The sequence below is a fragment of the Amycolatopsis sp. CA-128772 genome, assembly GCF_002904295.1.
Taxonomy (GTDB): domain Bacteria; phylum Actinomycetota; class Actinomycetes; order Mycobacteriales; family Pseudonocardiaceae; genus Amycolatopsis.
The window spans coordinates 1-114246 of sequence record NZ_PPHG01000014.1; the positions used below are offsets into that span (position 1 = coordinate 1).

The following is a 114246-nucleotide window of genomic DNA, read 5'->3' on the forward strand; positions in this document are numbered from 1 at the left end:
TGGCCGGCCGCTACGACTTCAGCTTCCTCTACGTCGACGACGGCAGCCGCGACGGCTCCCTGGCCAAGCTCACCGAACTCGCCGGGCGCGACGCCCGCGTCACGGTGATCGAACTGTCCCGCAACTTCGGCCACCAGATGGCCGTCACCGCAGGGCTCGACCTGGGCGACGCCGACGCCGTCGTCATCATGGACAGCGACATGCAGGACCCGCCCCGCGTCGCGCTCGAGCTGCTCGAGAAGTGGGAAGAGGGCTACGACGTCGTCTACGCCCAGCGCCGGTCCCGCCAGGATTCCGCGTTCAAGAAGCTCACCGCCGGAGCCTTCTACTGGTCGCTCCGGAAAATGGCCGCCGTCGACATCCCCAAGAACACCGGCGACTTCCGCCTGATCGACCGCAAAGTCGTCGACGAGCTGCGCAAGTACCGCGAACGCGACCGCTTCCTGCGCGGCCTCGTCAGCTACGTCGGGTTCAAGCAGACCGCCGTGCTGTTCGACCGCGACAAGCGCCACGCCGGCGTCACCGGCTACCCGCTGACGAAGATGCTGCGCTTCGCCGCCGACGGCATCCTCGGCTTCTCCACCACGCCGCTGCGGATGATCACGCGGATGGGCTACCTCATCTCCCTGCTGAGCTTCCTCGGCGTCCTCTACGTCGTCGGCGTCAAACTCTTCGCCCCCGAAACCGCGGTGCCCGGCTGGGCCTTCATCACCATCGCCATGTTCTTCCTCGGCGGCATCCAGATCATCATGCTCGGCGTCCTCGGCAGCTACATCGGCCGCACCTACTCCCAGGTGCAGAACCGGCCGCTGTACGGCGTCGCGTCGGTACGGACCCGTCCCGGCGATCCGGTCGCCGCTCCCGAGAGCGCCGACGCGGGAAGAGGTACCCGGTGAAGCTGATCACGGCGACCCAGCTGCGCTTCGGCCTGGTCGGGGTGGCGAACACGCTCGTCGACGCCCTCGGCTACGCGCTGCTGATGACGGTGGGCGTCCCGCTGTTCGCGGCGAACTTCGCCTCGACGACCACGGGCATGCTGCTCAGCTTCACCCTGAACCGCAACTTCACGTTCCGCGCGAAGGACGGCGACGTCCGTCGCCAGGCCCTGCTGTTCTTCGGCGTCACCGCGTTCGGGCTCTGGGTGGTGCAGGCTCTGATCATCCTCGCCGTCACGAAGGCGTTCCCCGGCGTGCACGTGCTGGTCCCGAAATTCGCCGGGATCGCGGTCGGCCTGGTCTGGAACTATCTGCTCTACAACAAGGTCGTCTTCCGACAGCGGCCCGCGACGGCCGGCACGCCGGTCCCGGAGGTTTCCCATGACTAGCACGGCCGTCCCGTCCCGGGTCGCCGGCGAGGCCGGGGCGGACCGGGTGGAAGCCGCGCGCCCCAGCCGGTGGGCGTGGCTGAACGGCGACTACGCCCGCGTCTTCGCCGTGGTGCTGGCCTGGAACGTGGTGCTGATCGCCGTCGCGTACCTGTTCGGCCCGTCCAGCCCGGTCAGCGAAGGCATCCCGAAGACCGGCATCGGCTCGACGTCGAGCCTGCTGGCGCACACCTACCGCTGGGACGCCGGCAACTACGGCGAGATCGCCGTGCACGCCTACACCGGCAGCTACGCCCCGACGCGGGCGTTCTACCCGGTGTTCCCGATCCTGGTCTGGCTGGTGCAGACGGTCAGCTTCGGCACGCTCGGCCTGCTCGTCGCCGGGTTCCTGGTCAACCTGGTGGCGACCTGGCTCGCCGCGGTCGCGCTGCTGAAGATCGGCCGGCACTTCTTCGACGGCGAGCGGGCCCCGTGGCTGGTCGTCGCCGCGTTCCTCACCGCGCCCGCCGCGTTCTTCCTGCACGCCTTCTACAGCGAAGCGGTGTTCTGCGCGCTGGGGTTCTGGGCCTACCTGTTCGCGCTGCGCCGCCAGTGGCTCTGGATGGGCCTGACGCTCATCCCGCTGACGGCGTCCCGCATCACCGCGGCGGTGTTCGTCGGCCTGTGCTTCCTGGAGTTCTGGCGGTCGAAGGACTGGAAGGTGCGCGGCCTGCTGTCGTGGAACCTGCTGTGGTTCCCGGCGGCCTTCCTCGGCCTCGGCGGCGTGCTGCTCTACATGAAGCTCCAGACCGGGGACGCCTTCGCCAGCTTCAACGCGCTGAAGGGCGTGAAGAGCTGGTCGTACCACCGGTTCAACCCGAACATCCTCGAGACGCTCTGGGGCGAGGCCAAGCTCACCGGTCACGCGCTGCTCGGCGACGTCCCGATGGGCTCGTGGACGCTGATGAGCCACGTGCTGCCGATGATCGGGCTGGCGCTGCTGTTCGTCTCCTCGGTGTACGTCCTGGTGGCCCTGCGGGCGAAGGGCATCCCGCTGGCGCTGTTCGGTTTCGCGGCGATCGTGATGCTGACGATGAACAGCAACGTGGTGTCGGTGCACCGCTACCTGCTGCCGTGCCTGGTGATGTACGTGGCCCTGGTGCTGTTCGGCGAGCGCCGCCCGCAGCTGCGCGGCGCGGTGCACGTCGTGCTCTACGCCAACGCGCTGGTCTGCGGCACGATCTACATCCGCTTCATCACCGGCTTCTGGGCGGGATGATGCGCATCCTGCACCAGGTCGTCACGACTGGCACAGGGTGCTCGTGGACGGCGCACCGCGGATCGGCGTGCAGCTCGCGCCCGATCACGTGCCGCCGCAGTGGCCGGACGGACCGGTCCGGCAGCAGGTCCACCTCGACCTGTGGGTCGAGAACTTCGCCGAAGCGCACGAGCAGGTCATGGCCCTCGGCGCGACGGTGCTGAAACCGGCGGCGGGCACCACGACCGGGAACGACTTCCAGGTGTACACCGGCCCGGCGGGGCACCCCTTCGACCTGCTCGAGTTCCTGCAGCCGGACGACTGCACGCCGTTCACTTTCCTGCGGGTCCTGCACGAGGCCGGCGGGTTCTCCCTGGTCGACTCCCGGGAGCTGATGGCGATGTTCGGCCCCGGCCGGCGGCCCGATGCGCCGGCCGCCGAGATCGAGCAGCGCTGGGCAGCGATGCTCGACATCCGGCGCTGACCCTCCGTCAGCCGGACTGGGCCGCCAGCCGCTCCTCGCGGTCCGCCGTCGCCAGGGCGTCCAGGACGCCGTCGAGGTCGCCGTCGAGGACCTGGTCCAGGTTGTACGCCTTGTAGTTCACCCGGTGGTCCGAAATCCGGTTCTCCGGGAAGTTGTACGTGCGGATCCGCTCCGAGCGGTCCACCGTGCGGACCTGCGAACGGCGGGCGTCGGACGCCTTCGCCGCCGCCTCCTCCTCCGCGATCGCCTGCAGGCGCGCCTGCAGCACCTGCAGGGCCCGCGCGCGGTTCTGGATCTGGGACTTCTCGTTCTGGCAGGAGACGACGATCCCGGTCGGCAGGTGGGTGATCCGGACCGCCGAGTCGGTCGTGTTGACGCTCTGGCCGCCCGGGCCGGAGGACCGGAACACGTCGATGCGCAGGTCGTTCGGGTCGATCTCGACCTCGACCTCCTCCGGCTCCGGGTAGATCAGCACGCCGGACGCGGACGTGTGGATGCGGCCCTGCGACTCGGTCGCCGGCACGCGCTGGACGCGGTGCACGCCGCCCTCGAACTTCAGCCGGGACCAGACGCCGTCGACGACCGCCGACTTCGTCTTGATCGAGAGCGTGACGTCCTTGAAGCCGCCCAGGTCGGAGTCCACCGAGTCGAGGACCTCCGCCTTCCAGCCGTGGCGCTCGGCGTAGCGCAGGTACATCCGCAGCAGGTCGCCGGCGAACAGCGCCGACTCTTCGCCGCCCTCGCCGGACTTGATCTCCATCACGACGTCGGAGCCGTCGTACGGGTCGCGCGGGAGCAGCAGCTCGGTGAGCTTCGACTCCAGCTCGGGGATCTTCGCGGTCAGCTCCTCGGCCTCCGCGGCGAACTCCGCGTCCTCCGAGGCCATCTCCTTGGCGGCCGAGAGGTCGTCGCGGGCGGCGTCGAGCTCATGGACGACCCGCACCACCGGCGACAGCTCGGCGTAGCGGCGGCCGAGCTTGCGGGCGCGCGCCTGGTCGGCGTGCACCGCCGGGTCCGCGAGCTGCTGTTCCAGCTCCGCGTGCTCGGCGAGCAGCCCCTTGAGCGAGCTCGAATCCACCTCTGCCACCTCTCAGCCCGGGAAACCACGCACTGTGCGCGTACAAAACGACGGCGCCCACCCGGAAGTACCGGATGGGCGCCGTGGAAAAAGCTACTTGGCGTCGGCGTCCTTCTTCTGCCGCTTGCCGTAGCGAGCCTCGAAGCGCGCGACCCGGCCACCGGTGTCCATGATCTTCTGCTTGCCCGTGTAGAACGGGTGGCAGTTCGAGCAGATCTCGACGTGGATGCTGCCGCTGGTCTTGGTGCTGCGCGTGGTGAAGCTGTTGCCGCAGTCGCAGTTCACGTTCGTGACCACGTACTCGGGGTGAATACCGCTCTTCATGGTGTCCTCTCTCGTTGGCTCCGGGTCCCCAGTCGTTCCACGGGGTGAACCGGCGCCGGACTTCAGCGGGTGATTCTGCCAGACGAGCTGACAGGTACTGGAACGCACCCCGCTGACCAGCTATTCCCGACGCGGAGGGGGCCTCCCCGGACACCCGGGAAGGCCCCCTCCGACCGCCGGACTCAGTCGTCTTCGCCGCCGCCGAGGGCGGTCTTGGAGACCTGCATCAGGAACTCGGTGTTCGTCTTCGTCTTGCGCAGCCGCGAAATCAGCAGGTCGATGGCCTGCTGCGAGTCGAGCGCGTGCAGCACCCGGCTCAGCTTCACGGTCACGGCCAGCTCGTCCGGGTTCAGCAGCAGCTCGTCCTTGCGGGTACCGGACGGGTTGACGTCGACCGCCGGGAACACCCGGCGCTCGGCGATCTTCCGGTCCAGCTTGAGCTCCGCGTTGCCGGTGCCCTTGAACTCCTCGAAGATGACCGTGTCCATCGTCGAGCCGGTCTCGACCATCGCCGTCGCGAAGATGGTCAGCGAACCGCCGTTCTCGATGTTGCGCGCCGCGCCGAGGAACCGCTTCGGCGGGTAGAGCGCGGTCGAGTCGACACCACCGGACAGGATCCGGCCGGACGCCGGGGCCGCCAGGTTGTAGGCGCGGCCGAGGCGGGTGATCGAGTCGAGCAGCACGACGACGTCGTGCCCCATCTCGACCAGGCGCTTGGCCCGCTCGATGGACAGCTCCGCGACCGAGGTGTGGTCGGCCGGCGGCCGGTCGAAGGTCGAGGCGATGACCTCGCCCTTCACCGAGCGCTGCATGTCGGTGACCTCTTCCGGACGCTCGTCGACCAGGACGACCATCAGGTGGCACTCGGGGTTGTTCGTGGAGATCGCGTTGGCGATGTCCTGCATGATCGTGGTCTTACCGGCCTTCGGCGGCGACACGATCAGGGCGCGCTGCCCCTTGCCGACCGGCATGATCAGGTCGATCACGCGGGTGGTGAGCTTGTGCGACTCGGTCTCGAGGCGCAGCCGCTCGTTCGGGTACAGCGGGGTCAGCTTGGTGAAGTCGGGACGCCGCTTGGCCTCGTCCGGCTCCAGGCCGTTGATCGAGTCGACGCGCACCAGCGGGTTGAACTTCTGCCGCTGCTGCTCGCCGTCGCGCGGCTGGCGCACGACACCGGTGATGGCGTCACCGCGGCGCAGGCCGTACTTGCGGACCAGCGACAGCGAGACGTACACGTCGTTCGGGCCGGCGAGGTAGCCGGAGGTCCGCACGAACGCGTAGTTGTCCAGCACGTCCAGGATGCCCGCGACGGGCAGCAGGACGTCGTCCTCGCGGATCTCGGTGTCCGGCGAACCGCCTTCGGCCCGGCCGCCTCCGCTGCCCCGGCGACGGCGGTCGCGGAAGCGACGGCCGCGACGGCCGCCTTCCTCGTCGTCGTCCAGCTGCTGGTTGCGGTTGTCCTGGCCGCCGCGGTTGCCGTCCTGCTGCTGGTTGCCACGCTGGCGGTCGCCGCGGCTGCCGTCCTGGCGGTTGTCGCCCCGGTCGCCACGGTTGTCGCCGCGGTCACCACGGTCGCCGCGGTTGTCACCGCGGTTGCCGCCCTGGCGCTGCTGGTCGCGGTTGCCGCCGCCCTGGCGGTCGCCCTGCTGCCCCTGGCCCTGCTGGCGGTCGCCGCCCTGCTGGCCGTCGGGCGCCCCGGCGGCGCGGTTGGAACCGCGGCGACGCCGGCTGCGGCCGCCCTCCTCGGGCTGGCCGTCCTGGCCCTGGGGGCCGTCCTGCCGGTCCTGCGGCGGGCGCTCGGCCTGCGGCGGGGCGTCCGACGGCGCGGCGGCGGGCGCCTCGGCCTTCGGCTCCGGCTTGGTCTCGGGCGCGGGGGCTTCGGTCTTCGCCTCGGCCTTGGCGGCCTTCGGCGGCTCGCCGACGCCCTCGAGCGGCAGCGTCTCGGCCGCCGCCCGCGGCTTGCGGGACTTGCCCTGGCGCTCGCGGATCGCGGCGATCAGGTCACCCTTGCGCATGCCCGTCGTCTCGCCGACGCCGAGCTCCCCAGCCAGCGAACGCAGTTCGGCGACGGTCTTACCGGTCAGCCCGCCGACCGCCCGCTTGGGAGCGGGGGCCGTGCCGTTCGATCCGGCCGTGTCGCTACCCACGTCGCTCAAAAGATCGGTGTTGCTCACACATGTCCTTCCTGACCGATCCACGCCTCCAGGCGGATCAGCGGACTGCCGCTCGCTTCTGATCGCGAACCGGCGTATCTGCCCCCCGATACGGGAGATGAGCTCTTCGGCCGTGCGGAACACAGCTGGAGCGCCTCCACCACAGGGGTTTGCGTCCTCCAAACGGAGGACACGGAATTCGGCACCGCCGAGACCGGAAACCCGCCTGCGTCCCTCCGCGTTACCCCGCGTGCCAGGCGGTGCGGATTCGGCGGATCGACGAAGGATGCGGATCCGGGGATTCCCCGGGACCGGCATCGGGTGCGGAAACGCACGGTGATCGAACGCCCCCGAGGGTAGACCGCGGCGGTGCCGGGTGCAACAACCACCCCCCGCGTGGCGGGCGTGGCGACGGGCACGTGACCCAGCCTTTACTGTGCCGCAACCTGCACACCCGTGAGATCCACGGGCAGCTCCAGGACGTCGAAACCCGTAACGCCGGCCTCGGGCGGGAGTATTCCCGTGGTGGTCAGCGCGAGCACCGTCGGACCGGCGCCGGAGATGGCGGCGGCCACTCCCCGTGCACGGAGCGTCGCCACCAGCTCCGTGCTCGCCGGGTACGCGGGGGCGCGGTAGTGCTGGTGCAGCCGGTCCTCGGTGGCCGCGAGCAGCAGCTCCGGTTTCGCCGTCAGCGCGTGGACGGCGAGCGCGGCCCGGCCGGCGTTGTGCGCGGCGTCCGCGTGCGGCACCGCCGCCGGCAGCAGGCCGCGCGTGGTCGCGGTGGCCGAGCGCACCGAGGGCACGGCCACGACCGGCCGGACGGACGCGTGCGGGGTGAGCCGTTCGGCGTGGAACTCGCCGCCCTCGCACCAGGCCAGGACCAGGCCGCCGAGCAGGCTGGCGGCCGCGTTGTCGGCGTGGCCTTCGAAGCCGGCGGCCAGCTGCAGCGCTTCGGACGCGTCCAGCTCCCGGCCGGCGAGGGCGTACCCGGCGGCCACGCCGGACACCACCGCGGCCGCGGACGAGCCGAGGCCGCGCGCGTGCGGGATCGCGTTGAAGCAGCGCAGGTGCAGGCCGGGCGGCTCGACACCGAGGTGCGCGCAGGTCTTGCGGATGGCCCGCACCACCAGGTGGGTCTCGTCGGTCGGGACGTCTTCGACCCCGCCCGCACCGGCATCGATGACCTCGACCTTGAGCCCGGTGTCGGTGACTCGCACCTCGACGACGTCGTACAGGCTCAGCGCCATGCCGAACGCATCGAAGCCCGGCCCGAGGTTCGCCGTCGACGCCGGGACGGTGATCCGGAAGGCGCTCACCGCAGGCCCAGCGCCGCCGCGACGGCCGAGGGGTCCACGGCCAGGGGTTCGACCTCGACGTTGCCCGCCAGCGCCGTCTGCGGGTCCTTCAGGCCGTGCCCGGTGACGGTGCACACGACGCGGGAGCCCTTCGGGAGCCGTCCGTCGGCGGCCGTCGCGAGCAGGCCCGCCACACTGGTCGCCGAGGCCGGCTCGACGAACACGCCCTCGCGCGCGGCCAGCAGCCGGTACGCCTCGAGGATCTTCTCGTCCGTGACGGCCTCGAACAGCCCGTCGGACTCGTCCTTCGCCTTCACCGCGGCGGTCCACGACGCCGGGCTGCCGATCCGGATCGCCGTCGCGATCGTGTCCGGGTCGCGCACCGGCTCGCCCCGCACGAGCGGCGCCGCGCCGGCCGCCTGGAAGCCGAACATCCGCGGGGTGTTCTTCACCACACCGTCGGCCGCGTACTCGGAGTAACCCGCCCAGTAGGCGGTGATGTTGCCGGCGTTGCCGACCGGCAGGCAGTGGATGTCCGGGGCCTCGCCGAGGACGTCGCAGATCTCGAAGGCCGCGGTTTTCTGGCCGGCGATGCGGACCGGGTTGACCGAGTTGACCAGCGTCACCGGGTAGTCGGCCGCGGTCTTGCGGGCCAGCTCCAGGCAGTCGTCGAAGTTGCCGTCGACCTGCAGGATCCGCGCGCCGTGCAGGACGGCCTGGGCGAGCTTGCCCATGGCGATCTTGCCCTGCGGCACCAGCACCGCGCAGGTGAGGCCGGCACGGGCGGCGTAGGCGGCGGCCGAGGCGGAGGTGTTGCCGGTCGACGCGCAGATCACCGCCTTGAGGCCGCTGGCCAGCGCGTGCGTAATGGCCACGGTCATCCCGCGGTCCTTGAACGAGCCGGTCGGGTTGGCCCCCTCGACCTTGAGGTGCACCTCGCAGCCGGTCAGCTCGGACAGGTGGTGGGCGGGCAGCAGCGGCGTGTTGCCCTCCCCGAGCGTGACGACCTGCGCGCCGTCCGGGACCGGGACGCGGTCGCGGTACGCCTCGATGAGCCCGGGCCAGGGGTGCCTGATCACTGGTCTTCGCCTTCCACCCGCATCACGCTGACAACTTCGTGCACGACGTCGAGCCGCCCGATCTGGTCCACAGTGGACTTCAGCGCGGCGTCCGGCGCCTGGTGCGTCACCACGACCAGGCTCGCGCGGTCGCCGACGTCGCTCTGGCGCACCGCCGCGATGCTCACGCCGTGGTCGGCGAACGCCTGCGCCACCTGGGCGAGCACGCCGGCGCGGTCGGCCACCGACAGGCTGACGTGGTACCGCGTCGGCGTCTGGCCCATCGGCCGCACCGGCAGCGCCGCGTGCGCGGACTCGCGCGGGCCGCGGCCGCCGACGACCATGTTGCGGGCCACCGCGACGAGGTCGCCGAGCACCGCGCTCGCGGTGGGCGCGCCGCCCGCGCCCTGGCCGTAGAACATCAGCTCGCCGGCGGCGTCGGCCTCGACGTAGACGGCGTTGAACGCGCCGCCGACCCCGGCCAGCTGGTGGCTGCGCGGGATCATCACCGGGTGCACCCGGGCGGAGACGGACTCGACGCCGTCGTCGTCGATGACCCGCTCGCAGATGGCCAGCAGCTTCACCGTGCGCCCGAGCCCTCTGGCCGCCGCGAGGTCGGAGGCGGTGACGTCGGCGATGCCCTCGCGGTGCACGTCCGACGCCGTCACGCGGGTGTGGAACGCCAGGGAGGCGAGGATCGCGGCCTTCGACGCGGCGTCGTAGCCGTCGACGTCGGCGGTCGGGTCGGCCTCGGCGTACCCGAGCCGGCTGGCCTCGTCGAGCGTCTCGGCGTAGCCGGCGCCGGTCGAGTCCATCGCCGACAGGATGTAGTTCGTGGTGCCGTTGACGATGCCCATCACCCGGGTGATGCGGTCGCCGGCGAGGGACTCGCGCAGCGGGCGCAGCAGCGGGATCGCCCCGGCCACCGCGGCCTCGAAGTACAGGTCGGCGCCCGCGGCGTCGGCCGCTTCGAACAGATCCGCGGAGTGCTCGGCCAGCAGCGCCTTGTTCGCCGTGACGACGGACTTGCCGGCCTTCAGCGCGGCGACCAGCCAGCCGCGCACCGGCTCGATGCCGCCGACCAGCTCGACGACGACGTCGACGTCGTCGCTGGTCACGAGCTTCTCCGCGTCGGCGGTCAGCAGCTCCGGCGGCAGCTCGGGGTGCTTGTCCGGGCGGCGGACGGCGATGCCGGCCAGCTCGACCGGCGCGCCCGCCCGCGCGGCCAGCTCGTCGGCCTGCTCGGTGAGCAGCCGGGCGACCTCGCCGCCGACCGTCCCGCAGCCGAGCAGGGCGACGCGGATGGCCGGGCGTTCCTCAGGGACAGCCACTGTGTTCAGACCTCCAGGCGGAGCATGTCGTCGGTCGTCTCCCGCCGCAGCAGCAGCCGCGAGCTGCCGTTGCGCACGGCGACCACGGCCGGGCGGGGCATCCGGTTGTACGTGCTCGCCATCGAATAGCAGTACGCGCCGGTCGCCGCGACCGCCAGCAGGTCGCCGGGAGCCAGCGTGTCGGGCAGCCAGCAGTCTCGTACGACGATGTCGCCGGACTCACAGTGTTTTCCCACGACCCGGGACAGCACGGCCTGCACCGGCTGATCGTTGTCGCCCGCGGAGCGGGAAACCACCCGGACGTCGTACACGGCGTCGTAGAGCGCGGTGCGGATGTTGTCGCTCATCCCGCCGTCGACGCTGACGTACCGCCGCGCCGACTCGTCGCCGAGCGAGACGTCCTTGATGGTGCCGACCTCGTAGAGCGTGACCGTGCCGGGACCGGCGATCGCGCGGCCCGGCTCGCCGGCGATCCGCGGCACCGGCAGGCCCGCGTACGCGCACTCCTTGCGGACGATCTCGCGGATCTGCGTGATCATCTGCGCGGGCGGCGGCGGGTTGTCCTTCTCGGTGTAGGCGATGCCGAACCCGCCGCCGAGGTCGACCAGGCTCAGCTGGTCGAGCAGCTCGGCGCCGTGCTCCTTGGCCAGGTCGGCGAGCAGCCCGACGACGCGGCGGGCGGCGACCTCGAAGCCGTCGGCGTCGAAGATCTGCGAGCCGATGTGGCTGTGCAGGCCGACGAGCTTGAGCGAGCGCGCGTTGAGCACCCGGCGCACGGCCTCGGCGGCGTCGCCGCTCGCCAGCGAGAACCCGAACTTCTGGTCCTCGTGCGCGGTCGCGATGAACTCGTGGGTGTGCGCCTCGACGCCGACGGTGACCCGGATCAGCACCGGCTGCACGACGTCGTGGCGGGCGGTGATGTCGGCCAGGCGGGCGATCTCGAAGTACGAGTCGAGCACGATCGTGCCGACCCCGGAGACGACCGCGGCTTCCAGCTCGGCGGGCGACTTGTTGTTGCCGTGGAAGGTGATCCGCTCGGCCGGGAAGTCCGCGCGCTGCGCCACGGCGAGCTCGCCGCCGCTGCAGACGTCCAGGCTCAGCCCCTGCTCGGCCACCCAGCGGGCGATCTCGATGGAGAGGAACGCCTTGGACGCGTAGTGCACGAGGGCCGGGTCGTCGAACGCCTCGGCGTAGTCGGCGCAGCGCGACTTGAAGTCGGCTTCGTCGACGACGAACAACGGCGTGCCGTGCTTCTCGGCCAGCTCGCGGACGTCGACGCCGGCGATCCGGACGACGCCGTCGCCGGCGCGGAAGGTGTTGCGGGGCCACACCTTCGCGGGCAGCTTGTCGAGCTCTTCGACACCGGACGGCTGCAGCCCGGAGGTGTCGGCGTGGGGGTAGACGTCGGCGTGCCTGGGGCCCGCGGGGTGCGCCATTTCTTACATCCGTTCCGGAGCGGAGACACCGAGGAGGGCGAGGCCGTTCGCCAGGACCTGGCGGGCGGCCTCGCACAGCGCGAGCCGGGCGTGCGTCAGAGGGGTCGCCTCTTCGTCGCCCATGGGCAGCACGCGGCCCACGGTGTAGAACTTGTGGTAGGCGCCCGCGAGTTCTTCGAGGTAGCGCGCGATCCGGTGCGGCTCCCGCATTTCGGCGGCGCGGCGCACGGTTTCCGGGAACTCGCCGATGGTGCGGATCAGGTCGCCCTCGGCGGGGAGCGTCAAGAGTCCGAAATCGACGTCCGAAGTGGACTTGATGCCGAGGTCGGCCGCGTTGCGCTGCAGGGACGCCAGCCGCGCGTGCGCGTACTGGACGTAGTAGACGGGGTTGTCGTTGGAGTGCTTGCGCAGCAGGTCCAGGTCGACGTCCAAAGTGGAGTCGACGGAGTAGCGGATCAGCTCGTAGCGGGCCGGGTCGACGCCGACCGCCTCGACGAGGTCCTCCATGGTGATCACGGTGCCGGCGCGCTTGGACATCCGGACCGGCTTGCCGTCGCTGACCAGGTTGACCATCTGGCCGATCAGCACCTCGACCGTGGCCGGGTCGTCGCCGAACGCGGCGGCCGCGGCCTTGAGCCGGGCGATGTAGCCGTGGTGGTCCGCGCCGAGCATGTAGATGCACAGGTCGAAGCCGCGGTTGCGCTTGTCCTTGAAGTAGGCCAGGTCGCCGGCGATGTAGGCCGGGTTGCCGTCCTGCTTGATGACGACGCGGTCCTTGTCGTCGCCGTACTCCTTCGACTTCAGCCACCAGGCGCCGTCTTCGAAGTAGAGGTTCCCGGAGTCCTTCAGCTCCTGCACGGCCGCGCCGACCGCGCCGGACTCGTGCAGCGAGTTCTCGTGGAAGTAGACGTCGAAGTCGGTGCCGAACTCGTGCAGGCTCTGCCGGATCTCGGTGAACATCAGCTCGATGCCGATCCGGCGGAAGGTCTCGTGCCGCTCGGCCTCGGGCAGCGACAGCGCGCTCGGCTCGGCCTTGATGACCTCGGCGGCGATGTCGTTGATGTAGCCGCCCGCGTAGCCGTCCTCCGGCGCGGGCTCGCCCTTCGCGGCGGCGATCAGCGACCGGACGAACCGGTCGATCTGGGCGCCGGCGTCGTTGAAGTAGTACTCGCGGGTGACATCGGCGCCCTGCGCGGCCAGCACGCGGCCCAGCGCGTCGCCGACCGCGGCCCAGCGGGTGCCGCCGAGGTGGATCGGGCCGGTCGGGTTCGCCGAGACGAACTCGAGGTTGATCCGGGTGCCGGCCAGCGCGTCGCCGCGGCCGTACGCGGCGCCGGCGTCGAGCACCTGGCGCACGATGTCGCCCTGGGCGGCCGCGGCGAGCCGGAAGTTGAGGAAGCCGGGGCCGGCGACCTCGGCCGAGGCGACGCCGTCGTCCGCCGAGACCGCCTCGGCGAGCGCTTCGGCGAAGTCGCGCGGCTTGAGGCCCGCCTTCTTGGCGACCTGCAGGGCCAGGTTCGTCGCGTAGTCGCCGTGGTCGGGGTTGCGCGGGCGTTCGATGGTCACCTGCTCCGGCAGCACGGCGTCGTCGATGCCGCGTGCGGCGAGCACCTGCACGGCGGAGCTGCGGACCAGGTCGGCGAGAGCGGCGGGAGTCACTTGCCGAATTCTAGGTGTGCCCTGGTCGGGGGCGTTCATCGGTCTCGGCCACGTCACGGTGGGCTTCCACGTGAGGTGTTAACCGTGATCAGACGGCTGGTCTCTACACTGGCCCGGGCGGGAATCCGTCCGCAGCCACCAGAGGGAGAACGCGGGAGCCATGGCGAACGGGACAACTCGGAAAAAGGGGTCGGCGGTGAAGGCGGCCCGCGGTTCCGTGGTGAGCAAGAAGGGGACGCCGTGGGGCACGATCATCGCCGTCATCGCCGTCGTGGCGCTGGCCGCGTCGGTGATCGTCTACTACATGGTGCAGTCCGCGCCGAAGCGTGAGCAGGAAAACCGCGAGGCCGCCGCCGCTTCGTTCGCGCCGACCGCGTCGGACCCGGACCCCTCGAAGCGCATCCCGGGCGTGGTGACCGCGACCTACACCGGCAGCGTCCACGTGCTCCCGACCGAGCGCGTCGCCTACGACAAGACCCCGCCGTTCGGCGGGCCGCACGACCAGACGTGGGCCACCTGCACCGGCACCGTGTACCCGGCCGCCGTCCGCACCGAGAACATGGTGCACGCGCTCGAGCACGGCGCCGTGTGGATCGCCTACAACCCGCAGCAGGTCTCGGGTGACGCGCTCAACCTGCTGAGCGTGCGCGCCAAGGGCAAGCCGTACACGATGCTGTCGCCCTACCCGGGCTTGGACAAGCCAATCTCGCTGCAGTCGTGGGGCCACCAGCTGAAGCTGGACGACGCCGGCGACCCGCGGATCGACGAGTTCATCGCGGCGCTGCGGAGCAACCCGAACGGCGTCTACCCCGAGGTCGGCGCGTCCTGCGACGCGGTCCCGGGCCAGTTCGACCCGGACAACCCGCCGCCGTTCGACCCGTCGAAGCCGGGCCCGGACGCGAAGCCGATGGACTACAAGGGCAGCACGTCCGCGCAGGGTGAGAACGGCATGCCGGCGTCGTCGGCTCCGGCGTCCTCCGCCGCCGCCTCCCCCACGCCGACGAAGAAGTGACCACCGAAGCCGGCCTCGACACCGAAGAGGGCCCCGAGCAGCCGACCTGGTCCCGCTGGGTGATCATCGGCGGGACGCTGCTCGCGGTCCTGCTCATCGGCGCGACGGCCGGGATGTTCCTCACCCGGGCCATCGACGACGACCCGGCGGCCGCGGTGCCGGCGGCCGGGTCGGTCGAGGTCGGCTTCGCCCAGGACATGTCGACGCACCACCTCCAGGCGGTGACGATGGCGGGCATCGCCCGCGACCGCACGACCGACCCGGAGATCAAGCAGCTGTCGTTCGACATCGAGCGCACGCAGCTCGAACAGGTCGGCCGGATGAAGGGCTGGCTCATGCTGTGGGACCGGCCCGAGCAGCCGATCGGCGCCCCGATGCAGTGGATGACGGAGCCGATGCAGGGCCACGACGGCATGTCGATGGCCCCTTCGTCGATCAACCCGGCCGGCGGCCCGCTGATGCCGGGCATGGCGACCGACGAGGAGCTGTCCAAGCTGCGGTCGCTGTCGGGCCGCCCGTTCGACGTGTTCTACCTGCAGCTGATGCTCCGCCACCACCAGGGCGGGACGTCGATGGCCCAGTACGCGGCGGCGCATTCGACGCTGCCGGCGTTGAAGGCGCTGGTGAACAGCATCCTGGCGTCGCAGGGCGCGGAGATGGATCAGATCAAGCTGATGCTTTCGGGCCGGGGCGCCCAGCCGCTGCCCGCCTGAACTACCAGCTGAGTTCCTGACAGCGTCGCGCACACTGCGGCGCCTCGACCTGCAGCGTCGCGTGCTCGATGGCGTACCGCGAAGACAGCAGGTTCTGCGCCTCGGTCAGCACGTCCGACTGCTTCGCCGGCGGCGCCAGCGTCAGGTGCGCCGAAGCCACCTCCATGCCAGACGTCAGCGTCCAGACGTGCAGGTCGTGCACGTCCGCCACGCCCGGGAGGGCGGCCAGCTCCGCGTTGATCGCGCCGACGTCGACGCCCTGCGGCGCGTGCTGGAAGAGGATGCGCAGTGCGCGCCGGGCCAGCACCCAGGTGCGCGGCAGCACGAACAGCCCGATCGCGACACCGATGATCGGGTCGGCGTAGCGCCAGCCCGTCAGCAGCGTCACCGCGCCGCTGACCAGCACGCCGACCGAGCCGATCAGGTCGGCCACCACCTCGAGGTACGCGCCGCGGACGTTGAGGCTCTCCTTCGCGCCGGACCGCAGCACCCCGAACGACACGAGGTTGGCCACCAGGCCCGCCGCCGCGGCCAGCAGCACCGGGAGGCCCGGGACCGCGGGCGGGTCGCTGATCCGGCCGATCGCCTCGACGAGGACGTAGCCCGCCACGCCGAACAGCAGGATCGCGTTGCCGAGCGCGGCCAGCACCTCCGCGCGGTAGAGCCCGAAGGTGCGGCTGACCGTGGGGCCGGAGCGCCGGGCCAGGATGATCGCGGCCAGCGCCATGCCGACCCCGAGGACGTCGGTGAACATGTGCGCCGCGTCGGAGATGAGGGCCAGCGAGCCGGTCGCGAAGCCGACGACGAACTCGAGCACCATGAAGCCGGCGCCGACGCCGAGGGCGATGGCCAGGCTCCGCACGTACCGGCCCGACGCACTCGCCGGCTCGATCGCGTGCCCGTGGCCGTGTCCGTGCCCCATTCCGCCTCCGTTCCCGGTTCACCGTCCGGCCAAACATATAGTCGGATGCGCATATGTGCAACAGAGGGCAGCCTAAGTTCACCCATCCGCAAGCTACCGCGCACGGCGAGGCCACCCAATCCACCAGGCGGGGTTTCCCACGCTGCGGACTCGTCACGCTTCGGCGTCGACCATCCGCTGCAGCAGCGCGCGCAATCGGACACGGTCCTCCGGAGCCAGCGCGGCCAGCGGTTCCGCGGCGAAGCCGAGCGAGCGCCGGAAGTCCCGGGCGAGGACCGCACCCGCCGGCGTGGCGACGATGTTCTTGATGCGCCGGTCGCGCTCGTCCGGCCGCCGCTCCACCAGGCCGCGCGCTTCGAGCCGGTCGATGATGCCGGTCACGTTCGACCGCTCGGACTTCAGCCTGTCCGCGATGCGGTGCATCGGCAGCGGTTCCCGCAGCGCGGCGAGCACCTTGGCCTGCACCGTCGTCAGCCCCTGCGACGCCGCCGCGGCCTCATACGATTCGGTGAACCGGTCGACGATCCGCGCGAGCAGGGCGACGACGTCGTCGGTGATCGGGTCTGCGCTCATCTACCGATGATAGGGAAATAGTTGACTACATGAACCATCCATACCTATAGTGATTTTAGTTCACTACGTTAACCATCATCCGCATGAAGCAGGTATTTCCGATGAGCAACGACCGCGTCGCCCTGATCACCGGCACGTCCACCGGGATCGGCCTCGCCACCGCGGTGCTGGCGGCCCGGCGCGGCTTCCGCACCGTCGCCACCCTCCGCGACACCGCGCGCGCCGGCCGGCTGCGCGACGCTGCGGCCGACGCGGGCGTCGAACTGGACGTGCGCCCGCTCGACGTCACCGACGCACAGTCCGTCGCCGCGGCGTTCGAAGGCGTACTCGCCGACTACGGCCGGCTCGACGTCCTGGTCAACAACGCCGGCGCCGGCCACGTCGGCACCCTGGAGCAAGAGCCGCTCTCGGCCCTGCGGCGGACCATGGAGGTCAACTTCTTCGGCGTCGCCGAAGCGACCAAGGCCGCGCTGCCGGCACTGCGCGCGAGCGGCGGCCGCCTGATCACGGTGACCAGCGTCGGCGGCGTGGTCGGTCAGCCCTTCAACGAGGCGTACTGCGCGGCGAAGTTCGCCGTCGAGGGCCTGATGGAGTCTCTGGCGCCGGTCGCCGCGGCGCAGGGCGTCACGGTGTGCGTCGTCGAGCCGGGCGCGGTCGCGACCGAGTTCGTCACCAACGTCGGCGTCGACGAGCGGCTCTTCGCCGAGGCGGGCCCGTACGCCGGCTCGCTGCAGAAGTACATCGCGAGCGTCACGCAGTCGTTCCGGAGCGCGCAGAGCGCCGACGAGGTCGCCGAGGTGATCCTCGGCGCGATGACGGCGGACGCGCCCGCGTTCCGCATCCAGACGTCGAAGCAGGCCGAGGAGTTCGCGGCGGTCAAGTTCGCCGACCTGGACGGTTCGGCCGTCCAGCGGCTGACCGGCGGCTGGCTCGCCTAACGCACGAGCCGGAAGAACCCGCGGACCTGGCCGACGAACAACTCGGGCTGTTCGAGCGCGGCGAAGTGCCCGCCGACGGGCAGCTCCTCGAACCAGCGCAGGTCGGTGTAGCGCTGCTCGGCCTGCCGCCGCGACGGCCGGACGATCTCGCGAGGAAACACCGAAATCCCGGCCGGAACATCCACAGTGGACAGGTCGCGATCGTTGTTTTTCCAGTACATCCGTGCGGACGACGCCGCCGTCGCGGTGAACCAGTAGACGGAAACGGCGTCCAGGATGCGCTGCCGGTCGACGGCGTCCTCGGGGTGACCCTTGTGGTCAGTCCAGGCCCAGAACTTCTCGGCGATCCACGCGGCCTGGCCGGCCGGCGAATCGGTCAGGCCGTAGCCGAGCGTCTGCGGCCGGGTGCCTTGCTGGGCGGAGTAGCCGCTACCGGTCCGCCGGAACTCCTGGAGGTCGGCGAGGGCCTGACGCTCCTCCGGCGTCGGATCGGCGGTGTCCATCCGTACGGGCGCGAAGTTGACGTGCACGCCGACCGTCCGCCCGGACTGCGCGAGCGCGTTCGTGACGGCGGCGCCCCAGTCGCCGCCCTGGGCGCCGTAGCGGTCGTAGCCGAGCGAGGTCATCAGCCGGTCCCACAGTTCGGCCACCCGCCGGATCTTCACGGCGGGCTTGTCGCTCCACCCGAACCCGGGCAGGGACGGCGCGACGACGTGGAAGGCATCGGCCCGATCGCCGCCGTAGCGCTCGGGATCGGTGAGCGGCCCGATGACGTCGAGGAACTCGAGCACGGACCCGGGCCACCCGTGGGTGAGCACGAGCGGCAGCGCCCCGGCCACCGGCGACCGGACGTGCAGGAAGTGCAGCCCCACCCCGTCGACGGTGGCCCGGAACTGCGGGAACGCGTTGAGCCGCCCGGCGAACCCGAAGTCGTACTCCTCACCCCAGTCCCGGCAGAGCTCGCGCACGTAGGCGAGCGGAACCCCCTGCGACCAGTCGTCGACGGTCTCGGCCTCGGGCCACCGGGTCCGCCGCAACCGTTCCCGCAGATCGGCGACCTCGCCCTCATCGAGCACTACCTGGAACGGCTCGGCCATGTCGGCTCCTTCAGGTGGGCTTCCCACGCTAGCGACGCCCGCCCGAACCGATCAACATCCACGCCCGTGACCAGCGGAATCACCCATCGGCCCACCTGCGGCACGGGGGTCGCGGGGCATGCGCTAAGCTTTCGGAGTCGCCCAGCGATGGGCCCTCGTAGCTCAGGGGATAGAGCACTGCCCTCCGGAGGCAGGTGTCGCAGGTTCGAATCCTGCCGAGGGCACTCAGCAAGCAACGGCCCCTGCCGGCGGAAACGCGGTGGGGGCCGATTTGCGTCCGGGGCTCACTCGATCCGCTCGACGTGGAAGTACCCCACCGCCCCGGGGCCCTCCGTGAGCACGACGACGGTCCCCGCCTGGATGCGGTACGGGCCCGATTCCCGACCACCCGCCCAACCGCGGCCGCCACCTGGGCGCCCGGCTCGAAACCGCGCAGCACGAACGACGCCAGGCCGACGTGGCCGTCTCCGGCGGGTACGAACGCGTTCGGGAGGCGGAACCGCGGTGGCTTGAAAGCGTTTTCAGTACAGACGACCCGCTTGGCCCACTCGCGCGCGGCGCGGCCGGTGCTACCGTCGCCTCACCGAAAATCCCGTTCCCCGCCAACGCTGGGAGCGCTCTCGGATTCGGTGTCGATTCTTGCCCGCAAGGAGGCGCGCATGAGTTCGTCCGCAACCATCAAGAAAGCGCTTACAGTCGCTGCCGCACTGGTCACGGTGGCCGCTTTGGCACCGCCGGCCACGGCCGCCGCCACCACGCTGTACGTGGCACCCAACGGGAAGGACTCCGCCGCCGGCACGCAGGCGGATCCCACCACCCTGACCTCGGCCCTCGGCCGGATCACCGCCGGTGACACCATTTCCCTGCGCGGCGGCACCTACTCCTACGCCCAGACGGTCACCATCGCGCCCGCCAACAGCGGCACGTCCGGCGCCCGCAAGACGCTGTCGGCCTACCCCGGCGAAACGCCCGTGCTGAACTTCTCGGCCATGAAGGAGGATCCGGCCAACCGCGGTCTCGCCCTCAACGGGTCGTACTGGCGCGTCGCCGGCATCGTCGTCGAACGCGCCGGGGACAACGGGATCTTCGTCGGCGGCAGCAACAACGTCATCGAGCGCGTGGTGACCCGCTTCAACCACGATTCCGGCCTGCAGATCTCGCGGATCGCGTCGAGCACGCCGAAGGACCAGTGGCCGTCGAACAACCTCGTCGTCAGCTCCGAATCGCACGACAACGCCGACTCCGACGGCGAAGACGCCGACGGGTTCGCCGCGAAACTGACCGCCGGCCCCGGCAACGTCTTCCGCTACGACGTCTCCCACAACAACATCGACGACGGCTGGGACCTCTACACCAAGACCGACACCGGCCCGATCGGCCCGGTGACCATCGAGGACTCCCTCGCCTACGCCAACGGCACCCTCAGCAACGGGACCGTCAACAAGAACGGCGACCGCAACGGCTACAAGCTCGGCGGCGACAAGATCGCGGTGAACCACATCGTCCGGCGCGACATCGCCTACCGCAACGGCCACCACGGGTTCACCTACAACAGCAACCCCGGGACGATCACCGTTTCCGACAACGTCGGCATCGACAACACCGAACGCAACTTCTCGTTCGACACCGGGACGTCGGTGTTCCGCAACGACACGTCGTGCCGCTTCGCCGGCGGCGGGTCGAACGACAAGACCGTCGGCAGCGTCGACAGCTCCGACCAGTTCTGGACCGGCAAGAACGGCTCCCGGTGCGCGGCGTACGCCGGAACGATGAAGTGGTCCTTCGCCTCCGACGGCCGCCTCGTGGTCACCTTCGGCTGAGCCGGCGGGGTGCGTGGGCCGGCCGGCTCACGCACCCCGCGGTGAACCTGTTGAAATGCTGTGAACCGGACAGATCCGGCACTTCCCGCGCCACCCGCGCGTTCTCGGGGTAGGGAGAACGGAGGGACCATGGGTGCGCTAGGGACGCTGCTCGGGTTCGTGCTGAGCCTGTACCTGCTGGTGCTGGTCGCGCGGATGGTGCTGGACTGGGTCGGGATGGTGACCGACACCCCGCCGTGGGCGCGCCGGGCCCGTGGCCTGGCCTACGCGGCGACCGAGCCGGTGATCGGGCCGGTCCGGCGCGTGGTGCGGCCGGTGCGGATCGGCGGCCTTTCGCTCGACCTCGCCTTCACGCTGGTGTTCATCGGCGTGATCGTGCTGCGAAGCATCGTCTACGCCCTTTAGCGGGCGCCGCGGAAGCTCGCGGACAGCCGGTCGACGCCGCGTTCCAGCTCGGCGCGCAGGCCCCGCAGGTCGACGCCGTCGGGGTCGATGAGGGCCTGCATCGAGATCCCGCGCAGCTGGGCGAGCAACGCCGAGGCGTACGAGTCGGGGTCGTGGACCCCGCTGATGGACCCGTCCGCGACCCCGCTGGCCACGGTCTGCGCGATGGCGAACCGGAACCGGCGGTCGGCCTCGGTCAGCGCGCCGCGCAGGCCCGAGTACTCGGCCGCGGCGTCGCCCCACAGGACCAGGAACGCCTGGTTGAGGGTGGGCATCGTGCGGATCAGCTCGAAGATGATGTCGAGCAGCGCGCGCAGCATGTCCATCGGCGTCGCGGTGGCCGCCCCGGTCCGGGCCGCGACAGCCTCGCTGTAAACGTTCGTGAACTCCTCGACGGCGTGCTCGACCAGCCGCCGCCCGAGCCCGTCCTTGTCGCCGAAGTGCTGGAAGATGACGGACCGCGCGTAGCCCGACCGGGCGCAGACGCCGCCGATCTTCAGCCTGCCGAAGCCCTCCTCGGCGATGAGCTGCGCAGCGGCCGCCAGGATGCGAGCCTCGGCGATCTCCTCGCCGCCCTCCTGGATCCGGCCTTCGGCGGAGCGGTCCACCGCGTCATGTTAGCGACTGCAACCGCACCGCACCGGGCGAACCGTCAGCGGATGGTGCGGGGACCGTCAGCGGCCGTGCGCAGTCTCGGGTCGTCACCACCGACCCGAGAGGAACCCCGAAGCCCGCCAAGACCGTGCTCGTTTCCGGGGCCGGCATCGCCGGCCCGTCCGCGGCCCACTGGCTGCACCGCGGCGGCTACCGCGTGACCGTCGTCGAGTCCGCGCCCGCCCCGCGCCCCGGCGGCCAAGCCGTCGACTTCCGCGGTGAGCAGGTGAAGCTGCTGGCCGCGATGGGCGTACTCGACGAGGTGCGCCGGTACGAGACGGCGATGGGCGACCAGACCGTGCTCGGCCTCGACGGCGCTCCCGCGCTGACCGTGCCCGGCGCGGCCTGGAGCGGGGAGGTCGAGATCCTGCGCGGCGACCTCGCGCGGATCCTCTACGAGCACACCGTGGGCCACACCGAATACGTCTTCGGCGACCGCGTCACGAAGCTCACCGAGACCGCCCACGGCGTCGAAGTCACCTTCTCGCGCGGGGCGCCGCGGACGTTCGACCTGGTCGTCGGGGCCGACGGCGTGCACTCCGGGGTGCGGGCCGCCGCCTTCGGCCCGGAAGAGGACTTCCGGCGCGACCTCGGTTTCGGCATCGCCGGCTACACCGCGCCCAACCACCTCGGGCTGAACCACACCAGCATCATGTACAACGAGCCCGGCCGCGGCCTGAGCGTGGGCAGCCACCGGCTGCCGGACCGGCTGCACGTCAACCTGGTGTTCGCCGCCGACGGCGTCGAGTTCCACCGCCGCACGCCGGGCGAGCAGTGCGCACTGCTCGCGCAGCTGTTCGCCGGCACCGGCTGGGAGACGCCGAAGCTGCTCGACGCGCTCCCGGCGGCCGACGACCTGTACGTCGACTCGATCAGCCAGATCCACCTCGATCACTGGTCGAGAGGCCGGGTCGTGCTGCTCGGCGACGCCGCCTGGTGCGCCGGCCCCGGCGGGTCCGGCACCGGGCTCGCCATGATGGGCGCGCAGGTGCTGGCCGGGGAACTCGCGGCGGCCGGTGGCGACCACGTCACGGCGTTCGCGAAGTACGAGCAGCGGCTGCGCAAGCCCGCCACGGTCGGGCAGAAGAACGGCAAGGGCTCCGGCAACTTCCTCGCGCCGCGCACGGCCGCGAAGATCCGCAGCCGCAACCGCGCCTACCGGATGCTGAGCACGCGCGTGTTCGGCAGCATCTTCACCTGGATGACCGACCGCGCGGCCAACGCGCTCGAGTACCGCGAGTACCCCGCGCTCACCGCCGCGTGAGGCCGCCGATCTTCGTCTCATCGGGGGATCCGGCTGGCGGCCCGGCGCCACCGGCGTCACCCTCGACGCCATGTCACCACGCCGGGCCGCCGATGCCCCGGTCAGGACGGCGCTGGCCGGCCTGACCGTGCTCACGCTGGGCGTGATCACCGCGCTCGACGCGCGTTCCCTACCAGTGATAGGGGACGGCACGGCGTACTCGGCGGAATTCAGCGAAGCGGCCGGGCTCGCCGCGGGCAACGACGTCCGCATCGCCGGTGTCGAGGTCGGCCACGTGTCGGACGTGCGGCTGCGCGGCGACCACGTGCTCGTGTCGTTCCGGGCCAAGGGTGCCTGGCTGGGTGACGCGACGGGCGCGTCGATCCGGTTGAAGACCGTGCTGGGCCAGCAGTACCTCGCCCTCGACCCGCAGGGCGCGCGCACGCTCGACCCGGGCACGCCGATCCCGCGGTCCCGGACCACGGTGCCGTACGACATCCTGGCCGCGTTCGGCCGGCTTTCGTCCACTGTGGACCACATCGACACCGGGCAGCTGGCGAAGAGCTTCGACACGCTGTCGGCGACGTTGGCGAACACGCCGCGCAGCGTCCGCGCCGCGCTCACCGGGCTGTCCCGGCTGTCGGACACGCTCGCGTCCCGCGACAGCAAGCTGGCCACCCTGCTGGGCAACACCCGCGTCGTATCGCAAACGCTCGTTAACCGCGACGCCGCCGTGCGGCAGCTGCTGACCGACGGGAACCGCCTGCTCGGCGAGGTGCGCAACCGCGAGACCGCGATCAGCACGCTGCTCGACGGTTCGCGCCGGCTCGCCACCGAGCTGTCCGGCCTGATCAGTGATAGTGACGCGCAGCTCGGCCCGCTGCTCACCCAGCTCGACCGCCTGACGTCGATGCTGCAGCGCAACCAGGACGCCCTCGCCGCCGGCATCCGCGGGTTCGCGCCGCTGGTCCGGCTCGGCACGAACATCGCCGGCACCGGCCGGTTCGTCGACGGCTACCTGTGCGGGCTGATCCTGCCCTCGTTCGGGCCGCTCAACGAAGAGGGCTGCCACGGCTAGCGGGTCAGGCGACGATGAGCCGGAACCCGGCGTCCCACTCCGGCAGGTCCAGCAGCTCCGCGTGCTCGGCGTGCCAGCGGCCGGACGCCAGGTCCGCCCGCAGCCGCGCGACGCCCCGGTCCACCGCGGCCGGCGCCGTCTGCGCGAGCGCCGAACACGACCGGCGCACGGCGGGGTCGAGGTAGGCCTCCGGCCGCCGCCAGTACGCCGGGAAGACGCCGTCGGTGAAGTCCCACGGCACCGGCAGCACGCGCACCGAAGACGCGCCGAGGTACTCCGCGATCTCCGGTGCGGAAGGACGGGACCGTTCCAGCGCGGCGACCTCCGGCACGTACTCCCGCACGAACCAGAAGTCGCTGTGCAACGCGGTGTCGTAGGCCAGCACGACCTGGCGGCGCGAGACCCGGCGCAGCTCCGCGAGCCCGCGGCGCCAGTCAGCCCAGTGGTGCACGGTGAGCACCGCGAGCGCGGCCTCGAACACTGATAGGGAGAACGGCAGGGCTTCCGCAGCCGCGCGCACGACCGGTGCAGCACCGCGCGGACGCTGCCGGATCATCTCCGCCGACGGCTCCACCGCGACGACCCGCCGGCCGGGCGGCTCGTACGAGCCCGTCCCGGAACCGACGTCGAGCACGGACGCGGCGTCGCCCAGAGCGTCGAGCACCGCCGTGAGCCAGCGCGGGTCGGTACGCCGCCCCAGCGCGTAGCCGACGCCGATCTCGTCGTAGCGCTCTATCACCGTTCGGGACCGTCGCCGCCGTTCTGCTCGGCGAGGAAGCGCTCGAACTGCGAGCCGAGCTCCTCGGCCGTCGGCATGTGCTCGACGGACTCCGCGAGCAGGCTGCCCCGCTCGGATGCCTCGATGAACGTGTCGTACTGGCGCTCCAGGGCGCGCACGACGTCGGCGATCTCGTCGGACTCGGCGACCTGCCGGTTGATCTCGGCGTCGGCCAGCTCCGCGGCCGCGCGCAGCTCGCCCTCGGCCAGGCTCAGGCCGGTCGCGCGGCTCAGCGCGTCGAGCACGATCAGCGACGCCGCCGGGTACGTCGACTGCGCGAGGTAGTGCGGCACGTGCGCGGCGAAGCCCATGGCGTCGTGGCCCCACTCGCCGAGCCGGTACTCCAGCAGCGCGGCGAGGCTGCCCGGCACCTGCAGCCGGTTCGGCAGCGGCTGGTTTTCGCCGATCAGGTCCTTGCGGGTGGCGTGCGCGGTGACGCCGAGCGGGCGCGTGTGCGGCGCCCCCATCGGGATGCCGTGGAACCCGGCGGTCAGCCGGACGCCCCAGCGCTCGACCAGGTTCCGGACCGCCGCGCAGAACCGCTCCCAGTCGTGGTCCGGCTCGGGGCCGGACAGCAGCAGGAACGGCGTGCCGTCGGTGTCGTGCAGCAGGTGCACGACCAGCTCGGGCGCGTCGTAGTCCTCCCAGTGGTCGACCGCGTAGGTCATCGTCGGCCGCCGCGAGCGGTAGTCGATGAGCCGGTCGACGTCGAAGCGGGCGACCACCCGGTGCTCCCCGCCCAGCAGGTGCTCGGCCAGCAGACGGCCCGCCGAGCCGGCGTCCATGAACCCCTCGAAGTGGTACAGCAGCACCGCCCCGGTCAGGTCGGGGACGTCCGAGTCCACCTCGTACAGGTCGTCGGGATCGAGTCCCACCGGATCCTCCTGCTCTCCGCACAGCTCTCCGTCAAGCACAACACACGCGTGCGGGGATTCCATTCCACCGACGGTGTCGCCGATCGTAACGCCACGCGTTCGAAGCCCGTTCGGATCGGCATCGTGACAAGTGTCGTGGGCACGCAAGACACCGATCGGGCACGCTTGAGGCGTGAGCGAACACAGCACGAACACGGCGCTGCGGCTGCGGCCGCCGGCGCACCGGGTCAGCCGCCGGGCCATCGGCTACTGGACGGTGACCGCCTCGATCCTCTGGATCGTCCTGATCGGCGTGCAGACGCTCATCGTGGTGACCAGCGACGACGCGCCGGCGTTCCTGACCGTGACGCTGGTGATCTCCGGTGTGCTCGCTCCCCTGCACCTGATCGTGATGCCGCAGTGGCGCTACCGCGTGCACCGCTGGGAGGTCACCGGCGAGGCCGTCTACACCCAGGCCGGCTGGCTGAAGCAGGAGTGGCGGATCGCCCCGGTGTCGCGGATCCAGACCGTCGACATCGAACGCGACCCCTTCGAGCAGCTGTTCGGGCTGGCGAAGATCACCGTGACGACGGCGTCCGCGGCGGGCCCGCTGCGCATCTCGGGCCTGGCCCACGACCGCGCGCTCGCCCTGGCCGACGAGCTGACGAAGACGACCCAGGCGGTTCGCGGGGACGCGACGTGAGCACCGAAGCCGTCGTGACCCCGCCCGCCGAGGGTACGCAGGACGCGCCCTGGCACCACCTCGACCGGCGCATGCTGCTCATCCGGCCCGTGCTGGACCTGGTGAAGTCGCTGCCGGTGCTGCTGGGCGCGCTGCTGTTCGGCCACGGCGAACCGTGGCAGTGGGTCGGTCTCGCCTTCACCGCGATCGCGGTGTTCACCGGCGTCTCGCACGTGCTGACCTCGCGCTACCGGATCACCGAGTCGCAGGTCGAGTGGCGCACCGGGCTGCTGCAGCGCAAGCACCGGGCCGTCCCCCGCGACCGGATCCGCACGGTCGACGTCACCTCCGAACCGAAGCACCGGCTGTTCTCGCTGGCCGCCGCGCGGATCGGCACCGGACGGCACTCGAGCGGGAGCCGGCACAAGGACGAGCTCGTCCTCGACGCCGTCACGACCGCCGAAGCGCAGCGGCTGCGGACCCTGCTGCTGCACCGCAAGGATGCCGTCGCGACGGAGGCCGCCGCCGCGCCGCCGGAACAGCTGATCGCCGCGGTCGACAAGCGGTGGCTGCGGTACGCGCCGTTCACGCTGTCGGGGCTGGCCGTCGTCGGTGCGGCCGTCGGCACCGTCTACCACTTCGCGCACGAACTGCACTTCGACCCGATCCAGTTCTCGCTGGTCCAGGCCGTCGTCGGGCACTTCGCCGAGACGCCGGCGTGGGTGAGCGTGGTGCTCGCCGCGGCCGGGCTGCTGGTGCTCGTCTCGCTGCTGTCGATCGGCGGGTACGTGCTGTCGTTCTGGAACTTCCGGCTCACCCGCGAGCCCGCCGGCACCCTGCACATCCGGCGCGGGCTGATCACCACGCGGTCGGTGTCGATCGAAGAGGAACGCCTGCGCGGCGCCGAAATCCGGGAGCCGCTGCCGCTGCGGCTGGCCGGCGGCGCGCGCTGCGTCGCCATCGCCGGTGGCCTGCGCGAGGGCAAGGGCGCGGACAAGGGCGGCGGCCTGCTGCTCCCGCCGGCGCCGGTGGCACGCGCGCACGAAGTCGTCGCGGAGGTGCTCGGCGAGGACCCGGCGGCGACCCGGCTGGTGCGGCACCCGCGCCGGGCGCTGTACCGGCGGCTCTCCCGGGCCGTCCTCGGGGTGCTGCTGCTCGCCGCGGCGCTCTACGGCCTGGCGTGGCTCGGCGCGCTGCCGGACTGGCCGTGGCAGGTCGCGCTCGTGCTGGTGCCGGTCGCCGCGCTCGTCGGCTGGGACCGCTACCGCGGCCTCGGCCACGCGCTGATCGGCCGTTACCTGGTGACGCGGTCGGGTTCGCTGGACCGCGGCACGGCGGCGGTCCGCAGCGACGGACTGACCGGCATCGTCGTCGAGCGCTCGTACTTCCAGCGCCGGGCCGGCCTGGTCACGCTGATCGCGCCGGTCGCCGCGGGCAAGGGCAAGTACCGGGTGCTCGACGTCGGCGAGGCCGACGGCCTGGCGCTCGCGGACCGGGCCGTGCCCGGCCTGCTGACGCCGTTCCTCACCGGTGACCGGAACCGCGGTTGACGCTCCACCCGGGCCGCTCCTGACGTGAAAATCCGCCGTCCGAACCCTCGATCCGCGTTGACGAGAGGACGGCAGGATGTTTCGCAGGCTCTTCGGTGTGCTGGCCGCCGGGATCGTCGTGGCGGCAGCCGTGGCCCCGGCCGCGACCGCCGCGGAAAACCCCTACGGCGACCCCCACCTGGTTTCGATGTTCGACGGGTCGGACCTGAGCGCGTGGACGTCGTCGAAAGCCGGTCTCTGGTCGGCGAAGAACGGCGTCATCCACGGCAACGGCACCGCGCGCGGCTGGTTGTACTACAACAAACAGCAGGTCGGCACGTTTCGGTGGATATTCAATGTCCGGCAGGTCAAGGGCAACCACAAACCGACCGTGCTGATCTGGGGCAGCACCGATCCGATCCGCGACGCGCTGAGCGCCATCCAGTTCCAGCCGCCGAACGGCGGGCACTGGGACTACCGGCCGGGGCACGACAACGGCGGCGGGAAACTGTTCCGGCAACCGGCGCACCCCACCATCGACATCGAGAAGTGGGCGCAGTGCGAGCTGATCGGCGACGCGGCCACCGGTGTCGCGCGGATGGCGTGCTGCCCGCTCACCGGCACGGCGGTCACGTGCAAGGGCGTCGAAGTGCTGCAGTTCACCGACAAGACGGCCGGGCGGGAGGGCCGGGCGGGAGGGCCCGCTGGCACTGCAGGTGCACAACTCCGGGATCCAGGACGAGTACCGCGGGCTCTACGTCGAGTCACCCGTGGTGACGAAACCGGGCGAATTTCTCACGATGTGACCGCCGGTGCGCCGGCGGTGGTCCTTTCGCAGCACCGCCGCCGGCAATACCTGGCTTTCGTTTCACACTACGTGCTAATTTATTCACCCCGTGTGATAGCGAAGGTCGTTTTTGTCTCACCGAGAGGTCATGATGACGCCTGCCGTCAGTACCGTCGACGGTTCCGCCACCACTTCCCCGCGCCGCACGCCCGGGGCCAGCAGTTCCCGGAAGGTCCTCCAGCTGCTGCTGGCCTTTTCGGAGCGCCGCTGGGAGGCCAGTGTCGCGGAGCTCGCGGCGACGATCGGCAGCCCGGTGGCGACGACCTACCGCTACGTGGCCCTGCTCAAGGAGCTCCAGCTGCTCGAGGAAGGCCGGGCCGGGCACTACCACCTGACCAGCCAGGTGATGCCGCTGGCGCGGGCCGCGCAGCTGGCGAACGACATGGTGCGGCTGGCGAGACCGGCGATGGAGGAAGCCGCCCGGGAACTCGGCGAGACGGTGATGCTGTTCCAGCAGTTCGGCGACTCCGCCGTGTGCGCGGACCGCGTCGAGTGCGACCGCGCCATGCGGTTCACGTTCGAGCCCGGGCATTCGCTGCCGCTCGGCGTCGGCGCGTCCGGCAAGATGCTGCTCGCGCTGCTGCCCGAGATCGAGCGCGACCGGCGGTTGCCGTCGATCGTCGAACAGCGCGGCACGGCGGTGCGGGACGAGCTGAAGTACGCGCTGGAGAACCGCTATTCGGTCAGTTCCGGTGAACTCGACGAGGGCGTCTGGGCGTGTTCGGTGCCGGTGCAGACGATCGGACGGCGGCCCACGGTGCTGAGCCTGGCCGGTCCGGCCGCCCGGATCACCGAGGAGGCCCGGCACACGGCGATCACCACCCTGCAGGGGTACGCGGCCCGCATCCAGCGCGCGATCTCGTCTTATTCGCTGTGAGAAAGCCGCGCGGGGGCGTAGAACTGCCCGGGTGATCCGGCTCGCGCGTCCCGACGACCTGCCCGCGTTGATCGACGTCGAACGCGAAGCCGGCGCGCTCTTCCGCGACGTCGGCATGGACGCGATCGCCGACGACGACCCCGGCTCGGTGGCGGAGCTGGCGGTGTACCAGTCCGCCGGCCGCGCGTGGGTGAGCGCCGGCTCCGGCGACCGGCCGGTCGCCTATCTCGTCGCGGAGGTCGTCGACGGGTGCGCGCACATCGAGCAGGTCTCGGTCCGGCCGTCCCACGCGCGGCACGGGCTCGGCCGCGCCCTGATCGAGACGCTCGCCGAGTGGGCCGCTGCGCGGGATCTGCCGGCGTTGACGCTGACGACGTTCGCGGCGGTGCCGTGGAACGCGCCGTACTACGAGAGGCTGCGATTCCGGGTCATTCCCGAGCCGGAAATCGGCCCCGGCCTGCGCGCGATCCGCCGCGCCGAGGCCGCTCGCGGCCTGGACGCGTGGCCACGCGTCGCCATGGTCCGACCACTCTGACCTGCGGTTTCCTCCCGTGCTCCCCTAGTTGGGGGAGAGAGTGGCGCGGGTGGTCGAACATGTGTTCTACTGTGCCTGCCGGTCCCGGAGGGGGAAGCTCCGCGGGCCGGCTCACAAACTTCGGGAGGTTATTGTGGCGGTCAAGATCACCCACCTGACGAACGGCCAGCAGGTGCGGTTCGCCAACGCCGATGGCGCCCGCCGGTACGCCGAAATCATGGGCGGCGGCGTGGACAAGTGGCGCTTCACGGTCGTGCCCGAGGACCCGATGCTGCGAAAAATGTCGGACTCGGTCGTTAACGTGCCGGTATGGCGCATGACTTCCAGGTAGTGATGGATTCGGCCGACCCGCACGTGCTCGCCGACTGGTGGGCCGAGACGCTCGGCTGGTCCGTGGAACCGACGGACGAGGACTTCATCCGGGAGATGATCGCGAAGGGGTACGCGAAGGAAGAGGAGACCCGGACGTACCGCGGGTCCCTGGTGTGGAAGACGGGCGCGGGCATCCGCCACCCGGACTCACCACCGGAGGGGCCACCGCGGCGGATCCTGTTCCAGGAGGTGCCGGAGGCGAAGACGGTCAAGAACCGCGTCCACCTCGATGTGTGGGTCGGCGCGGAGAACGTCGAGGCGACGCTGGAGAAGCTCAAGTCCCGCGGGGCGACGTACCTGTGGCGGGGACGGCAGGGGCCGCACAGCTGGGTGACGATGGCGGATCCGGAGGGCAACGAGTTCTGCGTTTCCTGAGTTCGGGAAGGGTTCTCTCCCGTCTCTGCCGGCGGGAGAGAACTCTTCACCACGTCAAACCTGCGTCGCCAGGCGGTCCAAGGCCCTCGGCAGGGCCGCTGCCAGCAGGTCCAGCTCCGGCTCCGCGGCGACCAACGGCGGTGACACCGCCACGCCGCGGCCCAGGTTCCGCACGATCACGCCCTCGTCCCGGCAGGCGCGCTGCAGCTTCACCGGCGCTCCCGGGTCGGCGTCCATGACCGCCGCCGTCAGCTCCACCGCCGCCAGGAAGCCGAGGCCGGCCCGGACCTCCTTCACGAGCTCGTGCCCGCTGACTCCCGAAACGGTGTCGGCCAGGGGTTTCTCCAGCTCGCGGCCACGGGGGATCAGCCCGTCGCGCTCGTAGATGTCCAACGTCGCCAAACCCGCCGCGCACGCCACCGGGTGGCCCGCGTACGTCGCGCCGTGGCGGAAGATCGGGGCTCCCGGCGCTCCCGTGAAGAACGGTTCCGCCACCTTCGGGGCCACGACCAGCGCCCCGAGCGGGATCGTCCCGCCGGTGATGCCCTTCGCCGTCGTGATCATGTCCGGGCGCACCGGCCAGCGATCGATGCCGAACCACGTGCCGAGCCGGCCCCACGCCGCGATCACGCAGTCCGCCACGAACAGCACCTCGTGCCGGCGGCAGATCGCCGCCACCTCCTCGAGGTACCCCTCCGGCGGCAGCAGCACGCCGCCCGCGCCGATCACCGGTTCGCAGAAGAACGCCGCGACCCGCTCGGCGCCGACGCGCTGGATCTCCGCATCCAGCGCCGCCGCGTCGTCGTACGGGACGTGCGAAAACTCCGGCGGCTGCGGACCGACGCCGGCCGCGTTCGCCGGGATGCCACCGACGGCCGTGCCGAACCCGTGCGTGCCGTGGTAGCCCTGGGCGCGGCCGATCACGTGCACCTTCTCCGGCCGCCCGGTGTGCGCGAAGTACGCCCGCGCGAGCTTCACCGCCGTGTCGATCACGTCGCCGCCGCCCGAGCCGAAGAACACCTTCGACCCCGGTTCCGGCGCCAGCTCGGCGACGCGGTCCGCCAGCTCGACCGCCGGCTGGTTCGCGTTGTAGCCGAACAGGTTGTACGAGTCGAGCGTCTGCAGCTGCTTGGTGACGGCTTCGGTGATCTCCGGGCGTCCGTGGCCGAAGTTCGCGTACCAGAGCGACGCGGTCGCGTCGAAGTACCGGCGGCCCGCGTCGTCCCAGACGTACGAGCCCTCGCCGCGGGTGATGACCATCCGGTCGCCGTCGACCGCACCCATGTCGGCGAACGGGTGCCACAGGGCGTGCTGTCCTGACATCGGTCCTCCATAAGATTGTTGGTGTTCAGGACGGGTTGTTCTGGATGCCCAGGGCGATGGGGTGTGGCTGATCGGTCCTTGCCCTTGCATGGTGGCTTCTGAGGAGTGGCCGCCCTGTCGTTCTGGACGCCCTGGCCGCTGATTGAGATCTGCGCTGTGGTCGCTGTTTATGGAGATGCCGGCGGGTCGTCCACGGGGTTGACGTGCACGAACAGGGAGGACCGGCTGGATGGCCGTGGGCAAGGTGTGGGTCGGGATCGATGTTGGCAAGGGTTTCCATCACGCCTGCGCGGTGGATGCGGCTGGGAAGATCGTGTTCTCGCGGAAGGTCGCCAACGGCCAAGCCGCGATCGAGCAGCTGATCACCCGCACCACCGCGAAAGCCGCGGAGGTGGTGTGGGCCGTGGACATGACCTCCGGCGCAGCGAGCCTGTTGGTCACGTTGCTGCTGGCCACGGGCCAGCCGGTGGTGTCGGTGCCGGGCCGGTTGGTCAACCGGATGGCCGGCGCGTTCGCCGGTGAAGGCAAAACCGACGCTCGTGACGCCCGCACCATCGCCGAAACCGCCCGGATGCGCAGCGATCTGACCCCGATCACCAGCCCCGAGGAGGTCGTGGCCGACCTGCAGGTACTCACCGCGCGCCGGGAAGACCTGATGGCCGACTGGGTGCGCGGGGTCAACCGGATCCGCGAGCTGCTCGCGAGCATTTTTCCCGCGCTGGAGCGGGCGTTCGACTACTCCACCCGCTCCGCGCTGATCCTGCTTACCGGGTTCCAGACCCCGGACGGCATCCGTGCGGCCGAAGCAGCCGGCCTGTCGGCCTACCTGGCCGAGCATGGTGCCTGGACCAAGGGAATCCCGGCCATGGTGGACAAGGCCCTGGCCGCCGCAGCGGAGCAGACCGTGGCGTTGCCGGGCGAATCGGTGACCGCGCCGTTGATCGCCCGGCTGGCCCGGCAGCTGCTCGACTTGGACCGGGAGATCAAAGACCTGGGCAAGCAGCTCGCCGACCGGTTCGCCGAGCACCCAGCCGCCGGGCACATCACCAGCCTCGACGGGTTCGGCCCTATCCTCGGGGCCCAGCTGCTGGCCGGCACCGGCGGCGACCTGCAAACGGCGTTCCGCAGTTCCGGGCATCTGGCCGCCTACGCCGGTCTCGCGCCGGTGCCCCGTGACTCCGGACGGGTGCGTGGCAACCTGCACCGCCCCCAGCGCTACCACCGCGGCCTGCGCCGGGTGTTCTACCTGGCCGCCCTGTCGGCGATCAAACGCCCCGACGGTCCGTCCAGGGCCTTCTACCTGCGCAAACGCAGCGAAGGGAAACGCCACACCCAAGCCCTGATCGCCCTGGCCCGCCGCCTGGTCGACGTCATCTGGGCGCTGCTGCGCGACCGCCGCGAGTTCCACCCCTCACCACCGGTCACGGCCACAGCTGTCGCTTGACACGCTCATTGAGCCTCCTCAGTCCTGCCCCCATCCCTACCAGGGCGGGGCGCCGGGCGCGAACACTCCATCGTGCACAGTCCGGCGCGCCGGACTGGCCGGTCAGTCCAGGAACTCGCCGATCTCCTCCGGCGTGTACCCGAGCTCCGCGAGCACTTCCGCGGTGTGCTGGCCCAGCGTCGGCGGCGCCGACGTCGGCCGCGGCGGGGTGTCCGACGCCTTCACCGGGAAGCCCGTGCCCACGTAAGTCCCCACCGTCGGGTGCGGCAGCCGCACCACCTGCTCGCGCGCCGCCGCCCACGGGTCCGCGTAGACGTCGTCGATCTCGTTGACCGGGGCCGCCGGGATGCCCGCCGCGTCGAACGACTTCATCCACGCCGCCGCCGTGCGGGTCAGGAGAACCGGCTCGAGCAGGGCGTTCAGCTCGTCGCGGTGCGCGGCGCGAAGGGCGTTCGACGCGAACCGCGGGTCGGCGGCGATGTCCAGGCCGAGCACGCCGCAGAACGCGTGCCACAGCTTTTCGCTGCCGACCGCGATGACCAGCCAGCCGCCGTCGACGTGGTAGCCCTGGTAGGGGACGATACTCGGGTGCGCCGAGCCCATCCGGCGCGGCCGCGGTGTGTCGTGGAAAGTCGCGCCCGCGGCGTAGACGTGCCAGGCCAGCTGGCTGTCCAAAAGGGACACGTCGAGGTACTGGCCGCGGCCGGTGGTGTGCCGGGCCTGCAACGCCATCAGCACTCCGATGATCGCCCAGGTCCCGGCGTTCAGGTCCGCCACCGGCAGGCCGACCTTCGCCGGCGCGCCGTCCGGCTCCCCGGTCAGCGACATGACGCCGCCGAGGGCCTGGGCGACCAGGTCGTACCCGGCGCGGTCGCGGTACGGGCCGGTCTGCCCGAACCCGGTGATCGACACGTGGATCAACCGCGGGTTCAGCTCCGCCAGCTCGGCGTACCCGATGCCCCACTTCTCGAGCGTCCCGGGCCGGAAGTTCTCGACGAGCACGTCGGCGTCCGCGACCAGCCGCCGCAGCGCGTCCCGCCCGCGGTCGCTCTTGAGGTCGAGCACGATCCCGCGCTTGTTCCGGTTGGCGGCCAGGTAGTAGACGGCCTCGTCGCCGACGAACGGCGGCCCCCAGCCGCGGGTGTCGTCGCCGTGGCCCGGCGGCTCCACCTTCACCACGTCCGCTCCCATCTCGCCGAGGTACTGCGTGCAGTACGGGCCGGCGAGGATGCGGGAGAGGTCGACGACCTTGATCCCGTCCAGCGGGCGGAATCCGTTCTCGGCCGGGGGCATCGTCGGCTCCTCGTCATCCGGGTTCACGGTGGGGCTCCCCTACGTGCTGAGCTCGAGCAGCCGGGCTTCGGCGTCGCGCAGGTAGCGGTCCAGGGCGGCCTCCGCGGCGTCGAACCGGCCGCGGCGCAGGTCGCGCAGGATCTTTTCGTGGCAGTCGAGGAACGGCTCGTAGAACTCCCGCGTGTTCTCGTTCAGCACGAAGAACAACCGCGTTTCGGCGAGCACCTGCCGCATCGTCGCGGAGAGGCGCTCGCTGCCGGCCAGGTCCGCGAGGGCCTGGTGGAAGTGGATGCTCGCGGTGCCGACCGCCGGCCAGTCCTCGGCCTCCGCCGCCGCGCGGCCGTCGCGCAGCGCGTTCTCTATCACTGATAGATCGACGCTCTGCAACTCCGCAGCGCGCCGCAGTGCACCGCACTCGGTGGTGCGGCGCACGACGTAGAGGTCCTCGATGTCCTCCGTGGTCAGTTCGCGCACGAACACGCCGCGGTTCAGCTCGTGCACGGCCAGCCGTTCGTGGGCGAGCAGCTGGAACGACTCGCGCAGCGTGTTGCGGGAGACGCCGAGCGCCGCGCTGATCACCGGCTCGGACAGCCGTTCGCCGGGGGCGAAGACGCCGTCGGTGATGTGCTGGCGCAGGATCGCCGCGACCCGCTCGGCCGTGCCACTGCGCTCGAGCAGGTGCCGCGCGCTTTCCAGCCCCGACGCATCGACGGTCACGGCGCTACCTGACGCCGAGCTCGAAATCGAGGCTGTAGCGGTTGCCCGGCATCGCGCCCGCGGCCTTCGCGCCGTCGATCGGCAGCACGACGCCGTTGACGAACCGCGACTCGTCGCTCGCCAGGAACACCACCGCCTTCGCGACCTCCCACGCTTCGCCGACGCGCGCTGCGGGCGTGCTCGCGACCAGCTGGTGCTGCTTGGTCTCGAACTCCTCGGGCGAGTTGAGGGTGCTGCGCAGCATGTCGGTGTCGATCGCGCCCGGGTTGACCGTGTTGGCCCGGATGCCCTGGTGCGCGTGCGCGACGGCGATCGACTTGGTCAGCCCGACCAGCGCGTGCTTGGTGGCGTTGTACACCGGGTCGCCGGGACGGCCCATCACGCCGCCGTTCGACGACGTCGTGACGATGCTGCCGGCTCGCTGCTCGATCATGTGCGGCAGCACGGCGCGGGTGCCGAGGAAGGCGGCGCGGACGTTGAGCGCGAAGATGTGGTCGAACTCGGCCAGCGTCGTGTCGGCGAGCGGCTTCCCGAGGTGGATGCCGACGTTGTTGAACAGCACGTCGATGCGGCCCGCTTCGGCGATGACCCCGTCGACGAAGGCCGCCACGGCGGCTTCGTCCGTGGCGTCCACCAGGGCATGCCGGTAGCCCTCGACCGCTTCGGCGGGTTCGCGGATGTCGGAAGCGAAGACCGTCGCCCCTTCGGCGAGGAACTCCTTCACCGTGGCGAGGCCGATCCCCCGCGCGCCGCCGAAGACGACCGCCACCTTGCCGGCCAACCGACCCATGTCACTTCCCCGCTCTCAGTCGTGCTGTCTGCTCTTCGTCCACTGTGTAGTCCTCGGGCAGCCGGACGAGCGCGTCCGGCGACCCGAGGTACGACACCTCGACGCCGTACACCTCGCGCGCCGCTTCCCGTGAGACATAGCCCTCGACGACGTCGGCGAGCACCGCCGCCACGGGCCGTTCGGACGGCGGCCCGTAACCACCACCGCCGGGCAGGGTCACGTCCACAACGGACTCCGCCGCCAGCGTCACCCGGCTCTTCACGGGCAGATCCGCCCCGTCCTGCAGCCCGAACCGGCCCACCGCACCGGGCTGCCCACCGTCCACTCCGGACGCCGCGGCGCGCACGCGGTCGACGTTCCCGTTGACACTCCAGGGAACCTCGCCGCGGACGGCCATCGTCGTCAGCTGACCGAGGCCGCCGCGCCACCGTCCGGGGCCACCGGAGTCGACGCGCAGTTCCCGGGCGTGCTGGACCAGCGGCGCCGTCGTTTCGATCACCTCGGTCGGCGTCGACCGCAGGCCGCTCGGGAAACCGGTCGTGCTGAGGCCGTCCTTGTCCGAACGCGCGCCCGTGCCACCGGTCTGGAATACGTTCAGCATGAACCCGTGGCCCCGCCAGATCGTCATCCACAGCGCGTCGGCGCTCGGCGCGATCGCTGTCGCGGGCAGCGCGCCGATCAGCAGCGACGGCAGGAAGTGCCCGATCAGGTGCCTCGACGCGACCGGCGCCGGCGGCAAGCAGTTCAGCACCGAGCCCTCGGGCGCGGTGACGTGCACGGGCCGGAACGACCCGGCGTTGTGCGGCACCTCCGGCGAAATCGCCGCCTTGACCGCGAAGGACGCGTAGGCCCGCGTGTAGTTCAGCACGACGTTGATCCCGCGACGGCTCTGCGGCGACGAGCCCGCGAAGTCGAGGTGGATCCCGTCACCGTCCACAGTGGCCGCGACGCGCAGCACGACCTCTTCGTCGTCGAACCCGTCGGTGGCGATTTCGTTGGTGTACGTGCCGTCCGGGAGCGCCTTCAGCGCGTCCCGCAGCGCCTTCTCCGAGCGGTCCATGATCTCGGCGGCGACTTCGTCCAGCGTGTCGAGGCCGAGTTCGTCGAGCAGCCGCAGCAGGCTGGCCGCGCCGACCTCGTTGCCGGTGACCTGCGCATACAGGTCGCCGGTGGTCTCTTCCGGCGTCCGGACGTTCGCCCGGATGAGCCGTTCCAGATCGGCGTTCACCTCGCCGGCGCGCAGGAACTTGAGGATCGGCAGCCGCAAGCCTTCTTCGAAGACTTCGTGGGCTTCGGCGGAGACGAGCCGGCCGCCGATGTCGGGCGCGTGGCAGCACGACGCGAACCACGCGACCAGCCGGCCGCGCCGGAACACCGGCGTCGCCACCGTGATGTCGTTGATCTGCCCGGCGGTCTGCCACGGGTCGTTGGTGAGCAGCACGTCCCCGGGTTCGAGGGTCTCCGGCGGGTAGGCCGCGACGAAGTGGTGCATGCCGGTGGCCATCGCGTTGATGTGCCCGGGCGTGCCGCCGACGGACTGCCCGATCATCTCGCCCCGGGAGTCGAACACCGCGCACGCCAAGTCGAGCGACTCCCGCACGACGGCCGAGAAGGCCGTGTTGACCAGCGCGTTCTGCTGCTCGGCGAGGATGGCGTGCAGCCGGTTGCCGAACAGCCCGGCGAGGATGGGGTCGACGCTCACACCGTCACCTCCAGTGCTCCGTCGGCCCGGACGACGCAGTGCGCCCCGGGCGGGACGACCACGGTCGACTCGCGTTCCTCGACGATGGCCGGCCCGTCGACCCGCGCGCCCGGCGCCAGCCGGTACCGGTCGAACACGGCCGTGTCGACAAATCCCCCAGTCGACGGGAAGTAAGCCTTGCGCGTGCCCTTCTGCGCGTCGCCGCCGGCCGGTTGCGCAGTCAGCTGCAGAGTGACGTCCGGCGCGGGTCCGCTCGACACGACCCGCCAGTTCAGCACCTCGACACCGACGTCCGGCCCGCTGCGCCGGTACAGCACGCGATAGGTGCGAGTGAATTCCTCTATCAGTGATAGGGGCCAGCTACCGCCGCGCACCGGAACGCGCACCTCGTAGCCCTGCCCGGTGTAGCGCATCTCGGCGATCCGCCGGTGCGTCACGTCGTCGACACCGGACTTCGCCAGCAACGCCGCGCCTTCGGCCTCCATCTCGGCGAACAACGCGTCGACCTGCTCCCACGCCAGGTCGTGCACGGCCGCGCGAGCCGAGCGGACGAAGTCGAACGCGAGCGGCGCGGTGAGGAACCCCGCGGCACTGAGCACCCCGGCAGCCGGCGGCGCGACGACGGACGGCGCGCCGAGCGCCCGCGCGACGCCGGCGCCGTGCACCGGACCCGCACCGCCGAAGGTGTACATCGGCAGCTTCGCCGGATCGTGCCCACGCTCGACGGCGTGCACCCGGGCGGCGTTGGCCATGTCCTCGTTGACGCTGGTGTGGATGCCCCAGGCAGCTTCCTCGACGCTCACACCGAGCGGGACGGCGATCTTCTCCTCTAGCACTGTTCGGGAAGCCGCGGCGTCCAGGCGCATGCCGCCGCCAAGGAAGTAACCGGGGTCGAGGTAGCCGAGCACGAGGTCGGCGTCGGTGACCGTGGGCTCGGTGCCGCTGCGGCCGTAGCAGGCCGGGCCGGGCTCGGACCCCGCCGAGTCGGGCCCGACGGTCAGCAGCCCCAAGGCGTCGATGCGGGCGATCGAGCCGCCCCCGACGCCGATCTCGATCATGTCGATGACCGGCACCTGCACCGGCAGGCCCGAGCCGGGCAGCAACCGGTACTTGCGGTCCACTTCGAACTGGTGCGTGACCAGCGGCGCGCCGTCCGCGATCAGGCACAGCTTCGCCGTCGTGCCGCCCATGTCGAAGGCCAGCAGGTCCGGCGGCCCCAGCACCGCGGCCGCCAGCGCACCGCCCGCCGGACCGGACTCGAGGATGCGGATGGGGTACCGGGCCGCGGTCTCGACGGTGGCCACACCACCGTTGGACAGCATGATGTGCGGCGCGCGCGTGATCCCGAGCCCGCCCAATCGGTGTTCGAGATCGCGCAGGTAGCGCTCGGTGAGGTCCTGGACGTAAACGTTCGCTGACGTGGTCGACGCGCGCTCGTACTCGCGGATCTCCGGAACGACGTCGGAGGACAGCGCGACGCGCAGCCCCGGCGCGACCTCGGTGAGGATCTCCGCGACGCGCCGCTCGTGCGCGGGGTTCGTGAACGAATGCAGGAAGCAGACGGCGACCGCTTCGATCCCGCGGTCCGCCAGTTCGCGGCCGAGCTTCCGCACGTGCTCCTCGTCCAGTCCCGTGTGCACGGAACCGTCGGCGAGGATCCGCTCCGGGACGTCGAACCGCAGGTGCCGCGGCACCAGCGGCGCCGGCAGTTCCAGGTGCAGGTCGTACAGCTCGTACCGGTGCTCGCGGCGCATCTCCAGGACGTCGCGGAAGCCGGCGGTGGCGAGCAGCGCCGTCCGCGAGCCCTTGCGCTCGATCAGCGCGTTGGTCACCAGGGTCGTTCCGTGGACCACCTGCGTCACCTCCGAAGCCGCGATCCCGGCGTCTGCCAGCAGCGCGGCCAGGCCCTCTATCACTGCTAGGGCCGGCGCGTCGTGCGTGGTCAGGACCTTGCCGACGGCGACGATCCCGGTCGCGTCCACCGCGCACAGGTCGGTGAACGTGCCGCCGATGTCGACGCCGATCCTCATGTCCGGTACCACCGCGGCGAGGTGTTCAGCGGCGGCTTCAGCTTGGCCTTCACGACCAGCACGTTCGGCTCGTCCGACTCGACGAACTCCCCGAGCAGCCGCCGGAACGCCCGCCCGAACCCGGAGACGCGGTCGGCGTGCACCCCGAAGGACCGGGCCAGGCCGACGAAGTCCGGGCTGTCCCAGTCGACCCCGCGGTGCGGCAGGCCCTCGCGGTCCTGGTCGTAGCGCAGCATGCCGTAGCCGCCGTCGTCGACCAGGACGACCGTGACCGGCAACTGCTCCTGCGCGAGTGTCGCCAGATCACCGCAGCCGTAGAGGAACCCGCCGTCGCCGGTGATGCAGATGGCGCGCCCGGTGCCGGCCGCGGCCGCGCCGAGCGACGCCGGGAAGCCGTAGCCGAGGGTCCCCCAGCCCATCGGGTAGGCGAGCTTGCGCGGCGCCCGCACCCGGTGGAAGCCGCCGACCCAGTACCCGGCAACGCACATGTCGGACACCAGCACCGCGTCCGTCGGCAGCACCTCGTCCAGAGTGGACAGGAAGTCGTAGGCCTGCGGCTCCTCGTCGCGGATCCGCTGGCGCACCCGGCGGCCGATGCCGGCCAGCCGCAGCGTGATGTCGTCCAGGCCGGGACGCTGCTTCGGCAGCAATCTATCGACGATAGAGCGCGCGTCCCCGACGAGCGTGAGGTCCGGCTGGTAGTTCTTCGCGGCGTCGTCGGCGTCGACGTTGACCGCGATGAGCTTCGGCGGTTTCGGCATCCGCCAGTTCTGCGTCATCAGGCCGTCGAAGTCGGTGCCGATGGCGAGCACGACGTCGGCTTCGTCCCACAGCTCGCCGACCTCCGGCGTGTGCACCGGGTTCGGCGCCAGGCACGGGTGGTCGAGCGGGAGCAGCCCGCGGGCGGCGAACGTGGTGATCACCGGCGCGGCGAGCTTCTCCGCGAGGGCGCCGATCGCGTCGCCCGCGCCCGAGCGCAACGCGCCGCCGCCGGCCCAGATGAGCGGGTGCCGGGCGTCGGACAGCATCGCCTCGGCCCGCGCGAGGTCGGGGACGTCGACGTCGGGCTTGCGGTGCGGCGCGGGCGGGCGGCGCCGCGGCACGCTCTCGCGCAGGTAGTCGGTCGGCACGCCGAGGTAGACCGGACCGCTCTGCGGCAGCTGCGCGAGCCGGGCGGCGCGGTGGACGGTCGTGCCGATCTGGTCGGGGGCCCGCACGGTGAAGCCGCCCTTGGTCACCGGCGCGAACATGGCCTGCTGGTCGGAAGTCTCGTGCAGCACGCCGCGGACGACGCCGGGACGCCGCAGGGTCGACGGGATGTCGGTGGCGATGACCAGCACCGGAGCCGCGGACGCCATCGCCTCGCCGACCGCGCCGAGGGTGTTCGCCGCCCCCGGGCCGGTGGTGACCAGCGCGACGCCGAGCTTGCCGGTGGCACGGGCGTAGCCGTCGGCGGCGTACCCGGCCGTCTGTTCGTGGCGGACCCCGACGAGCTTGATGCCGGTCTCGCCGAGCGCCTCCCACAACGGCAGGTTGTGCACGCCCGGGAGACCGAAGACGATCTCCGTTCCGAGCGCTTCCAGCGCGTCCACCAGCTCCCGAGCACCACTCACAGCCACGGCTCGGATACTGCCAGATCGTTGAACGATCTGGCAATCGACCCTAGACGATGTGGTGCTCGACCGGTGCGGTATCGCCGGCCTCGAACCGCCGGACGTCCAGTTCCGCGATGTCCACCGCCGGTTCGCGCTCCAGGTAGAGGTCCCGGATCAGCTCGCCGGTCGCCGGGGCCATCTGGAAGCCGTGGCCGGAGAAGCCGGTCGCGTAGAAGAACCGCGACAGCAGGACGCTTCGCCCGATGATCTGGTTGCGGTCCGGCGTCATTTCGTACAACCCGGCCCAGGCGGTGCGGACGCCGGCGTCGAGCACGGCGGGGATCCGGCGGCCGGCCAGCTCGGCCAGGCGCGGCAGCCACTCGCCCGGCTCGTACCCGGTGCCGAAGCCCGGGAAGCCGTCGTTCTCGCTGAACGACATCGCGAGGCCCGGTCCCTCGCGGTGGAAGTAGAAAGCCGACGGCAGCTCGATGGTGAGCGGAACCGATTCCGGCAGCCCGGGCACCGGCCCGGTGAACACGACCTGCCGCCGGTACGGGCGCACCGGGAGCTCGAGCCCGGCGAGCTCGCCGATCCGCCCCGACCACGCGCCCGCCGCGCACACCACCGCGCCGGTCCGCACGAACCCCGCCGTCGTGACGACGCCGGTCAGCGTGTCGCCGTCGCGCTCGATGCCGGTGACCTCGACGCCGGTGCGCAGCGTCGCACCACACGCTCGCGCCGCACGCGCGTAACCCTGGACGACAGCGTCCGGCGTCGCCTTCGCATCGTCCGGGGACCACAGCGCCGCGACGATGCCGTCCGTCTCTATCAGTGGTAGGGCGTCCTTCGCCTCCGCGGGATCGAGCAGGCGGCTGCGGACGCCGTACTCGCGCTGCAGCTCCGCGCAATGTCCGATTGCGGGCACATCCGCCGTGTCCGTGAGCAGGTACAGGTAGCCGTCGCGCCGGAAGTCGATCTCGACGCCGAAGTCGCGCGAGAAAGCGCTGTACGCGGCGAGCCCGCGCAGTCCCAGCTCGACGTTGACGCGGGTGGTGAACGACGACCGGATGCCGCCCGCGGCCTTCGCCGTCGAGCCGCCGCCCAGCTCGCCGCGTTCGAGCAGCAGCACGTCGACGCCGGCCTCGGCGAGCCGGAACGCGCAGCTGACACCGATGACCCCACCGCCGATCACGACGCACTCGGCCATCGGTGGCAACGACGTTTCCCCGGTGCCTCGGACGGTCATACTCGCCAGAGTAGAACGTGATCCACCCGCGGCCGCCGAGCGCGTAGAGTCGGCGTGCCGAGCGCGGAAGGTGATGTCCCATGGCGATGATGCCCGTGACTGATTCGATGTTCCTCCTCGTCGAAACACGCGAGCATCCGATGCACGTGGGCGGCCTGCAGCTGTTCCGGAAACCCGACGGCGCCGGCCCGGAGTACCTGCGCGACATCCGTACTTCACTGCTGGAATCGGACAACATGCGCTCGGTGTTCCGGCGCCGCCCGGCCCGGCCGGTGACCACGATGGGCCACGTCGCCTGGGCGAACGACGCCGAACTCGAGCTCGACTACCACTTCCGGCACTCGGCTCTGCCGCGGCCTGGCCGCGTCCGCGAACTGCTGGAGCTGACGTCACGCTGGCACAGCACCCTGCTCGACCGGCACCGGCCGCTCTGGGAGACCCATCTCATCGAGGGCCTCGACGACGGCCGGTTCGCCGTTTACACCAAGGTCCACCACGCCCTGATGGACGGCGTCTCGGCGTTGCGCCAGCTGCAGGGCACGCTCTCCGACGACCCTGCGGACATGGACTGCCCGCCGTGGTGGGGCTCCCGGCGCAAGCCCGGCGAAGAACGCGCGAAGCGTCCCCGGTCGTTCCTGCAGACCGCGAGCAAGACGGCCAACCAGCTCGCGAGCCTGGCGCCCGCCGCGATGAAGGTGGCGCGGGAGGCGTTCGGGGAACACACGTTGACCCTGCCGGGACAGGCGCCGAAGACGATGTTCAACGTGCCGATCGGCGGCGCGCGCCGGTTCGCGGCGCAGAAGTGGTCGCTGGACCGGGTCCGCCAGGTGGCGACCGCGGCCGGGGTGTCGCGCAACGACGTCGTGCTCGCGATGTGCTCGGGTGCGCTGCGGGACTACCTCATCGAGCAACGCGCGCTTCCGGACGCACCGCTCATCGCGATGGTGCCGGTGTCGCTGCGCCGCCAGAACGACCCCGGCGAAGCGGCGGGCAACAACATCGGCGCGTTGCTGTGCAACCTGGCCACCGACCTGCCCGACGCCGGCAAGCGGCTCGTCACGATCCACCAGTCGATGCGCAACGGCAAACGGCTGTTCTCGGAGCTGACGCCGGTGCAGACGCTGCTGTTATCGGCGGTTAACGTTGCCCAGCTCGGCGTTTCGCCCATCCCGGGGATCGTCAAGAACACGCGGCCGCCGTTCAACCTGGTCATCTCGAACGTGCCCGGGCCGCGCAAGCAGATGTACTGGAACGGCGCCCAGCTCGACGGCATCTACCCGGCGTCGGTGCTGCTCGACGGCCAGGCCGTGAACATCACGCTGACGAGCAACGGCGACCACCTCGACTTCGGCGTCACCGGCTGCCGCCGCAGCGTTCCGCACCTGCAACGAATCCTGACACACCTCGACACAGCCTTGGTGGAACTCGAAGCTGCGGTAAAGTAGCCCGCTCACTGACACGCTGCTCCCCCATCGGAAGGAATCTTTCCGAATCGGGCGGTGAAATGCTGGTCAGGCGGCTCCGCGCGCTCCTAGGGTGACGACGATCGCCCGGAGAGAGGAGCAGCACATGACCGAGGAGTGGACGACCCCCGAGTTCGTCGAATACGAAACTCCCATGGAGGTCACCGCGTACGCGGCTCGTATGGCGGACTGAAGGATGCCGGTCGAGCCACTTTCGGAAAGCGCATTCATCGCCGAGCTGCGCGGTCTTTCCGGCCGGTACTGGGGAACGCACCCGTTCCACCACCGGCTGCACGCGGGCGAACTCGACGAACGCGGGCTGCGGATCTGGGCGGCCAACCGCTGGTACTACCAGTGCGTGCTGCCGCAGAAGGACGCGGCGATCATCGGCAACTGCCCGCTGCCGGAGATCCGCCGTCAGTGGCTCGACCGGATCGTCTACCACGACGGGGCGAGCGCCGGCACCGGCGGAATCGAGCGCTGGCTGCGGCTCTGCACCGCGGTCGGGCTGGACCGGGACGAAGTCCTCGACGAACGGCACGTCGTGCCCGGCGTCCGGTTCGCGGTGGACGCTTACGTGAGCTTCGCGCGGACCAAGCCGTGGTGGGAAGCCGTCGCATCGGGACTGACGGAGATGTTCGCCGGGCATTTGATGCAGCGGCGCGTCGCGGACATGCTCGCGCACTATTCCTGGATCGCGCGCGAAGACCTGGCGTACTTCACGAACCGGATCGACAAGGTCGCCGGCGAAGGCAAGGACACCCTGGACATCGTGGTGCGCCACTGCGTCACGCGCGAACAGCAGGACCGCGCGATCGCCGCGTTGTCGTTCAAGTGCGACGTGCTGTGGTCGATGCTCGACGCGATCGAGCGGGCGGCCGCGTGATCACCGCCGAGTCCGTGCCGCAGCTGCGCCGCGGTGTCCGATTGTCCTTCGACCACGTCCGGGAGACGCACGTGCTGCTGTTCCCGGAAGGCGTCCTGGTGCCGAACGCGACCGCGGCCGCGGTGCTCGAGTTGTGCGACGGCGCCCGGTCGGTCACCGACATCACGACGGCCCTTTCGCAGCGCTACTCCGGCGTGCTCGCGGACGACGTGCTTTCCGTGCTGTCCCGGCTGGGCGAACGGCGGGTCGTCGCATGGACGTGACGCCGCCGCTCGGGCTGCTGGCCGAGCTGACCCACCGCTGCCCGCTGCACTGTCCTTATTGCTCCAACCCGGTCGAGCTGACCGCCCGGGCCGCCGAACTGTCCACTGCAGACTGGCGGTCGGTGCTGTCCCAGGCCCGCGAACTGGGTGTCCTCCAGGTGCACATGTCCGGCGGCGAACCCCTGCTCCGGCCGGACCTGCCCGAGCTGGTCGAGCACGCGAGCGCGCTCGGCTGCTACGTCAACCTGGTCACGTCCGGGCTGGGCCTGACCGAGGCCCGGCTGGACGACCTCGTCGAGCGCGGGCTGGCCCACGTCCAGCTGTCGGCGCAGGGCGCGACCCGGGAGCGGGCCGACCTGCTGGCGGGCGCGAAGGCGCACGACCGGAAACTCGCCGCGGCCGCATTGGTGCGGGCGTCGGGGCTGCCGCTGTCGCTGAACGTGGTGCTGCACCGGCGCAACCACGACCAGCTGGACGGGATCATCGAGCTGGCCGAGCGGATGGGCGCGGACCGGCTGGAGCTGGCGAACACCCAGTACTACGGCTGGGCGCTGCAGAACCGGGACGCGCTGATGCCGACCCGCGCGCAGCTCGACGCGGCCGAGCCGGTGGTGCGCGAGGCTGTCGCGCGGTTGCGCGGCACGATGGAGATCGTCTACGTCGTCGCCGACTACTACGAGCCGTATCCGAAGCCGTGCATGTACGGCTGGGGTGCGCGGCAGCTGACCGTGGCGCCGGACGGCACCGTGCTGCCGTGCCCGGCGGCGTCGGCGATTTCGACGCTCTCGCTGTCGAACGTCCGCGATACGCCGCTCGCCGAGATCTGGTACCGCTCCTCGTCGTTCACCGCCTACCGCGGTGAGGAGTGGATGACCGAGCCGTGCCGCACGTGCGACCGCCGCGGGCTCGACTTCGGCGGCTGCCGCTGCCAGGCGTTCCTGCTGACCGGCGACGCCGCGGCCACCGACCCGGTGTGCTCGCGGTCGCCGCGGCGCGAGGTCGTCGACCTGGTGCTCGCCCGGCCACCGGCCGCCGACCTGGTCATGCGCCGGTGAAGGTGATCCTGCTCGGCACCGCGGCGGGCGGCGGGTGCCCGCAGTGGAACTGCGCGTGCCGCCTCTGCACGTCCGGGCTGGTGCCGCGCTCGCAGGACTGCGTCGCGATCAGCGCGGACGGTGCCGGCTGGTACCTGCTCAACTGCTCGCCGGACATCCGCGCCCAGATCCTCGCGACGCCGGCGTTGCGCGCCGGACCGGGACCGCGCGAGATCCCGCTGCGCGGAGTGCTGCTCACCGACGCCGAGCTCGACCACGCCCTGGGCCTGCTGATGCTGCGCGAAGCGGGCGGGCTCCCGGTGTGGGCACCGGAGCCGGTGCTGTCCGCGCTGTCTCCTTTCCGCGCCATCGCCGACAGCTACGGCGGCTGGACCTGGTTATCCACCGTTAACCTGCCCGGACTGCGCGTCGACGTGCTCCCGGTGAGCACCAAGCGACCGAAGTACGTCCCCGCCGGCCCGGACGGCCCGTGGGTGGTCGCCTACCGCATCGAAGACCCGGCGACCGGCGGTGTGCTGGTGTACGCACCGTGCCTGCGGAGCTGGCCTCCGGGATTCGACGCGCTGGTCTCGGACGCGGACCTCGTGCTGCTGGACGGAACGTTCTACGCGCCGGACGAGATGGCCGGCGTCGGCGGACCGGACCAGCTCGCCATGGGCCACCTGCCGATCACCGCGAGCCTGCTCCGGATCGCCGCACATCCCGGACCGCGCTGGGCATTAACGCACGTTAACAACACGAACCCCGTCCTCGACCCGGCATCGCCGGAGCACGCCGCAGTACTGGCCGCAGGAGCGTTGCTTCCGCCGGACGGCACCACGTACGAGCTCTAGGCAATACCCGATGCCGTCGGGCTGCCACGCCCGAAGGCGATCTTCGACTTCCCAGCAAACCCCCAAATAACTCTTTGACGGTCGTGGCAGACTCGGCTTCATGCCCCACGACCACCTCCGGGTCCTGGCCCACCCACTGCGCATGCGCATCCTGTCCCTGCTGACGGGCACGGCGATGAGCGCAGCGGAGGCGGCGCGCGAACTCGGTGAAACGCAGGCGAACACGAGCTACCACATCCGCCGCCTGCACGACGCGGGCCTGCTGGAGGTGACCGAGGAGGTCCAGATCCGCGGCGGCCGCGCCAAGCGCTACCGCCACCACCCGGACTCCGGCAAGCGTCTGACGAGCCGGAACCCGGGTGAGGGGAAGCTGCTGACGAAGGCCATCGCAACGGAGCTCCTCCGCCGGGCGGCAGCGCGAGCCGCGGACCGGCCGGCCTCCCTGACGGACGCGGAGCTGTGGGTGGATCCGCAGCTCTGGGCGCGAATGCTGCGGCAGGCGACGGCGCTCAGCGAGGAGCTGCACGCGGCGGCGCAGCCCCCGAGAACGCCGGGAACAGTGCGGGTCAGCGCCAGCGTGGCCCTGTTCGAGCTGACGGCCGAGCATCCCCGATGAGCGCACTGCAGCCGGCTCCGGGATCGCGCACGAGCCGTTTCGGTTCGCAAGGCTCCCCCGACAGGACATCGACGTTGCCGCGTCCTCCCCGATCGCCTCAGCCAGCCGACCGCGCCGCCGCCACACCTCATCGAGCCTGCATCCCGAGCTCACCGGAGCTGCTCCCATGACCACGTCACTCTCCGCACCCCTGCGGGAAACCCGGTTCCGCGCCCTGGTCACCGGCCGGACCCTGGCCGACTTCGGCAACGCCGTCGCACCCTTCGCGCTCGCCTTCGCCGTCGTCGACCTCACCGGGTCGGCCGTGGACCTCGGGCTCGTCGTCGGCGCCCGGTCGCTCGCCAACGTGCTGCTCGTGCTGTTCGGCGGAATGCTGGCCGACCGGCTGCCGCGGTCCGTCATCCTGCAGGGCACCGAAACCGCCGCCGCCCTCACGCAGGCCGCCATCGCCGCGAGCGTCCTCGCGGGCTTCGCGTCCGTTCCGCTGCTGGCCGGGCTCAGCCTGGTCAACGGAGCCGTCTCGGCCATCTCGCTGCCCGCGGCCGCCTCGCTCACGCCGTTGACCGTGCCCGCCCCGCTGCTCGCACCGGCGAACGCGCTGGTCCGGCTGTTGTCGAACGTCGGCCGCATCGCCGGGGCCGGACTGGCCGGCGTCCTCGTCGCCTTCGCCGGCTCCGGCTGGGCGCTCGCCGGGAACGCCCTGCTGTTCCTCGCCGCCGCGTTTGCGTACCGCCGGATCCGGCTGCCGCGCGGTGAACGGCTGCCGGGGCGCCGCCCGTTCGGCGAGCTCGCCGAAGGCTGGCGGGAGTTCCGCGCGCGGTCCTGGGTGTGGCTGGTGGTGCTGCAGTTCATGGTGGTCAACGCGGTGAACGCCGGCGCGCTGCTGGTGCTCGGCCCGCTGGTCGCCGACGACACGTTCGGCCGCACCGGCTGGGGGCTCGCGCTGGCCGTGCAGACCGCCGGGGCGTTGCTCGGCGGGATCATCGCCGCGCGCCGGCAACCGCGGCGGATGCTGGCGATCGGCGTCGCCTTCATCATGGTCGACGCCCTGCCGATGCTGGCCCTCGGCGAGACGCCGTACCTGCTGCCGCTGCTGCTCGCGATGTTCCTCTCCGGCGTCGCGATCGAGCAGTTCGCCGTCGCCTGGGACGTGTCGCTGCAGGAGAACATCCCGCCGGAGAAGCTCGCCCGCGTCTACTCCTACGACATGCTCGGCTCGTTCGTCGCGATGCCGCTCGGCCAGGTCGCCGCGGGCCCGCTGGCCGAGCACGCCGGCCGATCGGCGACGCTCCTCGGCGGCGCGGCCCTGATCTTCGGCGCAACGGCGATCGTGCTGATCAACCCGCAGGTGCGCGGTCTGGTCCGGCAGGGCGCACGCGCATGAGGTTCAGCACGCTCGCGCTGAACACGACGTCGTCACCGCCGTCGACGAACTCGACGCGCGTGCGCACCAGCCCCCGGTCGGGTTTCGAGCGGGAGCGGCGAGCCTCGGTCACGGTGGCCCGCAGCCGCAGCACGGCACCCGGCCGCACCGGGCGCGGCCAGCGCAGCTCGTCGACGCCCGGGCTGCCGAGGCTGGACACCGTGGACAGGTAGTGCTCCGCGTAGAGCCGCATCATCAGGCTCGCGGTGTGCCAGCCGCTGGCGATCAGGCCGCCGAACGGGCCGTCCGCCGCCGCGGCCGCATCGACGTGGAAGTCCTGCGGGTCGTAGCGCCGGGCGAACTCCAGGAGTTCGGCTTCGGACACCTCGATGCTCCCGCAGTCGTAGATGACGCCCGGGACGTAGTCCTCGAAGTAGCGATCGGTCACGGCCGCAGGGTGCCACAGGAACAGTTCGATCCGGAGCGAACGGTTCCGCGGCTAGGCTCACACCATGCCCGGCGAGCCCGACATCGCCTCGGTCGCCCAGGCCATCGGCGAGCCGGCGCGGGCGGCGATGCTGCTGCAGCTGATGGACGGCGCCGCGCACACCGCCCGGGCCCTGGCGACGGTCGCCGGGATCGCGCCCTCCACCGCGAGCTCCCACCTACGTCGTCTGCGCGAAGCGGGTCTCGTCGAGGTGACCGACGCGGGCCGACGGCGTTTGCACCGGCTCGCCGGCCCGGAGGTGGCACAGCTCGTGGAGGCATTGGCGGCGCTCGCCCCACCCCGGCTGCCGGACCGGTTGCAGCCCGACCCGCCCTCGGGGCCGGTGCTGCGCGCCCGCGCGTGTTACGGCCACCTCGCCGGGCAGCTGGGCATCGACGTGGCCGTTGTCCTGCGCAAGGACGGCGTCGTCGACGACCTGGCCCCGGGCGAGACGGGCGCGGTCCGCACCTTCGACCACCCGCTGCTGGCGGCGCTGGACATCGGCGAGCTGCGGAGTTCCGGACCGGCGGTGCGCGCGTGCCTGGACTGGTCGCACGGAACCGTCCACCTCGCGGGAGCGCTGGGGACAACACTCCTGACGGCGCTCCTCGACGCCGGCTGGGTACGTCGCCGGCCGCGCGGGCGGGCGCTGCGGATCACCGGGACGGGACAGTACCGTCTCGACGAGCTCGGCGTCGGCTGACCGCGTCACCGCCCGGCGTGCGGCTCCGGCGTCAGGTCGAGATGACCGTCGAGACGCCACCAGCTCTCCAGCGTCTCGCGCAGCGCCTTCAGCAGCTCGCCGCCGGTTTCCAGCGGGACCAGCGCCGCCTTCCCGTCGTCGACCCGCAGTGCGGCGGCCAGCCGGTCGCCCTGCTCGATCAGGCCGACGATCACCCGCGTCGGCTCACCGGTGACGTCGACCGTCGGGATGGCTCGTTCGTACTGCCAGCCTGGAGCGTTCACCGGCCGACAGTGGCACAGCCCGCCGCACTCCGGTCCGGGTTTCACTCTCAAGTGTGGTCAGGCGGGCGCCCAGGGCCGCACTTCCTCCAGCAGCTTCGCCACGGCCAGCACGAGGTCGTCCGAGTGCCGCGGCCCGACGATCTGCAGGCCCACCGGCAGCCCGGCCGACGTGCGCCCGGCCGGCACGCTGATCGCCGGCTGCTGGGTCATGTTGAAGGGATAGGTGAACGGCGTCCACTCCGGCCACTCGCTCAGCCCGCTGCCCGGCGGCACGTCGTGCCCGGCCTCGAACGCGGCGATCGGGACGGTCGGCGTGATCAGCACGTCGTAGCGCGTGTGGAACTCGCCCATCCGGATGCCCAGCGCGGCGCGCTCGGCGGTGGCGTCGAGGTAGTCGCTCGCGCTCCACTTCTTGCCGAGCTCCCACACCTTGCGCAGGCCGGGATCCGTGCGCTCCTCGGAGCCGGACGGGAACGTGTCGAGCAGCTTCGCCGCACCCGAGGACCACAGGATGTCGAACGCCGGCTTCGGATCGGCGAACCCGGGGTCGGTCTCCTCGACGTGCAGTCCGGCGTCGCCCAGCGCGCGCACCGCCGCCGCGACGATCTCGGCCACCTCCGGGTCGACGTCGACGTAGCCGAGCGTCGGCGAGAACGCGGCGATCAGGCCGCGCACGTCCCGCCGGACGGCCTCGCGGAACGACCCCACCGGCGGCGCCAGCGCGGCGGGATCGCGGTGGTCGGGCAGCGACAGCACGTCCAGCAGCAGCGCGGTGTCGTCCACCGACCGCGCCATCGGGCCGGCGTGCGAGAGCGGCCCGAACGGGCTCGCCGGGAAGAGGGGAATCCGGCCGTGGGTCGGCTTCAGCCCGACGATCCCGCAGAACGACGCCGGGATCCGCACCGAGCCGCCGCCGTCGGTGCCGACCGACAGCTCGCCCATCCCGGCCGCGACGGCCGCGGCGCTCCCGCCGCTCGACCCGCCGGCCGTCTTCGACGGATCGGCCGGGTTGCGCGTGATGCCCTGCAGCGGGCTGTCGGTGACGCCCTTCCACGCGATCTCAGGCGTGGTCGTCTTGCCCAGCAGCACAAGTCCGGCTTCGCGCATCCGCGCGGCAACCGGGCTGTCAACGTCCCATGCCTGGTCCGGATCGATGCTCTTCGAGCCCCGGACCGTCGGCCACCCCTGGGTGAGGAACATGTCCTTGATCGACGCGGGCACGCCGTCGAGCCAGCCGATCGGGTTGCCGTCACGCCAACGCGCCTCGGACGCCTTCGCCTGCTCCAGCGCGCGGTCGGCGTCGACGAGGCAGTATGCGTTGCACTCGCCGTCGCGGGCTTCGATGGCCTGCAGTGCGTTCTGCGTCGCCTCTATCGGTGACAGCTCACCGGTCGCGTAGGCGGCGACGAGCTCGCTGGCGGTCAGCATCCTGTCGTTCATCCGGCTCCCTGGTTCCCCGACGGCACGTAGCCGAGCGTCTTGTCGACGACATTGCGCAGCGGCTCCCCAGCGCGCCAGCGGCGGAAGTTCTCGGTGAACACCTCGACCAGCGTGTTCCGCCAGCCGACGAAGTCCCCGGACATGTGCGGCGAGATCAGCACGTCCGGCATGGCCCACAGCGGGCTTTCCGGCGGCAGTGGTTCGGTGTCGAACACGTCGAGCGCGGCACCGGCGATGGTCCGGTTCTCGAGGGCCGCGACCAGATCGGACGTCACCACCAGCTCCCCGCGGCCGACGTTGACGAACCGCGCGGACGGCTTCATCGCGGCGAACGCACGCGCGTCGAACATGCCCTTGGTGTGCTCGGTCAGCGGCGCGACCGCGACGACGTAGTCGGCGTGCGGCAGGACCTCGGTGAGCCGGGCGGACTCGTGCACGACGCCGAAGTCGGGATCGCCGGTACGCGCCCGGCGCCCGGCACCGGTCACCCGCATCCCGGCCGCGCGCAGTAGCCGCGCAATGGCCCGGCCGATCGGCCCGGTGCCGACGACCACCACCTCGCGGCCGGCGATCCGCTCGCTCTCGCGGTGCAGCCAGCGGCCCTCGCGCTGCAGGTCGTGCGAGCGCGCGAAGTCCTTCGCGAAGGCGAGGACGACGCCCAGCACGTACTCCGCGATGGCGTCGTCGAAAACTCCCCGCGAGTTCGTGAGGACCACGTCGCTCTCGCGCAGCCCGGGGAACAGCACGGGGTCGACACCCGCGCTCGCGATGTGCAGCCACTGCAGCCTGCCGGCGGCGTGCCACGCGCCCGGCACCGCGGTGGAGAGGAAATCGTAGACGAAGAGAGCGTCCGCGCCGGACAACGCTTCGGCAAGACCCGCCGCGTCCGTGTAACGCACGACCGCCCCGGATTCGACAGCACGCATGTCCGGTGGGCGGGACTCGCCACAGAGCACTGCCAGGACGGGAGCTTCCCGGCGTTCCGAGGCGATCACGTTGACACGGTAAAAGTCACTCGTATGATTGTCAACAATCCGAGGAACGCCCCCCGGAGCACCGGACTGTCAAGCACAGACGTATTCCGGAGGCTGAGCCTTGGATTTCGACTTCCTGGCGTTCGACGGACCGCTGGCGCAACGCGGCATCGGGGTCATCGCCCCCTTCGACCTCGCGCTGGAGCGCGAGCTCTGGCGCTGGGTCCCGATGGAGGTGTCCCTCCACCTCGCCCGCACGCCGTACGAACCGGTGCCGGTCAGCATGGAGATGGCCCGCCTCGTCAGCGACAGCCACCACCTGGCCGGCGCCACGCGCGACGTGCTGCACGTCGAGCCCGAGGTCGTCGCCTACCTCTGCACGTCGGGCAGCTTCGTCAACGGCGTCGACTACGAGCGCTCCCTGACGAAAGCGATCTGCGACGCCGGCGCGCCGGACGCCGTCACCACCTCCGGCGCGCTGGCCGAAGTGCTGCACCAGCTCGACCTCCACCGCGTCTCGGTGCTCACGCCGTACGACGCCGACCTCACCCAGGCCCTGCACGCCTTCCTCGCCGAACTGGACGTCGAGACGGTGGCCAGCGACCACCTCGGGCTGGGCGGCGGCATCTGGAAGGTCAGCTACCGGACCATCGCCGAGCGCATCCTCGCCGCCGACCACGGCGACGCCGAAGCGATCTTCGTCAGCTGCACCAACCTCCCGACTTACGACCTGATCGAGCCCCTGGAAGCCGCCCTCGGCAAGCCGGTGCTCACCGCCAACCAGCTGACCATGTTGGCGTGCCTGCGCCGGATGAACCTGCCGATCGTCGGACCCGGAAGGTGGCTTCGTGACGTGTCGTGAAGGTTTTCCTTGACCTCCCCTCTAGGATTGTCGACAATTTGCGTCCCCTCCGGAGGTTCCGTGACCACCATCGGCTTCATCTACCCCGACCACGCGGCCGAAGACGACTACCCGCTGGCCGAGCAGCTGCTCGGCGGCGCGGCCGCCGACGAAGGCGACATTCGGCTGGCGGTCGAGCACATCTTCGGCACCGACAAGCACGCGGTCGCCGAGCTGCTCGACCTCGGCAGCGAAGCCCGCCTCGCCGACGGCGCCGCCCTCCTCGCCAAGCACGAGCCCGCCGCGGTCATCTGGGCGTGCACCAGCGGCAGCTTCGTCTACGGCTGGGAGGGCGCCCGCGACCAGGCCGACCGCCTCGCCGCCGTCGCCGGGGTCCCGGCCTCCAGCACCTCCTTCGCGTTCGTGCACGCCGCGCGCGCCCTGGACGTCAAGCGCGTCGCGGTGGCCGCCAGCTACCCGGACGACATCGCGCAGCTGTTCGTGGAGTTCCTCAAAGCCGGCGGCATCGAGGTCGTCTCGATGAACAGCGCCGACATCATCACCGCCGCCGAAGTCGGCGCGATGAGCCCGGAAGCCGTCGTCGAGCTCGCCGTCAGCCACGACCACCCGGACGCCGAGGCGGTGCTCGTGCCGGACACCGCCATGCGCACCCTCGGCGAGATCAACACCGTCGAGGCCGCGCTCCGGAAGCCCGTGCTGACCGCCAACCAGGTCACGGTCTGGGAGGGGCTGCGCCTGACCGGGCAGCACCGCCTCGTCCGCTCGTTGGGTGCGCTCTTCCGGCACCTGCCCGACGGAGCTGCCTGACATGGCCCTGCCACCGGGCATGCTGCCCGAGATCGAACCGGTCAGCCGCGAGTCGACGGCCGCGGTCATCGCGCGTCAGCTGCGCGACGCGATCATGACCGGCGCCCTCCCGCCCGGGACCCAGCTCGGCGAGACCGAGCTGGCCGCGCGGTTCCAGGTGTCACGGGGGCCACTCCGGGAAGCAATGCAGCACCTGGTCTCGGAAGGGCTCCTCCGCAGCGAACGGCACCGAGGGCTCTTCGTGATCGACCTCGAGCCCGGGGACGTCTACGACATCTACGCCGCCCGGTCGGCGATCGAGCGCGCCGCCATGCTGCGCGCCCTGCGGGGCGGCGACCGCGACCGGATCGCCGACCTCCTGGAGCAGACAGTCCACGAGATGGCGACCGCCGCGAGCGAAGACGACCCCAGCGCGCTCTCCACCGCCGACCTCCGGTTCCACGAGGCCCTCATCAACGCCTCCGGCAGCAAGCGGCTCGTCCGGATGGCCCGGACGCTCCTCATCGAGACGCGGATGTGCCTTACGGCGCTGCAGAGCACCTACCAGCGGGTCGAGGAGCGAGTGGAAGAGCACACGAAGCTCATCCAGGCGCTGCGGGACGGTGACGAAGAGACGGCGCTCGCGCTTCTCGAGGCGCACATGGAGGACGCCGTTCAGCGGCTCGCGCCGGGGACCAGCCTCACGGACGGACACGCGCCGCCGGTGCCGGGCAACGTTTGACCGGAACGCCGCCAACCGTGCTCGCACAACCGGCATGCGCACCCGGACAGCCGGTTCGCTTATTCGCACCGGCGTAATGCGCGCGTGGACGGCCCGCGAAGGCTCCGGAAAGCAGTTGATCGGCCGGGTGCATCTGCAGTCAGGCTTCATGGCGGACCCCCAGGACCGGCTGGCCGCCGCGGCCGTCACGGTAGTCCGGCGACCACGGGAAGCGGCCCTGCGCATCCGCGTGGACCAGTTGCAGCGCACGGATTTCCGGGCCGTACAACGCGTTCGCGAAAACCAGGTGCACCGACGGCTCGGCGAGCGGGACGACCTCGACCAGCGGGCCGCCCGGAAGCGGGATGCGTTCGCCCGGTGATGGCGGCGACGCGCACAACGCGTGCGCCGCCATCCCGTTCAGCAGGCCCGCGGCCGGGAGCACGGGCAGTCCCGTCACGACCAGTTCGGGCAGCCCGTACCCGCTCAGGCCGACCGTGTAGGCCCACGGCGGGTACAGCCCCGTGCCTTCCACGGCCTGCACGAGCCAGCCACGGTCGGCCACGCCTTCGCGAAGCTCTTGTAGGTACCCGGGTCTGTCCGGGTCGTCGCACTGCCGGCACATCGGTGCCTCCTCCCCCTCGGTGGGTTCCTGACCACCGTGCCGGAGGGCACCGACAAAAACTCAGCCCAGCGCTTCGGCCACTGCCGCGCCGAGCCGTTCTGTGGTATCCGTGCCGCCGAGGTCGGGCGTGCGCACCCGGCCTTCCTCGAGCACCCGGTCCACCGCGGCCCGGATCGCTTGTGCGGCAACGGTTTCACCCAGGTGCTCGACCAGCATCGCGGCCGCCAGGATCTGGGCCACGGGGTTGGCGATGCCTTGCCCGGCGATGTCCGGAGCGCTCCCGTGGACCGCCTCGAACATCGACGGGAATTCACCTGATGGGTTGATGTTGCCGGACGGCGCCATGCCGAGACCGCCGGTGATCGCGGCGGCCAGGTCGCTGAGGATGTCGCCGAAGAGGTTCGACGCCACGACGATGTCCAGCCGGTCCGGCGCCTGGACCATGCGTGCCGCCAGGGCATCCACGTGCATCTGTTCACTGTGGACGTCCGGGAACTCCGCCGCGACCTCGGCGAAGATCTCGTCCCAGAACGGCATCGAGTGGATCAGGCCGTTGGACTTCGTCGCCGAACAGACGCGGGCGGACCGCGTCCGCGCCAGCTCGAACGCGTACCGGATGATCCGCGAGACGCCGACGCGCGTGAAAACCGACTCCTGCAGCACGAATTCGTCCGGCCGCCCGGCGTTGTGCCGGCCGCCGATCGCGGAGTACTCACCCTCGGAGTTCTCGCGGACGATGACCAGCTCCAGCTCCTCGGCCTTCCGCCCGGCCAGCACGGACGTCGTGCCCGGCAGCAGCCGCACCGGGCGCAGGTTGACGTACTGCTGGAACGCGCGGCGCAGCGGGATCAGCAGGCCCCACAGCGAAACGTGGTCCGGGACGCCGGGAAAACCGACCGCGCCGAGCAGGATGCCGTCGAACGCCGACAGCTGCGCGACTCCGTCGTCCGGCATCATCGCGCCGACGCGGGCGTACCGCTCGCAGCTCCAGTCGAACTCCGTCCACTCCAGCGAGAAACCGAAGAGAGCGGAAGCCCGGTCGAGGGCCTTGCGGGCCTCGACCGTGACGTCCACGCCGATCCCGTCGCCGGGAATGCTCGCCAGGCGGTAGGCCGTCACAGGGCCACCGCGATGTACTTGGTCTCGAGGAACTCGTCGATGCCGACCGAGCCGCCCTCGCGGCCGAGCCCGGACTGCTTGATCCCGCCGAACGGCGCCGCCGGGTTCGACACGATGCCCTGGTTGAGCCCGATCATGCCGGCTTCGAGAGCCTCGGAGACGCGCAGCGCGCGCTTGAGGTCGCTGGTGAAGACGTAGGAAACGAGCCCGAACTCGGTGTCGTTCGCCTTCGCCACCGCCTCTTCCTCGGTGTCGAACGGCGTGATCGGGGCGACCGGCCCGAAGATCTCTTCGTGCGTCAGCCGCGCCTCCTGCGGGACGTCGGTGAGCACGGTGGCCTGGTAGAAGTGGCCCGGGCCGTCGACATCGGAGCCGCCGGTGAGCACCTTCGCGCCGCGGTCGGTGGCGTCCTTGACCAGCTCCGTCACCTTGTCCACGGCGTTCTGGTCGATCAGCGGGCCGACCACGACGTCCTTCTCGGTGCCGCGGCCCATCGGCAACGCCTGCATCCGCTCGGTCAGCCGCCTCGCGAACTCTTCGACGACGCCGCGCTGCACGTAGAACCGGTTCGCCGCGGTGCACGCCTCGCCGATGTTGCGCATCTTCGCCTGCATCGCGCCTTCGATGGCGGCATCCATGTCCGCGTCGTCGAAGACCAGGAACGGCGCGTTGCCGCCCAGCTCCATCGACGTGCGCAGGATCTTGTCGGCACACTGCTCCAGCAGCTTGCGGCCGACGCCGGTCGAGCCGGTGAAGGAGAGCTTGCGGGCGCGGCCGTCGCGGATGAGCGGTTCCATCACGCCGCCGGAGTCGCTGGTGGTGACGACGTTGAGGACGCCTTCCGGCAAACCGGCCTCGGCCAGGATGCCGGCCAGCGCGAGGATCGACAGCGGCGTCTGTGCGGCGGGCTTGATCACCGAGGTGCAGCCCGCGGCGATCGCCGGGCCGATCTTGCGCGTCCCCATCGCCATCGGGAAGTTCCACGGCGTGATCAGCAGCGTCGGCCCGACCGGCTGCTTCGTGATCAGGAACCGGCCCACGCCGTTCGGCGCGGTCGCGTAGCCGCCGTCGATGCGGACCGCCTCCTCGGCGAACCAGCGGAAGAACTCGGCGGCGTAGGCGATCTCGCCCTTCGACTCGGCGAGCGGCTTGCCCATCTCGAGCGTCATCAGCAGCGCCAGCTCCTCCTGGCGCTTCATCAGCAGCTCGTAGGCCCGGCGCAGGATCTCGCCACGCTCGCGCGGCGCCATCTTCGCGAAGTCGGCCTGCGCGGCGACGGCGGCGTCCAGTGCGGCGATGCCGTCCGCCGGCGAGGCGTCGGCGACCTGGCACAGCTCACGGCCGGTGGCCGGATCGACCACCGGGAACGTCTTCCCGGACTCGGCGGCCACCCACTTGCCGCCGATGAACAGTTCCTTGCCGACCGCCTCGACGACGCCGGACTCGGTGCTCGCACTCATCCCGACTGCTCCTCACGTGTTGTCCCGAGGGCCATGCTATGGATATTGTCAACAATCGACAACCCGCTCAGACCGACCTAGGAGCACGCTGCCATGGCCCAGCTATCTCCGCTGCTCAAGCAGGCAACGCCCGTCGTGGTCGACCACGGTGAAGGGGTTTACCTCTACGACGTGGAGGGCAAACGCCACCTCGACTTCACCGCCGGCATCGGCGTCACGAGCACCGGGCACTGCCACCCCCACGTCGTGCGGGCCGCGCAGGAGCAGATCGGCAAGCTCGTCCACGGGCAGTACACGACGGTGATGCACAAGCCGCTGCTCGAACTGACCGAGCGCCTCGGCACCGTGCTGCCCAGCGGGCTCGACTCACTCTTCTATGCGAACTCGGGCAGTGAAGCCGTCGAAGCGGCGTTGCGGCTTTCGCGGCAGGCGACGAAGCGGCCGAACGTCATCGTCTTCCAGGGTGGCTTCCACGGCCGGACCGTCGCCGCCGCGTCCATGACGACGTCCGGGACGCGGTTCAGCGCCGGCATCGGCCCGCTGATGGCGGGCGTGCACGTCGCACCCTTCCCCTACGCCTACCACTACGGCTGGGACGAGCAGACGGCCACGAAGTTCGCGCTGCGGGAGCTGGACTACCTGTTCCAGACCGTCTGCGCGCCGAACGAGACCGCCGCGTTCTTCGTCGAGCCCGTGCTCGGCGAGGGCGGGTACGTGCCGGCGAACACCGAGTTCCTGGCGGGCCTGCGCGAGCGCGCCGACCGGCACGGCATTCTGCTGGTCGTCGACGAGATCCAGACCGGCTTCGGCCGCACCGGGAAGTTCTGGGGCCACGACCACTTCGACGTCTCGCCCGACGTCGTGCTCATCGCGAAGGGCCTGGCGAGCGGCTTTCCGCTGTCCGGCATCGCCGCTTCGCAGGAGCTGATGGCGAAGGCGTTCCCCGGCTCACAGGGCGGCACGTACGGCGGCAACGCGGTCTCGTGCGCCGCGGCGATCGCGACGCTCGAGGTCATCCAGCAGGAGAACCTGGTCGAGAACGCCGCCGAGCGCGGCCGGCAGCTGCTCGAAGGCGCGCGCGTGATCGCGGACAAGACGCCTTCGATCGGCGAGGTGCGCGGGCTCGGGCTGCTCGTCGGCTCGGAGTTCACCACCGCCGACGGCGGGCCCGACACGGCGACCGCGCAGGCCGCGCAGCAGGCGGCGTCGAAGAGCGGCCTGCTGCTGCTCACCTGCGGGCCGTACATGAACGTCGTCCGCATGGTGCCGCCGCTGGTCGTGTCCGCCGAGCAGGTCGACGACGCGCTGCGCATCTGGGGAGACGTCGTCGCGTCGGTCACGGGGAGCTGAGGATGGCGCGGTACATCACGATCACCCTCGACAAGCGCGGGGTCTCGTGCCGGGCGCGGCTGCTCGACGACGAGGCGCCGCGGACCTGCAAGGCCGTGTGGGACGCGTTGCCGCAGAGCGGTTCGGCCTACCACGCGAAGTACGCGCGCAACGAGGTCTACACCCTCGTGCCGCCGTTCGCGGAGCCCAAGCCGGGACGGGAGAACCCGACGATCACGCCGATCCCCGGCGACGTCGTGTACTTCGGCTTCGAGGCGTGGGAGATCGGCAATCCGGCGTACGGCTACGACGAAGGCAGCGAGGCGCACAGCGACCAGGGCGCGACCGACCTGGCCATCTTCTACGGGCGCAACAACCTGCTGATCAACGGCGACGCCGGCTGGGTCCCCGGCAACGTGTTCGCCACGATCGAGGAGGGCCTGGCCGAGATGGCCGCGGCCGCGCAGGACTTGTGGCTGCGGGGCGTCGAAGGCGAGACGCTCTCGTTCGCACGAGCCTGAGCAGCGACCCGGCCGCGGTTTCTCCCGCGGCCGGGCTCGCTCAGGCCAGCTCGTCCAGCTCCGCGCAGTCTGCGGCGGACAGCGTGATGTCCGCGGCAGCGCAGTTCTCCTCGAGGTGCGCGATCGACGACGTCCCGGGAATGGGGATCATCACCGGCGAGCGGTGCAGGAGCCAGGCGAGGGACACCTGCGCGGGAGTTGCACCGGCGTCGGCCGCGATCTTGTCGAGGACTCCGCCCGCCGTCGTGTGGCCGCCGCCGGCGATCGGCAGCCACGGTACGAACGCGATCCCCTCGCGCTCGCAGTAGCGCAGGACGTCGTCGGACGCGCGGTCGGTCAGGTTGTAGCGGTTCTGCACACTGGCGATCGGCGCGATGGCGCGCGCTTCGGTCAGCTGCGCGACGGTGACTTCCGACAGCCCGATGCGGGCGACCTTGCCCTCGTCGCGCAGCCGCGCGAGCGCGCCGACCTGGTCGGCCAGCGGGACCTGCGGGTCGACCCGGTGCAGCTGCAGCAGGCCGAGACGGTCGAGACGCAACCGTCTCAACGAGAGTTCCGCCTGCTGCCGGAGGTACTCCGGCCGGCCCAGCGGAACCCACTCGCCGCGGCTCGGGCGCGCGTGCCCGCACTTCGTGGCGATGAGCAGTCCCGGGTACGGGTGCAGCGCGTCGGCAAGCAGCTCTTCGTTCAGGCCCAGGTCGTAGGCGTCGGCGGTGTCGAAGAACGTCACGCCGAGTTCGGCCGCGCGGCGGGCGACCGCCTTGGCGCCGTCGTTCACGTGGTCCCACTCCGTGAGGCGCATGGCACCGAAACCCACGCGATGCACGGAAAAGCCGTCTTCGAAGGAGTACGTCGAGGTCATGGGGGAAGCTTCACCCGCCGGCACTGTCACCCACCAGAGATTTAGCCTGAACTAAATCCGAGGGTGCGTGACAAGGTGATCACAGTGCGCAGCGTAAATGTGAAAAAGCTTCATGGCGGCGTACCGGCGGTACGTACTACGCTGCGGTAACCACAGCGACGGCGCGGAGGAGAGACTGCCGATGGGCGACGTGGCAGCACAGCTGGCCGAGATCGTCGGGGACAAGAATCTGCTCACGGGCGACGCGATCTCAGAGGACTACGCGCACGACGAAGCGCTGACGGCGGAGCCGCAGAAGCCTGCGTACGTCGCAAAGCCGGCGACCGCCGAAGAAGTAGCGGAGCTGCTGAAAGCCGCTTCGGAGCACAACGTCCCCGTGACCGCGCGCGGGTCCGGCAGCGGGCTCTCCGGGGCGGCGCGCCCACAGGCGGACGGTCTCCTCATCTCCTTCGAGCGGATGAACGCCGTCCTCGAAGTCGACACCGGAAACCATGTCGCCGTCGTGCAGCCCGGAGTGACGCTCGCCGAACTCGACGCCAAGACCGCCGAAGCCGGGCTCGGGTACACCGTCTACCCCGGTGAGCTGAGCGCGAGCATCGGCGGGAACGTCGGGACCAACGCCGGCGGGATGCGGGCCGTCAAGTACGGCGTCACCCGCAACAACGTGCTCGGCCTGCAGGCCGTGCTCCCCACCGGCGAGATCATCCGGACCGGCGGCAAGACGTCGAAGGTGTCCACCGGCTACGACCTCACCCAGCTGATCGTCGGCTCCGAGGGCACCCTCGCGCTCGCCACCGAAATCACCGTCAAGCTGCACCCACGGCTGGCGCACGGCGCCACGATCCTCGCCCCCTTCGACGACTTCGGCCAGGTGATGGCCGCGGTGCCCGAAATCCTGTCCAGCGGGCTCGCGCCGCACATCCTCGAGTACATCGACAACCTGACGATGGCGGCGATCGTCTACAACGAGAAGCTCGAGCTCGGCGTGCCGGACAAGATCCGCGAGACCAGCGAGGCGTACCTCGTAGTCGCGCTGGAGAACCGCGACAGCGGACGCCTCGGCGAGGACGTCGAAACCGTCGGCGAGCTGCTCGGCGAACTCGGGGCCACCGACGTCTACGTCCTCGAAGGCAACGCCGCGCGCAAGCTCATCGAGGCCCGCGAGAAGGCGTTCTGGACCGCGAAGGCGGCCGGCGCCGACGACGTGATCGACGTCGTCGTGCCGCGGACCGCGATGCCGCAGTTCATCGCCAAGGCGCGGGAACTCGCGATGGCCGCGGGCGGCGGCGCGCTCGGCTGCGGGCACGCCGGCGACGGCAACGTCCACCTCGGGATCTTCTGCAAGGACGCGGCCAAGCGGAAACAGCTGCTCACCGACATCTTCGCGTACGCCATGGAGCTCGGCGGCGCGATCTCCGGCGAGCACGGCCTCGGCCGCACCAAGGCCGGCTACCACCAGGACCTCGAAGACCCGGCGAAGATCCAGCTGATGCGCCGGATCAAGCAGAGCTTCGACCCCGCCGGGATCCTCAACCCCGGTGTTCTCTTCCCCGAAGGAACCGCATGAGCGAGATGAACGGCGCCCAGTCCCTGATCCGCACGCTGGTCGACGCCGGCGTGGAGGTCTGCTTCGCGAACCCCGGCACGTCGGAGATGCACTTCGTCGCCGCGCTCGACTCCGTGCCGGAGATGCGGGGCGTTCTCGCGCTGTTCGAAGGCGTCGTCACCGGTGCCGCCGACGGGTACGCGCGGATCGCGGACAAGCCCGCCGCGACGCTGCTGCACCTCGGCCCCGGCCTGGGCAACGGCCTGGCGAACCTGCACAACGCGCGGCGCGCGAACACGCCGATCGTGAACGTCGTCGGCGACCACGCGACCTACCACAAGCAGTACGACGCGCCGCTGGAATCGGACATCGAGGCGGTCGCGGGTTCGCTGGAAGGCTGGGTGCGCCGCTCCGAGCACACCAAGGACGTCGGGGCGGACGCTGCCGCCGCGGTCGCCGCCGCGCAGGACGCACCCGGCCGCGTCGCGACGCTGATCCTGCCCGCCGACGCTTCCTGGGGCGACGGCGGCGAGACGTGCGCGCCCATTCCGCCGCGCGTGCCGCAGGCTGTCGACGCCACCACCGTCAAGGACGTCGCCGCGGTGTTCGGTGCCGGCGAGCCGGTGGCGCTGCTGATCGGCGGCAGCGCGTGCCGCGAGGAGGGACTGCGCGCGGCCAGCCGGATCGCGACCGCGACCGGTGCGAAGGTGTTCGTCGAGACGTTCCCGTCCCGTCTGGAGCGCGGCGCCGGTCTACCGGTGATAGAGAGGCTCGGGTACCTCGCCGAGCAGGTGACCTACCAGCTCGACGGCATCAAGCACGTCGTCGTCGCGGGGACGAAGGCGCCGGTGTCGTTCTTCGCCTACCCGGGCAAGCCGAGCGACCTCGTGCCCGAAGGCGCGCAGGTGCACACGCTCGCGTCGGTCGGGCAGGACGTCACGCGCGCGCTGAACGAGGTCGCCGACCTGGTCGCCGCGGACACCGAGCCCGTGCTGGCGGAAGCGTCCCGGCCCCCGCTGCCGAGCGGGCCGCTGACCCCGCAGAACTGGGTCGAGGTGATCGGGGCGCTGCTGCCGGAGAACGCGATCATCGCCGACGAGGCCAACACCTCCGGCCTGATGCTCCCGATGGCGACCGCGGGCGCGCCGCGGCACGACGTCCTCACGCTGACCGGCGGCGCGATCGGCTACGGCATGCCGGTGGCGACCGGAGCGGCCGTCGCGGCGCCGGACCGGCCGGTGCTGAACCTGCAATCGGACGGCAGTGCGCTGTACACAATCTCGGCGCTGTGGACGCAGGCGCGGGAGAACCTGAACGTCACGACGGTGGTGCTCAACAACCGCGCGTACGCGATCCTGCGGCTGGAGCTGCAGCGCGTCGGAGCGGCGTCGGGCGGTCCGAAGGCGAACGAGCTGCTCGACCTGTCGCGCCCGGACATGGACTTCGTGAAGATCGCGGAGGGTATGGGTGTGCCCGCGACGCGGGCGACCACCGCGGAGGAACTCGCGGAACAGCTGCAGCGCGCCTTCGCCGAACCCGGCCCGCACCTGATCGACGCCGCGGTGCCGCCGCTGCTGTAAACCGGACTATTCTCCCGGCACACCCCGAGCCCGGGAGCGGCGGATGAACGACGACGAACACGCGAAGCGCGGGATCGACCTCGAGCGGCCGAACGCGGCGCGCGTGTACGACTACATGATCGGCGGCAAGCTGAACTACGCCGTCGACCGGATGTTCGCCGAACAGATCCTCGGGGTGCTGCCGAACGCGCGGCACATGGCGCTGGTCAACCGGGCGTGGCTGCGCCGCGCCGTGCGGTTCGGCGCGGAGCAGGGCATCCGGCAGTTCCTCGACATCGGCTCCGGCATGCCGACGGTCGGGCACGTGCACGAGGTCGTCCAGACGATCGATCCGACGTCGCGGGTGGTGTACGTCGACAACGAGCCGATCGCCGTCGCGCACAGCGAGATCGTCCTGGAAGGCAACGACAACGCCACGATGGTGCAGGCGGACGCCGAGTACCCGGACGAGGTGCTGGAGCACCCGACCACCGAGGCGATGCTCGACTTCGGCAAGCCGGTGATGGTGATCATGGCGGCGTTCGTGCACTTCATCCCCGACTCCCGCGACCCGGCCGGCCTGATCGGCCGCTACCGGGAGGTACTGGCGCCGGGCAGCCACCTCGCGCTGTCGTCCGGGACGTGGCAGGGGCAGGGCGACGAGACGCAGCGGTCGGTGTCGCTGTACGAGAAGAGCGGGACGCCGTTGACGCTGCGCTCGCCCGACGAGCTGACCGCGCTGGTGAAGGGCTTCGAGATCCTGCCGCCGGGAGTGGTGTTCACGCCGGAGTGGCGGCCGGACGAACCGCCCGAGGACCCGCCGGCACGCTCGGGCGGGCTGGCCCTGGTCGCGCGCAAGGTGTAGCGGCACGAGTCACCTCGCGGCTCGGACATCGGGTCCGGCTATTCTCGCGTCACACCTGACTCCGGGGAGCCGCGATGAGCGAAGACGAGTACGCCAGACGGGGCATCGACCTCGACAAGCCCAATGCCGCCCGCGTGTACGACTACATCCTCGGCGGGCAGCTCAACTACGCCGTCGACCGGATGTTCGCCGAGCAGGTGCTCGCCGCGCAGCCGAACGCGCGGGAGCGGGCGCGGCTCAACCGGCAGTGGCTGCGCCGCGCCATCCGGTTCGGGATGGCGCAGGGCATCCGGCAGTTCCTCGACATCGGCTCCGGCATGCCGACCGTCGGGCACGTGCACGAGGTGGCGCAGGCCCTCGACCCCACGGCGCGGGTCGTCTACGTCGACAACGAGCCGGTCGCCGTGGCGCACAGCGAGATCGTGCTGGACGAGAACGAGAACGCGGCGATGGTGCACGCCGACGCCGAGTTCCCCGACGACGTCCTCGAACACGACATCACCGAGATGATGCTGGACCTGGACCAGCCGGTGATGGTGGTGATGGCGCTGTTCGTGCACTTCATCCCGGACGAGCGCAACCCCGCCCGGCTCATCGCCGCCTACCGCGACGCGCTCGCGCCCGGCAGCTACCTCGCGCTGTCGTCCGCGACCTACGAGCAGCAGAGCGACGGCACCGCTCGCGCCGTCGCGATGTACCAGAAGAGCGCGAACCCCGTCACGCCGCGCTCGGCCGACGAGCTCCGCGCGCTGGTCGGCGGCTTCGAAATCGTCGACCCCGGGATCGTGTTCATCCCCGAGTGGCGGCCGGACGACCCCGCCGAAATGCCGTCCAACCCGGCGGACTGCGGCGGGCTGGCGCTGGTGGCGCGGAAGAACTAGGCGGCGACCAGCTCCGGCGCCGGTCGCCTCTTCGGGACCAGCGCCGCGAGCAGCGCGCCCGCCAGCGCGGCCAGCGCCGCCACCGCGAACGTGGCGCGGAAGCCGGACAGCGACGGCACCGGCAGCCCGCCGACACTGATCGTCAACTGAGCGAGCATCGCCGCCATCACCGCGCTGGAGATCGCCGTGCCGACCGAGCGCATCAGGCTGTTCAGCCCGTTCGCCGACGCCGTCTCGGTGACCGGGACCGACCCCATGATCAGCGCGGGCATCGCCGCGTACGCGATGCCGACGCCGGCACCGATGATCACCGACGCCGTGATGAGCTCGAGCGCGTTGTCCATCAGCACGATCGCGAACGCGTACCCGGCGGCGATCACCAGCGCGCCGCTCATCAGCGTCGGGCGCGGGCCGAACCGGGCGATGAGCCGCGCCGAAACCGGCGAAAGCAGCATCATCACCAGGCCGTTCGGGGCCAGCGTGAGACCGGACTCGACCATCGTCTGGCCCAGTCCGTAGCCCGTCGACGCCGGCGCCTGCAGCAGCTGCGGGAACGACAACGCCATCGCGTACAGCGCGAAGCCGACCATGATCGACGCCAGGTTCGTGAACAGCACCGGACGGCGGGCCGACACCCGGAGGTCGACCAGCGGGTCGCGGCGGCGCAGCTGGTAGGCGCCCCACCCGAGCAGGACGACGACGGCGACCGCGGCCAGCCCGAGCGTCGGCGCGCTGGTCCAGCCCCACGTGCCGCCCTTGACCACCGGCAGCAGCAGGCAGAGCAACCCGGCCGCCAGGCCGAACGCGCCGAAGTAGTCGAACGGCGCCGGCGTGCGCAGCGGCGACTCCGGCACGACGGTGAGGATCAGTAGCGCGCAGGCCAGCCCGAGCCCGGCGGCGGTCCAGAACAGCACGTGCCAGTCGGCGTTCTCGGCGACCACGGCCGCGACCGGGAGCCCGATGGCGCCGCCGACGCCGAGCGTCGCGCTCATCAGCGAGATCGCGCCACCGACGCGTTCGGGCGGGAGTTCGTCGCGCATGATGCTGATGCCGAGGGGGATGACGCCCATCGCGCAGCCCTGCAGGCCGCGGCCGAGGATCTGGAACGCGAGCGCGCTGGTCGTCGCGGACACCACCGAGCCGGCGATGAGCACCGCGAGGCTGACGAGGATCATCCGGCGCTTGCCGTAGAGGTCGCCGAGCCGGCCGCTGACCGGGGTGATCACGGACGCGGCCAGCAGCGTCACGGTGACCACCCAGGACGCGTCGGCCGCCGAGGCGTGGAGCAGCCGCGGGAAGACCGGGATCAGCGGCACGACCAGTGTCTGCATGAACGACGCGACGAGCCCGCACGAGGCGAGCACCACGACGATCGCCCGGCCGGACGGCGCGGAACGGGACACCACCACACCCCCAGTGTGTACTTAGTACGCGTCATGCAACTTCATGCACTGTACCTACGGGGTGACGGGTTTCCGTACTACTGGCGGCTTCGTCACAGCCAGGTGCGCACGCCTCCGTGTCCGGAGCAGGTGCCGGAGCGGTGCTGGCTGTAGCTGTACGTGCCGTCCTTGCAGAGGGCCGTTGCGCCGGACGGGTTGTCGCTGGGCCGGTGGACGCAGTTGCCGTCCGAGTTGCGGTAGTAGTCCGCGCCGCAGGCGGTGGGTGCCGGCGCGGCCGGGGCAGTGGTCTTCGGCGTTCTGGTGGTTTTCGGCGCGGTCGTCTTCGGGGGCGGCGGGGTCGCCTTCAGGGCCGGTGGGGTCGTGGCGACCACCGGCGCTTCGGTCGTGACCGGGACCGACGTCGGCGTCTCGGTCGGCGCCGAGTACGTCGGGATCGAGTACGTCGGGATCGAGTACGTCGAAGTAGTGGGGGCGACAACCCCGAGATTGCCGGCGTCCTTGGGCGGCACGGAACCGACTCCGCACCCCGCGACCAGGACACCCGCGGCCAGCGCCGCACCGATCTTCATCCGCACGCCGACTCCCTTGGCATTCACGAAGCAATGCCGCAGGAGTCGACGGAACGCGCCCGGCTGTTACGCCGGTTCTCCTAAACTTTCGGTATGTCCTGGTTACGGCGGTACGCGGCGGAGCTCGCGGTCGTCGCCGCGGTGCTCGTCGGGTCGCTCTTCACCGTCCTCAACGACGGCGCCAAGCCCGCCCACCACGCCGCGGCCGGGTGGGTGCTCACCGTTCTCTGCTGCGTCGCGCTGTTCCTGCGGCGCCGGTACCCGCTGAGCGTCGCCGGGTTCGCTCTCCTTTGCTGCGCGCTGTACTACCCGCTGACCGATCCCGACGGCCTGGTGCTGCTCGCCTTCGCGTACGCGCTCTACAACGCCGCCGCGGCCGGGCGGATCCGTGGCGCCGCGCTGCTCGTCGTGGCCGCGATGGCCGGCGTCGCGGCCGGGGAGATCAGCTCGCGGACCGGGCGGCACGTCGACAACTTCGCGTTCTTCCTGATGACCGGCTGGTTCGTCGCGCTGGTCGCCGGCGGCGCCGTCGCGCACTACCGCGCCGAAGCCGAACGCACCAAGGAGGCGGAGGCCCGGGCGCGCGCCACCGAAGAGCGCCTGCGCATCGCGCGCGAACTGCACGACGTTCTCGGCCACCATCTATCACTGATCAATGTCCAGGCCGGCGCCGCGCTGCACCGCCGTGACCCGGAGCAGGCCGAGGAGGCGCTCGGGGCGATCAAGGACGCCAGCAAGACCGCACTCCAGGAGTTGCGCGCGACGCTCGGCATGCTCCGCCGGACCGGCGAGCCGAGCCTTCAGCGCGTCGCGGAGCTGATCGAGTCGGCCGGCGCGTCCGGGATGACCGTGCGCACTGAGATCGACGGCGTCGCGCGGGACCTGCCGCCGGCTGTCGAGCATGCGGCGTTCCGGGTGGTGCAGGAGGCGTTAACGAACGTTAGCAAGCACGCCGGCGCGAAGACGGTCGTCGTCCGGCTCGGTTACGGCGCCGACGAGCTGTCCGTGCAGGTCGACGACGACGGCCGCGGCGGTGCGGCACCCGCGGGCAACGGGATCCGCGGGATGACCGAACGCGCGAGGGCTCTCGGCGGCGAGGTGACCGCGGCGCCGCGCGAGGGCGGCGGTTACCGGGTGCGCGCCCGGCTGCCGGTGCGATGATGGGCCGATGATCCGGGTCCTGCTCGTCGACGACCAGCGGCTGGTCCGCGCCGGCTTCCGGTCCATTTTGGACGGCGAGGACGACATCGACGTCGTGGCCGAAGCCGCGAACGGCCGCGAGGCGCTGCAGGCCGCGCACGACCACCAGCCGGACGTCGTGCTGATGGACATCCGCATGCCGGTGCTCGACGGCCTCGCCGCCACCCGGCACCTGCTCGAAGACCCGGGCGTGCCGGCGAAGGTCGTCATCCTCACGACGTTCGACCTCGACGAAGACGTCTACGGCGCGCTGCGCGCGGGCGCGAGCGGGTTCCTGGTCAAGGACACCGAGCCCGAGGAGCTGATCCACGCCGTCCGCGTGGTCGCCCGCGGCGACGCGCTGCTGGCGCCGTCGATCACCCGGCGGCTGATCGCGGAGTTCGCCGCGCGCGTCACCCGGCCGGCGCCGTCGCCGGCCCTCGACCGGCTCACCGACCGCGAACGCGAGGTCCTGGGCCTGGTGGCGGCCGGACTGTCGAACGACGAGATCGCCCGCGAGCTGACGCTCAGCCCGGCGACGGCGAAGACGCACGTCAGCCGCATCATGACCAAGACCGGTACGCGGGACCGGGCCCAGCTCGTCGTCCTCGCCTACGAGTCGGGCGCGGTGACGCCGCGCTGGCTGACTCCCTGAGCCGTACTCCCGCGGGGGTACGGGAAACGCCCTAGGGGACACCGCCGGGAGCACGTCAAGTGTCCTCCCGTGCGCGACGCGGAGCAGGGCCGGTTCCGCGAATCCTTGTCCACCATGGACACCATCACTCGCCCCACCGGGGGAAGCCTGGCCCGCGTGGCCGGCTGGGCGCAGCGCCACCGGTGGCTCGCCGTCGCACTCTGGGCACTGATCCTCATCGGCGTCACCGTCACCTCCGGGCTCACCGGCAGCGCGTTCCACGACGACAACTCGCTGCCCGGCACGGAGTCGCAGCAGGTCGTCGACCGGCTACAGCACACCGCGCATTCGGGCGCCGGCGCGCAGATCGTGCTGAAGGCCGATGACGGCCTCGCCGCGCATCGATCAGTGATAGAGAGCATGCTGCGCGATGTCCGATTGCAGCCGCACGTGCGGTCGGTGACCGCACCGTTCGAGACGCTCTCGGCGGACGGCAGGATCGGCTACGCCACCGTCACCTTCGACGCGGCTTCGACCGACCTCCCCTACGACGACATCGTGAAGTTCGCCGACGCCGCGAAGCGTGTCGCGCCGGTCGAAGTCGGCCTCGCCGGCGATCCGGTCAAGCGGATCTCCGGAGGCGGCGGCCCCGCGGAAGGCGTCGGGCTGCTCGCCGCGCTGGTCATCCTCGTGTTCCTGTTCCGGTCGCTGCTCGCGGCCGGGTTACCGGTGCTCACCGCGGTGTTCGCCGTCGGCAGCACGCTCGGCGTGATCACGGTCGTCTCGCACTTCGTCGACATCGCGAGCTACACCTCGCCGTTGATGATGCTGGTCGGGTTCGGTGTCGGCGTCGACTACGCGTTGCTCGTCTTCTCCCGCTACCGCACCGAAATCCTCGCCGGGTACGACCGCGAAACAGCCGCCCGGCGGGCGCTCGACACCGCCGGCCGTTCGGTGCTGTTCGCGGGGACGACGGTGATCATCGCGCTGCTCGGCCTCCTCGCGCTCGGGCTCGGCGGGCTGCGCGGGGTGGCGCTGTCCGTCGCGCTCACCGTCCTGATGACGATGCTCGCGTCGGTGACGCTCCTGCCCGCGCTGCTGTCGCTCTTCGGCAAGCGCCTCGAGCGCGGAATCCGCCGGCACGCCGCAAAGCGCGACCACGGCAAGCTCTGGCGGCGGCTCGCGGACGGCGTCCAGCGACGTCCCGCGGCACCGCTGGCAATCGGCCTGCTGCTCCTCATCGGCCTGTCCATCCCGGCCGCGGGGATGCGGCTCGGGTTCGCCGACGCGAGCACCGACCCCGCCGGATCGACCACGCGGAAGGCCTACGACCTGCTCGCCGAGGGTTTCGGGCCCGGCTTCTCCGGCCCTCTAGCAGTGATCAGTGTGGACGGCGACCCCGTCGCGCTGCAGCAGACGCTCGCGTCGACGCCGGGCATCGCCCGCGCGCTGCCGCCGATGGGCGGGACCGTCCTCGTGTTCCCGACGACGTCGCCGCAGGACGAGGCGACCGCCGAGCTGGTGACGCGCCTGCGCACCGACGTCCTCCCGGCCCTGCCCGGCCACTACCTCGTCGGCGGCTCGGTCGCGGCCGCGACGGACTTCGCCGGCGCCGTCGCGGACCGGCTGCCGCTGTTCGTGCTGGTCGTCGTCGGGCTGTCCGCGCTGCTGCTGATGGTCGTGTTCCGGTCGGTCCTCATCCCGCTCAAGGCGGCGCTGCTGAACCTGCTGAGCATCGGCGCCTCGCTCGGCGTGATGACGCTGGTCTTCGGCGACGGCTGGTTCGGCGCGCAGCCCGGCCCGATCGAGGCGTTCGTGCCGGTGATGATCTTCGCGATCGTGTTCGGGCTGTCGATGGACTACGAGGTGTTCCTCGTCTCGCGGATGCACGAGGAGTGGCGGCGCACCGGCGACGCGCGGCTGGCGGTGCGCGAAGGGCTCGCCGCGACCGGCGGCGTGATCACCGCGGCCGGCGCGATCATGGTGCTGGTGTTCGGTGCGTTCCTGCTCGACCCGTCGCGGATGCTGGCGCAGTTCGGCCTCGGGCTGGCGGTCGCGGTGCTGCTGGACGCGCTGGTGATCCGCTGCCTGGTCGTCCCCACGGTGATGCGCCTGCTCGGCGCCCGGGCGTGGTGGCTGCCGCGGTGGCTGGACCGCCGGCTGCCGCACCTCGCGCTGGAGCCGTGACGCGAGGATGGCCGCCACGGCGTGGCGGCCATCCTCCTCCGGCGCGCGCCGGCAGAACTGCCGGTCAGCTCCCCCAGGCCGACGGCGTCTCGGACAGGCGGAACTCCAGCGCGCCGCCGGTCCGCAGGAAGGACTCGTCGAGCTTCCAGTCCCGCTGCGGCCGGCCCGACCGCCGGACGTCGGCGACGTACTTACCGCTGCCGGACGTCGTGATCCGGATCGACGCGCCACCCGCCGGCCGGACCACGGCGCTGGGGAACAGCGGGCTCGAGAGCAGCAGTTCCCCCGTACCCGGCGTCCGCGGGTAGAGGCCGAGCGCGGCGAAGACGTACCAGGCGGACATCGTGCCGAGGTCGTCGTTGCCGGGCAGCCCCGCCGGGCCGGTCGTGTACACGGTGGTGATCAGTTGCCGGACAGTTTCCTGCGTCTTCGCCGGCTGCCCGAGCTCGTTGTACAGCCACGGCGCGTGGATGTCGGGCTCGTTCGTCGGGTCGTACTTGAGCGGGCCGCCGCCCTTCAGCTGCCAGTTCCCGCTCGCGTCGTGGAAGAATTCGTCGAGACGGGCGATCGCGGCGGCCTTGCCGCCCATGGCGTCGGCCAGGCCGGAGACGTCCTGCGGGACCATCCAGGTGTAGGCCGCCGCGCTGCCCTGCGCGAAGCCGCGGTCGCTCGCCGGGTCGAACGGCGTCACCCAGCTGCCGTCGACGTTGCGGGCCTGCGCGTAGCCGGTGCCGGGATTGAAGACGTTGCGCCAGTACGTGCCCCGGGCGTGCAGCTCCGCAGCTTCGCGGGTGCGGCCCAGCAGCTCTGCGAAATGTCCGATTGCGGAGTCGGCGACCGCGTCCTCGAGCGTCTCGGCGGCGCCGCCCCAGCAGTGGCAGACGTCGTTGGGTGCGTAGTGCGACGTGAGGTACTGCGCAAGGTTCGGCCGCTGGCCGACGCACTGGCCGGGGCAGCCACCGTCCTGCAGTCCTTCCGGCCGCGGGACGGTCGCCTGCTCGTACAGCGACTCGAACGCGCCGCGGTAGTCGAAGTTGCGCACGCCCATCGCGTAGAAGGTCGCGATCGTCGCCGCCGACGGGTCGCCGGTCATCACGTGCGTCGCGCCGTTGACGTGCACCCAGCGGTCCCAGACGCCGTCGTTCTGCCGGGCGTAGTTGTAGAGCGACTGCGCGAAGTTCCCGGCCACGCGCGGTTCCAGCAGGGCCAGCAGCTGCACGTGGGCGCGGTACTGGTCCCAGCCGGAGAAATTCGAGTACTGCGCGTCCTGCCCGCGTTCGACTCGGTGGAGTTGCCGGTCCATCCCCAGGTACCGGCCGTCGACGTCGCTGACGAGGTTGGGCTGCTGAAAGCTGTGGTAGAGCGCGGTGGTGAAGACGATCCGCTGGTTCGCCGTGCCGCCGCCGACGTCCACCCGGCTCAGCTCGGTGTTCCATGCCTTCTTCGTCCTCGTGGCAATACTGTCCACAGTAGGCCGGCCTGGCTGCTCGGCGCGCAGGTTGCCCTCGGCGCCTTCGAGGGAGACGTACGAGATCGCGATCCGCATCGTGACGTCGCTGCCGGGCGCGAAGGTGACGTACCCGCCCGAACCGCGGCCGGCGCGGTCCTTGCCGGTCGCGTAGCCTTCGCCGCCGGTCTGGTCGAGGCCGCCGGGCTGCAGCGTCGCGTCCTGCCACGTTCCGGTGCCGGTGAACGGCCGGTCGAACCGCGCGGTGAAGTACAGCCGGTAGTAGGACTTGCGGTTGTTGACGCCGCCGTTCGCGCGGCGGCCGCAGAAGGCGCCGGTGAGCACGGACCCGGTGACCGTGCGGTTGGCCGGATCGAGGTGGGTCTCGGCGTCTTCGCTGCCGTTGAGCGAGTTCGACGTGCGGAAGAGCAGGGACGCGGGCTTGCCCGCCGGGTAGCGCAGGGCGGCGATCGCGGTGCGTTCGGTCGCTGCAGTGTCCGTCGTGACGCCGTTCTGCAGGACGAGACGGTAGCGTCCCGGCGTCGCAGCTTCGTCGGCGTGGCTGAAGTTGCTCGCGTAGACGGCGTCAGTGGTGTCAGCGGTCGGCGAGGAGGTGACGTCGCCTGCGAAGGGCAGGATCGGCACGTCCCCGGCGGCGCCCGGGTTGCAGCCGGCGCCGTTGACGTGGGTGAGGCTGAAGCCGCGGATCCGGGTGGTGTCGTACTGGTAGCCGTTGGCGGCGCCGGTCGAGGTCTGGTCGCCGCGGGTGCTGGTCGGGCTCCAGGCGAGCATGCCGAAGGGCGCGGTCGCTCCGGGGTAGGTGTTGCCGTCCCCGGCCGAGCCGATGAGGGGATCGACGAAGTCGGCGGGACTGAGGTCGGCGGCGGCTGACATCGTTGTCAACACGGCGGCGAAGAGGGCGGCGGCCAGTGCCACCGTGACGGGACGGCGCATGGGCGGAGATTAACCGGCTCCGGTGGCTGCCCGGCGAACTCCGGGTGGACAGCTTTCCGGACAGTCGCTTCGGCGCGGGCCGAAGGCCCCGGCCCTTACGTTCGCCACCATGGAGATCAAGCCCCGGATCCTGTACTTCGGCACGCCGGTGGTGCTGCTCAGCACCGAGAACGACGACGGCAGCGCGAACCTGGCCCCGATGTCCTCGGCGTGGGCGCTCGGCTGGACGGTCGTGCTCGGCATCGCGGCCGACGGCCAGACCGCGCACAACCTCCGCGCCCGCCCGGACGTCGTCGTCAACCTGCCGGCGCCGGCGCAGTGGGAGGCGGTGGAGCGGCTGGCGCCGTTGACCGGCCGCGACCCGGTGCCGGCGACCAAGCCGATGTTCCGCCACGAGCGTGCGAAGTTCGCAGCCGCGGGCCTGACGCCGGAGCCGTCGCGGCTGGTGCGGCCGCCGCGGGTCGCGGAGTGCCCGCTGCAGCTGGAGGCCCGATCGGTGATAGAGCAATCGGACATCAGCGGGGAGTTTCACATCGTGCAAGCGCAGGTGCTGGCGGTGCACGCAGCGCCGGAACTGGTCGTGCCGGGTACCGAGCACATCGACCCGAAAGCGTGGAGCCCGCTGATCTACAACTTCCGGCACTACTTCGGGCTCGGCGCCGAACTCGGGCACAGCTTCCGGTCCGAGACGCGCTGAAGGGCCCTCCCTGGCCGAGGAGGGCCCTTCAGTCAGTGCTTATTCGTAGATCTCGCCCTTGGCGGCCTTCTCGACCAGGGACTGCGGCGGCTCGAAGTGGTCGCCGTAGCGCGCGGCCAGCTCACGGGACCGGTCGACGAAGCCCTGCAGGCCACCCTCGTACTGGTTGATGTACTGGATGACACCGCCGGTCCACGCCGGGAAGCCGATGCCGAAGATCGAGCCGATGTTGGCGTCGGCCACCGACGTCAGTACGCCTTCGTCGAAGCACTTGACCGTTTCCAGGGCCTCCGCGAAGAGCATCCGCTCCTTGAGGTCCTCGAACGGCACCTCCGCCGAGCCGGACTTGAACGCGTCCCGCAGGCCAGGCCAGAGCCCGGCACGCTTGCCTTCCGAGTCGTACTCGTAGAAGCCCGCGCCCGTCGAGCGGCCCTTGCGGTCGAACTCCTCGACCATCCGGTCGATCACGGACTCCGACGCGTGCGCCTTCCACGTGCCACCAGCGGCCTCGATCGCCTCGCGCGTCTCCTTGCGGATCTTGCGCGGCAGGGTCAGCGTCAGCTCGTCCATCAGCTGCAGCGGCGGCGCCGGGTAGCCGGCCTGCGAACCCGCCTGCTCGATCGACGCCGGCTCGACGCCCTCGCCCAGCGCAGCGACGGCCTCGTTGATGAACGTGCCGATCACGCGGGAGGTGAAGAAGCCGCGGCTGTCGTTGACGACGATCGGGGTCTTCTTGATCTGCAGCGTGTAGTCGAAGACCTTGGCCAGCGTCGCCGGCGACGTCTTCTCGCCGCAGATGATTTCGACCAGCGGCATCTTGTCCACCGGCGAGAAGAAGTGGATCCCGATGAAGTCCTCGGTCCGCTGCACGCCCTCGGCGAGGGTGGTGATCGGCAGCGTCGAGGTGTTGGAACCCAGCACCGCGTCGGCGTTGACGATGCCCTCGATCTCGCCGAAGACCTTGTGCTTCAGCTCGACGCTCTCGAACACGGCCTCGATGACGAAGTCGACGCCCGCGAAGTCGGCCGGGTCGGCGGTCGGCTTGATCTTGGCCAGTAGCGCGTCCGACTTCTCCTGCGTGGTCTTGCCGCGCGAAAGGGCCTTCTGCTCGATCTTGGCCGCGTAGCCCTTGCCCTTCTCGGCCGCCTCCTGCGAGACGTCCTTGAGCACGACGTCGATGCCGGCCTTCGCCGAGACGTACGCGATCGCGGCACCCATCATCCCGGCGCCGAGAACACCGACCTTCTTCGCGGTGTACTTCTCGAAACCGTCCGGACGCGAGCCGCCGGAGTTGATGGTCTGCAGGTCGAAGAAGAACGCCTTCGTCATGTTCTTCGAGACCTGGCCGGTGGCGAGGTGGATGAAGTAGCGCGTCTCGATCTGGATCGCGGTGTCGAAGTCGACCTGCGCGCCCTCGATCGCGGCAGCCAGGATGGCCCGCGGCGCCGGCATGTTCGCGCCCTTGATCTGCTTGCGCAGGTTCGCCGGGAACGCCGGCAGGTTGGCTGCGAAGCTCGGGTTCGACGGCGTGCCGCCCGGGATCTTGTAGCCCTTGACGTCCCACGGCTGGACGCCGCCTTCGGGGTTCGCCTTGATCCACGCCTTCGCGGCGGGGACGAGCTCCTCGACCGTGCCGACGAGCTCGTGCACCAGGCCGAGTTCCAGGGCCTTGGCGGGGCGGTGCCGCTGGCCCTGCAGCAGGACGTTCAGCAGCGCGCTCTGGATGCCGAGCAGGCGCACGGTGCGGACCACGCCACCGCCGCCGGGCAGCAGGCCCAGCGTCACCTCGGGCAGGCCGATCTGGCTGCCCTTGACGTCGGCGGCGATGCGGTGGTGCGTCGCCAGCGCGATCTCGAGGCCACCGCCGAGCGCGGCGCCGTTGATCGCCGCGACGACCGGCTTGCCGAGCTGCTCGATGCGGCGCATCTGCCCCTTCATCAGGGTGCTGCCCTCGGTCAGCTCGACCGCGTGCTCGGGCTTGGCCTGGATGAGGTCGTTCAGGTCGCCGCCGGCGAAGAACGTCTTCTTGGCGGACGTGAGGACGACACCGGTGATGCTGTCCTTCTCCGCCTCGAGGCGGTCGACGGTGACGCCGAGCGACTCGCGGAAGTCGGCGTTCATCGTGTTCGCCGACTGGTTCGGGTCGTCCAGGGTCAGGGTGACGATGCCGTCGGAGTCCTGCTCCCAGCGGATGGTCTTGCTCTCGGCCATTGTGGTCCTCACACCCGCTCGATGATGGTCGCGACGCCCATGCCGCCGCCGATGCACAGGGTCACCAGCGCGCGACGCGCCTGGCGGCGTTCGAGCTCGTCGACCACCGTGCCGACCAGCATCGCGCCGGTGGCGCCGAGCGGGTGGCCCATGGCGATCGCGCCGCCGTTGACGTTGACCTTCTCCTCGTCGAGGTGCAGGTCCTTGATCCACTTGAGCACGACGGAGGCGAACGCCTCGTTCAGCTCCCACAGGTCGATGTCCTCGGGCGTGAGGCCCGCGGTCTTCAGCACCTTTTCGGTGGCCGGGGTGGGGCCGGTGAGCATGATCGTCGGCTCGGAGCCGACGGTCGCGGTCGCCACGATCCGGGCGCGCGGGGTCAGCCCGAAGGTCTGGCCGATCTGCTCGGAGCCGACCAGCACCAGCGCGGCGCCGTCGACGATGCCGGAGGAGTTGCCGCCGGTGTGGACGTGGTTGATCTTCTCGACCGAGTGGTACTTCTGCAACGCCACGGCGTCGAAGCCGCCCAGCTCACCGATGCCGGCGAACGCGGGCTTGAGCTTGCCGAGGCCCTCGACGGTGGAGCCGGGACGGCGGTGCTCGTCGTGATCCAGGATCGTGACGCCGTTGAGGTCCTTGACCGGCACGACGGACTTGGCGAAGTAGCCGCCGGACCACGCCGCTTCGGCACGGTCCTGCGAGCGGACGGCCCAGCGGTCGACGTCTTCGCGGGAGAAGCCCTCGATGGTCGCGATCAGGTCGGCGCCGGTGCCCTGCGGGACGATGTAGTTGTCGTACGCGGTGGCGGGGTCCATGAACAGCGCGCCGCCGTCGGAGCCCATCGGCACCCGCGACATCGACTCGACCCCGCCCGCGATGACCAGCTGGTCCCAGCCGGAGCGGATCTTCTGCGCGGCGGTGTTGGTGGCCTCGAGGCCGGAGGCGCAGAAGCGGTTGAGCTGCACGCCGGCGACGGTCTCGGGCAGGCCCGCGTTCAGCGCGGCGGTGCGCGCGATCACGGCGCCCTGCTCCCCGACGGGCGAGACGACGCCGAGCACGATGTCGTCGATCACCGCGGGGTCGAGGTTCGGGTGGCGGACCTTCAGTTCGTTGATCAGGCCGACCACCAGGTCGACCGGCTTGGTGCCGTGCAGGGCACCGCCCTTGTTCTTGCCGCGAGGCGTGCGGATCGCCTCGTAGATGTAGGCCTCGCTACTCACAGAACACTCCTCGCGAGCGGATGGGACGTCGTCGTGCCTAGCCGTGTCGCAGCCGACTATACCGGCCAGTAGGGCTAATGCCCATTAACATATCGCCGGATAACCCCATGGTGTCAATGGGTTGCAGGTGTGCCATGAGCCGCTATCGTTCACTCACCATGACCGACGTCGAACGCAGCTCGCGCCCCCGCGACCGCAAGGCCCAGCTGGCCGCGGTGGCGGCGGAGCTGTTCCGCGCGCGGGGCTTCCCCGGCGTCGGCATCAAGGACATCGCGGACGCGGCGGGCGTCACCGGGCCGGCGCTGTACCGCCACTTCGCGGACAAGCAGGCGATCCTGGCGTACGTCGTCCTGAGCGGCTTCGAAGACATGGAAGCGGCGACGACGGAGGCCCTGACGGACGCGGTTTCCCCCGCTGACCAGCTGGAAGCCCTCCTGACGCGGCTGGCGACGCAGGCTGTCGAGCGCCGGGAGATCGCGGCGCTGTGGCGCTGGGAAGGGCGGCACCTGCCGAAGGAGGACCAGCGGGAGATCGCGCGTCGCTCAGCCCTGGCGCTGGCGGCCTGGGCCAAGGCGCTGCTGTTCCGGCGTCCCGAGCTGCCCGGCGAGGATGCGGAGCTGCTCTGCTGGGCCGCTCTATCAGTGTTCGGGAGCGTGTCGGTCCACCACACGTCGGTAGCGCGCCGCCGCTTCGCGCAGCTGCTGGTCGGCCTGGCTCTCGATGTGCTGAACGCCACACTGCCGGCGGCGTCGCCCGAGGCTGATCCGCCGTCGTTGCGCCTCGGCACACCGTCCCGCCGCGAGCAGGTCCTCGCGGAGGCAACGGCCCTGTTCGCCCAGCGCGGCTTCCACGACGTGAGCATGGAGGACATCGGAGCGGCGGCGGGCATAGCGGGCCCGAGCGTCTACCGCCACTTCCCGAGCAAGGCGGCCCTGATGGTGGCCATCGGCCACCGGGCGGCGGACAGGCTGGCGCTGGCGGCGGAGCGAGCGCTGCAGGCGTCCGACGAAGTTTCGGCGTTGCGCAGGCTGGCGGCGTCGTACGTGCACACGATCCTGCACACGCCGGAACTGCTGGTGTCGTTCTCGGCGGACCGCGTCACGATGCCGGACCGCGACAAGACGGACCTGTTGCGCGTACAGCGCGACTACGTGGCCCAGTGGGTGACGCTGCTGTCGGCGGTACGCCCGGAGCTGCCACCGCGGGAAGCGAAGATCACGGTGCACGCGGCGTTAACGATCGCTAACGACCTGGCCCGCACCCGCCGCGTGGCATCGAGACCCACCTTCGAGGCGGAGCTGACGACGTTGCTCCACACCGTCCTCGGCGTCGTCTGATCGGCGCACGGCCTCCGTCCCTGTCGCAACCGCACGAAATGCGGGACAATGAAACCGGGCCGACGGGGTCCGTTCTCCCTGCGAGAGGGGAAATCGTGACGCAGCAACCGCGCTCCGGCGGGGAAGCGGGAATCGAATCCGATCTCCTGGATCTGAGCGCAGTACCGTTGTCCAGCCTCCGCACCTTGGAAAGCAGCCTGCTCAGGGAGTCGGTCATGCACGCCGTGCAGGGTGTGGGGCACATCCAGATCACCGCGAGCGGCAGCGACAAAGGAGCCAAGCGAGTCGATTGACGGCGACCGCCCGTACACCTGGCCAGGAGGAGCGCTGTGGGCACGGACCTGAAGCTCCACCAGCTGCCCTGGGCGGCGTTCGATGCCATCGCACGGGCTTCGGGTGGCCCGGAACCGATCCGGGAATTGCGTGCAGCCGAACGGAGCCGCCGATTGCTCCTCCTGCGCGGGCTCGTCGACGAAACGACCAAGAGAGGCGACGCATTCGGCCCGCTGCCCTCCGCGGAATCGGCGTGGGAACTACTGGCCCGCGCGCAACACCGCGCACCGGACGCCGTGGAGATCCTGCTCGCCCACCCCTACACCGGCAGCTGGGCCGGCTACACGACGCGGTTGCTGCACCAGCAGGTGAGCGGCACGAGCCCGCTGTGGGTCCACATCGGACACATTCACTGCATCGCCGCGGCGGCGGCGATCCGGGCCGGGCTCGGTTTCGAAACCGCGATACCGCTCTGGCAGGGAGACGCGTCGCTGCCGACGCTGGGCGCCGCCCACCTCACCACCGATGAGCCCTTCGCCACCGCAACCGTCCGCAGCGACGGCGATCAGGTGTTCGTCGAGAACGACGACTCCCGGGTCCGGCTGCCCCGGGACTGGTCAGTCGACCGGCCCGGCTGGTCGGGCCTCCGGCAGGCCGCGGCGTGGTCGGGGGAACACCGGCTCGTGGTCCGGCTGGACGATCTCGACCCCTACCGCGGCCTCTACCAGCCGGTTCCGCCGCGACGCCTCACAGCGGCCGAAGCCGAGTCGTGGCGAACCACGCTCGAAGACGCCTGGCGGCTGCTCGTCGCCCACATCCCCGAGGTCGCCGAGGCGATGGCCGAGGGGCTCGACTCGATCGTGCCGGCGCCGGCCGTCCCGTTCCGGCTGCCCAGCGCGTCGACCGGCGAGGCGTTCGGCAGCGCCATCATCGCCCACCCCAGCGAGCCGGCGGTGCTCGCGGCCGCTTTGGTCCACGAGTTCCAGCACATCCGGCTCGGGGGCATCCAGCACCTGGTCCGGCTCAGCGAAGACGACAAGCGACAACGCATTTACGCGCCTTGGCGCGACGACCCCCGGCCGATCGCCGGCGTGATCCACGGGATCTTCGCGTTCTTCGGCGTCACGCTGTTCTGGCGAGCGAAGGCGCAGGCCACCCCCGAAGATCGGCTCGCCGCTTTCGAATTCGCGCTCTGGCGCACCGAAACTTGGCGCACCCTGCAGAGTATCCGCCGCGACGCGGCACTCACGTCCGCCGGCCGGCGGCTGCTCGACGGCGTGGCCGAGCGGCTGGGTCCCTGGCAACACGAGCCGGTGGACCGCCGAGCGGCCGAGTGGGCCGCGCTGGTCGCCGCCGACCACCTCGCCGGGTGGCGGGCCCGGCACCTGCGGGCTGATCCGGACACGATCACGAGACTGTCGGACGCGTGGCGCGCGGGGGAAACCCGGCCCTGGCGAACCCCGGATCCGGGCGTACCCACACCGGTCCCCGACGGCAGCTGGCCCGACGCACGAGCCGACCTGATCCGGCTCACGCTCGGCGAAGGCGAGGCCGGCCTCGACGCCGACTGGCAATCCGTTCCCGGCTCGCTCCGGGCCGACTACGACCTCGCCGCGCACCGCAGCGACGCGGCCGTCGCCGGGTACCGACGTGAGCTGACCACCGACCCCGACAACCCGTCCGCACTGGTCGGGTTGGGCCTGGCCCTCACCCAGCGGGGAGCAAACGCCGCGGGCCGCACTCTGCTGCACCACCCGGAACTGGTCCGGGCTCTGCACCGCAGCCTGCGGACGGAACCCGGAGCAGGTCCTTCACCGGAAGCGCTCGCCGGCTGGCTCGGCCGGTTCACCCACTGACCGGCATCACAGAGGCGACGGGTCGATGTCGCAGTCCGCACGAATGCCGCGAGCCGCGGCGATGGTGGCGGGGTGGTTGTCACCGAGAGCGTGCCGATAGCGAGTCAGCACGTCGGCGTGGAGCGTCTCGGCTTCCTGCTCGTGCCCGAGCTCGCGCAGGTCGAGCGCGCGGTTGAGCTGGACAGCCAAAGTCGTGGGGTGGTTCTCCCCGAGTACCCGGCGGGACCGGTCGAGCGACTCCGTGTCCATCACCAGCGCTTCGACCGTGCGGCCGAGGGCGTACTTGTCGCTGGCGACGTCGATGGCACAGACGATGGTGTGCGGGTGGTCCACACCGAGCTGGCTGCCCAGCTTCTCCAGCGAGCGTTCGTCGAGGTCCAGCGCACTGGCGGGGTCGCCGTTGAGCCGTAGCGTGACGCCGAGGTCGAGGGCCGCTCCCAAGGTGTGCGGGTGCTCCTCGCCCAGGCTGGTGCGGTAGAGGTCGAAGACCTGCTCGCCGAGCTTGCGGGCGGCGCTCAGGTCCTTCGCGTGGCGCAGGTCGATGGAATGCCCGAGCGCGCACGCCATGGCGTTCGGGTGGCGCTCGCCGTAGCGGATCCGGAACCGCTCGAGTGCCTCTTGCGAAAGCCGAAGAGCGGTGTCGTGGTCACCGTCCTTGCGGCAGCCGACCGACTGGAAGTGCTTGCGCCGCAGCGTTCCCACGCTGTCTTCGCCGAACAGTTCACGGGCCCGCTCGGCGATTCTGTCGCCTTCTATGCGTGCCCACGGGTAGTCGCCCAGCTCACGGCGGCTGATGACGAGCAGGACCTGGGTACCGATCGTCGCAGGGCTGTCGTAACCGAGCACTTCGACCCGCCGGAGGTACGTCTGCTCGGCGTGCTCGGCCGCGGCCTGGTATTCCCCGGCCAGCAGCGCGGAAACGACGTAGTCGTGCGCCGTCCCGAGGGTGATCGGGTCGTCCTCGCCGAACAGCGCTTTGGCTTTCGCGAAGGTTTCCCAGTTCAGATCGCGAGCGGCCGTGAAATCGCCCTTCGCCTTCAGGTCGACGGCCACGGACATCTCGACGTTGAGTGTTTGCTCCGCGTCGGCACCGTACACTTCCCGACACAGCTTCAGGGCACGCTCGTTGATCTCCGCTGCGTCGCGGTAGTGGCCCAGTACCCAGTGGTAGAAGCCGAGCTTGTCCAGCGCTTCCAGCGTCTGCGGGTCTTTCTCGCCGTGCTTGCGCGTCCAGTTTTCGACCGTTCGCTCAGCAAGTTCGAGAGCCGCCTGGTGGTCGCCCCACTGGTAGAGGAAGGCCAGGAGGTTCAGTACGAGTTGCCGGACCCACGAATCATCGCAGTCGATCACTTCCGCGCTGTAGACGTGCGGGAGGATCTCCTGGTAGCGCGGCCACTGCTTGGGCGAGATCGGGTCGTTCGGGTCCAGGTTCGCCAGCAGGACATGGGCACCGTGCCTCAGGTTGGCCCGATCCTGGCTGTTCATCCGCTCCCGGAGAACGAGCTGCACCAAGCGGTGCAGCACCAGGGTGTCGTTGCGGTGGTCGATCTTCGCGAGGCCGAACCGGTTGACGTCGCGCACGGCCCGGCCGAGCTTCATCGGGTCACGCAGGGCAGTGTCCAGTTCGGGCGCGACGGAGATACTGCGAACGCCCGTGAAGAAGCTTCGGGTGATCGGCTCCGGAGCGAAGAAGGCGCACACCTGGAGCAGTTGGTGAGCCGACAGGTTTCGCTTCTTCAGTTCGTCGAAGGAAACGTTCCACGCCGCCGCCACGGAAACTTCGTAATCAGTGGGGGCTGAAGTGTCCAGGATTTCGGCCACTTTTTCGTCGAACAGCCGTATGTATTCATTCACCGGCATTCCGGTTTCGGCTCGCCAGGCCGCAGCCTGCGCGATGGCCAACGGCAAGTCGCCCAGCTTCTCGGAAAGAAGATCGGCTTCTTCGTCGGTTATTTCCGGGCCGCGCATACGCAGCAGTTCTCGGCTTTCCTCACGTTCGAACACAGCGACTTCGAGCGGCCGGGCAATACCAGCCCAATCAGGATTGCGCGAGGTGACCAGAATTTCGCCGGGACCGTTCACCGGGAAGAACGGGCGGACGACTTCCGGGCTTTCCGCGGAGTCGAAGACGAGCAACCAGCGCGCGTAGGGCTTGCCCACGCGGAGCGCCTCGCGAACCGCGGGGATGGCCGTGATCGCCTCATCGCAGCCGGGAAGCTTCAGGTGTTGAGCGAGCTCGGTGAGCGAGGTGCGGATCTGCGTTGCCTCCGTCGCCTGGATCCACCAGACGATGTCGTAGTCGGCCAAATGGCGGTAGATGTACTCGACCGCCATCTGCGTCTTGCCGATACCGCCCATTCCGTGCAGGGCAGCCGGCAACACCGCCGTGGTCCCCGCCCCCAGCCGCTCACCCAACTGGTCTAGAAGTTCACGCCTTCCGGTGAAGTTGGGATTCTTCGGCGGCACCGATCCCCACACCGGTGGCGCCTGGTCACCGGAAAGGCGTTCATGTCGTTTGCCGGCGCTTATGTTCGACAGCACTCCGCTGCGGATGGCGGGGGACACATCGATCGTGGAGTGACCGTCCGGCGCTGATGACACCGGTCGAACAGGGGCGATGGACTCGCTCGAAGGACCGGTACGATCAGACGCCTGGGACATGGTTTCACTCACCAGCCGAATACTAGCGGGCAATGGCCGTTCCGTGGCGGGTACGCGGTTTTCCTCCGGTCGCGAACCCACAGTACTCTCTGTACCCTCTGTGCCCTTGACGCGAACGCGATCGGCACTCTCCGCACTTCGAAGACGATCGGCGCGCGACAGGTAAGGACCTGACAAGGCGCGCATCACAACGCGTTCGAGATCCACCTCGTGTTCCGCGGCCGTGGCGAGGTCCGGATCAGGAGTGGCATCGGGGTCCAGAACCGCGTCCCGGAGCCGTGCCAGCGCACCGCCTTCACGAGCGTGTTCCCGCGAAGCGGTGATCACGGCTGAAGCGGTTTCGGATCGACGTGCCCCGCGCAGCAGTATTTGCCGGACCCGGGGGCCGAACTCCCACGTCGCGGCGTTCCATTCGGTATCGTCGTCGACCCGCTCCAGCAGCCCGCTGCCGAATACTTCGGTCAAATGCGACAGCTCGGCCCCAGCCACGAGTTCGGCTTGCAACGTGCGAGCGGTACCGACCGTGACCGGAACGGCGGCCAGCAACACGGCGAGCTGATAAGCCTGGGGCGAGGCGTCGGCGTGGAAAACGCGGACTTGTTCCTCGGCCGAGGCGAATTCACGCCGGGACACCACCGGCTCGCGATCGGCGGCGTTCGGCCTGTCGCCGACGAGCAGCGCCTTGGCGATGCGCTCGCCACCGGTCCCCCTGGCCGTCAAGTCCGCCCACCAAGAGAGCCAGCGCGGAGAAAACTCCAGCACCGGGACGACCGTGGTGCCGGCCAGCAGCTCGAGCGCGCCTTCGGGATCCAGCCACGCGTCCTGCAGCCGCACACCGAGCTTGGCGTTGGCCGCGACGGGACCGCCCGCCGACACGACAACGCGGTGCACGTCCAAGCCGCCACGCGACCAGAGCCGTTGCGGCAGCAGGTGGACGACCGCGACCGGCATCGCCTTGGCCCACACGGACAACAGCGGTGAGACGAGGTCGCGACGCCACGCGTCGCCGACACCGTCGGTGACGACCAGCATCACGCGTTCACCCGACGGGTCAAGCAGTTCGCCCGGTCCCCGAGCCGGAGCGTCCGGGGTACCCCCGCGGAGCACGGGAGCGATCACCGTGCCGTCCTCGGCGTATCCGCTCTTCGCCGTGTCGAGCAGGCGAACTTGGACGGAGCGGAATCCGCCTCGTCGTTTGAGCAGCGCCACGAACGCACTCACCTGCGAACGCCACAACGACATGGACGGCGCCGAGTCCAGGACCACCGTCAGGTTCAGCCACCGCACCTGCGACGGCACCAGCACCGGCAGCCAGTTGCCGGTTTCCGCCGCATGTTCGGCCGTCCGGCCCTCGCTGAGCTCGACATCCCGCGGTCGACGCGAGCGCACCTTGCGTTTGAACGGCTGCAACGCGCGGGCGAACGCGGCGGAGTCCGACAACACCGCCCGGGCGGTGGGCGTCTTCGTTCGGACTTTGACGGCCAGCGGCTCGACGGGCTGCGGGACTCCCGGAGGCGGGCTGAACTCCGGCGCGCGTCCGGGCCGCCGGCCGCGCGGGCCGGCTTCCGGTGGATCCTCTCGAGCCGCGTCTCCGGCCGGCTCGGGCCGACGCGGGTCGTCAGCGGACGACGGGTCGTCCACCGCACGATCGGGCGGCGCCGGGGGCCGGTTCGCCGGCTCCCGCCGATCCGGCTCGCTCTCCGAAGCAGCCGGCGGGCTGGATTCACCCGCTCGGCCCGGCCCGATGCCCTGAATAGCGGACGTCAGCCAGAGGGCGTCGGCCACCTCGCGCCACGTCAGGTCATGGGCGTCCGGAACGCCTCCGGGTACGCCCGCTGCCATGTCACGGCACCAGGCTGTTCAACTGCCGCCACAGCGCGTCCATCAGACGCTGCCAGGACTCGTCGTTCTTGCGGTAGACGCCCGAGGTCGCGAGGAACACCGCCTCCAGCAGCTTGTCCGAGGGAAGGCCGCCGAGCGCGGCGCTGCGCTCGACGAACTCCGCCACCAGGTCCGGACGCGACGAGTCAGCCGGGTTCAAGGCGTGCGAGGCGACCATCGCGGCGAGTTGTCCCATGTCCGGGTCCCCCGTTTCGAACCGGAGGCAACGGCGGAGGAACGCCGGCGGGAACTCCCGTTCCCCGTTGGAAGTGATCACCACGACGGGGAAAGCAGCGCACCGCACCACCCCGTCGGTGATCTCGGCTTTCTGCGCACGATCGGCCGTGAACACGTCGACGACGCTCGTCCGGCGGGCGGCCCGGGCGAGTTCCGGAATGTCGAACTCACCGTCTTCGAACAGGCTCAGCAAATCGTCCGGGAGCTCGGAGTCGGACTTGTCCAATTCGTCGATCAACAGCACTCGCGGACGCCGGCGCGGCAGGAAAGCCGTCCCCAGTTGCCCCAGCCGGATGAATTCGCCGATCGGGGGTTCACCCGTTGCGCCATTCCGCTCACCCGAGGAGGGCAGACGGCTGCCGGCAGCCTGTGCGCGAGCGATGGCATCGTATTCGTAGAGACCCTGCCGCAATGTGGTGTGCGACGTGATCGGCCACCGCAACACCCGCCCCAGACCGAGTTCCCTGGCGATCTTGTACGCAATGCTGGATTTGCCGCTTCCCGGCCTGCCGGTCACCAGCAGTGGCCGTCGCAAGTACAACGCGGCGTTGACCATCTCGACTTCGCGTGTGTCGACCAGCGCGCCCGAAAGGTGGTATTCGGTGCCGATCCGCCGGCTCGCTTCCCCGTCGTCCGGCGGGGTCACGTCGGACTCGGGCAGATCCGCGAACCGCCGCCACGGCGGAGCCGCCGGTATCAGCTTGACGGGATCGATGTCGTGCGGCGGCCGCCCGGTACCCCGGTAGACCCACCAATCGGGTGGTCCGTCAGGGTGTTCGGTCACGCTCATGCACCGCTCCCCCGTTCAGCGCGCGGCCCGAAGCTCCTCCGAAGCACGGAAGGATTCGATCCGGGTCGTCCCACAACACCACCAGATCACGCAAGAGTTCACTGTCGAATGGCAATCCCGGCTCAGGATGGCGGCCCGTTCGAGACTTCCGCGTCCGCGAAGAAGGCAAGTCCCCCAATCCTTTGCTGTTGGCCAACCAGGCTACCACTTCGCGAAGGGCATCCGTAGATGCAGTCGGGTGCCACAGCACGACAGGAACACCTGCGCGCAGCGCCGCGAAAAGCTGATCATGCTCGGAGTCCGGTTCACTGGACGGGGCCTCCGTCAGGACCATCATCACCCATTGCTCGTCACTGAGGATGGTATCCAGGCCGAACCGTTCTTCCACGTCTTTGACGTGGCAGAAATAGACGCGCTCCACGGAGGGATCTGCGACGAGGACCGACCAGCGCAGCCGCCACCTGCGGTGGTACTGGGGCGCGCTCAGCCGTTCCAGCGAACGCAGCACCACGGGGTAGGACAGGAAGAGCGGCCGGGTGTCGCCGTGCGCACGGTCGGTGGCCCAGGCGTGCACCGGCAAGTTCAGCAGCGCCCTGGGCAGCACGAACTCCAGCGCGGCCTGGGTCGACAACCCGGACCACGCCTCTTCCGCCGCCGCGATCAGGGAACTGACGGCCCCCTCCAGATCCGCGGCCGCCACGAGCACGGTCTCGCCGCGGCGGGGTGGCCATTGCCCCGGATCGTCTTGACGCCATGGTGAGACCTCGAACCGGCCGGCGTCGATACCGTCCGGTTCCACCACGATCGTCAGGTGGAGCTTTCCCTCTTCGAGCGGATTGGCCCCTTCGTGGTCACGCAACTCACGCAGTGCCGCGTCCTGTCGAAGGCGCCGGGCCTGCGCGGTGGTCCAAGCTCGCAGATTCGCGCGCAGGGGATCTTGGTATTCGGAGGAAATCAGCTCGACGAAGGACACGGCGGGCGGCAGCTCACCCGGCGCCGAGTTCAGGTCGGCCAACTGGCAGAACGCCGACCACGCGTCCTCGAACCGGGGCAGGGGCACGACGTTTCCGGCGGCTTGACGTGCGGCCAGCGGCATGGTGCGCGGCCGGAGTCCGGTGAGCAGGGGCCGCACGGCCTCCTGCTGCTGCTGGGAAACCACGTCGAACACCCGGATCGAGGAAACCAGCCGCCGCAACCGGGACCACGACGGGATTCCGGGACGAAGGAATTCGAGGACGTCGACCAAGGCGTCCATCGCGTCGGATCGGTCGCACGTGTTCACGATGGCCACCAGCTGATCCCGCCCGCTCAGCTGGTCCGGAACCGTGAACGAATCACCGAGCACATTCCTCAGCTCGCCGATGAGCAGCGAGCGGATGGGCAACTCGTCGGCGAAACCCGCGGCGACCAATGCGTCCACCACCGCTTTGCGCACCGCTATGCCGAGTCCGGCACGCTCTCGCCTGGCCACCACCTGAGGAACCACCTCCCGCCCCGCCCGAGCGCCCCCGAAGATCGTGAGTTTACCCAGTCACCCCGCCCGCAGAAGGGCAAAAGATGGACACGCCCGATCAGTTCTCCGCACGGTGCGGCCATTCCCTGATCATCAGCGCCAAGTGCCGCACCTGGGGCGATTCCGGTTCCAGGGTGCGGACCGCGGTCAGCAGGTCCGGCAAACCACCGTCGAAACGCTGACACGTTCTCGCGAGAGCGATCACGTGCAACCGGTCCTCCGAATGGTAGGGGACCACGTCGGCGATCTCCCGGCGCGGGAAAACCTCCAACAGCAAGCGCCTGCTTTGCGGGTTCCGCACGCACGGAACGGCGAGCAGGGCTTCGACGAGATCGGGGAACAGGTTGTTGCGCGCGTGCGCGACACGAGCCGGCTCCGGCGCGGCGCTCGGCTCGGTACTGTCCTCCTGGACACCGAGGAGGCGGAGCCACGCCCATGCCGCGTTCTCCCCCGGCTTCACCTTCACCGGGATCCGCCGGTACCCACCGGGGTCGGCGGCCGCATCCTGGCTGACGACGTCCTGGTAGAGCAGGTCCGACGTGATCAGCGCCAGGTCGGCCTTCGCTTCGTTCTGCGCCACCTTGGCTTCGGGTGCTTCGAGGATGCGGAACGTGAAGCTCACGGCTTTGCTGACCGAACCGTGGCTGCCCTCCGCCACTTCACCCGCGTGCAGGGCCAGACGGAGCCGCACCTGGGCCTCTTCCGCGTGCACGTGGTTGTGGCGACGCAGCTCGTCGCGCATACGAGCCGGAAGTCCGGCGACCAGATCCGCCTTCGCGACCTCGGGCGGCAGCAGGATCATCGCGCCGTCGCCGGTGTTCTCCACGAAACAGGCGTCCCACGGGATGCCCGTCTCGGCGAAGCAGCCCTTGAGGACCCGCCACAGGCCTTCGTGTACCTCGCGCAGGTGCGCCATGGTCCGGCTCGGGTTGTTGTACCCGGCGACGTCCACGGCCATGATCGTCCGGTGCAGCGCGGCTGGATAGGAAACCACGACACCCTCCCCACGTCCCGCCGTCATTGTCCCAGACCCCTGCACGCTCGGCCATGTTCGCGCAGGGCGTTACGCGGAAACCGGACCTTCTTGACCTTGTTTCGTCCATAATTCGTCGTGCCCACGAGACGCCTGCACCTGGTGAGCGCGGATGAAGACCACCGCGTCTCGACCATCGAGCTGTTCTTCGACCTGGTCTTCGTCTACGCCATCACCCAGACCACCCAGCTGATGGCCGACCACCTGAGCCCCGTCGGGGTGGGGCAGGGGCTGGCCATGCTCGCCGTTCTTTGGTGGTGCTGGTGCAGCTACGCCTGGCTCGGGAACACCATCCACGTCGACCACGGGGTCGCGCGGCTGGCGATGTTCGGGGCCATGGGCGTGATGTTCCTGGTGTCGCTGACCATCCCGGAAGCCTTCGTCGATCATCCCGGTGGGCTCTACGCGCCCGCGCTGTTCGTCGTCTGCTACGCGCTCGTGCGGCTGTTGCACCTCGTTGCCTACTTGGGTGCCGCGCAGCACGATCCGGGGTTGCGGCGGGTTCTGCTCAAGATGTTCGTCGGGTTGCTGCCGAGTGTCGGGCTGCTCGGGGTGGCCGCGTTCCTGAGCGGGCCCTGGCAGCTGGGGTTGTGGGCGGCGGCCTTGGGAATCGATTACCTCAACGTCTACCTCGCCGGGCCGGAAGGGTGGCGGCTCAACGCGCCCGCGCACTTCGCCGAGCGGTTCGGGCTCATCGTGATCATCGCGCTCGGGGAGTCGATCGTGGCGATCGGCATCGGGATCGGGGCGCTGCCGATGTCGTGGCTGATCGCCGGCGGGGCCGTGTGCGGGCTCGCGCTGGCCGCGGGGATGTGGTGGGCGTACTTCGACGTCGTCGCGCGCGTCTCCGAGCACCGGCTGACCCGCGCGACCGGCATCGAGCGCGCGAAGCTCGCCACCGACTCCTACACCTTCCTGCACCTGCCGCTGATCGCCGGGATCGTGCTGGTCGCGCTCGGCCTGAAGAAGTCCCTCCTCTACCTCGCCGACACCGAGCACCACACCCCCGGTGAAGCGCTGCACGGCGTGCCGATCTGGACGCTGACCGGCGGCCTCGCGCTCTACCTGATCGCGCTCAGCTCCCTGCGCAAGCGCAACCTCGGCAGCTGGAACCACCAGCGGCTGGTCGTCGGCGTGCTGCTGGTCGCGGCGACGCCGTTGCTGGAGCACGTGCCCGCCGCCGTGTTGCTGCTGGTCGTCGCCGGGGTCGTGCTCGGGCTCATCACCTTCGAACGGCTGCGCTTCGCCGAATGGCGCAAGAACGTGCACACCGCCCACTCGTAACCGACCCCGCACTGGCGCGATCCCGCCTCGCGGGTTAACCTACTCGCGAGTAGGTAACGGGATGGAGGGCCACATGGCTGCGCCAAGGAAACGGGACGCGATGGGCTGGGGCCTGTCCGCGCTGACCCGGCTGGCCGGGAGCAAGGTCGTCGATCGGGCGGGGCTGCGCAAGCCGCTCGAGGGCCTGGTCACCGCGGGAACCCGCAACGGCTTCCGCGTCGCGGGCGCGGCGACCCGGTCGTTCAAGTCGGTGCAGAAGCTGGGCAAGCCCGCCCGGCTGGCCCCGGCCGCCGACACCGGGCTGTTCGACCTCACGCCGACCGAGGACCAGCAGCTCATCGTGGAGACGGTGACGGAGTTCGCCGCCGAGCAGCTGCGCCCGGCCGCCGCGGACGCCGACGCCAAGCTCGCGGCACCCGAAGGGCTGCTGACGCGGGCCGCGGAGCTGGGCATCAGCCTGGTCGGCATCCCCGAGGAGCTCGGCGGCGTCGGCACGGAACGCTCGGTGGTGACCAACGCGCTCGTCGCGGAAGCGCTTGCCCACGGCGACCTCGGCCTGGCCGTCGCGGTGCTCGCGCCGTCCGCGGTCAGCACCGCGCTGGTCAGCTGGGGCGACGAGCAGCAACAGGCGGACTACCTGCCGGCGTTCGTCGGCGAGCACGTGCCGGCCGCGGCGCTGGCCTTGCAGGAACAGAAAGCGCTGTACGACCCCTTCAAGCCGGCAGCGAAGGCGCGCCGCACCCCGAAGGGCTACCAGCTCGACGGCGTCAAGACGCTGGTCCCGCGCGCGACGCAGGCGGAGCTGTTCATCGTGTCGGCCGACCTGGAAGGCCGCGGCCCGGCGCTGTTCCTCGTCGAGTCGTCGAACGCGGGCGTGTCCATCGAGACCGAGCCGGCGATGGGCCTGCGCGGCGCCGCGACGGGCCGGCTGCACCTGGAGCAGGTGGCGCTGCCGGCGGGCGCGCTGCTCGGCGGCGGGAAGGCGGACGTCTTCGCCGAGGTGGTGCGGCTGTCGCGGCTCGGCTGGGCCGCGCTGGCCGCCGGCACCGCGAAGGCCGTCCTCGACTACGTCGTCCCCTACGTCAACGAGCGGGTGGCGTTCGGCGAGCCGATCAGCCACCGGCAGGCGGTGGCGTTCTCCGTCGCCGACATCGCGATCGAGCTGGAGGGCCTGCGCCTGGTGACGCTGCGCGCGGCGGCGCGGGCGGAGCAGGGCAAGTCCTACGCCCGCGAAGTTGCGCTGGCGCGGAAGCTGGCCGTGGACAAGGGCATGCAGATCGGCAGCGCGGGCGTGCAGCTGCTCGGCGGGCACGGCTTCGTCAAGGAGCACCCGGTCGAGCGCTGGTACCGGGACCTGCGCGCCATCGGCGTCATGGAAGGCGCCGTCCTTCTCTAAGCTTCTGAAAGGCGTTAACGATGATTAACCTGGAAGTTCCGAAGAAGGCCGGCGCGCTGATCAACCAGGCTTACCAGGCCGCGGCCGAGGTGTTCCGGCCGATCTCGCGCAAGTACGACCGCGCGGAACACACGTACCCGGCCGAGCTCGACATGTTCGCGGCGCTGCTGGACGGCCTCAACTCCTCCGGCGAGGGCGGCGCGGGCGCGGCGGGTGTGCGCCGCTCCGGCTCCGACGAAAAGGAGAAGGGCAACCGCAACGGCGCCAACCTGAACGTCGTCCTCGGCACGATCGAGATGTGCTGGGGCGACGTCGGCCTGCTGCTGTCGATGCCGCGCCAGGGCCTGGGCAACGCGGCGATCGGCTCGGTGGCGACGGACGAGCAGCTCGAGCGGTTCGCCGGCATGTGGGCGGCGATGGCGATCACCGAGCCGTCCTTCGGCTCGGACTCGGCGGCGGTCAGCACGACGGCGAAGCTGGATGGCGACCACTACGTGCTGAACGGCGAGAAGATCTTCGTGACGTCGGGCGAGCGCGCGGACGCGGTGGTCGTGTGGGCGACCTTGGACAAGTCCAAGGGCCGCGCGGCGATCAAGTCGTTCGTGGTGGAGAAGGGCACGCCGGGCTTCGAGGTGGTGCGCACCGAGCACAAGCTCGGCATCCGCGCTTCGGACACGGCGGTGCTGCGCTTCGAGAACTGCCGCGTGCCGCGCGAAAACCTGCTGGGCACACCGGAGATCGACACGGCCAAGGGTTTCGCGGGCGTCATGCAGACGTTCGACAACACCCGCCCGCTGGTGGCGGCGATGGCGATCGGCGTGGCCCGGGCAGCTCTGGACGAGACGCGCGAGATCCTCACCGCCGCCGGAGTCGAGATCGACTACGACCGCCCGGCAAACGCCCAGCACGCGGCCGCGGCGGAGTTCCTCCGTCTGGAAGCGGACTACGAGTCGGCGTACCTGCTGACGCTGGAATCGGCGTGGATGGCGGACAACCGCAAGCCGAACTCCCTGCAGGCGTCGATGGCGAAGGCCAAGGCGGGGCGCTCGGTGGTGGAGATCGCGCTGAAGTGCGTCGAGCTGACCGGGGCGTACAGCGAGGAGTCGCTGCTCGAGAAGTGGGCGCGGGACGCGAAGATCCTGGACATCTTCGAGGGGACGCAGCAGATCCAGCAGCTCATCGTCGCGCGGCGGATTCTCGGGAAGACGTCGGCGGAACTCAAGTAGACGTCACAAAGGGGCCCCTCACGGCGAAACGCCATGAGGGGCACCTTTCTGCGCTCAGGAACCAGCGACCTGGTCGTCCAGGAACTCGTCCAGATAGCGCCAAGTCGTGCCGCGGGCCTTCCTCCCGGTCAGGACGCCCAGGTGGCCACCAGGAGCCGTCTTGAAGCGGACTTCCGGGGCCTTGTCCAGGAGCTCCACCACCCGCTCCACCGACGGGCGCGGAGCTATCGTGTCGTTCTCGCCCGCCACCACCAGGGCCGGCACGCGGACCGACGACAGGGAAATGATGCGGCCGTTGAGGTCCACCTTGCCCTCCGCCAGGTCGTTCGTGCGGAACAGGCGGTGGTACAGCTGGCCGAACGTGCGCCCGGGGTAGGCGTACATGTTGCTCATGAAGTGGTCGACCGCCTCGATCTGGGCGAGGTAGTCGCGGTCGTCGAGGTTCTTCAGGATCGCCAGGGGCTTCGTGATTTCCTTGCTGATGCCCGTCGCGCGGAAGACGCGGCTGACCAAATAGGACGGTGCGCCGCCGAACACGCGGTAGATCGGGGTCAGGAGGTGGCCGTTGGTCAGGTCGACCAGCGGGCGGAACGGGGCCACGATGGGGATCGCCGTGAAGTCCACCGGCGAGCCGATCGCGGTGATCGACGCGATCGGCAGGTCCGGCTGGTCGGCGTTCACCAGCAACGAGAAGATGCCGCCGAGCGACCACGACACCAGGTGCACGGCCTGGCCGCCCGCGTCCGCGCTCACCTTGCGGATCGCCCGCGGCAGCACCTCGTCGATCCAGTGCTCGATGCCCAGGCGGCGGTCGGAGAACGCGACCATGCCGTAGTCGACGAGGTAGGCGTTGCGGCCGCCCTCGACCAGGTGCTCGATCAGGCTGCAGCCGCGGCGCAGGTCGAAGCAGATCGCCGGCGCGGCCAGCGGCGGCACCAGCAGGACCGGCGGCCCGGACACCGGGCGGCTGCTGTGCGTCATCCGGTACAGCGACCGGTTGGGGCCCTGGTCGATCAGCACCCGCGGCATCGGGCGCAGGTCGGCGACGCCGCCGTGCAGCACCTTGCCGACCACGTTCGACGCCGCGGCGGCCAGCCGTGCGGGTGGTGAAGCCATTGTTCTCGCGCCTCCTGGAAACGGACTCGGAGGCAATCTTGCCGGGCGAAGCGGGCGGACTCAACAGCGTACTGCCCGCAAGCACCCGGCAAGCACGTCCAAATCGGACGGTCGCTAGGCCGTCCGAGTTACTCCGCGCCCGTTCCCGGGGCACTTTCGGCGGCCCGCGCTTCGTAGGCCGCGCGGGCCGGGGAATGGGCTGCCGAAGCCAAAAGCCGGTCCGCCTTCAGCGCCCGCGAGAGCACTTCACCGAACCTCCGCGGGAGCAGCCGGGTGAGCTTGCCCATAGTGCCCACCGAGCGGGGCACGTAGACGTCGAAACGAGGCTTGCGCAGCGTGGATACGATGGCATCGGCCACATCTTCCGGCCGCGAGGACTTGAACAGCTTCGCCTCGCCGAGGCCGCTCGCCAGCTCCGTCCGCACGATCGCCGGCATCACGCACGAGACGTGCACGCCGCTGCCGTGCAGTTCCAGGTGCACCGCCTCGGACAGCCCGACGACGGCGTGCTTGGTGGCGCAGTAGGTGGCCGCGCCGGGGAAGCCGGCCTTGCCCGCGAACGAGGCGATGTTGACGATGTGCCCGCTGCGCCGCGGCCGCATCCGCCGCACCGCCTCGCGGGTGCCGTGGATGACGGCGTGCAGGTTGATCTCCAGCTGACGCCGGGTCGTCGCGTCGCTCTCCGACTCGAGCTCGCCGAGCGGCATGATGCCGGCGTTGTTGATCAGCACGTCGATCCGGCCGTGACGGCGTTCGACCTCGTCGAGGAACTCGGTGAAGCCGCGGATGTCGGTGACGTCCAGCGGCAGCGCGTCGGCGCCGAGCTCGCCAGCGGTCTTCTCGGCCCGGACCTGGTCGAGGTCGCCGATCACCACCTTCGCGCCCAGCCGGGACAGCGCCGACGCGGTCGCCGCGCCGATGCCCTGCCCGCCGCCGGTGATGACGACGACCTTGCCCGCGAACTCCTCGGCCATGGCGACTCCTCCGTCTGTTGGCACCGCGTCAACAGTGTCGCCCGTCGCGCCGCGTCGCGCTACCCCACGCGCTGCTGCAACACCTGACCGACCCAGTCGTCGACGGCGAACTGCACGGTCGGCTCGAACCCGTGACCCTCGTAGTACCGCTGCAGTTCGCCGTCGCCGCCGGCCCAGCAGTCGACGCGCACGAGGTCGATGCCGCGCCGCCGCGCCTCGTCGAGCGCGTACTCGATGAGGCGCCCGCCGACGCGCCGCCCGGTGAACCGCCGGGACGTGATCAGCAATCGGACATACAGTTCACGCTCGTTAACCGCCGGGACGTGCGGGTCGTGCTCCTCCGAGACGATCAGCGCGCCGGCAGCCTCGCCGTCGACGACCGCGATGCGCAGGCCCGGGTCCGCGGCCATGCCCTTGACCCGCTCGACGCGCCGGGGGACGCGGCTCCACGGTTCGGTCCCCCACTGCTTAGAGCTGCCGCGCGCGACGAGCCACTCGACGGCTTCGTCGAAGAAGCGCAGCAGCGTGTCGGCGTCCCCGGAGTCACCCGATCGGATGACGGTGTTGTCCATTTCCTCTGTCTACCGCACGGTGAGCACCCGCGGGCCGTCTTCGGTGATCGCGATGGTGTGCTCGACGTGAGCGGCGCGGCTGCCGTCGACGGTGAGCAGCGACCAGCCGTCCTCGGCGTGCCGGTAGGCGTCGCCGCCCCGGGTGAGCATCGGCTCGATCGCCAGCGCGAGTCCCGGCTTGAGGCGCATGCCGCGGCCCGCGCGGCCCTCGTTCGGCAGGTGCGGTTCTTCGTGCATCGCGCGGCCGATGCCGTGGCCGCCGTGGTCCTCGAGCATGCCGTAGCCCGACGCGCGCCCGGCGGCACCGATCGCGTACGAGATGTCGCCGAGCTTCGCTCCCGGTTGCGCGGCGGCGATGCCGGCCGCGAGCGCGCGCTCGGTCGCCTCTATCAGTGATAGATCAGCCGGGTCGGCCGTGCCGACGACGAAGCTGATCGCCGCGTCACCGTTCCAGCCGTCGACGATCGCGCCGCAGTCGATGCTGACGAGGTCGCCGTCCTGGATGCGGTACGCCGTCGGGACGCCGTGCACGACGACGTCGTTGACGCTGGTGCAGATGACGCCGGGGTAGGGCGTCGGCGCCGACCGCGGCTGGTAGTGCAGAAACGACGGCTTGGCGCCGGCTTCGCTGATCACCTGCGCGGCGATCTCGTCCAGCTCGCGCAGGGAGACGCCGATCGCGGCAGCCTCCTTGACCGCGTCCAGTGTCTGCGCCACGACTCGGCCGGCTTCGCGCATGACCGCCAGCTCGGCTTCGGTTTTGATCTCGACCATGGCGATAACTATACCGGTATAAGTATTGGTGTCCAGCGGGAGGTGGCCACCGCGTTCAGCCGGTGGCTCGGTCCGTGTCATCCGGAGTTCAGGCAACGCTGATTGACTTCTCCCGTTCACCACCTCTCTCGCGACGAGGACAAATTGACACAGCCAGGACCCGCCGGTGACCCGCTGGCCGCGTTCACCGTCGAACTCGAGGAAATCCAGGCGAAAGCCGCAGCCGCGCAGGAGAAACTGCGTTCCGCCGTCGCCACCGTGCAGTCACCGGACGGGGCGATCACGGTCACCGTCGGCCCGAGCGGCGTGCTGCAGGACCTCCGGTTCGGCCCCCGCGCCTACGAACGGCCCCCGCAAGCCCTTTCCGCCACGGTGCTGCAGCTGATCGGCCGGGCGCAACAGAAGGTCTCCGCCGAGGTCGCCGACGCCTTCAGCGGCATGGTCGGCGAGAACTCGGCGGCCCGTGAGCTGCTCGACGAGTTCCTGCCGGCCCCCGAACCCGACGAGGGACCGCCGCCCCCGGGCAAGCGCGAAGTCTTCATGCCGGAGCAGGAAGCCGAGGATCGGCCGCCGGCGCACCGGCCGCCACCCGGGCCGCCGCCCCCGCAGCAAGGTCCACCGCGTCGTCGTCCCCGGCCCCGGCCGGACGAGGACGACGGCGAAAGCAACCCCTGGTAGTACGGAGGAGAACGGGTGGTTTCCGGAGCAGGTTTCTCGGTCGACCCGGCCGAGCTGCAGAAGTTCAGCCAGTTCCTGTCGGGCACCACGCAACCGGCGGTGCAGGACGCCGCGAACCGGATGCAGGCCGCCAACGGGTTCGACAACGCCGCGTTCGGCATCCTGCTCGCGCAGGTGCTCGCCGTGCCTTCGCGGGTCACGATGGCGGTGATCACCGGCGAGATCAACAACCTCGTCGGCGACATCGGCAAGTCCGCCGCCGACCTGACCAAGGCGGCCGAAACGTACGCGACCCACGACTCGAACACGGCACAGGGTTTGAGCACCTTCGAGACGGAGCTGGGCAAGTGACCGTTCCCATCACGGCGTCGAACTCCACGACCGGCGCCGGCGTCTTCGACAGCTGGAAGCAGGTCGGCGACTCGATCGGCAAGGTCCAGACCGAGCACGGCGGCGACCTCGCGGCCGTCAGCGTCGAGCTGGGCATCAACGTCATCAGCGCCGTCCTCGACACCGTCGCGTTCGCGATGGACCCGCTGGCGAAGCTCATCGCCGCGGGGCTGGGTTGGCTGATCGAGCACGTGTCGTTCCTGAAGTGGCCGCTCGACCAGGTCGCGGGCAACCCGTCCGAAGTCACGAAGGTCGCCAACGAGCTCCACAAGATCGGCGAAAGCCTGCGCAACACCGGCGAAGAGCTCGACAAGACGCTCCAGGCGACGATCACCCACTGGCAGGGCAAGGGCTACGACAGCTTCCTCAAGTCGATCAACGACCGGAAGGGCTGGATCGACGCCAACGCCAAGGCGGCCGACGTCGCCGGCTACATGGTCGAGACCACCGGGGCGCTGATCGGCGCCGTCCGCTCGCTGCTGCGCGACATCATCACGACGATCCTCGGCGACATCATCTCCACGATGCTGATCGCGCTCGCGCTGGCCATCCCCACCTTCGGCGCGTCGATCGCCGTCGGGGTGACCAAGTGCGTGGCGACGGTCTCGGTGCAGGTCGCGGCGATGATGGCGAAGCTCGCCAAGGTCGTCGCGTACGCCGGCCGCACGCTGGCGCGGCTCACCGGGCTTTCGAAGCTGGTCAAGGGAAAGCCGGGCTCCTCGGGCGCGGGGCACGAGCTGACGCCGGTGCCGCCGCCGGGCACCGCGATCACCCACAACGGCCCGCCCACCACCGGCGGCGCCACGCCCAGTACCCGGCCACCGGGCGACGGCACGACCCCGAACTTCTCGCGGCCGCTGCCACCGCCGGGCACCGCGGTCACCCACGACGGCCCGCCGACCACCGGTGGCGGCACGCCGAGCACCCGGCCCCCGGGTGACGGCACCACGCCGAACTTCTCGCGGCCGCTGCCGAAGCCGCCGGAACCGCCCAAGCCGACGCCGCCGAAGTCGCACCTGAGCGACCACGACATCTCCACGATCAAGAAGCACGAGGACTGGCTGAAGACCAAGTTCGGCGACAGCTACAAGAAGATGAAGTTCGTCGACGACTGGCTGAAGGCCAAGCACCCGGACTACTACCCGATGCTGAAGGCGCTTTCCGACGCCAAGAGCTCGAAGAACTTCGTGGGCTGGGCGGGCAAGGACATCGTGCAGGTCGACCGCGGGCTCACCGACATCCAGATGCAGGCGGAAGCGGCGTGGGCCGAGGAAGACAAGAAGCAGCAACAGCCGCAGTGAGGCCGGGACCGCCGCCCCCGCGCGGGGCGGCGGTCGCCGTCGTCAGGCCACGCCGAGGTGGCGCGAGATCAGCATCTTCTGGACCTCGCTGGTGCCCTCGCCGATCTCCAGGATCTTCGCGTCGCGGTAGAAGCGGCCCACCGGGAACTCGTTCATGAACCCGTAGCCGCCGAAGATCTGCGTCGCGTCGCGCGCGTTGTCCATGGCCGCGTTGGACGCCACCAGCTTCGCGATCGACGCCTCCTTCTTGAACGGCTCGCCACGCAGCATCTTCGACGCCGCCTGGTAGTACGCCAGCCGGGCCGTGTGCGTGCGCACCTCCATGTCGGCGATCTTGAACTGGATCGCCTGGTACTCGCCGATCCGCTTGCCGAACGCGACGCGGTCCTTCACGTACTTCAGGCACTCGTCCACGCAGCCCTGCGCCAGACCCACCGACACGGCCGCGATGGCGATCCGGCCTTCGTCCAGAGTGGACAGGAACTGCGCGTACCCGCGGCCCCGTACGCCGACCAGGTTCTCCGCCGGGACCCGAGCGTCCGAAAAGGACAGTTCGTGCGTGTCCGAACAGTTCCAGCCGACCTTCGAGTACTTCGGCGCCACCTCGAAGCCCGGCGTGCCCGACGGGATGAGGATCGCCGAGATCTCCTTGCGGCCGTTCTCCATCACGTCCGTCACCGCCGTCACGGTGACCAGCTTGGTGATGTCCGTGCCCGAGTTCGTGATGAACGCCTTGCTGCCGTTGACGACCCACTCGTCACCGTCCAACGCGGCCCGCGTGCGCGTCGCCCCGGCGTCCGAGCCACCACCCGGTTCGGTCAGGCCGAAGCCGCCCAACGCGGTGCCCTCGCACAGCGAAGGCAGCCACTGCTCCTTCTGCTCCTGCGTGCCGAAGCGGAAGATCGGCATCGCGCCGAGGGAAACGCCGGCCTCCAGGGTGATCGCGACCGACGAGTCGACCCGGGCCAGCTCCTCCAAGGCCAGGCACAGCGCGAAGTAGTCGCCGCCCATGCCGCCGAACTCCTCGGGGAACGGCAGGCCGAACAGGCCCATCTCCCCCATCTTCGCGACGATCGCGTACGGGAACTCTTCCTTCTCGTACAGCTCGCCGATCACCGGAGCGACCTCGGCGTGCGCGAAGTCCTCGACGGTCTTGCGGAGCGACTCGTACTCCTCGTCCAGGCGGAAGTCGATCACGGCTGCTCCTCTTGGGGGGTGACTACGGCAAGGGTTTCGTCCAGCGCGACCTGCTGGCCGGTCCGGACGGGGAGTTCGCTGACCACGCCGTCGATCGGCGCGGTGACCGTGTGCTCCATCTTCATCGCTTCGACGACCAGCAACGGTGTCCCGGCCTTCACGACGTCTCCCGCCGCGACCTTCACCACGAGCACCGTGCCCGGCATCGGGCTGGTGACCGGGCCCGCCCCCGCGGCCTCGCCGCGTGACGCCAGCACGAACTCCTGCTCCCCGAAGGGAAACCCGAGCCCGTCGCGGGACAGCCAGACCGTCCGGTCAGGACCGCACGCCTGGCGGTAGCGGTGGAAGCCGCCGGTGTGCCGGATTTCGAGCACGTCGCCGTCACGCCGGGCCGAAACCACCACCGGCTCGTCGTCGCCGACGAACACCGTCGCCGACGACGGCGTGCCCTGCACCCGGACCACCGCCCGGGCGGTGCCGGACTTCAGCCGGAACGTCACCCCGCCGGAGCCGCCCATCCGCCAGCCGTCCGGCACGTCCCACGGGTCCACGACGGGGCCCGTGGGCTGCAGCTGCAGGAACCGGTCCAGCGCGGCCGCGACGAAGAACTCCGCGGGCACGTCGGAGGAAACGAGTTCGGACAGCCGCCGGTCGACCAGCTCGGTGTCGAGCCGGCCGGCGCGGACGTCGGCGTCGGCCAGCAGCGCGCGCAGGAACGCGGTGTTCGTGCCGACGCCCAGCAACGCCGTGTCGGCCAGCGCCAGGTCGAGCCGGTGCAGCGCCGACGCGCGGTCCGGGCCCCAGGCGATGACCTTGGCCAGCATCGGGTCGTAGTTCGAGCCGATGACGGCGCCGGGCGTCATCCACGAATCGACGCGGACGCCGTCGCCGGCCGGCTCGTGCACCGCCAGAACGGTGCCGCCGGTCGGGATGAACCCGCGCGCCGGATCTTCGGCGTACACCCGCGCTTCGACGGCGTGTCCATTGAGGACGACGTCTTCCTGGTCGAGCGAAAGGTGTTCCCCGGCGGCCACCCGGACCTGCCACTCGACCAGGTCCAGGCCGGTGACCAGCTCGGTGACCGGGTGCTCGACCTGCAGCCGGGTGTTCATCTCCATGAAGAAGAACTCGTCCGGGTTCTTCGCCGACATGATGAACTCGACGGTGCCCGCGCCGACGTAGCCGACCGAGCGCGCGGCCTCGGCCGCCGCCGAGCCCATCTTCTCGCGGGTGGCCTCGTCGAGCAGCACCGACGGCGCTTCCTCGATGATCTTCTGGTGCCGCCGCTGCAGGCTGCACTCTCGCTCGCCGAGGTGCAGGACGGTGCCGTGCGTGTCGGCGAGCACCTGGATCTCGATGTGCCGCGGCGTGGTGACGAACCGTTCCATCAGCAGCGTGTCGTCGCCGAAGGACCCCTTGGCCTCGCGCCGCGCGGACTCGATCGCCGCGTCCAGCTCCTCGGGGGCGTGCACCAGCCGCATGCCCTTGCCGCCACCGCCGGCCGACGGCTTAAGCAGCAGCGGGTAGCCCACCTTGGCGGCCGCCTCGGCAAAGCCACCCTCGGGGATGTCCACATCGGACGCACCGGGCACGACCGGGACACCCGCCTTCGACACCGTGGCCTTGGCGCGGATCTTGTCGCCCATGGCGTCGATCGCGGCCACCGGCGGGCCGATGAACACGAGCCCGGCGGCCTCGCAGGCGCGCGCGAACGCGGCGTTCTCCGCCAGGAAGCCGTAACCCGGGTGCACGGCCTGCGCGCCGGACGACACCGCGGCGTCGACGATGGCCGCGATGTCCAGGTAGCTCTTCGACGCCTCCGCCGGCCCGATGCGCACCGCCGTGTGCGCCTCGCGGACGTGCCGGGCGTCGGCGTCCGCGTCGCTGTACACCGCGACCGCGCGGATGCCGAGGGCTCGCAGCGTGCGGATGACCCGGACGGCGATCTCGCCCCGGTTCGCGACCAAAACTGAGTCGAACATGCCCCTCACATCCGGAAGACGCCGTAGTTGACCTCGGCCAGCGGCGCGTTCGCCGCCGCCGAGAGGGCGAGGCCGAGCACCGTGCGGGTGTCCGCCGGGTCGATGACGCCGTCGTCCCACAACCGCGCGGTCGAGTAGTACGGGCTGCCCTGCGCCTCGTACTGCTCGCGGATCGGGTCCTTGAACGCCTCTTCTTCCTCGGCGGACCACTCGCCGCCGCGGCCTTCGATGGCGTCGCGGCGGACGGTCGACAGCACCGACGCTGCCTGCTCTCCGCCCATCACCGAGATCCGCGCGTTCGGCCACATCCACAGGAACCGCGGCGAGTAGGCCCGGCCGCACATCGAGTAGTTGCCGGCGCCGAAGGAGCCGCCGATAACGACCGTTAACTTCGGCACCCGCGCGCAGGCCACGGCGGTGACCATCTTCGCGCCGTGCTTGGCGATACCGCCGGCTTCGTACGCGCGCCCGACCATGAAGCCGGTGATGTTCTGCAGGAACAGCAGCGGGATCGAGCGCTTGTCGCACAGCTCGATGAAGTGCGCACCCTTCATCGCGGACTCGGCGAAGAGCACGCCGTTGTTCGCGACGATGCCGACCGGGTGGCCGTGGATCCGGGCGAACCCGGTGACCAGCGTGGCGCCGTACTCCTTCTTGAACTCGCCGAACCGGCTGCCGTCGACGATCCGGGCGATCACCTCGCGCACGTCGTAGGGCACGCGCGGGTCGGTCGGCACGACGCCGTACAGCTCGGCCGGGTCGACGGCGGGCGCTTCGGTCGGGAGGACGTCCCAGGGCCGCGGCGCGCGCGGCCCGAGCGTCGACACGATCGACCGGACGATCCGCAGCGCGTGCGCGTCGTCGTCGGCCAGGTGGTCGGTGACGCCGGACTGCCGCGCGTGGACGTCGCCGCCGCCCAGCTCCTCCGCCGTGACGACCTCGCCGGTCGCCGCCTTCACCAGCGGCGGGCCGCCGAGGAAGATCGTGCCCTGGTTCCGGACGATGACGGCCTCGTCGCTCATCGCCGGCACGTACGCGCCGCCCGCGGTGCAGGACCCGAGGACGGCGGCGATCTGCGGGATGCCGCGCGCGGACATCGTCGCCTGGTTGTAGAAGATCCGGCCGAAGTGTTCACGATCCGGGAAGACCTCGTCCTGCCTGGGCAGGAACGCGCCGCCGGAGTCCACCAGGTAGACGCACGGCAGGTTGTTGTGCAGCGCGACCTCCTGGGCGCGCAGGTGCTTCTTCACGGTCATCGGGTAGTACGTGCCGCCCTTGACGGTGGCGTCGTTGGCGACGACCACGCACTCGCGCCCGGAGACGCGCCCCACTCCGGTGATGATCCCGGCGGACGGCGCCTCGTCGTCGTACAGCCCGTTCGCGGCCAGCGGCGAGAGCTCGAGGAACGGCGAGCCCGGGTCCAGCAGGGTGTCGACGCGGTCGCGCGGGAGCAGCTTGCCGCGCTCGACGTGCCGCGTGCGCGCCTTCTCCGGCCCGCCGAGCCGGGCGCTCGCCAAACGTTTGCGGAGGTCCTCGACCAGCTCCGCGTGCGACGTCGCGTTGCGGGCGTAAGCCTCGCTGTCCGGGGACGCCGAAGTCCCCAGTGCCGGCGTGTCCATGGGCTCCCTCGACGTTAGCGGTCGTTAACCTCCGGCTCGATGTTAGCGACCGCTAACGTGGGTGTCCAGTCGCTGGAATGCGGCAGTCGTGGAATACGGAAAGGCCACCCCGGCGGACCGGGGTGGCCTTCGCAGACTCGCTCAGCCGATTGCCGCCCGCAGCGGGGCGTAGTAGCCGCCGGACTGGCCGGCCACGGTCGGGTGATAGGACTCGATCACCGGCCAGGTGAGGCTGTGCAGGTAGTCGTCGGCCGACGAGCAGATGTTGTGGCCGACGAACGACGGCCGGACGTCGACGAACGTCGCCCCGGCCGACCCCGCGCGCTGCTGGATGACCGACGCGAGCGCGTCGGCGCCCGAGTTGATCGCCGTGCGCTTGGTGTCGCTCAGCCCGACCCAGCAGGAGCCGGGGACGGTGTAGAAGCGCGGGTAGGACAGGACGACGAGCTGGGCACCCGGCGCCTTGGCCTTGATCGCGTTGTAGGTGTTGGTCAGCAGGGGCGGCAGCGTGTTGTTGACGTAGGTCTTCGCCGTGTTGACGCGGTTCACGCAGTCGGAGTCACTGCCCAGCGTGCAGGTCTGGATCACGTCGCTGAACCCGGCGTCGTTCCCGCCGACGGTCACCGTGACGAGCGTGGCCGAAGCGGGGATCGAGTTCGCCTGGTTGATGACGTCGCCGGTGCGGGCACCGGAGCAGGCCAGGAACGTGAACGAGGTTCCGCTGTGGGCGTTGGCCCACAGCTGCGGGTAGGCCTTCGAGCTGCGGTAGCAGCTCCCGGAACTGCCGTAGCTGCCGGCTCCGACCCCCGAGGAGTAGGAGTCGCCGACCGCGGCGTAGACGGTCCCGGCGGCCTGGGCGAGGCCCGTGACGCCGAGAGAAGCAAGGACAACGGCCCCCAGGGCCGTACTCAACCGTAGGAGGGATCGCCGGAACTTACGGGTGGGAACAGCCATGGGTCACTCCTTTGTGACAGGGCCGACGCAAATAGCACAGCAGGTGGAAGCCCCACGAGGAACCCCTAGGTATCGGTAGGTACCCACTCGGCCCACACCGGAAGGATGAAACGCCGCGTTGACGCTGGTTAACACCCGTCCGGGGGGCTAACGCAAGCCGGACGGGGACCACAGCCGCGCCGGGCCGAGCACGACACTGTTAGCGCTCGCTAACCTGCCGCTCTAATATGGCTGGATGCCGGGCAACTTCACCCCTCTCGTGAACGGCGAGAAGGCGAACAGGCGCGAACAGATCCTGTCCGCTGCCGCCGAACTGTTCGCCCACCACGGCTTCCACGGCGTCGGCATCGACGACATCGGGGCCGCGGTCGGCATCTCCGGACCCGGGCTCTACCGGCACTTCCGCAGCAAGGACGCAATCCTCGGGGAGATGCTGAACTCGATCAGCAAATACCTGCTCGACGGCGGCACGGAGTGGGCGAGCCGCCCGGTCGACCCGGACGACACGCTGGCCGGGCTCGTGGCGTTCCACGTCGGCTTCGCGCTCTCGCACCCGGCCCTGATCACCGTTCAGGAGCGCAACCTCGCGAACCTCACCGACACCGACCGCAAGCAGGTGCGCGCGCTGCAGCGGCAGTACGTCGAGGTGTGGGTGCGGGTGATCCGCGAAGCCCTCCCGGAGCTGGGGGAACTGGAGGCGCGGTCGGCGGCACACGCCGTGTTCGGGTTGATCAACTCGACGCCGTACAACCGCCATCTCGGTGACGGTGAGCTCGCCGAACTGCTCTGCCGGCTCGCGCTGGGTGCCCTTCGCGCGGCGGGATGACCACCCGCGGATCAAGGTATCCCCACGAGGGGCGTCGCTGGTGTTTGATGGGGCACGTGGACCCGGATTGGAGCGAGCAGGAGCGCCGGCTCGTCGAGAAGGCGCAGCGCGCGTTGACCGCGTTGAGCCTCGGCGACGACGCCGAAGCGCTGGGCGAGGTCGCCCCTTCGGCCGCCGAGCCGCAGGCCCGCGCGGACGAGACGAAGGCCCTGATGCTGCTGCTCTTCGGCGAGTGCAGCGCGATGGTGTCCACCCTCGGCGACGGCGGCAGCGCCCCGGTGAAGGTCCAGGTCTTCGACGAAGACGGTGAAGAGGTCTCGATCGACCAGGCCGACCCGCCGGTGCGGACCGCGGTCCGGACGCTGCTCGCGGAAGTTCACGGCAACACCGAAGCCGCACAGGAGCAGGTCGAAATCGCCCTGGCGAACGCGGCGCCGGACGAGGTCGACAGCCTCGTCCTGCAGGCGCTGCGCTGGACGATCCGGCTTTCGGTGGAGTGCCTGGACCGCGACCTGCCGGTGGCCCCCTGGATTTCCGAAGCCGTCTCCGACTAGGGGCCCCTGAACCGCCCGGGCGGGGAGGATCAGCCCAGCAGCTGCTTCACCAGCGCCGTGATCTGCCCGGTTTCGATGAGGAACGAATCGTGGCCGTACGGCGACGACACCACCGACGGCTCCGCCGTCCCCGCGATCCCGGCCGCGATCTCCGCCGACTGGTACAGCGGGTAGAGCCGGTCGCTGTCGACTCCCCCTATCACCGATCGGGCCGTCACCCGGCCCAGCGCGGCCGCCACGCCGCCGCGCCCGCGGCCGACGTCGTGGGTGTTCATCGACTCGGTCAGCACCAGGTAGCTGTTCGCGTCGAAGCGCCGCGCCAGCTTGTCCGCGTGGTGGTCCAAATAGGATTCGACGGCGAACCGGCCGCCGCGCAGCGGGTCCTCGGCACCCTGGTGGGCCCGGCCGAACCGCTCGGCCAGCTCGGGTTCGCTGCGGTAGGTGACGTGCGCGATCCGCCGCGCGATGCCGAGGCCGCGGAACGGCCCTTCCGGCTCGGCGTAGTAGTCGCCGCCGCGGAAAAAGGGGTCGCTGCGGATGGCGTGCAGCTGCGGCGACGCCCAGGCGATCTGCTCGGCCGACGCCCGCGCGGCCGACGCCAGGACCAGCACCGAAGCCACGCGGGCGGGCAGCGACACCGCCCACTCCAGCGCGCGCATCCCGCCCATGGACCCGCCGATGACGGCCGCCCAGCGTGAGACGCCCAGCGCGTCGGCCAGTACCGCCTCGGCCGCGACCTGGTCCCGCACCGTCACCACCGGGAACCGGCTGCCCCACGGCGTCCCACCGGGGTCCGGCGACGACGGCCCGGTCGAGCCCTGGCAGCCGCCCAGCACGTTCGGGACCACGACGAAGTACTCGTTCGTGTCGACGGCCTTGCCCGGCCCGATCAGCCCGTCCCACCAGCCCACACTCGGGTGGCCCGGCTCGGCGGGGCCGGCCGCGTGGCTGTCGCCGGTCAGCGCGTGCTCGACGAGGATCGCGTTGGACGCGTCGGAATTCAGCGTCCCCCAGGTCTCGTAAGCGATCGTTAACTCCGGCAGCACGCCACCGGCCTCGAGCGCGAGCGTGCCGGGGCCGGTGACGAACTTGCGGCGGCCTGGCGGATCGCCGATCCGCCAGGCGCCGGTGACGGGACCAGCCGTCACAGTTCCGCCTTGGCCGCCCGGAATCCGGCTTCCAGGTCAGCCTTGAGGTCCTCGATCCCTTCCAGCCCGACGGCGAGCCGGACCAGGCCGGGCGTGACACCGCTGGCCAGCTGCTCCTCCGGGGTGAGCTGGCTGTGCGTGGTCGACGCCGGGTGCACGATCAGGCTGCGCACGTCGCCGAGGTTGACCAGCTGGCTGTGCAGCTCGGTGCCGTCGACGAACTTGCGGCCCGCCTCGACACCGCCGCGCAGGTCGAACGACAGGACCGCACCCGCGCCGCGCGGCAGGTACTTCTGCGCCGCCGCGTGGAACGGGCTCGACGGCAGGCCGGCGTAGTAGACCTTCTCGACCTCGTCGCGCTGCTCGAGCCACTCGGCCAGCGCCTGCGCGTTCTGCACGTGCCGCTCGATGCGCAGCGACAGCGTCTCGATGCCCTGCAGGATGAGGAAGCTGTTCAGCGGCGCGATCGCCGCGCCGGTGTCGCGCAGCAGCTGGACGCGCGCCTTCGCCGCGAACGCGCCCGGGCCGAGCGCCTCCCAGTACTTCAGGCCGTGGTAGCTCGGGTCCGGCTCGTTGAAGCCGGGGAACTTCGCCGGGTCCTGGCCGAAGTCGAACGTGCCGCCGTCGACGAGCACGCCGGCGATGGTCGTGCCGTGGCCGCCGAGGTACTTCGTGGCCGAGTGGATGACGACGTCGGCGCCGTGCTCGATCGGGCGCACCAGGTACGGCGTCGGGATGGTGTTGTCGACGAGCAGCGGGACGCCGGCTTCGTGCGCGACGTCGGCGACCGCGCGGATGTCGAGGACGTTGCTGCCCGGGTTGGCCAGGGTCTCGCCGAAGAAGAACTTCGTGTTCGGCCGGACCGCGGCGCGCCACTGGTCCAGGTCGTCCTGGTCGTCGATGAACGTGACCTCGATGCCGAGCTTCGGCAGCGTGTAGTGGAACAGGTTGTAGGTGCCGCCGTAGAGCGACGGGCTGGAGACGAAGTGGTCGCCCGCGCCGACGAGGTTCAGGATCGCCGCCGTGGTCGCGGCCGAGCCGGACGCGAACGCCAGCGCCGCGACGCCGCCTTCCAGCGCAGCGACCCGCTGCTCCAGCACGTCCTGCGTCGGGTTCATGATCCGCGTGTAGATGTTGCCGGGCTCGGCCAGGCTGAACAGGTCGGCGCCGTGCTGGCTGTCGCGGAAGACGTAGGACGTCGTCTGGTAGATCGGGGTCGCCCGCGCGCCCGTGGCCGGGTCCGGCGCGGCACCCGCGTGGATCTGCCTGGTCTCGAAGGACCACGCCGAAGTGTCGTCCGCGCTCATCGGTTCTCCTTGCGGCTCAAGGGTTCATGGAGGGGCTGCCCGGCCGAAGCTACGTGGGCCGAACGGCCCACCCAACTGCTCCCACGTCCTGGGACGACGATCGCCTTGTCCATCGAATCTCTCTTTCGCTAAGATATTCATACCGCGAGATTCACAGACGGGGAGGTAGTCATGACCGAGCGGGTTCAGGTGCTGGTCGTCGGGGCCGGGCTGGGCGGGTTGTCCGCGTCGCTGTTCCTGGCGCAGGCCGGGGTGGACGTGCTGACCGTCGAGCGGCACGCCGGGACGTCGGTCCATTCGCGGGCCGCCGGGCAGAACTGGCGCACGATGGAGTTGTTCCACTGGGCGGGAATCGACCGCGAGGTGCGGGCGGTGAGCCCGCGCGCCGCACAGGGGCTGCGGATCACCGTCGCGACCAGCCTGGCCGGCCGGGTGCTGCACCGGATCGTCGAGGACGGCAGCGAATTCGACGTCTCCGCCACGACGACCCTGCCCGCCGGCATGGCCGGGCAGGACGTCGTGGAGCCGGTCCTGCTGGCCCACGCGGAGAAGGCCGGCGCCCGGGTGCGGTTCCGGACCGAGCTGACCGAGCTGGTCCAGGACGACGACGGTGTCACCGCGACGCTGCGCCACCGCGACTCCGGCGAGGAAACCGTGGTGCGCGCGGACTACGTCGTCGCCGCCGACGGCGGCCGCAGTGGCATCCGGCAGCGGCTCGGCATCGGGACCACCGGGCCGGACGCGCTGAGCCACTGCCTCGGCGTGGTGTTCGACGCCGATCTCGGCGACCGCGTCCTGGCCGACGTCACCGACCTGTTCTACCTGCAGCACCCGGAGTTCACCGCCGCGCTGGTCAACACCGACGTGCCCCACCGGTACGTCTTCGCGCCGGACTACCACCCGGAGCGCGGCGAGAGCCCGGCCGACTTCCCGCCGGAGCGGCTGGTCGAGATGATCCGCGCCGCCACCGACCGGCCGCAGCTGCAGCCGGAGATCGTCTGGACCGGCTCGTGGGAGATCGCCGCGCGGCTGGCCGACCGGTTCCGCTCGGGGCGCGTCTTCCTGATCGGCGACGCGGCGAAGGTGACGCCGCCGACCGGCGGGATGGGCGGCAACACGGCGATCGGCGACTCCGCGGACATCGCGTGGAAGCTCGCCGCGGTGCTGCGCGGCGAAGCCGGCGAAGGACTGCTCGACACTTACGAAGCCGAGCGCCGGCCGATCGCGCGGATGGTCATCGACACCTCGCTGCACAACATGAAGGCGCGCATGCACCCCGAGCTCGACGTCTCCGGGCTGTCCGAGGCCGAGGACCCGCTGGGCATCCTGCTCGCGTTCCGCTACCGCTCGACGGCGGTGCTCCCGGAGGGCCCGGACGACGGCGAGCGCGTCGAGGACGTGCACGCGCCGACCGGGCGGCCGGGGTTCCGCGCACCCGGGCTGGAGTCCACTGTGGACCTGTTCGGGCACTCGTGGGTGCTGCTGTGCGCCACCGACGGCACGCAGTGGCAGCCGGCCGCCGAGGACGTCGCGGCGGAGCTGGGCGTCCGCTTCGACAGCCACGTGCTCGACGACGCGGTGTTCGCGGCGCGGTACGGCCTTTCGGCAGGCGGGACGGTACTGGTCCGTCCCGACGGGATCGTCGCGTGGCGGGCGCGGGAACCGGTCGAGGACCCCGCGGGCGAGCTGTGGCGGGTGCTGACGGCGGTGCTGTCCCGCTAGCCCCGGCTGCCGCGGGAAATCGTCACCCCGCTCGCGGTGCCGCTCCGCCACGTGGTCGTAACCGCTTTCCACGTTCCGCCGCGCGTCGCTCACCCCACGCCCCTACCGAGCCGTCCCCCGCCTCCTCGGCGACAATGAGCGAGTGGTTTCGGTGCGCAGCGTGGTCGACCGGGTGGGGCCGACGCTGCTCCACGCGCTCCAGCTGCCCGACGACTCACCCGCGGTCGCCGACGTCGTCATCGCCGAGCCCGGCGGCGCGGTCACCCTGGCCGCCGGGGACCTCGTGCTCGGCGTCGCCACGACCGGTCCCGAAGACGCCGCCGAGCTGGTGAAGCAAAGCGCCGGGCAGGGCGCCGCCGCGGTACTGCTCAAGCCGCCGCTGGCCGCGAAACCGGCGGTCAAACGGGCCGCGAAAACCAGCGGGATCGCCCTGATCCAGGTGCACGCGGCGACGTCGTGGGCGCAGCTCGTCTGGTTGCTCCGGACCGTCCTCGACGCCCTCGCCGACGAGTCCGAGGACCTCGACCCCGGCTCCGGCGACCTGTTCCGGCTGGCCGACGCCGTCGCGAGCGTCGTCGACGCGCCGGTGACCATCGAGGACACCAACTCGCGCGTGCTCGCCTACTCCGCGCGCCAGGACCTGACCGACCCCGCGCGCGTCGCCACGATCATGGGCCGGCGCATCCCCGACGACGTCCTCGCGCGGTTCCGGTCGCGCGGGGTGTTCCGCGAGCTGTCGCGCGGCCGGCAGACGATCTTCGTCCCGGCCCAGCGCGACGGCACGCTGCCGCGGCTGATCGTGCCGATCCGGATGGGCGGCGAGCTGCTCGGGTCGATGTGGGCGGTGGTCGCCGGGCCGGTGTCCGACGAGCGCGCGGCCGCGTTCGCCGACGCCGCCCCGGTCGTCGCGCTGCACCTGCTCCGGCGCCGCGCGCACACCGACGCGCAGCGTCGCGCAACGGCCGAGCTGCTGCGCGCCGTGCTCGAAGGCCGCGCGAACCCGCGCAAGGCGATGGCGGAGCTGGACCTGTCCGACGAACCGCACCGGGTGGTCGTCATCGAGGTCACCGGCGGCGATGGGCGCGACTCCGAGGGACTGCGGCTGGCCATGCTGGAACGAATCTCCCAGGGCATCGGCAGCCGCCCGGTGGCGACCGAGCTCGCCGGGCTGCTCTACGCCGTGGTGCCGGACCGGCCGGGCGCGGGCGGCTGGGCGGAACTGCGCGAGGCTCTCGTCGCGACGGCACCGTCCCGTCGCGCCGGTGCTCCGCGTGCGGCGGCGGGCGCGCCCGGCGAGATCGGCGACCTCTCGGTGTCGCGCGCCCAGGCCGACGAGGCTCTCGGCCTGCTGCGCGCCGAGCTCCTCGACGAGCGCGTGATCGCCTTCGACGAAGCGTGGACGGCGTTGACGCTGCACCGCGGCGCCACGGCGGCGGTCACGGCGCGGGTCACCGACCTCGGTCCGCTGAGTGCGCTGCGCGCGCACGACGGGACGGGCCGCGCCGGCTACGTCGAAACGCTCTACGAGTGGCTGCGGCACCCCGGCGACCCGCGGTCGGCGGCGCGGGAGCTGCGGATCCACCCGAACACCCTGCGGTACCGGATGCGGAAGCTCCTCGAACTGGTGCCGCTGGACCTCGACGACCCCGACGTCCGGCTGGCGCTGCTCACACAGCTCGTCGCCATCCGCTGGAGCTGACGGGCCATTCGGCGTAGCGCCCGACTTATGCGTTACTCCGCATGGATGGCGCCGATCGTTCGGATTGTCCTTTCCAGCCGAAAGATGGTGGATTCCGCGGATCCGGTGACGCATTTTCTCTTCACCACCCGGGGTGGCCGGGTCGCGGCAGAGGAGTTCGTCCATGAGCAGTTCGGAACGGTTCGGCCGGGCCGTCAAGCTGGGTGCGGTGTCCGCGCTTTCCCTGGTCGCCCTGGCCGTCCCGGCCGCAGGAGCCGGGAGCGCCGTCGCGGCGCCGAGCGGCGACTGCTTCACCCCCGCCCACACCGCCGACCGCGGCAAGGACGGCCACGCCGACACGGTGTCCCCGGCGGAGGCCGCCCGCATCGAGGCGGACCTGCAGAGCAAGCTCGCCGGCCAGCGCACGGCTCGCTCCGCGCAGGCGGCGGCCGCGGTGTCGATCCCGGTCTACTTCCACGTGATCACCAGCGGTTCGACCGGCAACCTGCCCGCGTCGACCATCAGCAAGCAGATTTCGGTCCTGAACAACGCTTACGCGTCGAGCGGCTTCAGCTTCTCGCTGGTGAGCACCGACTACACGAACAACTCCACCTGGTACAGCGGCATCACCGACGGCACGTCGGCCGAGCGCAACATGAAGAACGCGCTGCGCAAGGGCGGCAAGAACGCGCTGAACATCTACACCGCCAACCTCGGCGACGACCTCCTCGGCTGGGCGACGTTCCCGTCGAACTACAGCTCGCAGCCGAAGCTGGACGGCGTCGTCATCCTCGACGAGTCCCTCCCGGGCCGCTCGGCGACGAACTACAACGAGGGCGACACGGCCACGCACGAGGTCGGCCACTGGATGGGGCTGTACCACACGTTCCAGGGCGGCTGCTCGGGTTCGGGCGACTACGTCTCGGACACCCCGGCCGAATCGACGGCGACGTCCGGGTGCCCGACGAACAAGGACACCTGCACGTCGACGGGCAAGGACCCGGTGCACAACTTCATGGACTACAGCTACGACAGCTGCATGTACGAGTTCACCGCGGGCCAGGCCACGCGCATGAAGAACTCGTGGACGGCCTACCGCGCCTGAGCCACCGCTTCCCGCGG

Annotated in this window: 103 protein-coding genes, 1 tRNA gene and 1 pseudogene; 56 read left to right on the forward strand and 49 right to left on the reverse strand. The window is 70.7% G+C overall.

Annotated features, from left to right (window positions below):
* The 4 genes from C2L59_RS05405 to C2L59_RS48600 all read left to right on the forward strand — a co-directional run.
* Window positions 1-896: glycosyltransferase family 2 protein (locus C2L59_RS05405; RefSeq protein WP_103348406.1), on the forward strand; the 896-nt coding region annotated here is incomplete at its 5' end.
* Window positions 893-1324, forward strand: a complete 432-nt coding sequence (locus C2L59_RS05410) for a GtrA family protein (RefSeq protein WP_103348407.1) — start codon at window positions 893-895, stop codon at window positions 1322-1324. The genes C2L59_RS05405 and C2L59_RS05410, both read left to right, overlap by 4 nt.
* Complete coding sequence (locus tag C2L59_RS05415) at window positions 1317-2582, forward strand: mannosyltransferase family protein (protein ID WP_103348408.1); 1266 nt, start codon at window positions 1317-1319, stop codon at window positions 2580-2582. The genes C2L59_RS05410 and C2L59_RS05415 overlap by 8 nt, the downstream gene beginning before the upstream one ends.
* 43 nt (window positions 2583-2625) lie before the next feature.
* Window positions 2626-3045 carry a VOC family protein gene (locus C2L59_RS48600; protein WP_233223286.1) on the forward strand — a complete coding sequence of 140 codons (420 nt, stop codon included), beginning with the start codon at window positions 2626-2628 and terminating at the stop codon, window positions 3043-3045.
* Between the two features lie 7 nt (window positions 3046-3052).
* Here C2L59_RS48600 and prfA read toward each other — a convergent pair whose 3' ends face one another.
* The 8 genes from prfA to argS form a co-directional block, all read right to left on the reverse strand.
* On the reverse strand, window positions 3053-4123 hold the full coding sequence (prfA, locus tag C2L59_RS05425; RefSeq protein WP_103348409.1) for a peptide chain release factor 1: 1071 nt from the start codon (window positions 4121-4123) through the stop codon (window positions 3053-3055).
* A gap of 93 nt (window positions 4124-4216) precedes the next feature.
* Window positions 4217-4447 (reverse strand): 50S ribosomal protein L31, encoded by a 231-nt coding sequence (gene rpmE, locus C2L59_RS05430; RefSeq protein ID WP_086672673.1) that lies wholly within the window; start codon window positions 4445-4447, stop codon window positions 4217-4219.
* A gap of 182 nt (window positions 4448-4629) precedes the next feature.
* Complete coding sequence (gene rho / locus C2L59_RS05435) at window positions 4630-6621, reverse strand: transcription termination factor Rho (RefSeq protein WP_103348410.1); 1992 nt, start codon at window positions 6619-6621, stop codon at window positions 4630-4632.
* 410 nt (window positions 6622-7031) lie between these two features.
* Complete coding sequence (gene thrB / locus C2L59_RS05440; protein ID WP_103348411.1) at window positions 7032-7916, reverse strand: homoserine kinase; 885 nt, start codon at window positions 7914-7916, stop codon at window positions 7032-7034.
* Window positions 7913-8974 carry a threonine synthase gene (gene thrC / locus C2L59_RS05445; protein ID WP_103348412.1) on the reverse strand — a complete coding sequence of 354 codons (1062 nt, stop codon included), beginning with the start codon at window positions 8972-8974 and terminating at the stop codon, window positions 7913-7915. The genes thrB and thrC overlap by 4 nt, the downstream gene beginning before the upstream one ends.
* Entirely contained in the window at window positions 8971-10284 is a 1314-nt protein-coding gene (locus tag C2L59_RS05450) for a homoserine dehydrogenase (RefSeq protein WP_199198927.1), read from the reverse strand. The genes thrC and C2L59_RS05450 overlap by 4 nt, the downstream gene beginning before the upstream one ends.
* Window positions 10285-10289: 5 nt before the next feature.
* On the reverse strand, window positions 10290-11720 hold the full coding sequence (gene lysA, locus C2L59_RS05455; RefSeq protein ID WP_103348414.1) for a diaminopimelate decarboxylase: 1431 nt from the start codon (window positions 11718-11720) through the stop codon (window positions 10290-10292).
* A 3-nt stretch (window positions 11721-11723) separates the two neighbouring features.
* The gene (gene argS, locus C2L59_RS05460) at window positions 11724-13379 is read right to left on the reverse strand and encodes an arginine--tRNA ligase (protein WP_103348415.1); all 1656 of its coding nucleotides are present in this window, start codon (window positions 13377-13379) and stop codon (window positions 11724-11726) included.
* 196 nt (window positions 13380-13575) lie between these two features.
* Between argS and C2L59_RS05465 the strand changes: the two genes are divergently transcribed.
* Together C2L59_RS05465 and C2L59_RS05470 are read left to right on the forward strand one after the other, a co-directional pair.
* The gene (locus tag C2L59_RS05465) at window positions 13576-14391 is read left to right on the forward strand and encodes a DUF3105 domain-containing protein (RefSeq protein ID WP_103348416.1); all 816 of its coding nucleotides are present in this window, start codon (window positions 13576-13578) and stop codon (window positions 14389-14391) included.
* On the forward strand, window positions 14388-15104 hold the full coding sequence (locus C2L59_RS05470; protein WP_103348417.1) for a DUF305 domain-containing protein: 717 nt from the start codon (window positions 14388-14390) through the stop codon (window positions 15102-15104). Before C2L59_RS05465 ends, C2L59_RS05470 begins: the two co-directional genes overlap by 4 nt.
* A gap of 1 nt (window position 15105) precedes the next feature.
* Here the strand turns inward: C2L59_RS05470 and C2L59_RS05475 are convergent, their stop codons facing one another.
* Window positions 15106-16026, reverse strand: a complete 921-nt coding sequence (locus C2L59_RS05475) for a cation diffusion facilitator family transporter (protein ID WP_103348418.1) — start codon at window positions 16024-16026, stop codon at window positions 15106-15108.
* Window positions 16027-16179: 153 nt separating this feature from the next.
* Window positions 16180-16599, reverse strand: a complete 420-nt coding sequence (locus C2L59_RS05480) for a MarR family winged helix-turn-helix transcriptional regulator (protein WP_103348419.1) — start codon at window positions 16597-16599, stop codon at window positions 16180-16182.
* A gap of 83 nt (window positions 16600-16682) precedes the next feature.
* Between C2L59_RS05480 and C2L59_RS05485 the strand changes: the two genes are divergently transcribed.
* Window positions 16683-17537 carry an SDR family oxidoreductase gene (locus C2L59_RS05485; protein ID WP_233223287.1) on the forward strand — a complete coding sequence of 285 codons (855 nt, stop codon included), beginning with the start codon at window positions 16683-16685 and terminating at the stop codon, window positions 17535-17537.
* Here the strand turns inward: C2L59_RS05485 and C2L59_RS05490 are convergent.
* A complete protein-coding gene (locus tag C2L59_RS05490; RefSeq protein WP_103348421.1) occupies window positions 17534-18634 on the reverse strand; it encodes an epoxide hydrolase family protein in 1101 nt (366 codons plus the stop codon). The genes C2L59_RS05485 and C2L59_RS05490 overlap by 4 nt on opposite strands.
* A 151-nt stretch (window positions 18635-18785) precedes the next feature.
* Between C2L59_RS05490 and C2L59_RS05495 the strand changes: the two genes are divergently transcribed.
* The 3 genes from C2L59_RS05495 (at window position 18786) to C2L59_RS05505 (ending at window position 20859) form a co-directional block, all read left to right on the forward strand.
* Window positions 18786-18858: transfer RNA gene (locus C2L59_RS05495), tRNA-Arg, on the forward strand.
* A 435-nt stretch (window positions 18859-19293) separates the two neighbouring features.
* Entirely contained in the window at window positions 19294-20454 is a 1161-nt protein-coding gene (locus C2L59_RS05500; protein WP_103348422.1) for a right-handed parallel beta-helix repeat-containing protein, read from the forward strand.
* Between the two features lie 129 nt (window positions 20455-20583).
* Window positions 20584-20859: a YggT family protein gene (locus C2L59_RS05505; RefSeq protein WP_103348423.1), complete on the forward strand. Its 276-nt coding sequence runs from the start codon at window positions 20584-20586 to the stop codon at window positions 20857-20859.
* On the opposite strand, the gene C2L59_RS05510 is transcribed toward C2L59_RS05505, so the two are convergent.
* The gene (locus C2L59_RS05510; protein ID WP_103348424.1) at window positions 20856-21506 is read right to left on the reverse strand and encodes a TetR family transcriptional regulator C-terminal domain-containing protein; all 651 of its coding nucleotides are present in this window, start codon (window positions 21504-21506) and stop codon (window positions 20856-20858) included. The genes C2L59_RS05505 and C2L59_RS05510 overlap by 4 nt on opposite strands.
* Before the next feature lie 134 nt (window positions 21507-21640).
* Here C2L59_RS05510 and C2L59_RS05515 point away from each other — a divergent pair, with 134 nt between their 5' ends.
* Window positions 21641-22816, forward strand: coding sequence for an FAD-dependent monooxygenase (locus C2L59_RS05515; protein WP_103348425.1), 1176 nt, complete (start codon window positions 21641-21643; stop codon window positions 22814-22816).
* Between the two features lie 70 nt (window positions 22817-22886).
* The gene (locus C2L59_RS05520; RefSeq protein WP_199198928.1) at window positions 22887-23873 is read left to right on the forward strand and encodes an MCE family protein; all 987 of its coding nucleotides are present in this window, start codon (window positions 22887-22889) and stop codon (window positions 23871-23873) included.
* A gap of 4 nt (window positions 23874-23877) precedes the next feature.
* Here the strand turns inward: C2L59_RS05520 and C2L59_RS05525 are convergent, their stop codons facing one another.
* Window positions 23878-24609: a class I SAM-dependent methyltransferase gene (locus C2L59_RS05525; protein ID WP_103348590.1), complete on the reverse strand. Its 732-nt coding sequence runs from the start codon at window positions 24607-24609 to the stop codon at window positions 23878-23880.
* Window positions 24609-25526 carry a proteasome assembly chaperone family protein gene (locus C2L59_RS05530; RefSeq protein WP_103348426.1) on the reverse strand — a complete coding sequence of 306 codons (918 nt, stop codon included), beginning with the start codon at window positions 25524-25526 and terminating at the stop codon, window positions 24609-24611. The genes C2L59_RS05525 and C2L59_RS05530 overlap by 1 nt, the downstream gene beginning before the upstream one ends.
* Window positions 25527-25698: 172 nt before the next feature.
* Between C2L59_RS05530 and C2L59_RS05535 the strand changes: the two genes are divergently transcribed.
* The 7 genes and pseudogenes from C2L59_RS05535 to C2L59_RS05565 all read left to right on the forward strand — a co-directional run bounded on the left by C2L59_RS05535 (window position 25699) and on the right by C2L59_RS05565 (window position 30722).
* Entirely contained in the window at window positions 25699-26208 is a 510-nt protein-coding gene (locus C2L59_RS05535) for a PH domain-containing protein (RefSeq protein WP_103348427.1), read from the forward strand.
* Window positions 26205-27737 carry a PH domain-containing protein gene (locus C2L59_RS05540; protein ID WP_103348428.1) on the forward strand — a complete coding sequence of 511 codons (1533 nt, stop codon included), beginning with the start codon at window positions 26205-26207 and terminating at the stop codon, window positions 27735-27737. Before C2L59_RS05535 ends, C2L59_RS05540 begins: the two co-directional genes overlap by 4 nt.
* A gap of 187 nt (window positions 27738-27924) precedes the next feature.
* A pseudogene (locus tag C2L59_RS48605) lies at window positions 27925-28344 on the forward strand (family 16 glycoside hydrolase); the annotation flags it as partial.
* A gap of 310 nt (window positions 28345-28654) precedes the next feature.
* Window positions 28655-29440: an IclR family transcriptional regulator gene (locus tag C2L59_RS05550; RefSeq protein WP_103348591.1), complete on the forward strand. Its 786-nt coding sequence runs from the start codon at window positions 28655-28657 to the stop codon at window positions 29438-29440.
* Entirely contained in the window at window positions 29430-29975 is a 546-nt protein-coding gene (locus C2L59_RS05555; protein WP_233223301.1) for a GNAT family N-acetyltransferase, read from the forward strand. The genes C2L59_RS05550 and C2L59_RS05555 overlap by 11 nt, the downstream gene beginning before the upstream one ends.
* A gap of 133 nt (window positions 29976-30108) precedes the next feature.
* Complete coding sequence (locus tag C2L59_RS05560; RefSeq protein WP_004561810.1) at window positions 30109-30306, forward strand: hypothetical protein; 198 nt, start codon at window positions 30109-30111, stop codon at window positions 30304-30306.
* Window positions 30306-30722 carry a VOC family protein gene (locus tag C2L59_RS05565; protein WP_103348430.1) on the forward strand — a complete coding sequence of 139 codons (417 nt, stop codon included), beginning with the start codon at window positions 30306-30308 and terminating at the stop codon, window positions 30720-30722. The genes C2L59_RS05560 and C2L59_RS05565 overlap by 1 nt, the downstream gene beginning before the upstream one ends.
* A gap of 54 nt (window positions 30723-30776) precedes the next feature.
* On the opposite strand, the gene C2L59_RS05570 is transcribed toward C2L59_RS05565, so the two are convergent.
* Window positions 30777-32045, reverse strand: a complete 1269-nt coding sequence (locus tag C2L59_RS05570) for an aspartate aminotransferase family protein (RefSeq protein ID WP_103348431.1) — start codon at window positions 32043-32045, stop codon at window positions 30777-30779.
* 229 nt (window positions 32046-32274) lie between these two features.
* On the opposite strand from C2L59_RS05570, the gene C2L59_RS05575 reads away from it, so the two are divergent.
* Window positions 32275-33489, forward strand: a complete 1215-nt coding sequence (locus tag C2L59_RS05575) for an IS110 family transposase (RefSeq protein WP_103348432.1) — start codon at window positions 32275-32277, stop codon at window positions 33487-33489.
* Window positions 33490-33591: 102 nt separating this feature from the next.
* Here the strand turns inward: C2L59_RS05575 and C2L59_RS05580 are convergent, their stop codons facing one another.
* The 7 genes from C2L59_RS05580 to C2L59_RS05610 are packed head-to-tail and all read right to left on the reverse strand — an operon-like array spanning window position 33592 to window position 42862.
* On the reverse strand, window positions 33592-34782 hold the full coding sequence (locus C2L59_RS05580) for a CoA transferase (RefSeq protein WP_103348592.1): 1191 nt from the start codon (window positions 34780-34782) through the stop codon (window positions 33592-33594).
* Between the two features lie 39 nt (window positions 34783-34821).
* Complete coding sequence (locus C2L59_RS05585) at window positions 34822-35499, reverse strand: GntR family transcriptional regulator (RefSeq protein ID WP_103348433.1); 678 nt, start codon at window positions 35497-35499, stop codon at window positions 34822-34824.
* Window positions 35500-35503: 4 nt separating this feature from the next.
* Window positions 35504-36289, reverse strand: a complete 786-nt coding sequence (locus tag C2L59_RS05590) for an SDR family NAD(P)-dependent oxidoreductase (protein ID WP_103348434.1) — start codon at window positions 36287-36289, stop codon at window positions 35504-35506.
* A 1-nt stretch (window position 36290) separates the two neighbouring features.
* On the reverse strand, window positions 36291-37991 hold the full coding sequence (locus tag C2L59_RS05595; protein WP_103348435.1) for a hydantoinase B/oxoprolinase family protein: 1701 nt from the start codon (window positions 37989-37991) through the stop codon (window positions 36291-36293).
* Window positions 37988-40021 (reverse strand): hydantoinase/oxoprolinase family protein, encoded by a 2034-nt coding sequence (locus tag C2L59_RS05600; protein WP_103348436.1) that lies wholly within the window; start codon window positions 40019-40021, stop codon window positions 37988-37990. The genes C2L59_RS05595 and C2L59_RS05600 overlap by 4 nt, the downstream gene beginning before the upstream one ends.
* On the reverse strand, window positions 40018-41640 hold the full coding sequence (locus tag C2L59_RS05605; protein ID WP_255410241.1) for a thiamine pyrophosphate-binding protein: 1623 nt from the start codon (window positions 41638-41640) through the stop codon (window positions 40018-40020). Before C2L59_RS05605 ends, C2L59_RS05600 begins: the two co-directional genes overlap by 4 nt.
* Before the next feature lie 43 nt (window positions 41641-41683).
* Window positions 41684-42862: an FAD-binding oxidoreductase gene (locus tag C2L59_RS05610; protein WP_233223291.1), complete on the reverse strand. Its 1179-nt coding sequence runs from the start codon at window positions 42860-42862 to the stop codon at window positions 41684-41686.
* An 80-nt stretch (window positions 42863-42942) separates the two neighbouring features.
* On the opposite strand from C2L59_RS05610, the gene C2L59_RS05615 reads away from it, so the two are divergent.
* The 8 genes from C2L59_RS05615 (at window position 42943) to C2L59_RS05650 (ending at window position 49362) form a co-directional block, all read left to right on the forward strand.
* Window positions 42943-44307: a wax ester/triacylglycerol synthase family O-acyltransferase gene (locus tag C2L59_RS05615; RefSeq protein ID WP_103348439.1), complete on the forward strand. Its 1365-nt coding sequence runs from the start codon at window positions 42943-42945 to the stop codon at window positions 44305-44307.
* A 91-nt stretch (window positions 44308-44398) separates the two neighbouring features.
* Window positions 44399-44518, forward strand: a complete 120-nt coding sequence (gene pqqA, locus C2L59_RS05620; RefSeq protein ID WP_370444716.1) for a pyrroloquinoline quinone precursor peptide PqqA — start codon at window positions 44399-44401, stop codon at window positions 44516-44518.
* Between the two features lie 3 nt (window positions 44519-44521).
* Window positions 44522-45211 carry a pyrroloquinoline-quinone synthase PqqC gene (gene pqqC, locus C2L59_RS05625; RefSeq protein ID WP_103348440.1) on the forward strand — a complete coding sequence of 230 codons (690 nt, stop codon included), beginning with the start codon at window positions 44522-44524 and terminating at the stop codon, window positions 45209-45211.
* Window positions 45208-45474 (forward strand): pyrroloquinoline quinone biosynthesis peptide chaperone PqqD, encoded by a 267-nt coding sequence (gene pqqD / locus C2L59_RS05630; RefSeq protein ID WP_103348441.1) that lies wholly within the window; start codon window positions 45208-45210, stop codon window positions 45472-45474. Before pqqC ends, pqqD begins: the two co-directional genes overlap by 4 nt.
* The gene (pqqE, locus tag C2L59_RS05635) at window positions 45465-46529 is read left to right on the forward strand and encodes a pyrroloquinoline quinone biosynthesis protein PqqE (protein WP_103348442.1); all 1065 of its coding nucleotides are present in this window, start codon (window positions 45465-45467) and stop codon (window positions 46527-46529) included. The genes pqqD and pqqE overlap by 10 nt, the downstream gene beginning before the upstream one ends.
* Window positions 46526-47362: a pyrroloquinoline quinone biosynthesis protein PqqB gene (pqqB, locus tag C2L59_RS05640; RefSeq protein WP_103348443.1), complete on the forward strand. Its 837-nt coding sequence runs from the start codon at window positions 46526-46528 to the stop codon at window positions 47360-47362. Before pqqE ends, pqqB begins: the two co-directional genes overlap by 4 nt.
* A 100-nt stretch (window positions 47363-47462) precedes the next feature.
* Window positions 47463-47978 carry a transcriptional regulator gene (locus C2L59_RS05645; protein ID WP_103348444.1) on the forward strand — a complete coding sequence of 172 codons (516 nt, stop codon included), beginning with the start codon at window positions 47463-47465 and terminating at the stop codon, window positions 47976-47978.
* 166 nt (window positions 47979-48144) lie between these two features.
* Window positions 48145-49362 carry an MFS transporter gene (locus tag C2L59_RS05650; protein ID WP_103348445.1) on the forward strand — a complete coding sequence of 406 codons (1218 nt, stop codon included), beginning with the start codon at window positions 48145-48147 and terminating at the stop codon, window positions 49360-49362.
* Here the strand turns inward: C2L59_RS05650 and C2L59_RS05655 are convergent.
* A complete protein-coding gene (locus C2L59_RS05655; protein WP_103348446.1) occupies window positions 49316-49789 on the reverse strand; it encodes a MaoC family dehydratase in 474 nt (157 codons plus the stop codon). The genes C2L59_RS05650 and C2L59_RS05655 overlap by 47 nt on opposite strands.
* 64 nt (window positions 49790-49853) lie before the next feature.
* On the opposite strand from C2L59_RS05655, the gene C2L59_RS05660 reads away from it, so the two are divergent.
* Window positions 49854-50531: a helix-turn-helix transcriptional regulator gene (locus tag C2L59_RS05660; RefSeq protein WP_103348447.1), complete on the forward strand. Its 678-nt coding sequence runs from the start codon at window positions 49854-49856 to the stop codon at window positions 50529-50531.
* Between the two features lie 5 nt (window positions 50532-50536).
* On the opposite strand, the gene C2L59_RS05665 is transcribed toward C2L59_RS05660, so the two are convergent.
* From C2L59_RS05665 to C2L59_RS05675, 3 genes are read right to left on the reverse strand one after another with little or no spacing between them, the layout of a single operon-like run.
* Window positions 50537-50794, reverse strand: coding sequence for a hypothetical protein (locus tag C2L59_RS05665; RefSeq protein WP_103348448.1), 258 nt, complete (start codon window positions 50792-50794; stop codon window positions 50537-50539).
* A 57-nt stretch (window positions 50795-50851) separates the two neighbouring features.
* Window positions 50852-52234: an amidase gene (locus C2L59_RS05670; RefSeq protein WP_103348449.1), complete on the reverse strand. Its 1383-nt coding sequence runs from the start codon at window positions 52232-52234 to the stop codon at window positions 50852-50854.
* A complete protein-coding gene (locus C2L59_RS05675) occupies window positions 52231-53229 on the reverse strand; it encodes a D-2-hydroxyacid dehydrogenase (protein WP_103348450.1) in 999 nt (332 codons plus the stop codon). The genes C2L59_RS05670 and C2L59_RS05675 overlap by 4 nt, the downstream gene beginning before the upstream one ends.
* Before the next feature lie 100 nt (window positions 53230-53329).
* Here C2L59_RS05675 and C2L59_RS05680 point away from each other — a divergent pair, with 100 nt between their 5' ends.
* Genes C2L59_RS05680 through C2L59_RS05690 form a run of 3 tightly spaced genes read left to right on the forward strand, consistent with a single transcriptional unit; the run spans window position 53330 to window position 55598 of the window.
* A complete protein-coding gene (locus C2L59_RS05680) occupies window positions 53330-54070 on the forward strand; it encodes an Asp/Glu/hydantoin racemase (RefSeq protein ID WP_103348451.1) in 741 nt (246 codons plus the stop codon).
* A 60-nt stretch (window positions 54071-54130) separates the two neighbouring features.
* Window positions 54131-54877: a maleate cis-trans isomerase gene (locus C2L59_RS05685; RefSeq protein WP_103348452.1), complete on the forward strand. Its 747-nt coding sequence runs from the start codon at window positions 54131-54133 to the stop codon at window positions 54875-54877.
* Between the two features lies 1 nt (window position 54878).
* Window positions 54879-55598: a GntR family transcriptional regulator gene (locus C2L59_RS05690; protein WP_103348453.1), complete on the forward strand. Its 720-nt coding sequence runs from the start codon at window positions 54879-54881 to the stop codon at window positions 55596-55598.
* 139 nt (window positions 55599-55737) lie between these two features.
* Here the strand turns inward: C2L59_RS05690 and C2L59_RS05695 are convergent, their stop codons facing one another.
* Genes C2L59_RS05695 through C2L59_RS05705 form a run of 3 tightly spaced genes read right to left on the reverse strand, consistent with a single transcriptional unit; the run spans window position 55738 to window position 58781 of the window.
* A complete protein-coding gene (locus C2L59_RS05695) occupies window positions 55738-56202 on the reverse strand; it encodes a DUF4262 domain-containing protein (protein WP_103348454.1) in 465 nt (154 codons plus the stop codon).
* Between the two features lie 60 nt (window positions 56203-56262).
* Window positions 56263-57321 (reverse strand): tartrate dehydrogenase, encoded by a 1059-nt coding sequence (locus tag C2L59_RS05700; protein ID WP_103348455.1) that lies wholly within the window; start codon window positions 57319-57321, stop codon window positions 56263-56265.
* On the reverse strand, window positions 57318-58781 hold the full coding sequence (locus tag C2L59_RS05705) for an NAD-dependent succinate-semialdehyde dehydrogenase (protein WP_103348456.1): 1464 nt from the start codon (window positions 58779-58781) through the stop codon (window positions 57318-57320). Before C2L59_RS05705 ends, C2L59_RS05700 begins: the two co-directional genes overlap by 4 nt.
* A gap of 93 nt (window positions 58782-58874) precedes the next feature.
* Here C2L59_RS05705 and C2L59_RS05710 point away from each other — a divergent pair, with 93 nt between their 5' ends.
* Entirely contained in the window at window positions 58875-60131 is a 1257-nt protein-coding gene (locus C2L59_RS05710; RefSeq protein WP_103348457.1) for an aspartate aminotransferase family protein, read from the forward strand.
* A gap of 2 nt (window positions 60132-60133) precedes the next feature.
* Window positions 60134-60631: a DUF3830 family protein gene (locus C2L59_RS05715; RefSeq protein WP_003079597.1), complete on the forward strand. Its 498-nt coding sequence runs from the start codon at window positions 60134-60136 to the stop codon at window positions 60629-60631.
* A 40-nt stretch (window positions 60632-60671) separates the two neighbouring features.
* Here C2L59_RS05715 and C2L59_RS05720 read toward each other — a convergent pair whose 3' ends face one another.
* Window positions 60672-61493, reverse strand: coding sequence for an aldo/keto reductase (locus tag C2L59_RS05720; RefSeq protein WP_103348458.1), 822 nt, complete (start codon window positions 61491-61493; stop codon window positions 60672-60674).
* A 181-nt stretch (window positions 61494-61674) separates the two neighbouring features.
* Between C2L59_RS05720 and C2L59_RS05725 the strand changes: the two genes are divergently transcribed.
* The 4 genes from C2L59_RS05725 (at window position 61675) to C2L59_RS05740 (ending at window position 66344) form a co-directional block, all read left to right on the forward strand.
* Window positions 61675-63060: an FAD-binding oxidoreductase gene (locus C2L59_RS05725; protein WP_103348459.1), complete on the forward strand. Its 1386-nt coding sequence runs from the start codon at window positions 61675-61677 to the stop codon at window positions 63058-63060.
* A 5-nt stretch (window positions 63061-63065) separates the two neighbouring features.
* Window positions 63066-64619, forward strand: coding sequence for an acetolactate synthase large subunit (locus C2L59_RS05730; RefSeq protein WP_199198936.1), 1554 nt, complete (start codon window positions 63066-63068; stop codon window positions 64617-64619).
* Between the two features lie 43 nt (window positions 64620-64662).
* On the forward strand, window positions 64663-65463 hold the full coding sequence (locus tag C2L59_RS05735; RefSeq protein ID WP_103348461.1) for an SAM-dependent methyltransferase: 801 nt from the start codon (window positions 64663-64665) through the stop codon (window positions 65461-65463).
* A 74-nt stretch (window positions 65464-65537) separates the two neighbouring features.
* Window positions 65538-66344, forward strand: a complete 807-nt coding sequence (locus C2L59_RS05740; RefSeq protein WP_103348462.1) for an SAM-dependent methyltransferase — start codon at window positions 65538-65540, stop codon at window positions 66342-66344.
* On the opposite strand, the gene C2L59_RS05745 is transcribed toward C2L59_RS05740, so the two are convergent.
* Both C2L59_RS05745 and C2L59_RS05750 read right to left on the reverse strand, forming a co-directional pair.
* Window positions 66341-67753 (reverse strand): MFS transporter, encoded by a 1413-nt coding sequence (locus C2L59_RS05745; protein WP_103348463.1) that lies wholly within the window; start codon window positions 67751-67753, stop codon window positions 66341-66343. The genes C2L59_RS05740 and C2L59_RS05745 overlap by 4 nt on opposite strands.
* A gap of 86 nt (window positions 67754-67839) precedes the next feature.
* The gene (locus tag C2L59_RS05750) at window positions 67840-68316 is read right to left on the reverse strand and encodes a DUF3761 domain-containing protein (RefSeq protein WP_103348464.1); all 477 of its coding nucleotides are present in this window, start codon (window positions 68314-68316) and stop codon (window positions 67840-67842) included.
* Between the two features lie 93 nt (window positions 68317-68409).
* Here C2L59_RS05750 and C2L59_RS05755 point away from each other — a divergent pair, with 93 nt between their 5' ends.
* From C2L59_RS05755 to C2L59_RS05765, 3 genes are all read left to right on the forward strand, one after another.
* Window positions 68410-69477, forward strand: coding sequence for a sensor histidine kinase (locus C2L59_RS05755; RefSeq protein ID WP_103348465.1), 1068 nt, complete (start codon window positions 68410-68412; stop codon window positions 69475-69477).
* Window positions 69478-69484: 7 nt separating this feature from the next.
* Window positions 69485-70150: a response regulator transcription factor gene (locus C2L59_RS05760; protein ID WP_103348466.1), complete on the forward strand. Its 666-nt coding sequence runs from the start codon at window positions 69485-69487 to the stop codon at window positions 70148-70150.
* A 114-nt stretch (window positions 70151-70264) separates the two neighbouring features.
* Window positions 70265-72316 (forward strand): MMPL family transporter, encoded by a 2052-nt coding sequence (locus C2L59_RS05765; RefSeq protein ID WP_103348593.1) that lies wholly within the window; start codon window positions 70265-70267, stop codon window positions 72314-72316.
* A 64-nt stretch (window positions 72317-72380) separates the two neighbouring features.
* Here C2L59_RS05765 and C2L59_RS05770 read toward each other — a convergent pair whose 3' ends face one another.
* Window positions 72381-74717 (reverse strand): GH92 family glycosyl hydrolase, encoded by a 2337-nt coding sequence (locus tag C2L59_RS05770; protein ID WP_103348467.1) that lies wholly within the window; start codon window positions 74715-74717, stop codon window positions 72381-72383.
* Window positions 74718-74826: 109 nt separating this feature from the next.
* On the opposite strand from C2L59_RS05770, the gene C2L59_RS05775 reads away from it, so the two are divergent.
* A complete protein-coding gene (locus C2L59_RS05775) occupies window positions 74827-75414 on the forward strand; it encodes a flavin reductase family protein (protein ID WP_103348468.1) in 588 nt (195 codons plus the stop codon).
* A gap of 39 nt (window positions 75415-75453) precedes the next feature.
* Here the strand turns inward: C2L59_RS05775 and C2L59_RS05780 are convergent, their stop codons facing one another.
* Together C2L59_RS05780 and C2L59_RS05785 are read right to left on the reverse strand one after the other, a co-directional pair.
* The gene (locus tag C2L59_RS05780) at window positions 75454-77625 is read right to left on the reverse strand and encodes a 3-hydroxyacyl-CoA dehydrogenase NAD-binding domain-containing protein (RefSeq protein WP_103348469.1); all 2172 of its coding nucleotides are present in this window, start codon (window positions 77623-77625) and stop codon (window positions 75454-75456) included.
* A gap of 8 nt (window positions 77626-77633) precedes the next feature.
* Complete coding sequence (locus C2L59_RS05785; RefSeq protein WP_103348470.1) at window positions 77634-78845, reverse strand: acetyl-CoA C-acetyltransferase; 1212 nt, start codon at window positions 78843-78845, stop codon at window positions 77634-77636.
* 158 nt (window positions 78846-79003) lie between these two features.
* On the opposite strand from C2L59_RS05785, the gene C2L59_RS05790 reads away from it, so the two are divergent.
* The 3 genes from C2L59_RS05790 (at window position 79004) to C2L59_RS05800 (ending at window position 82311) form a co-directional block, all read left to right on the forward strand.
* On the forward strand, window positions 79004-80182 hold the full coding sequence (locus C2L59_RS05790; protein ID WP_103348471.1) for a TetR/AcrR family transcriptional regulator: 1179 nt from the start codon (window positions 79004-79006) through the stop codon (window positions 80180-80182).
* Between the two features lie 95 nt (window positions 80183-80277).
* Window positions 80278-80475, forward strand: a complete 198-nt coding sequence (locus C2L59_RS05795; RefSeq protein WP_103348472.1) for a hypothetical protein — start codon at window positions 80278-80280, stop codon at window positions 80473-80475.
* A 153-nt stretch (window positions 80476-80628) separates the two neighbouring features.
* Complete coding sequence (locus tag C2L59_RS05800) at window positions 80629-82311, forward strand: HEXXH motif domain-containing protein (RefSeq protein ID WP_233223292.1); 1683 nt, start codon at window positions 80629-80631, stop codon at window positions 82309-82311.
* A gap of 6 nt (window positions 82312-82317) precedes the next feature.
* Here C2L59_RS05800 and fxsT read toward each other — a convergent pair whose 3' ends face one another.
* From fxsT to C2L59_RS05820, 4 genes are all read right to left on the reverse strand, one after another.
* Entirely contained in the window at window positions 82318-86814 is a 4497-nt protein-coding gene (fxsT, locus tag C2L59_RS05805; protein ID WP_103348474.1) for an FxSxx-COOH system tetratricopeptide repeat protein, read from the reverse strand.
* Between the two features lies 1 nt (window position 86815).
* Complete coding sequence (locus C2L59_RS05810) at window positions 86816-87880, reverse strand: MoxR family ATPase (protein WP_103348475.1); 1065 nt, start codon at window positions 87878-87880, stop codon at window positions 86816-86818.
* Window positions 87858-89315: a hypothetical protein gene (locus tag C2L59_RS05815; RefSeq protein ID WP_146060270.1), complete on the reverse strand. Its 1458-nt coding sequence runs from the start codon at window positions 89313-89315 to the stop codon at window positions 87858-87860. Before C2L59_RS05815 ends, C2L59_RS05810 begins: the two co-directional genes overlap by 23 nt.
* A 136-nt stretch (window positions 89316-89451) precedes the next feature.
* The gene (locus C2L59_RS05820) at window positions 89452-90387 is read right to left on the reverse strand and encodes a hypothetical protein (protein WP_103348477.1); all 936 of its coding nucleotides are present in this window, start codon (window positions 90385-90387) and stop codon (window positions 89452-89454) included.
* Between the two features lie 117 nt (window positions 90388-90504).
* On the opposite strand from C2L59_RS05820, the gene C2L59_RS05825 reads away from it, so the two are divergent.
* The 3 genes from C2L59_RS05825 (at window position 90505) to C2L59_RS05835 (ending at window position 94332) form a co-directional block, all read left to right on the forward strand.
* Window positions 90505-91710: a low temperature requirement protein A gene (locus C2L59_RS05825; protein ID WP_103348478.1), complete on the forward strand. Its 1206-nt coding sequence runs from the start codon at window positions 90505-90507 to the stop codon at window positions 91708-91710.
* Between the two features lie 100 nt (window positions 91711-91810).
* Entirely contained in the window at window positions 91811-93106 is a 1296-nt protein-coding gene (locus tag C2L59_RS05830; RefSeq protein WP_103348479.1) for an acyl-CoA dehydrogenase family protein, read from the forward strand.
* A 20-nt stretch (window positions 93107-93126) separates the two neighbouring features.
* Window positions 93127-94332 (forward strand): acyl-CoA dehydrogenase family protein, encoded by a 1206-nt coding sequence (locus C2L59_RS05835; protein ID WP_103348480.1) that lies wholly within the window; start codon window positions 93127-93129, stop codon window positions 94330-94332.
* 54 nt (window positions 94333-94386) lie between these two features.
* Here C2L59_RS05835 and C2L59_RS05840 read toward each other — a convergent pair whose 3' ends face one another.
* The 4 genes from C2L59_RS05840 to map all read right to left on the reverse strand — a co-directional run bounded on the left by C2L59_RS05840 (window position 94387) and on the right by map (window position 97768).
* Complete coding sequence (locus C2L59_RS05840) at window positions 94387-95448, reverse strand: alpha/beta hydrolase (protein WP_103348481.1); 1062 nt, start codon at window positions 95446-95448, stop codon at window positions 94387-94389.
* Between the two features lie 128 nt (window positions 95449-95576).
* Window positions 95577-96422 carry an SDR family oxidoreductase gene (locus C2L59_RS05845; RefSeq protein WP_103348482.1) on the reverse strand — a complete coding sequence of 282 codons (846 nt, stop codon included), beginning with the start codon at window positions 96420-96422 and terminating at the stop codon, window positions 95577-95579.
* A gap of 59 nt (window positions 96423-96481) precedes the next feature.
* Window positions 96482-96994, reverse strand: coding sequence for a GNAT family N-acetyltransferase (locus tag C2L59_RS05850; RefSeq protein ID WP_103348483.1), 513 nt, complete (start codon window positions 96992-96994; stop codon window positions 96482-96484).
* Window positions 96995-97003: 9 nt separating this feature from the next.
* Window positions 97004-97768 carry a type I methionyl aminopeptidase gene (gene map, locus C2L59_RS05855; RefSeq protein ID WP_103348484.1) on the reverse strand — a complete coding sequence of 255 codons (765 nt, stop codon included), beginning with the start codon at window positions 97766-97768 and terminating at the stop codon, window positions 97004-97006.
* Between the two features lie 144 nt (window positions 97769-97912).
* On the opposite strand from map, the gene C2L59_RS05860 reads away from it, so the two are divergent.
* Genes C2L59_RS05860 through C2L59_RS05870 form a run of 3 tightly spaced genes read left to right on the forward strand, consistent with a single transcriptional unit; the run spans window position 97913 to window position 100137 of the window.
* Window positions 97913-98446, forward strand: coding sequence for a YbaB/EbfC family nucleoid-associated protein (locus C2L59_RS05860; protein WP_103348485.1), 534 nt, complete (start codon window positions 97913-97915; stop codon window positions 98444-98446).
* Between the two features lie 15 nt (window positions 98447-98461).
* Window positions 98462-98797, forward strand: coding sequence for a hypothetical protein (locus tag C2L59_RS05865; protein ID WP_103348486.1), 336 nt, complete (start codon window positions 98462-98464; stop codon window positions 98795-98797).
* Window positions 98794-100137, forward strand: coding sequence for a hypothetical protein (locus C2L59_RS05870; RefSeq protein ID WP_103348487.1), 1344 nt, complete (start codon window positions 98794-98796; stop codon window positions 100135-100137). Before C2L59_RS05865 ends, C2L59_RS05870 begins: the two co-directional genes overlap by 4 nt.
* A gap of 42 nt (window positions 100138-100179) precedes the next feature.
* Here the strand turns inward: C2L59_RS05870 and C2L59_RS05875 are convergent, their stop codons facing one another.
* From C2L59_RS05875 to C2L59_RS05890, 4 genes are all read right to left on the reverse strand, one after another.
* Window positions 100180-101334: an acyl-CoA dehydrogenase family protein gene (locus C2L59_RS05875; RefSeq protein ID WP_103348488.1), complete on the reverse strand. Its 1155-nt coding sequence runs from the start codon at window positions 101332-101334 to the stop codon at window positions 100180-100182.
* Window positions 101331-103316 (reverse strand): biotin carboxylase N-terminal domain-containing protein, encoded by a 1986-nt coding sequence (locus C2L59_RS05880; protein ID WP_103348489.1) that lies wholly within the window; start codon window positions 103314-103316, stop codon window positions 101331-101333. Before C2L59_RS05880 ends, C2L59_RS05875 begins: the two co-directional genes overlap by 4 nt.
* A gap of 5 nt (window positions 103317-103321) precedes the next feature.
* Window positions 103322-104935 (reverse strand): carboxyl transferase domain-containing protein, encoded by a 1614-nt coding sequence (locus C2L59_RS05885; RefSeq protein WP_103348490.1) that lies wholly within the window; start codon window positions 104933-104935, stop codon window positions 103322-103324.
* Between the two features lie 141 nt (window positions 104936-105076).
* Window positions 105077-105847 carry an SGNH/GDSL hydrolase family protein gene (locus tag C2L59_RS05890; RefSeq protein ID WP_103348491.1) on the reverse strand — a complete coding sequence of 257 codons (771 nt, stop codon included), beginning with the start codon at window positions 105845-105847 and terminating at the stop codon, window positions 105077-105079.
* Window positions 105848-106124: 277 nt separating this feature from the next.
* Between C2L59_RS05890 and C2L59_RS05895 the strand changes: the two genes are divergently transcribed.
* Both C2L59_RS05895 and C2L59_RS05900 read left to right on the forward strand, forming a co-directional pair.
* Window positions 106125-106715, forward strand: coding sequence for a TetR/AcrR family transcriptional regulator (locus C2L59_RS05895; protein WP_199198929.1), 591 nt, complete (start codon window positions 106125-106127; stop codon window positions 106713-106715).
* A 47-nt stretch (window positions 106716-106762) separates the two neighbouring features.
* A complete protein-coding gene (locus C2L59_RS05900; protein ID WP_013229665.1) occupies window positions 106763-107269 on the forward strand; it encodes a hypothetical protein in 507 nt (168 codons plus the stop codon).
* Window positions 107270-107298: 29 nt separating this feature from the next.
* Here the strand turns inward: C2L59_RS05900 and C2L59_RS05905 are convergent, their stop codons facing one another.
* Entirely contained in the window at window positions 107299-108417 is a 1119-nt protein-coding gene (locus C2L59_RS05905; protein ID WP_103348493.1) for a homoserine O-acetyltransferase, read from the reverse strand.
* A complete protein-coding gene (locus tag C2L59_RS05910) occupies window positions 108414-109724 on the reverse strand; it encodes a bifunctional o-acetylhomoserine/o-acetylserine sulfhydrylase (protein WP_103348494.1) in 1311 nt (436 codons plus the stop codon). The genes C2L59_RS05905 and C2L59_RS05910 overlap by 4 nt, the downstream gene beginning before the upstream one ends.
* A 171-nt stretch (window positions 109725-109895) precedes the next feature.
* On the opposite strand from C2L59_RS05910, the gene rdmE reads away from it, so the two are divergent.
* From rdmE to C2L59_RS05925, 3 genes are all read left to right on the forward strand, one after another.
* Window positions 109896-111446 carry an aklavinone 12-hydroxylase RdmE gene (gene rdmE / locus C2L59_RS05915; protein ID WP_103348495.1) on the forward strand — a complete coding sequence of 517 codons (1551 nt, stop codon included), beginning with the start codon at window positions 109896-109898 and terminating at the stop codon, window positions 111444-111446.
* Window positions 111447-111588: 142 nt separating this feature from the next.
* The gene (locus tag C2L59_RS05920) at window positions 111589-113145 is read left to right on the forward strand and encodes a CdaR family transcriptional regulator (protein WP_103348496.1); all 1557 of its coding nucleotides are present in this window, start codon (window positions 111589-111591) and stop codon (window positions 113143-113145) included.
* 163 nt (window positions 113146-113308) lie between these two features.
* On the forward strand, window positions 113309-114229 hold the full coding sequence (locus tag C2L59_RS05925) for a zinc metalloprotease (RefSeq protein ID WP_103348497.1): 921 nt from the start codon (window positions 113309-113311) through the stop codon (window positions 114227-114229).
* Window positions 114230-114246 lie beyond the last annotated feature (17 nt).

Bases quoted from the DNA above. Each gene is read 5' to 3' on its own strand.
- C2L59_RS05740 (WP_103348462.1), top strand. From the start codon at position 65,538: ATGAGCGAAGACGAGTACGCCAGACGGGGCATCGACCTCGACAAGCCC.
- C2L59_RS05490 (WP_103348421.1), bottom strand. From the start codon at position 18,634: ATGGCCGAGCCGTTCCAGGTAGTGCTCGATGAGGGCGAGGTCGCCGAT.
- C2L59_RS05520 (WP_199198928.1), top strand. From the start codon at position 22,887: ATGTCACCACGCCGGGCCGCCGATGCCCCGGTCAGGACGGCGCTGGCC.
- C2L59_RS05720 (WP_103348458.1), bottom strand. From the start codon at position 61,493: ATGACCTCGACGTACTCCTTCGAAGACGGCTTTTCCGTGCATCGCGTG.
- C2L59_RS05925 (WP_103348497.1), top strand. From the start codon at position 113,309: ATGAGCAGTTCGGAACGGTTCGGCCGGGCCGTCAAGCTGGGTGCGGTG.
- C2L59_RS05725 (WP_103348459.1), top strand. From the start codon at position 61,675: ATGGGCGACGTGGCAGCACAGCTGGCCGAGATCGTCGGGGACAAGAAT.
- C2L59_RS05485 (WP_233223287.1), top strand. From the start codon at position 16,683: ATGAAGCAGGTATTTCCGATGAGCAACGACCGCGTCGCCCTGATCACC.
- C2L59_RS05735 (WP_103348461.1), top strand. From the start codon at position 64,663: ATGAACGACGACGAACACGCGAAGCGCGGGATCGACCTCGAGCGGCCG.
- C2L59_RS05710 (WP_103348457.1), top strand. From the start codon at position 58,875: ATGGCCCAGCTATCTCCGCTGCTCAAGCAGGCAACGCCCGTCGTGGTC.
- C2L59_RS05705 (WP_103348456.1), bottom strand. From the start codon at position 58,781: ATGAGTGCGAGCACCGAGTCCGGCGTCGTCGAGGCGGTCGGCAAGGAA.
- C2L59_RS05910 (WP_103348494.1), bottom strand. From the start codon at position 109,724: ATGAGCGCGGACGACACTTCGGCGTGGTCCTTCGAGACCAGGCAGATC.
- C2L59_RS05610 (WP_233223291.1), bottom strand. From the start codon at position 42,862: ATGACCGTCCGAGGCACCGGGGAAACGTCGTTGCCACCGATGGCCGAG.
- map (WP_103348484.1), bottom strand. From the start codon at position 97,768: ATGGTCGAGATCAAAACCGAAGCCGAGCTGGCGGTCATGCGCGAAGCC.
- C2L59_RS05715 (WP_003079597.1), top strand. From the start codon at position 60,134: ATGGCGCGGTACATCACGATCACCCTCGACAAGCGCGGGGTCTCGTGC.
- C2L59_RS05670 (WP_103348449.1), bottom strand. From the start codon at position 52,234: ATGAACGACAGGATGCTGACCGCCAGCGAGCTCGTCGCCGCCTACGCG.
- C2L59_RS05660 (WP_103348447.1), top strand. From the start codon at position 49,854: ATGCCCGGCGAGCCCGACATCGCCTCGGTCGCCCAGGCCATCGGCGAG.
- C2L59_RS05765 (WP_103348593.1), top strand. From the start codon at position 70,265: ATGGACACCATCACTCGCCCCACCGGGGGAAGCCTGGCCCGCGTGGCC.
- C2L59_RS05570 (WP_103348431.1), bottom strand. From the start codon at position 32,045: ATGTCAGGACAGCACGCCCTGTGGCACCCGTTCGCCGACATGGGTGCG.
- rpmE (WP_086672673.1), bottom strand. From the start codon at position 4,447: ATGAAGAGCGGTATTCACCCCGAGTACGTGGTCACGAACGTGAACTGC.
- C2L59_RS05895 (WP_199198929.1), top strand. From the start codon at position 106,125: ATGCCGGGCAACTTCACCCCTCTCGTGAACGGCGAGAAGGCGAACAGG.
- C2L59_RS05830 (WP_103348479.1), top strand. From the start codon at position 91,811: ATGGGCTGGGGCCTGTCCGCGCTGACCCGGCTGGCCGGGAGCAAGGTC.
- pqqC (WP_103348440.1), top strand. From the start codon at position 44,522: ATGCCGGTCGAGCCACTTTCGGAAAGCGCATTCATCGCCGAGCTGCGC.
- fxsT (WP_103348474.1), bottom strand. From the start codon at position 86,814: ATGGCAGCGGGCGTACCCGGAGGCGTTCCGGACGCCCATGACCTGACG.
- C2L59_RS05730 (WP_199198936.1), top strand. From the start codon at position 63,066: ATGAACGGCGCCCAGTCCCTGATCCGCACGCTGGTCGACGCCGGCGTG.
- C2L59_RS05415 (WP_103348408.1), top strand. From the start codon at position 1,317: ATGACTAGCACGGCCGTCCCGTCCCGGGTCGCCGGCGAGGCCGGGGCG.
- C2L59_RS05645 (WP_103348444.1), top strand. From the start codon at position 47,463: ATGCCCCACGACCACCTCCGGGTCCTGGCCCACCCACTGCGCATGCGC.
- C2L59_RS05850 (WP_103348483.1), bottom strand. From the start codon at position 96,994: ATGGACAACACCGTCATCCGATCGGGTGACTCCGGGGACGCCGACACG.
- C2L59_RS05690 (WP_103348453.1), top strand. From the start codon at position 54,879: ATGGCCCTGCCACCGGGCATGCTGCCCGAGATCGAACCGGTCAGCCGC.
- C2L59_RS05600 (WP_103348436.1), bottom strand. From the start codon at position 40,021: ATGAGGATCGGCGTCGACATCGGCGGCACGTTCACCGACCTGTGCGCG.
- C2L59_RS05615 (WP_103348439.1), top strand. From the start codon at position 42,943: ATGGCGATGATGCCCGTGACTGATTCGATGTTCCTCCTCGTCGAAACA.
- C2L59_RS05500 (WP_103348422.1), top strand. From the start codon at position 19,294: ATGAGTTCGTCCGCAACCATCAAGAAAGCGCTTACAGTCGCTGCCGCA.
- rdmE (WP_103348495.1), top strand. From the start codon at position 109,896: ATGACCGAGCGGGTTCAGGTGCTGGTCGTCGGGGCCGGGCTGGGCGGG.
- C2L59_RS05505 (WP_103348423.1), top strand. From the start codon at position 20,584: ATGGGTGCGCTAGGGACGCTGCTCGGGTTCGTGCTGAGCCTGTACCTG.
- C2L59_RS05695 (WP_103348454.1), bottom strand. From the start codon at position 56,202: ATGTGCCGGCAGTGCGACGACCCGGACAGACCCGGGTACCTACAAGAG.
- C2L59_RS05580 (WP_103348592.1), bottom strand. From the start codon at position 34,782: ATGCCCCCGGCCGAGAACGGATTCCGCCCGCTGGACGGGATCAAGGTC.
- C2L59_RS05775 (WP_103348468.1), top strand. From the start codon at position 74,827: ATGGAGATCAAGCCCCGGATCCTGTACTTCGGCACGCCGGTGGTGCTG.
- C2L59_RS05900 (WP_013229665.1), top strand. From the start codon at position 106,763: ATGGGGCACGTGGACCCGGATTGGAGCGAGCAGGAGCGCCGGCTCGTC.
- C2L59_RS05780 (WP_103348469.1), bottom strand. From the start codon at position 77,625: ATGGCCGAGAGCAAGACCATCCGCTGGGAGCAGGACTCCGACGGCATC.
- C2L59_RS05550 (WP_103348591.1), top strand. From the start codon at position 28,655: ATGACGCCTGCCGTCAGTACCGTCGACGGTTCCGCCACCACTTCCCCG.
- C2L59_RS05790 (WP_103348471.1), top strand. From the start codon at position 79,004: ATGACCGACGTCGAACGCAGCTCGCGCCCCCGCGACCGCAAGGCCCAG.
- C2L59_RS05755 (WP_103348465.1), top strand. From the start codon at position 68,410: ATGTCCTGGTTACGGCGGTACGCGGCGGAGCTCGCGGTCGTCGCCGCG.
- C2L59_RS05880 (WP_103348489.1), bottom strand. From the start codon at position 103,316: ATGTTCGACTCAGTTTTGGTCGCGAACCGGGGCGAGATCGCCGTCCGG.
- C2L59_RS05750 (WP_103348464.1), bottom strand. From the start codon at position 68,316: ATGAAGATCGGTGCGGCGCTGGCCGCGGGTGTCCTGGTCGCGGGGTGC.
- C2L59_RS05835 (WP_103348480.1), top strand. From the start codon at position 93,127: ATGATTAACCTGGAAGTTCCGAAGAAGGCCGGCGCGCTGATCAACCAG.
- C2L59_RS05475 (WP_103348418.1), bottom strand. From the start codon at position 16,026: ATGGGGCACGGACACGGCCACGGGCACGCGATCGAGCCGGCGAGTGCG.
- C2L59_RS05845 (WP_103348482.1), bottom strand. From the start codon at position 96,422: ATGGCCGAGGAGTTCGCGGGCAAGGTCGTCGTCATCACCGGCGGCGGG.
- C2L59_RS05590 (WP_103348434.1), bottom strand. From the start codon at position 36,289: ATGGGTCGGTTGGCCGGCAAGGTGGCGGTCGTCTTCGGCGGCGCGCGG.
- C2L59_RS05885 (WP_103348490.1), bottom strand. From the start codon at position 104,935: ATGGACACGCCGGCACTGGGGACTTCGGCGTCCCCGGACAGCGAGGCT.
- C2L59_RS05575 (WP_103348432.1), top strand. From the start codon at position 32,275: ATGGCCGTGGGCAAGGTGTGGGTCGGGATCGATGTTGGCAAGGGTTTC.
- C2L59_RS05840 (WP_103348481.1), bottom strand. From the start codon at position 95,448: ATGGCTTCACCACCCGCACGGCTGGCCGCCGCGGCGTCGAACGTGGTC.
- C2L59_RS05760 (WP_103348466.1), top strand. From the start codon at position 69,485: ATGATCCGGGTCCTGCTCGTCGACGACCAGCGGCTGGTCCGCGCCGGC.
- pqqE (WP_103348442.1), top strand. From the start codon at position 45,465: ATGGACGTGACGCCGCCGCTCGGGCTGCTGGCCGAGCTGACCCACCGC.
- C2L59_RS05770 (WP_103348467.1), bottom strand. From the start codon at position 74,717: ATGCGCCGTCCCGTCACGGTGGCACTGGCCGCCGCCCTCTTCGCCGCC.
- lysA (WP_103348414.1), bottom strand. From the start codon at position 11,720: ATGGCGCACCCCGCGGGCCCCAGGCACGCCGACGTCTACCCCCACGCC.
- C2L59_RS05480 (WP_103348419.1), bottom strand. From the start codon at position 16,599: ATGAGCGCAGACCCGATCACCGACGACGTCGTCGCCCTGCTCGCGCGG.
- C2L59_RS05650 (WP_103348445.1), top strand. From the start codon at position 48,145: ATGACCACGTCACTCTCCGCACCCCTGCGGGAAACCCGGTTCCGCGCC.
- C2L59_RS05810 (WP_103348475.1), bottom strand. From the start codon at position 87,880: ATGAGCGTGACCGAACACCCTGACGGACCACCCGATTGGTGGGTCTAC.